Raw genomic sequence first — 88,801 nt, 5'->3', positions numbered from 1 at the left:
TTACTGGAACTGAGCTCTTTAAAATCATAAAAACCGTGATAAACGATCCAAGTCGTTATATGAATAGTTTTTTGACATTCGTTTCTTGGACGTTGTTCTTATTGATGCCATTGTATGCTTTTATTTTATGGTTGTTTTTCAGAAAAAGTCAACCTTATTTTTACTGTCATCTTATTTTTGCTATTAATCAGCACGCTTTTTTGTTCTTGTTATGTGGTCTTGTTCTTGGAATTAAACTTTTGTTTCCCGATCAATCCTCACAACCAGAAAACTATGCACTTTTGTTGATTCCTATTTATATGTTTATAGGCAAAAAACAGTTGTACCAAAAGGGATGGATTGGCACATTTTTTAGAATGTTTGCAGCCTTCTTTTTATACCTTATGCTATTCATTTTGGTTATTACTTTGTTATTTGCATTGTGGTTTGATTTGAATTTTTTGTGATATTTAATTCATTGCGACACCAATTTTCACACTTTTGGAACGCGATCTCCCTTTATCGTCAATAACACCAATTTGAAACGTCCCTGGTTGTAAGGACCAAAATTGAGTTTCCTGAGGGTCTGAGCGTCCAATAAATTGTTCGTCAACAAACCAATAGACTTCATTTACATCGGCATCTACCGTTGCTTTAAGGGGAAGGTTATTAAACAGTGTTTCTCCGGGCGACATTAAATATTCCGTATTGGACATGGGGGACACGATTTTTGGCACAAACCCCTCATTTGTATTAGTCAGTTGATTGCTGTTTTTCTTATTTTGATTAGGGTCAAAAATAGGAGGTGTTTTTCTGGGGACTCCCGCAGCTCGAAATATTTTCAATACATCCGTTGTCCAAAATTCAAATACTTCAGTTTGTATGTCTTTTCCGTCGTTGTGCGACCTGTAACCTGTTTTAGTATTTACATAAATCTCCCTACAGATATCACACTTTTCTATGGACGATGTTCCTGGTATAAAGTGTGTGGATAACTTTCGTCTACAAAACGGGTGTGCCAGTTGTCCAGAAGCAGCACAGACTTCGACCTCACGAATCCCTGGTGGCCTCGATTCCATATCTTCGAACGCTTCATAATTCGGTGATTTTTTGTTCTCATTCATGACGTTCTGTGCAATTTCAAAAAGCAATGGGGTTGCTAATTGCCGCCCATTAAATACAGGATTTCCATACCCATCAAAATTGCCTAACCAAACTGCCAAAATATACCTATCAAAAATCGCAATGGACCAACAATCCTTAAAGCCTATCGAAGTTCCTGTTTTATAACTTATGGGTTGTGTGCCCGTTTCTGAATTATAATTATTCCCAAAGGCAGAGAGGCTATAGCTATTTGGTTTGGGGTTTTTCATCAGAATTTGTTTTGTAAGCCAGCAGGCTTCATGACTCAAATAATGATTTTCTGAAGGTAAATTTTCAGGGCTTACAGAAAGATAGGTTTCATTCGTTTTTTGGAAGGTACCATTGTTCGCCAACACACCATATAAGGACACCAGTTCTCTCATGCTAAATTCTGCACTTCCTAATACAATCGATAATCCATAATGGTCTTTATGTTTTAAATCTCCGAGGTCCAAACTTTTTAGGAGATCATATAAGTTTGGATCTTTGACTTGCGAAGCCAACGCTACTGCTGGCACATTTCGGCTGTTAATGAGTGCCTCCCATGCTTTTACTGGGCCTTTAAAGTCCAGTTCATAATTATCTGGTGCATAGCTAGAAAAACTTGTTGGGGCATCTTTTAACATGGTCATTGGGTGGATGACGCCTTGATCCATCGCCAACGCATACAAAAGAGGTTTAAGTGTGGATCCTGGTGATCTTCTTGCCCGCGTGCCATCGACTTGACCTTGTATTTTTTGGTTAAAAAAATCGACGGATCCAAGACTTGCAACGACTTCCATATTGTTCTCATAATCGACTAAAAGGACTGCAGAATTTTTAACGCCCAGAGGGCTTTTTCGATGTACATATTGTTTGGTTAATCTAGTGATCAACTTTTGAAGTTTCCAATCCAAGGTTGTATAGATGCGATTCTCATCTTTAAACGTATTTAATATTGAGGTTGTAAAATGTGGCGCTCGGTAGGGGGTGAAATAACTCATATTCAAAGCCATTTTTGAATGCGTAATTTCATCTGATGTTGGTTTCTCTTCATTGACTTCTTGCCATTGTTTGAAAAGCCGCATTCGGGCGTTGGTTAGCTCTGCTGGAATTTCACGTTTTCGAGGGTTGTATTTTGATGGGTTCTGTGGTAAAATACTTAGAAACAAGGCTTCTTGTAAATTGATTTCTGAAAGGTCTTTTTCAAAATAAATTAAAGAGGCTGCAGCAAAGCCTTCGATATTTCCGCCACAAGGTGCTAAATTTATATAAGCTTCAAGGATGTCATCTTTTGAGTAATACAACTCCAAATACATTGCATAGGCCATTTGTTTGAGCTTCCCTAGTATTGTTCTTGTTTTCATTCCATAATACAAGCGAACGACTTGCATGGTAATGGTGGATCCGCCAATTCTCACATTACCAAGGATGTAAGTTTCTGTAATGGCTCTGAGGATTGCAATAGGGTTTACTCCTGGATGGTAATAGAAATAGCGGTCTTCTTTTAGTAACAGAGCTTTTTTAATTAAAGGGCTCGAAGCGTTGATATGAGAAAACATTCGGTATTTGTCATCATCGGATAAGGTAATTCGTAGTACATCTTTGTCACGGGTATAAACAACCTGTGAAAAATCCTTATCCGCTAGAATTCCCCCAGAAGGTTTAAATATAAAGTAGGGGATAAGCAATACCAGAAGTAGTACTAACAACTGGTATAGCTTTTTTTTGAGATGCATCAGAAAATTATTCAACTACAAAATTTTCATTTGGTGCATATCCGAAAATGGAGAGGTCATACATAGATTCTCCATAAAATGGGGGCGTGATAAAAGTTCCTTTGTTGATGGCTCTAACTTTATAAACAAACTCTTGAATATTTGGGTTTACGTTACCATAGAATATAACTCTATCCTCTCTTACATCTACATAGTCTGGAGTCCACGTACCACTGTTGTTATTCCGAACTAAAGTGCTGCTTACTTCTAATCCTGCGGGTAATAAATCAACAAAAGCAATGTCAGACAACCTTTTGTCGTTCAAACTTCTAAATTTTAGATGTACTTCAATTTCTTCTCCCAGTGCTGCTTTTTGGATGATATTTCCTTTTAAATCTGTAAATGTACGGGACACTTCAATAGAATTGCTGGCACTCGTTTTAGGTGCTTCTAATTCATAGCCCGCTTGAATGACCTGATAATAGGCGGTTCGATCTTCCTCTACATCAAATACTAATTTCTCGGTTTTATCCGAAAATTTGTTCACAGGGAATTTTCCCGTAGGAAGAAGGAGTACTTTTTCTTGTTCATTACCAGAAATTTCATAGATGCTGATGTTGCCAACAGCGGGTTCTTTCGTTGCTTTTGAAAAGGCATTAAGTGCCATAATACTATAGGATGAATTTAGTGTATTATAGTTGCCACTTTCGAGATCTTTCACCATTTCTTGAATGATACTTTCTGAAACATTTTCCAATGCATCGGTTTGGTGCGAAGCTAATAGATACAATAATTGAGCATTATGCATCAAGTTATCATAGAAATTCCAAGAATGGTTTTGTTTTTTGAAGTTTGCTTTTACAACCTTATTTAACAAACGTTTTCCTTGTTTTTCCTGTTGCATTAAAAAATAGGCACCAGCGATATATCCTGCGGTCAAATCCTGTTTCCAATCTTCAAATTTAACCTCAAGCTTGTTTCTAAGTGATGTAATATAATTGGTGGTAATAATCTCGTTTAAAGTTAGTATATAGATCGCATAGGCTTGAACACGGAACTCATGTGCACTGGATAAATCACTTCGTTTTGCGATCCTTCTTAAGGCCTCTAGTGTTCTATTGTATAAATTATCAGACACATTATATCCCGACTGTTTACATTGCGTAATAAAGTGTGCTGCATAGACGGTTATAAAATCAGAAGTATGAGAATTTGCCGCCCATATTCCAAATTTACCTTCTCCATTTTGTCGTGCTTGTAAAATCTTTAGGGTATAGCTTATTTTATTGAGGAGTTCATCTTCGTCAATCTCAAATCCTGTAGCATCTTTTAGTAATAAATAGGGGAACCCTTGACTCACTATTTGCTCAGTACACCCGTAAGGGAATTTATCAAGGTATTGGATCAAGCCTTTTGAAAGTCCTTGTGGTAAGAACGAAACCGAGGTATTTAAAATTCGGTAATCTTCATACATTTTCCTTGGAGTCTCAACTTCGATTTTCTCATTGCGAACCGTTCCCGTTTTTACGGTTGTTTGGTACGAAATCGCAGGCCTCACACTTAAATAGGACGCAAGTTTTGTTTCTGATTTTTTTGATGTGGCTTTGAATGTTAAAGAGGCTGCGCCAAGCAGTTTGTTTACATGAACCTTAAAGGTTACAGTAGTGTCTTGATTTTGACTTATTTTAAGATTCATATTGGCAGGTTCAACCTTAAGATGTGGAGAGGCTAAAACCGCTAAATTTATAGGTAAATTTTCTCCCGATTCTGACACAGTATTGGTGACCGTCACCGTGACCTGAAACGCATCTCCTGGGGTTGCAAATACAGGAACATTTGGACTGATTACAAATGGGTTTTTAACAATTGCTTTTTCTTCTGCTGTTCCAATTGCATTGGCAGAAACGGCAACGGCCATTACACGTAAGGTGCCATTAAAATAATCAGGGACGGTGTATTCTAAGCTGCGTTCATTTTGATCGGAAGACACAATGCCAGACCAATAGACTACGGGTTTGTGTTGTTTTCTTTTGAAAGGGTTCAAGTTTTTTCCAATATCGTCAAAACCAGAACCTCCTCCCATAGCGGACACCCGTTGCGAGAGGGAATACTCAGGAAGTATCAAATCGAGTAATTGAGATGTTTTTACTTCCAATGCATTCTTTTTAAAGAAATGCGCTAAGGGATCGGGAGTTTTATATTTAGCCACTTGTAAAATTCCTTCATCCACCGCAAAAACAACAATTTTAGTAGGCTTTTCAGTTTTATATTTAATACGAAACACCTCTCCAGATTTTGCCTTTGAAGGAATGTCTAAAGTAATGGGATTTATTCGTTTTTTCTTGCTAATCTCAAAGGGTGCAATACCATAACTTAGGGGCGTGATATAAATATTCTTTGAATCGGCTGCCCGAACAAATGAAACGTTTATATAGCCATTACCTTCTAGTTCTTTAGGAATTTTGATTTTTGTAAGAAATGAGTTTGTTTCACTCACAAACCATTTCGATGCATAGACTTTATCTTTTTCAATCGTAATAATTCCAGCACCTTTATAAGGCGCTTTTACATAGATTTCAATTTCTTCTCCGGAATCGAAATCTGTTTTGTTTAGTTTGATTTCCAACTCGGCAGTTTTATCCAAGGAACGTGAAAGATTCCCCATGCCTACTACAGAAAAATTAAGATGTGAAAATTGAACCCCTTCTTTATTTTTAATTATGAGTTCATATTTTCCTGGCTCGCTCGTTGGGAGGTTAAAATTGAGTCCGGAGGTAGGAAGGTTTTTTTGAACGTCGGATAATGGAATTTTTTTAGATACAGATTTATAAGCGTAAATCCCGTTCGGTTTTTTTGTCAGTACGGATATTTGATCGATTCGATTCACTATAAACTGTAAATCTGATACGGTTGTCTTTTTTAAACTTGAATTAACAGCAATTACTTGGACCGCACGTTCGGAGTCTTTATAGATATAAGACAAGTCTCCATTTGTTTTAGTTCCTATCAAATATTCTAATGGTGAGACTAAAACATTGGATACTGAGGTGACACTTCTACCACCTTCTTTCTCAAAGCCATCGGCTATAAACGTTAAATTATAAGTTGATGCATCAAATCGGTCTAGTTTTAAATCAAATACGGCCTTACCATCTGCGTCGGTCAACTGTTCAGGAAGATTTTCAGAATAGGACACTCGTGATGATAGAGGGTCATAAAATCGATAATTTCGAAATTTGGGAAATCGCATTCTGCCCGGTGAAAATGTGATTCGAGAGGAAACTTTATTTCCACTTGCTGGCGAGCCAAAAAGATTCCGAAGGCTTACTTGACCTTTGATCCATTCTGGAGACACCCAAGCTTTATCACCAATCCCCGGAAATACGGTCGAAATACTCAATCGGTCTGGAAGGAATTCTTCTACTGAAACCGTCGTAGATCCAATACTGCGATACCTCCGCTTATTCTTAACAGTATAAAGATTAATTTGGTAGGTTCCTGTGGGCGATGAGTTTTCTGTAATGTATTTAATTTCTTCAAATCCACTATTGTTTAATTTAAACCGTTTTTTATAAATCTCTAATCCTCTAGGATCAATAATACTAGCCTCCACAGGTGCACCCTCCAAGTTACTTCTCCAATCACCCGATTTAGTAATCATAGCAATATTAAATTCATCCCCAGGTCGGTAGATGCCACGTTCAGAAAATAAATAGGCGTTCAATTTAGCGGGGTCAGATGATCCATAGACACCTCCTATATCAAATTTTGAATAATTTAACCAGCGCCCAGAGGCTTCTACAGGTAAAAAGGATAAATCCTCACCTTTGGTTACAACAAATGCTGTGGGTTGCTTTTCGTCTTTAAAACTATCCAAAGAAGGAAAAGCCACATGTCCACTTGTATCTGAATAGGATGACAAGATTGGGATTCCATTTTTACCCAAAACTTGCACTTTTGCATTGGCTACGGGCAGCCCTGTTTTAATAGATTGTATAAACAAATCACGGTGCTGGTTGGCACTCTCTTTGACTAAAATGCCTAAATCACTAACGATAATAAGACGCTTATCGGTTACACTTCCTTCTTGATTTGTATAGGTCTTTTCGGACATTGCTTTAAAGAAGAATACCCCATTTCTGGATTTTCCTGTAGTCCCCTTTTTTAGATATTTTGTAAAATCGAAGGAAAAAAAGTTGGATTCACCTGGATCTAGTGTTTCTAGGTTTTTGTATTCGATATGATTTTCTACAATATTATCTTCTGAAAACAACCAGTTTCTAAAATTGAGATTGGTAAGGTTTCCGTTAGATTGTGTGATCAGATGATTTATTTGGTCTGGAAGGACTCTCCCTATTTGAAAACGCACGTGTTTTATGCCTTGAGACATTATCGAAATCTTTTTTTCTCCAGTTGAAGAAAGAATGATGCCATCATGCATGATTTCAAGTTCTTCTTGGAAAGGTCTTACTCTGAATATGACCTCATAATCTTTTGATAAAAAATATTTACCATAAAAAGGAGTTCCTTTTTTTATTTTCAAATAGACGTATCGCAATGGCGGGACATTCATTTTAAAACTATTAATATTCTCAAATTCGTGTTCAGATTCCATGGCAGTCAGCTGAACTGAGATACTTAATTTTCTAACTTCGGGGCCTATTTTTTTTACATCATACCAATGATGATTCTCTATTCTTTCTTGTCCAGGCAAAGCAGGCAAGTCCATGGGTAACACAAGGAGTTCGGCGTTTTTGAGTAAATCCGAGGCTCTTATCTTACCTTTTGTGTCGATGACTAAAAACTGTTCAGACTCATATTCCTTGTTTTTTACAATGGTTTGTTGTATCGATTCAATACGAACAAAATTCAGCATCCCTGGAATGATAACTTTGGTGGATACTTCAGATAATTTACGATTGCCCTTCCATGAACTTTTCGTCCCTTTTTCGATCGTTAGTTCCATCTGGACATCATCTTCAGGAATAGGCAACGGCTCAGATAAGACATATGCTGTACTATAAAAATCATCGTATGTGATACTGAATTTATAGTCTTTGTTTTTAAACGTTTGAATTTCGGTATCGAGTTTATAGGGCTTTAGTGAAACGCGGCTTTCAAACTCGTTCGGATCAATAGGGTGTGAGAAATTTACTGTTGCAATGACTTGCTTGATGTTTTCGTCAAGAACATCAATATGGAATTGACTGGAAGCAATCCAAAGAGTGAATGGACTTGTTTCAAACACTGCATTATAGGTTTCTAATTTGATATGTTTAGAGAATAATTCCCGATCCATTTCAATCTCATATTCTGTACCCGGAGCCCATTGTTCTACGGGGTGAAAGCTGATTTCGTTGTCAGCAGACCAGCTCCAAATACCTTTTATTTTGGGTTGAATTAAGAGACCTGTTGCGATCTCTTTTTGAACATCTTCAATTTTTGATACCGATCCGTTGAATTTTATATATAATGGAGGAACATTCTCTTGTTTTTCAAGGTTTGGGGCGGCTGGAACTGAAACAGTAAAATTTATTTTTTTTTCATTTGACCCACAAGATTTTAATATAAAATTCACACCAATGATTAGTATTAAAATCCCTATTGAAATTCCTGTGATTTTTGAAGGTTTAGATTTCAAAAATTCTCCTATTTTTTTCATGGGTGTGAGGTATTATATATTACAAGTTAGCTTCCTTCTAAACGTATGATTTTTTCAAATATTACTTTCATTAATTTTATTTACTTTTTTCTAACTGAAAGAATTGATGTAATTAAAAGTCCAATTCCCAATCCAATTAGTATCGATCCAACAAAGGCGAGTGGCGATGTATCTAAGAAAAAGAATCCCACTCCAATCCCAATAATGAGACCGCCTCCGATCGCCCAACTACTCTTGTCGTCTTTTATATTTGTCATTGTGTTTAGTTTTAATAATTGCTTGTTTCCATAAACGCTGCTAATGGCTGACATTTTTGTTTTAGGTCACTCCTAATTTTGCGTTTCCATTCGTTCTTTAAAATACTTAAAACAATGCTGTCTCTTCTTGTGTCATCGGTCTTAGGGCAGTTGCTTCGTAAGACGCCCTCGGTTGTGCAGCCTATGTTTTTCATAGCATCAATACTTTTTATATTCTCATTATCCGCTCTAAACTCAACCCTTTCTGTTTCTAGAATTTTAAATGCAAATTCTAATAAAAGAAACTTACAATGTCTATTGAGTCCGGTTCTTTGGAATTGTTTTCCAACCCAAGTATATCCAATTTGTAAGCTTGAATTTTCAAGTTGAATATCATAAAAGCGAGTACTACCAGCGTAGCATTTGTTTATTTTGTCATAGACAATAAACGGATATTCTTTTTGATTTTCTTTCCCTTTTAAAGCGAGTTTTAAATAGTTTTTTAAATTTTTTTCGGAGTCAGCCTTTATTAAAGAGTAAGTCCATAGTTCAGGTTCGTTGAGTGAGAATTTTAGCAACTCATTAAAATGATTTTCTTTTAAGGGTTCTAGAATTACAAAATCATTTTCTAGATAATAATCGTTATTAAAATTGAATTTCATAGTCGGGGTATTTATGTGTTTACTTCAGTTTTTCTATTTTTTCATCAGTCCATTCTGATACCGATAATCGTTTGTTTGATAGTAGGAAATGATTTCTTCTAATGCCATTGCGCTTTCAGTTTCAGGTTCCAAGCTGTTTGTTTGTTGATCGTATTTATAGAAGTATGATTTATTTTGGTCGCCTAAAATAGATAATTTATCAGCCTTTAATAACCCAAGTTTTCTATAATTTCCAATGAACGCTCTTTGGTCAGCAATGTCTATTGTGTTAATATCCTTACCATAAAAATTGGAGGTGTATTCCCATCCTAAATAGCCAAACAATGTGGGGAAAAAATCTATTTGTGAGGCTTGTTTTACAATCTTCGTTTTGGGGGCGTTAGGGAGGTTGTAGATAAGTGCAGGAATATGGTATTTACCAACATTCAATTCCCATTTCCCAGCAGAGTTGGCACAATGGTCTGCCATGATAGCAATGACAGTAGTGTCAAACCAAGGCTTGTCTTTTATGGTGTTTAGAAACTTACCAATAGCATAATCGGTGTACTTTACGGCACCATCTCTTCCAGTCCCAGAAGGAATGTCTATTTTGTTTTCTGGATAGGTATAAGGACGGTGATTTGAGGTGGTCATGATAAAATTAAAGAAGGGTTTGTTGGCGGCATAATTTAGGTCCGCTTCTTTAATGACTTGTTTATAGATGTCTTCATCACAAACGCCCCAAGCATTTTCAAACTGAATATCTTTATCTTTAATGTTGGTTCTTTTTGCAGTGAATGATTCTCCAAAAAGATACCCACGACCGCGATCGACAATGTCAAATCCATTGGATCCAAAGAAGTTATTCATATTATCAAAATAGCCATCGCCTCCATAAAAGAATGTTCTCGAATAGCCTTTTTCTTTAAACACATCTCCGATGTTATGCAGACCTCTATTGTTTTTTCTTTTGACGATGCTTCTCCCTGGCGATGGGGGTACAGAGAGCGTAATTGCTTCCATCCCTCGAACGGTGCGTGTGCCCGTCGCATACATGTTTTCGAAATACACACTCTGTTTTTGTAACGCATCTAAGTTTGGAGTTATACTTTTTTGGTTCCCAAAATGGTGGAGGAAATCGGCATTAAAACTTTCTAAACAGATGAAAATTACATTGGGTTTTGTTTCTGGATTGTAAGCTTTTACTGTTCTTGAGATGCTGTGTTTATCTTCAGAAAAAAGGGTGTCGTTTGGGGTGTTTAAATTTCCTTTTAATTTTCTAAAAGATAGCTCTAAATCCTGTGTCTTATAGAAGTCGGTATAATTCAATTCGTTGTTTTTAAAAGCTGAAAAGAAGGAGTAAATGCCAGCTTTTGAGATTTCATTTTCATAGCGATTCTTTGACCATTCTGCATCATTATTGTCTATATAAGCCCCGTACAAAAAAGGAATTATTAAGACAGTAACTAGTAAGATTCGGTCTTTTGAAGTTCTTTTGGAGGAAAATGTATTTTTAAAAACGTTCTGTTTTTTTAGAATATAATATTGTAAAAACACCAAGACAAACACTACAAATAACAGTAAGGGGATTGGATAGGATTCATTGATGTTTTGCACGACTTCATAGGTGTAGATTAAATAATCCACGGCAATGAAATTAAATCTGTTCTGAAATTCTTCCCAAAATGTCAGTTCTGCAAAAAATGAGAAGGTGAGTATGAGGGTTGTTAAAAAATAAAAGACATAGGTACATGATTTATCCACAAGACTGCCAATCCATTTGTTGGGAAACAGTATTAAATAAAGAGTGTATAGGATTACAAAAAACGAAATCACCCCAATGTCAAAAAATAATCCAGTGAACAGAACTCGAAAAAAATTGAGTATGGAAAAATCAATTTCTGAGAAGGACCAAACATAAAACACACATCGGACACTAAAGGAAATGAGTATGAATTGTAAAATAAAGTTTTTGTAGGTAGATAAGCGGCTGTTTTTTTTCATTTTTTAGGTTCGATTTATGATATAGGGGAGATAGGTTATTGCAAAAATGACTATGAATGTGAGTGCAGCAAAAGTAACTGCTCCTGCTGAAATGTCTTTTATGAATCCTATTTTAGGGTGGTTTTCTTTATGTACAAAATCGGCTAATTTTTCAACGGCCGTATTCATGCCTTCTATGCTCATAACCAATCCCATCGCAATGATTTGATTGATCCAATCTTGTTTAGAAATGCCAACGATAAAACCCAGTAAAATGGTTAACGAAAAAACGAAGGTTTGGGCCATGATGCTGTGCTCTGTTTTTAATAATAAAAACAAACCTCTAAAGGCATATTTAAAACTTTGAAGCCTTCCTTTTATAAATAATATCATTCTATTCTTTATTTTTTGTAATATTAGTATTGGGTACTTGTTTGCAAAATTAGTGATTTCGTATGTACTGAAATTCACATTTTTATAAATTTACATATTTGATTTATTATAATCAACTTTTTTAAAAACTTTCGTTTTATTTTTTAAATCATTATTAAGAACTTCCTCTAATTCGTTCGTGATAGGGTTTCCATCTATAAAACTAGTTATTGCATTTCTCAACCTCAAACTGTATTGAGAATAATTTTCTGGTAAATGATCGATTCTACTTTTGTCATTTGGGTCAAAATGAAATCCAATTAAAATTAAATACCATTCATAGCTCTTAATTATTTTTTTCATTAATTCTCTTGACAGTTTTTTTTCATCTTTAAATTCATGTCCTAATACTTTTATAGCATTGTAAAATTCCCAAAAAGAAAATTCGTCAAAGCATCCTTCTTCATGTATAAAGTAAAGATAGCTGTCATTTTCTGTAGCAGCATTATCGTTTAAAATCTTTAAAGCTTCTTTTTTATTCATTGTTTAACATTGTCCATCGTTTATTTGTTTAAACCTGTTTCAATTGCTTCAAACAAAATCTATTAAAGCCCCTCTCTATTTACAGGCCTCTTAGGCGCGAACAATCTAATAAAACACTTACTAGTTTATATAGGTTATTGAAGAATCAGATTTGAGGTCTTATTCCGCCATAAAAGTAGTCAAAAAATGAATACGACCAAAAAATTAAAATTATATTAAGCTTAGGTTGAGTCAATATGGCACCCTATTTGATACTAATTTATAGGGGACTCCCAAACGAGTACCAGACTGAATGTTATGAATATCGTTTGATTTCTCGAATTAATTTTATACTTTAACTGAAAATTTTGATATTATATAATCCTCCAATCTCAATAAAATCATGAAAAAATATCCCCTTATTTTTCTACTGACACTCTTAGCCTATTCTTTATATGCACAAGATGTCTCTTCATTTTTCACAAAAACCGATCAGTTTTTAAAAACCTACGTTCAGAACGGAACAGTAGCGTATGAAAAAATCCATTCCAACCCATCCGCGTTAGATGAACTCTTCAATATAGCAGCAACGCTTTCTATTTCTAAAGAAGAGGATCACTATAAAGCATTTTGGATTAATGCCTATAATTTAGCGGTTATCAAAGGAATCATAACCAATTACCCTATGAATTCTCCTTTAGATAAAGGTGGTTTTTTTGATAAAATTACCTATGAGATTGCAGGTCAAAAAGTCACGTTAAACTCCATTGAAAACACCCTGTTAAGAGCTCAATTTAAGGATCCGCGCTTGCACTTTGTATTGGTTTGTGGTGCCATAGGATGTCCGCCTTTAATCCCTAAAGCGTATTTCCCAGAAACCTTAGACAAACAGTTAAAAGAACAAACCGAATTGGCCATTAATGGCGATTCATTTATAAAAGTCAATATCAAAAAAAAGCGTGTCGAAGCCTCCGAGATCCTAAAATGGTATAAAGAAGATTTTGTAATAAAAGGTCAATCTGAAATTGATTTTTTAAACCTCTACAGAAAAGAGAAAATACCCCCAAATTTTAAATTACGGTACTTCACGTACAACTGGACTTTAAACAGTCAACCCTAACATTAAACACACGCCTTAAACACCCTACTTATGAAACTTAAAATCACCACAGTACTATTTTTAATGCTGACATTCTCAATCGCTTCACAAGAAGATAACGATAATGAACAGAGTAACATCATCACTTATACCCCCTCAAAACTATTGAATAAAGGGCAATGGGATATTAAATGGTTTAATAATATTTATACCCAAACAAAAAACTCTGAAAAACCTGGTTCACAGCCAAGAGAAACTTATTTTACATCCACCATAGATATTTTTACTGGCATCTCTAAAAACAACAATTTAGACGTTGGACTTTTATTAGAAATACGTTCAAATGCGGTCAATGGCCTAGATACCTTTGATGTTTTTAAATTTGAGAATAATTCAACCAATGGGACGCGTTCTGGATTTACCTCATTTGCACCTGCCATAAAATTCAAACCCTTTAATAAAATTAGTAATTTAACATTGTTGACAGCCTTCCATATTCCATTGGTAAAAGAGGAATCAGAAAACAACGTTTATTTAGATCAAAAAGGATATACCCTCCAAAACCGATTTTTGTATGATTACACCTTTGCAGGAGATGAACTACAATTATTTGCTGAAATAAATACAGAATATAATTTTGGGGATAAGAAAGAGAGCTTTGCAAATACGAGTTTGGTTTTAACACCAAGTGTCTTTTTTAGTTATTTTCCAAGTCAAAAATTTACTGTTTTAGTGATGGCGCAACATTCCCAAAGGCTCGATCTTGGAGAAAGTTTAGCACAAGACTATTCAGTGCTTGGTTTTGGAACAAAATATCAACTCACAAAGGTGTTGAATATTGAGTTTTTATACACCAATTTTGTGAGAGGAAATAACACCGGATTGGGTCAAACATTTAATATCGGCTTAAGAACCCTATTTTAAATTTATAATCAAGGACGTATGAAATCCATAGCATCTCTTTTTACTTTTTTTATTGTAGTCAGTACCTCCGTGTGCGCACAAACGGAACTCATTAATGAACTCGATTTTAAAGGCCTCAAAAAAACAAAAGCATCGTTTTTAAGAACTATTTTAGAAACCAAAAAAGGACACCCACTAGATTCTACCCTCATAGAAAAAGATCTTATTAGGTTAAAACGATTGCCCTCCATTTCTAATGCTACTTATGAAGTCGTCCAACTTCCCGATAATCACCTCAAGGTTCAGTTTAATTTAGAAGAAAACTTCACCTTGATACCCGTTTTTAATTATTGGACAACAATTAGGACAGTCGCTTATAAAATTGGTATCTCCGAATATAATTTATTTGGCAGAAATATAACCATGGGTGGCTTTTATCAAAATAATGGCTATAACACCTTTTCCTTAAATTTTAATGCCCCTTATTTGTTTTCAAATAAGTTTGGTTTGGGGCTCAACTACCTAAATTGGAAAAGCGAAGAACCGCTTCATTTTGGAGAAAACACGGCCAATTACCTTTACCACAACACCTCCTATGAGTTATTGGGATCCTATGAGCTAAATTTCAAAAATACTTTAAAAGTTGGATTCTCTGTTTTTAATGAAAAATACGATCATAAAACGGGGGATATAGAGTCTGGAGTTCCCAGCCAATTGGATGTGAATAAGCGATTGTTTAAACTTATTTATACACACGAAAATCTAAATTATTTTTATTTCTACATCAGTGGTTTTAAAAGTGTTTTCAATGGACAATTCGTAAGCTCCGAAATCAAATCTCAAAACAATTTTATAATCGCTTGGAACGACTTCTTGTATTACAAAAGAGTTGGGGATAAAGGAAATTGGGCCAACAGATTACGCCTTGGCTTATCCACAAATAACGACAGCCCTTTTGCACCTTTTGCCTTGGATAACAACGTAAATTTAAGAGGCGTTGGAAACGCTGTTGACAGAGGCACAGGCAGTATTGTTTTTAATACAGAGTACCGACATACTTTTTTGGAAAAGAAAAGCATCGTTGTGCAAGGCAATGGATTTATTGATGCAGGAACTTGGCGAAACCCAGGGGGCAGTTTAAGCACTTTTGGAGACAGCGAAAACATTAATGTTTATACAGGTATAGGCGTGCGGATCATTCACAAAAAAATATTCAATGCCATCCTTCGTATCGACTATGGCTATGGCATCACAAAAAATGCCAACAGAGGATTTGTGTTTGGTATTGGGCAATATTTTTAGATAAAAATAAAAAAACTTTTTTTGGGCGTTCAAAGCCGGGCTTTCCGCTACAAGTCCTCGCCACAACACAGGCTAACGCCGCGCTATGACCGTGGGCTTTTCAACTGCAATCCCTCACGCTAAAAACCTCAGGAACATTGCATTTAATACGTCTAGTTGTTTGTAGTTGTTTTCTGTTCCTTTCCAATTAAAAAATACAAAATAGCTCCAAAAAAGCTCAAAAATATCACCACCAACAGCCAAATTAGTTTCGTGTTTCCCTGAAATTCACTTTTTTGAATATCAATAAGTGCTAAGACAGTTGGTAACACAGCGAGCGCTAAAATAAATAAGAGTATAATTAATTCCCAAGTCTCCATCATTGCTAAAACTATCATTTTTTAATTGTTATTCGTTAGTTTTTGTTCTTTTGCTAGCGAGGGTTTATTGGTTTAATCCATAGAGTACGCAGCTTGGAGAATTTCATTTAATCTATTTAGATGACTTCTTTTTCTAAAGCTAAAAAGTGAGTTACCTTTTCATTACAATACAAAGGGATAATTCTCACTTCGCAATTATAGACTGAATTATCTTTTCTGTAGTTTGTGATCACCTCCTTAAATGGATGTGATTTTTTTAATTTAGTTCTAATTTTTTTCTTAACAGATGAGCAGGTGTTTTCTCCCTGTAAAAAATGGGGTGTTTTGTTTATGGCAAAATCTTTTGAATAGCCTGTCATTTTAGTAAATCCTTCATTAACCCAAATAATTCTTTGGTTTAAATCGGTAATTACGAGTGCTTCAAACTCTTGATTTTTAAAAACACTCTGAAAATCATTACTCCATTTTTCTTTTTTAAAGAATGAATTTACAACCTTAAGATCTCTTTTTTTTCTCTGCTTGTCAAGTGTTTTAAAATAATTTGGCCTATAGATATCCCAACTTGATAACGGGGATATTTTAGCTTTAGACGATTTAATTTGATGTTTTATTTTGTCATGTTCTTTATCTGACAAAGAAGAAAGATAAATGTCTAAACACATCATTTCAGAAGAATTGTATTTCATAGTTCTATTTTTTAATATGAATGCTAACGACTACAAATCACACCCTGCTTAAATAGGATTATTTCCGAACAAGCCCATTTAGAGGCGTCTAAATAGCATAATAATCTTAAAATACTTTTGGTTGAATTGGTTTTTTGAAGAATCAGATTTGAGGTCTAAGTCTATTGTAAAGATAATAAAAAAATTATTTCTGACCAAAGAGACTCTACTTAATGGTGCGGATGCCTTTAAAGTCTTGCTGCGTATTCTAGATTTAAAATTATAAAGTTCTATTTGTTTAAGTCATGGAATACCTTTAGATTTTGCGTAGTTTGACGGTTAGTATAAGCGGTCGTTTTAATGCCGCTTATACATTGTTGGCAAATCGTTTATTCTTTTATCAATTTTATTGATGCCTTTCTATTATCTGCTTGAACTGTTATTAAATATATGCCAGACGGTTCTTTTAATGGTATATTAACAAGTTGCTCTTGACGAAATGACTCTGAACGAATTAACTTGCCATTAATATCAGAAAGAATAATTTCTACAGATTCATAAACAGCTCCCAAGTCAATCGAGAAATTACCATCAGTTGGATTAGGGTGTGCTAAAAGTTTGCTTCCAAAATCGTTTTTGATAATACCTAGAGATGTTGAGCCAAAGGTTCCATCTCCCCAATGCAACTGGCCGAATTGGATGCAAACAAAGACAATATGGTCATAATCATTGATGCCTACACCTGAAGGTAAGTTAAATGTCATAGCGCCTGATGAGTAATTTAGGCCACTAATGGTTCCTATGTTTTCCACTAGTAACATCCCAGATGTGTCAATAGGTTGTGTATAGTCATTATTATTAGTTAGAAACACATGAACATCAAATACGTTACTCTGAGTCAAATAATTTGTATCAAATCTGAGGTTGAGGGAATTATCGTCAAACAGTTCCAGATACACGTCTCCCTCGAGTGAGTAATCACCATCTACGAGTGATGCTGTTCTGAACTCTATGAGGTTCTGACTAATAACAATATGAGAGGAAAGTAACAATATAAATAATAATATATTTTTCATAGGAAGTGATTTTTAATTTATTCTATAAGTTTGCTAACGGTCTAGTATAAGAATAGTAGCGGATTTACACGCACTAACTTTTCGGTTAAACACAGACCTTTTTTATGTTTCATTACTTTTGTTTTAGTGATTAAACCGCTATTATTTTTATACCTTGTTCTACGGCGTTTTAAATTCATTTTTATTTCTTTTTTCTCAATTTTCACCTAAGACTATTTTTTCTATTATTTTGTTAAATTTATTGGGTTCGTCTATAAATGGAAAATGAGCTGAATGATCGAACTGATAAAAATTTTTCTCTGGTGCTTTTAATTGAGTAAAAAAATCTTTAGCAGGTTTCAGAGGTGTCTGATAGTCATGAATACCTTGAATGATATGAACTGGAATAGAGATACTATCAACTTCTTGTATTAAATTTGTTTGAATAACATCATCCCAAAGATGCATAGGTGAAAATAGAGCTCCCTCTAAATAATTTATTTTATTTCGAAAAGTATATTCAGGACTATCAAAGAGAATGGTTTTATAAAGATTTGTCAAATTATAGTTTTTGTGGCTAAAACCACCACCATATTTATTGACAAAATCTCTTTGAGGTATCAAATAGTCCATCCATGTTTGGTTGTCCGCCAAAGAGTCAGGAAATACTAGTGTATTTATAATCTCAACATCTGATTTATTTTTAAGGTTTTTAGCCATTTTTTTAATCCAATTCAAAGAGATTTTTTCTCCATAATATTGGTGAGAAACTTGCCCAATGCCAATGTAAGAGTGAAAATGATTAGGGTGCTGATAAGCTAACATAGTACCTAAAAAAGAGCCCCAAGAATGCCCCATCAAATAAATTTTATTTTGCTTAAATTGGATTTGTAAATATTCTGAGACTTCAACAGCATCAGATATCATTTGTGGTAATGACATACTTTCTACAGGTATATCTTTAAAATAAGATTTTCCCGCTCCTCGTTGTTCCCAATACGCTACTACAAATTCTTGCTCTAAATTTAATCCTATATTTTTCATAAATGGAAATTCAGGTGTCCCCGGACCTCCATGTAAGAATAACAAAACAGGTTTAGTATTATCTTCTCCTCTAATAATAATAGTCTGCTGTATTTCGCCAACAGGAATTGTTACTATAGTAGAAATAGCATTTTTAGGAATATTTCCATCATTATTTCTAACAATGTCAGCTACTCCAGGGCTTTTTATAAAAACAATTGCGATAAATACTAAAACTATTACCACGATGGTTATAATCGAATATTTTATTGTTTTTAATATTTTTTTCATTCTTTGATTTTTTTAATGACGTAGAACTAGTGTATATACACACCTTTAGGTGTGCATATTTCCATTATATTTAGTGTTTCGTTCAACAATACATCCCAAATTGGCGTGTATTGTTGAACTTTCTGTTTTATAAAACGTATTTAAATGTTTTTTCATTTCATTCATTTTTAACACTAAAAACTAAAGTTTATAATTCATTAGTATGTATACTTCGTTGCTCAATCAATTTTTAAAAACTCCGCATACCCATACACCACTGTATAAATACAGTATTTTAATAGCTTACTAAAAAGTTGAATTGGTTAAAATGAAGAATCAGATTTGAGGTCTAAGTCCGTTGTAAATATAATAAAAAGAAATTATTTCCGCCCAAAAAGGCTGTCCATAATTGTGCGGATCCCTTTAAAACCAAAGTAAATCGCCGCTCCACAAGTCAAAACACCCGCAATCACCAAAGGGATGTAAAGCGGTTTATCGGGATTGGAAAATCCAGCATGTAAAATAAAAGGCCCTAAAAATAATAAGAAGAGAGTCACCCCCATTGTTTTAAGTCCACCCACTAAAAGGTCTTTATTGGTTCTAGGCGTTTCCATTGGTATATTTTTTTAATGCGGTACGTACGTTTTTATGAGTGTCTAACAACTGTTGTGCTTCGGTTTCTGAGAGGTTCAACTGATCCATCAACATCTTGACGCCACGGGCGACTAGTTTATCATTGTTCAGTTGCATGTCCACCATTTTGTTGCCTTTTACCTTTCCAAGCTGAATCATTGTGGTGGTGGTGATCATATTCAATACTAATTTTTGTGCCGTGCCGGCTTTCATTCGTGAGCTGCCCGTTAATACTTCGGGACCTACCACCACTTCAATTGGGTAATCCGATACTTGGGCGAGGGGACTGCCCTCGTTGCACGTCATACATCCCGTGCTGATGTTGGCTTGCTGACAGGCTTTCAAGGCCGCAATCACATAGGGCGTTGTGCCAGAAGCAGCAATACCAACCACCACATCGTTTGTGGAGATACTATATGCTTGTAAATCCTTCCAGCCTTGTTGGGTATCGTCTTCGGCAAATTCAACCGCTTTACGGATGGCACTATCACCACCTGCAATCAGTCCAATCACCATTTCATGTGGGACTCCAAAAGTGGGAGGACATTCAGAAGCATCCAAAATTCCGAGGCGTCCACTGGTTCCAGCACCCAAATAAAACAAACGTCCGCCGTTTTTCAGGTTGTTTACAATCTGTGCTACCAGAGCTTCAATTTGTGGGACTGCTGATGCAACCGCCGTAGGAACGCTCTGATCTTCTTGATTGATCACGTTTAAAACATCCTTAATAGACATTTTTTCGAGATGGTTGTAATGCGAATCCTGTTCGGTGGTTTTTGTGAAAGTCATACACAAAAATAGAATTTTTGAAACACTTTTGTACTATTCTAAAATTAAACTCGCGCTATACGTTTCAGAAAGTCTAAAATACCCCATCGGAAAATGCTCTGGATTGGTCATATTAGAGAGGTTGCCACGCACCGTGCTTGGAGTGGTGCTAAAAGGATTTCCACCGTCTTCAGTTTGGTCAATCAAAATGGTCATAAAATTAAAATGACGCTCGTCGATTCCCATGATTTTAACAACCGCTTCGTCTCCTGCGAGTAAATCCTCATAGAAATGCGAAAAGATAAATACATTTCCTTGGTAGAACTCATCTTTTGTTGCTAAATACCTTTGAAGTCCAAAATCAAATAAATAAAAATCATCGCGTTCGGCACTGTCCGTATAGGAAATTAAAATTTCTTTTTCATCCCCTGCAAAAAGTGTGCTTTCTCCTTGCTCTAAGTTGTCAATAGGCACCGCATGCATCAGTTGTTCCACGGAGGATTCATAGGTTTCATTGGCATATACGATGCGCAGTTTATAGTCGGTATCAAAACTAGGGGTGAAGTCCAAGTTGTAATTTTCTAACTCCGTGTCATAAACAAACTCAAATGTTTGGTTGTTTGTGAGGTCTAGCAGTTGCACGCTGGCATCGGACACCACTGGATTTTCTTCTTGATAAAATCCACCAGATAAACTTAGTTTTACCACTTGTGCCAAAGTTTCATTGGGCGTCATTTGAAGCGATGCATCAATGGCCAATCGAGGTGTTTCGGTGGGTAAATCGAGTTGAATTACTTCTTCGCAAGAAGTACTTAGGAATCCCAGACCGATCAGTATAAATAATTTTTTCATGTGTTTCATAGCTCTAAAATTTAAAGTTATAAGAAATGGCTCCCACGGCGCCAAACAGGGATAATTTGACGGCCTCATTTTGACCCGTAACTTCGTTTTCTCTAAAGTTCAACGATTGAGTATTTTTCCGATTGTACAGATTGTAAATACTAAAAACCCATTCGCCTTGCCATCCTTTTTTCTTGTTTGGTTTAGGCGTATAAGTCCCAGATATATCAAAGCGGTGGTAGGCATCCAAACGGCTTGAATTTCGAGCTTCAAATGTTGGAACGACCAAGCCATTGTAGTTGTATTGTCCGTTGGGGTAGGTCGTTGGCTGTCCCGTTTGAAAGATAAAATTAGCACTCAAGTTCCATTTTTTAGTCAGATCATAGGTTGATGTGATGGAAATATCGTGTGTTTTGTCATAAGGAGTATTGTACCAGTTTCCGTTATTGATACCCGGTTCTGATGCATTTTGACCTACGGTTTGTTGTTCCGATTTGGAGAGGGTATAGGCAAACCATCCTTTGAAACGGCCTTTGTTTTTACGGAATAAGAGCTCCAATCCGTAAGCTCTCGAGCGACCATTCAACAATACTTGTTCGATGGCGTCATTGGCAATTAAATTAGCACCATCAATATAGTCGATGCGGTTTTTAATGATCTTATAAAAGCTTTCCACTTCCAGAGAATAAGCATCGTAATTTTTAAAATACCCGACGGCTATTTGATCCAGAATTTGAGGTTGAATAAATTTCCCACTTGGTGTCCAAACATCCAAGGGCGCTGGAGAACTGGTGTTGGAAAGCAAATGCAAATACTGTGTCATTCGGTTGTAGCTTGCCTTTAGAGAAGTGTCCTCATTCAGTTGGTAAGAGAGTGCAAAACGAGGCTCAATATTTAGAAAGGATTTGATCACCTTTCCATGGTTGTCACTTTCAGTTCCAATGGGGTTTATTTTTTCATAGAGTTGTAAATCACTGTTAAATCCAACTGCTTGGTCGTTTTCATACACATTAAGTTCGTCTTGCCCCAATCTTAAAAAAGAGCTCAAACGTGCGCCATAACTCAGTGCCAAGCGCTCTGTTAATTGCTGATTCACATCGATATAAACCGCATTTTCAAAAGCAAACTTATCCGTCAGTTTTTCTCTATTGATTCCAGAATCTGGGCCATTTGGACTGATGATTCCTGGATTGAAACGGTAGTAGGTACTGTGAACCCCATATTCCAGTTTGTAGCGGTCGTTAATGTATTGTTTAAAATCGTATTTGATATTCATGTTCTGAATCCCTGAATTCCATTCGAAACCCACAAAATTCAAATTCAAACCATAATAATAGTCAGAGTATATAAGGGATAAATTAGAAAATAATTGATCCGAAAATAAATGATTCCATCTAAAATTCACGACCGTATTACCATAGGTGTTTTCAAAACTATCGGAGACATTAAACACATCTCTTCCAAAATAACCCGATAAATAAATGTTGTTTTTTTCGTTCAGTTTATAGCTTAACTTGGTGTTTAGATCGTAGAAATACGCAATATTATCCACATCAAACAATGGCAAAAGTAAATGGGCATAGGTGGCGCGTCCGCCCAATAGAAACGAACCCGTTCCTTTTTTTAGAGGACCTTCGAGCAGTAACCGACTGGCAACAATCCCGACGCCTCCATTGGCATGGAACTTGTTTTTATTTCCTTCTTTTTGATAAATATCTAATACCGAAGCAACACGTCCTCCATACTTGGCAGGAATTCCGCCCTTATAAAGTTTTAAACTTTTAATCGCATCCGGATTAAATACGGAAAACAATCCAAATAAATGAGAGGAATTAAAGATGGTTGCTTCATCCAATAAAATCAAATTCTGATCTACAGCACCCCCACGAACATTGAAACCCGCAGCGCCTTCGCCACCACTGGAAACGCCTGGTAAAAGCGTGATCGCTTTGATGACATCCGCTTCGCCAAACACCACTGGAATTTGCTTGATTGTGGAAGCAGTTAATGAATTGACACTCATTTGGGGTGTTTTGATATCAATAGACTCAATATCAGTTTCAATCACGATTTCGTCCAAAGCTTCTAGAGATTCTGTCAGCGTGAAGTTTTGAGAAATATTTTTATCAAGGGTGATGGTTTGTTTTAAGGTTGCATAGCCAATCGTACTGACCGTAATTTCGTAAGTTCCTTCGTTTAGGGTGATCGAGTAGAAACCGTATTCATTTGAAATGGTTCCTGTTTTAAGCTCCAAAATAAGGATGTTGGCACCAATCAAGGTTTCTTGTCCTTCTGCCTCAAAAATAGTTCCGCTAAGGGTGTATTTTTCTTGGGAATATCCTAATAAACTAAGTCCTATACATAGGAAAAAGAAGAGCCGTCTCATTGGTTAAATTTTAGGATACAAATTTAAAAAAAAAGCACCCCTAAAAGGTGCTTTTAACAAAATATTCTGACAGGGCGTTACTACCCTATGATTTTATTTAGAGTCGCACTTGGACGCATGGCCGTGTCTGTTTTGTCAGAATTTGGAAGGTAATATCCATCGGTTTCAATCGGATGTCCTTGAATGCTAATTAACTCATTGACAATCGTTTCTTCATTTTCTGAGAGCGATGCAGCAATGGTTGTAAATTCTGCTTTCAACTCAGCGTTCTTTGTTTGAGTCGCCAAGGCTTGTGCCCAATACATCGTGAGGTAAAAATGACTTCCTCTGTTGTCGAGTTCATTCACACGTCTTGATGGTGATTTCTTTTCGTCTAAAAATTTCTCTGTAGCAGCATCTAAGGCTTCTCCAAGAACTGCAGCTTTTGGGTTTGAGTTGACTTGGCTGAAATGTTCTAAAGACACCGCTAAGGCCAAAAACTCTCCCAATGAATCCCAACGTAAATGGTTTTCATGTGTGAATTGCTCAACGTGTTTTGGAGCAGAACCCCCAGCGCCTGTTTCAAACAATCCACCACCATTCATCAACGGTACAATCGATAGCATTTTGGCGCTGGTTCCAACCTCAAGGATGGGAAATAAATCGGTTAAATAATCTCTCAAAACATTCCCAGAAACGGAGATCGTATCCAGTCCTTGTTTTAATCTAGAGAGTGTATAATGGGTCGCGTCTATTGGTGCTAGAATCTGAAGATCCAGTCCGTTCGTTTCGTAATTTTTTAAGTAAGTATTTACTTTTTTGATCAACTCTGCATCGTGTGCGCGTTGGGTGTCTAACCAAAATATAGCAGGCAATTGAGACGCCTTAGCACGGGTCACTGCTAACTTGACCCAGTCTTGAATTGGGGCATCTTTCACCTGACACATACGCCAGATATCCCCAGCTTCTACAGGATGCGAAATTAAAACAGTCCCATCCGCATCAATCACATCGACACGTCCGTTGGATTGAATTTCAAAAGTTTTGTCATGCGATCCATACTCTTCCGCTTTTTGAGCCATCAGTCCCACATTTGGAACCGTTCCCATTGTAGTGGGGTCAAAAGCGCCATTTTCTTTACAAAAATCGATGGTGGCCGTATAAATCCCAGCATAACTACTATCCGGTATGACAGCCTTGGTATCTTGTGCGTTGCCTTTTGCATTCCACATTTGTCCTGACGTTCGTATCATCGCTGGCATGGAAGCATCGATGATTACATCACTAGGAACGTGTAAATTTGTAATGCCTTTATCAGAATTAACCATTGCTAAATCGGGACCCTTACTAATCGCGTTTGCAAAATCAGCTTCAATTTCCTGACGTTTGTCAGCAGCCAATCCCGCTACTTTTTCTAAAACATTTCCATACCCATTATTTGCATCCACGCCAATTTTATCAAAAGTCGCTTGGTGCTTTTCAAATACATCTGCAAAAAACAGACGGACTGCATGTCCAAAAATGATAGGGTCACTGACCTTCATCATGGTTGCTTTCATGTGAAGCGAAAACAAAACGCCTTTGTCTTTAGCATCGTTGATTTCAGCAGTTAAAAAGGTTCTCAAGGCTTGAATACTCATCACGGTTGCATCAATAATTTCGCCGTCTAAAAGCGCAATGTTTGATTTTAAGGTGGTGGATTTATTGTGGGTATCGGTATGCACAATGCTTGCATTTGTAGCAGTGGCAATCGTGATTGATTTTTCGTTATGAGCAAAATCGCCAACGGTCATAGTGGCGACATGCGTTTTTGAGTTTGCCAACCAAGGGCCCATACTGTGTGGGTTTTTCTTGGCGTAATTTTTCACAGCTTTTGGCGCACGACGGTCTGAATTTCCTTCTCTTAATACAGGGTTAACAGCACTTCCTTTGATTTTGTCGTAACGTGATTTAATGGCTTTTTCATCCTCAGTTTGTGGTGCATCTGGATAGTTTGGAATTGCAAATCCTTTGGATTGCAGTTCACTGATGGCCGCTTTTAGTTGAGGGATGGATGCACTAATATTTGGAAGCTTCACAATATTGGCTTCTGGTTTGGTGACTAGTTCACCTAGTTCTGCAAGGGCATCTTCAACCCGTTGGTCTTCAGATAAAAATTCTGCAAAGGTTGACAGAATTCGAGCCGCTAACGAAATGTCTTTTGTTTCGATTTCAATGCCTGAACTTTCGACAAACGATTTAACAATGGGTAAAAACGAACGCGTTGCAAGTGCAGGAGCTTCGTCGGTGATGGTATAAATGATGTTAGCCATAATGGGCGAATAAAGTTTAGTTTGTCTTCAGTAAGAATAGGTCTTGCCTTACATCAAATAAGGCGTGCAAATATATGAAATTGTAATGATTTTATGGAGTAATTTAATTCGAAAAATCATCAAGAAACTTAATATTAATAGTTTTAAAATTCAGGAGTCCTCATTGAAAAATATAAGGCAAAAAAAAAGCTCTAAATAAATAGAGCTTTTTTGAGTGTTTAAATTGAAAATCTGACTAACGTCTTCTTTCTTTAATTCTGGCTTTTTTACCAGTAAGTTCTCTAAAGTAAAAGATACGAGCTCTTCTTACTTTACCACGTTTGTTGACTTCAATTTTCTGTAAGGCGGGTAAGTTTACAGGGAAAATACGTTCAACACCAATGGTGCCAGACATTTTTCTGATTGTAAATGTTTCAGAACTTCCTGAGCCTCTTCTTTGAAGAACAACCCCTCGGTAGAACTGTGTACGTACTTTTTCGCCTTCTCTAATTTCGTAATAAACAGTGATGGTGTCACCAGCTGCAAATTCTGGAAAGTCTTTTTTTGCTACAAATTCGTCTTGAACAAATTTAATTAAGGATTCCATATTAATGGTTTTTTATGTATTTATCCGAAACAACATTCGCGATGATCGCCAGAGGTTAACTCGAAATTGGCTGCAAATATAAGTAAAAAGTAAAACCTAGAAACTTTATTATAGAAAAAGTTTTGTAACACACAGCGTTTTAGTCTTCCAACAAATCGGGGCGTCGTGTTTTGGTGTGTTCTAACGCTTGTTCTTCTCGCCATTTTTCTATTTTTGGAAAATTCCCACTCACTAAAATTTCTGGAACCGTCCATCCTTTATAATCTCGTGGTTTTGTATAGATGGGCGGGGCTAACAATCCATCTTGAAATGAATCGGTCAGTGCCGAAGTTTCATTTCCTAAAACCCCTGGAATGAGACGAATAATTGAATCACAAAGAACAGCAGCTCCTAGTTCGCCTCCAGAAAGCACATAGTCGCCAATAGAGATTTCTTTGGTTATAAACTGATCCCGCACACGTTGATCCACCCCTTTATAATGTCCACAAAGCATAATGAGATTCCCTTTCATCGATAGCTGATTGGCAATGCCTTGATTGAGTGTTTCTCCATCGGGTGTCATATAAATAACCTCGTCATAATCCCGTTCCGATTTTAATTTAGAAATACATTTATCAATAGGTTCTATCATCATCACCATGCCAGCACCGCCGCCAAATTGGGTGTCGTCAATGGATTTGTAATTATCGGAGGTATAATCCCGTAAATTATGAAAATGAACACTGACCAAGCCTGCATCAATGGCACGCTTTAATATGGAGGCCTCAAAAGGACTTTTCAGTAATTCTGGTAAAACGGTAATGATGTCTATGCGCATCTGCTAAATTTAAAGCGCAAAGATAACGAATTGAAAATTCTAATAGTAGGTGAATCGCCTTACTTTGGCAATGTATTTGGCCAATCGCACCACTTGATGGCTGTACCCAAACTCGTTATCATACCATATATATAGAATTATATTTTTCCCGTTCGGACTCACAATGGTTGCTTTGCTATCGTAAATGGCGGGTGCCGTACTTCCTACAATGTCGCTAGAAACAAGCTCGTCGTTGAATTCATATTTAATTTGTTCAACCAATGCGCCAGAGAGTGCAGCAGTTTTGATGACCTCATTGATTTTTTTGAGATTCGTTTTCTTATTGATTTCAAGGTTTAAAATAGCCAAACTTCCATTGGGAACCGGCACCCGAATCGCATTGGAGGTGAGCTTGTTCTCTAAAGAGGGGAGTGCCTTACTGACTGCTTTTCCGGCTCCCGTTTCAGTAATGACCATATTGAGGGCTGCGGCGCGTCCTCTTCTGTATTTAGAATGCATATTGTCCACCAAATTCTGATCGTTTGTGTAGGCATGAATGGTTTCGAGATGGCCATGAACCACTCCAAAAGCGTCTTCAATTACTTTTAGAATCGGGGTGATGGCATTGGTTGTACAAGAGGCTGCAGAGAAAATATCGACGGTATCTGGCGAATGTTCTAAATGGTTCACGCCATGCACAATATTTGGAATGCCTTTGCCCGGCGCGGTTAATAATACTTTTTTCGACCCTTTAGAAGTCAAATGTCTTTGCAGTGCTTCTTGATCTCTAAAAGCTCCCGTATTATCAATAATCAACGCCTCGTTTATGCCGTAGGCTGTATAGTCAATGTCTTCGGGTTTCGCAGCGGATATGATGTAAACGGTCATGCCGTTGATAATTAACGCCTGTAATTTTGTATCCACGCGAACTGTTCCATAAAAATCACCATGAACAGAATCGCTTCGCAGCAATGCGGCTCTTTTTTCTAAAATAGTGGGGGTTAGTTTATCTCGAGTGACGATGGCGCGAAGTCGCAATTGACTTCCGCTTCCAGACTTCCCCATCAACTCGCGGGCTACCAACCGTCCAATGCGTCCAAATCCGTAGAGAACCACATCTTTGGGCTCCAGTTTTGGTTGTTGTTTTGCGTCTTTTAATTTTTTAGAAAGAAAGGCGGAGCTGCTAAGGTTCGTGGCTTCTTCTTTGTGATATTCAAAGGTTAATTTTCCGATATCTAATTTTGAGGCTGGAAGGTTGAGCAGTTTAATGGCTTGTACCATTTCTACGGAATCAAATATGGAGATGGGTTTATTGACAAATTCGCCGGCATATTCGTGAAGTTTAAGAATCTCGCTGACATTTCGATCCATCAATTGATTTCTAAATAAAACCAATTCAATCGCGCTGTCGTACCACAAATCACTGAGAATTTTAATAAGTTCAACCGCTGCTTTTCTGCGGTCGGATTGGAATGCAATTTCGGAATCGTAGGTGGGTTTTGAAGCCATTTAATTTGAGTTTTAATTGTTTTTGCAAAAATAGAAGATTTCAAACGTTTTCGTAACTTTTTTGAATAAAAAAAATCCACCATTCAAAAATTGAATCATGGATTTTAAGGCTCAGTAATAGAATGTGTTATCTAAATCGATACACTACTTTTTCACCATTATTTTTGACAAGAGCGATTCTCAGGACTCTATTGGAGTATTTTTCCAATGCTCTCTGAGCATCATTGATAGAATTAATTTTCACTTCGTTGATTTCGGTTACAACACTCCCCTCTGAAATACCATCTGATTCCCAATCTTTTCGGTGGGTTTCTGAGAGCTCTGAAACTTGTAAACCATAGTCTACATCAAGGTTATAAAGCACTTCTTTTGAGGGCTCTTGAAGGGTTCCAAGGATAGGAATGTCAATCGTGGTGAGTTTTTCTAAGGTTACCATCAAACTTTGAGGGATACCATTTCTTAGGATCTCAACTTCTACTTGATCTTCAGGACTTTTGGTATTTAGAAACCCTTTTAAATCCGAAAATTTTGAAATTGTAATTCCATCAATGCGTTGAATGATGTCCCCTTTTTGGATGCCAGCACTTTCAGCACCGGTCCCTTTTTGTACGTCCGTTACATAAAAACCCTCCGTTTGATCGACACCAAAATCTTTAGCATTTTTACCATTTAATTCGCCACCGATCACTCCTAGAATTCCGTTCTGTACATTTCCAAACTCCATAAGATCTTCCACGACCTTGCGCGCAATATTGCTAGGAACTGCAAACGAATAGCCAATATAGGAACCTGTTTGAGACGAAATAGCGGTATTAATGCCGATTAATTCGCCCTTAATATTGACCAAAGCACCGCCTGAATTTCCGGGATTCACAGCAGCATCTGTTTGGATAAACGACTGCGTATTTCGTCCAGATAAATCTCTGGATTTTGCACTTATAATTCCAGCCGTTACTGTAGAATTTAGATTAAAAGGGTTGCCAACGGCTAAAACCCATTCTCCAATTCGAACGGAATTACTATCTCCAAATGTGGTGTAATCTAAGGGGGCATCAGCTTCTATTTTTAGTAAAGCAATATCAGTATTTGGATCGGTTCCGACGAGTTCTGCATCGTACGTTTTATTGCCATTTGTGGTAATCTCAATAGATTGCGCTCCGTCGATGACATGATTATTTGTAATGATATAGCCATCTGGCGAAATAATAACGCCCGAGCCTGTCCCAATCTGCTCTTGCTGTTGAGGTCTTCCCCTAAATAAGTCTTCTAAACTGGTATAGCCTTTACTAAGCGTTGTGTTTTTTACATGAACGACTGAATGCACAGTTTTGTCCGCAGCGGTCGTAAAATCCACATTGGTTCCGCCATTCAAATTGGTGTTTAAATTTACAGGAAAAAAGGAAGCAGTCGCTTGATTTTCAATAGGCTTAGGAGTTGAAGAATCTTCAAAAAATTGTTTGTAGGTCCCAAGGGTGAGTGCTCCACCTAAAGCTGAAATACATACTAATGTGAGAAATTTTTTCATGGTGTTCTATTTTTAATTTTTTATGATAACCCTAAAATTAGTTTTTTATTGAATTCGCAATTCAATTTTAACGACCTTTTAACAGCTCCACTTACAGTTTAATATTCTTATATTTGTCTTTATATATGAAGCATTTATTTTATAAATACCAAGGAACAGGGAACGATTTTGTGATGATTGATAATCGTTTGGGTGCGTTTGACAAAAACAATACAGATTTGATTGCGCATTTGTGCAATCGCCGTACGGGTGTGGGTGCGGATGGTTTGATTCTCTTAGAATCTGAATCCGATTACGACTTCAGAATGGTGTATTTTAATGCCGATGGCAATGAAAGTACCATGTGTGGAAATGGAGGTCGCTGTATTGTTGCCTTTGCAAATTTTTTAGGAATCATAGAATCAACTACTGAATTTATAGCCATTGACGGCCCGCATTTAGCACAAATTAATGATGCCTATGTTGAATTGAAAATGCAAGAGGTCTCTACGATTACCTCCAATGAAAATTACCATATCCTCGATACAGGCTCTCCACATTATGTGACGCTTCAATCGGGTTTACAAGCAATTGACATGAACGCTGAGGGATCTAAAATTCGACACAGTGCGCCCTTTGATGAAAGCGGTGTCAACGTGAATTTTGCCGAAAAAATTAATGAAGATACCTTTGCGATTCGTACTTATGAACGTGGGGTAGAAGGGGAGACCTTGTCCTGTGGTACAGGAGCCACAGCTGTTGCTATAGCGATGTATCATTCCAATCAAACGGCTTCAAAATCTATCAAGTTAGAAGCACAAGGAGGGAATTTGCAGGTTCGATTTGAACCGCTTGCGTCTTCGTATTCCGATGTGTGGTTGTGCGGCCCTACAAAGCAAGTCTTTAAAGGAGATTTAGAATGGTAGCATTAAAAGGAAATCAGATCAATCTTAGAGCCTTAGTGCTCGAAGATTTAGCGTTTTTATATACCATAGAAAACGACGAATCTTTGTGGGAGTTAAGTCAAATTGAAACTCCTTTTTCTAAGGATGTGCTGCGAAAATATTTAGAAACCACTCAAAAAAATATTAAAGAACTCAAACAATTGCGGTTGGTAATTACTTCTAAAACCAATGATCCACTTGGTTTTATTGATCTTTTTGATTTTGATCTACAAAACAAACATGCGGGAGTCAGCATTGTAGTATTAGATAAATATCGTGGGAAAGGGTATGGGAGAGACGCCTTATCTGTGTTGATGGATTATAGTTTTAATAAACTAGGTCTCCATCAATTGTATAGCAATGTGTTAGAAGATAATAATGTGAGTATTCGCTTATTTGAATCTGTTGGGTTTGAAAAAGTTGGGCTTAAGAAAAAGTGGCGATTCTACAAAGGACGCTATAAAAACGAATATTTATTTCAATTTATAAATCATGTACTTTAAAAAAATAGCGATTGCCATTGTGTTACTTGGATTGATTGGTGCCGGAATTTTTTCCTACTATATTTATTCGGTGATGCTCGTTCCCAATACGAGTTTTAATTCCAAAGAAGCCTATATTTTTGTGGGGTCGGATGCGACCTTCGCTGAGGTTCGTGCCGATTTAGAGCCGCTTCTAAAAGATATTGAAACGTTTGAAACATTAGCAAAGCAAAAGAAATATGTGAATAATATCAAAGCGGGGCGATTCTTGATTACCAAAGGGATGACCAATAATGATATCATTAACTCCATTCGCAGTCGTAATTTGCCAATAAAAATAGCTTTCAATAACCAACATACATTGGCTGATTTAGCATCTCGAATTTCGAGTCAGATAGAGGCCGACAGTACCGCCTTGATTACTGCCTTTACAGATAAAGAGTTTTTAGAATCTCATGATTTTACGGAGGCGAATGCCCTAGGAATGTATTTGCCAAATAGTTATGAATTTTTCTGGAATACGTCTGCAACGACCTTCAGAAAACGCATGTTAAAAGAGTACAACCGTTTTTGGAATGCCAGCCGTTTAGAAAAAGCAAAGTCAATTGGTTTGACGCCCCATGACGTGATCGCACTTGCAGCAATCGTTCATGAAGAGTCCAAACAAGCCTCCGAACAGCCGCGAATCGCGGGGGTTTATATCAATCGTTTAAACAATGCTTGGCCTTTACAAGCAGATCCGACAGTCAAATATGCGGCCTATCAATTGCCAAAGTATAAAAACACCATTATCAAACGTGTTTTGAATGTACATAAATTGATTAGCTCCCCATATAACACTTACAAGAATAAAGGCTTACCTCCAGGTTTGATTGCGATGCCAGACTTGACGGCGATTGAAGCGGTATTAAACTACGAACAACATTCGTATTTTTATTTTGCTGCAGACGCCCAAAACCCAGGCTTTCACAGGTTTGCGAAAACGCTAAGAGGACACAATCAAAATGCTAGAATGTACCATTCATATTTGGACCGTCGAGGGGTTCGGAAATAACGTATATTTATGCTGTTTTTAGTTTTACTCAAGTGTTATCAACAAGATTGATATGAATTTAAAGTATTCATTTTATTTTATAGTGCCTCTGCTCATGGCGATTTGCTTGTTGACTTTATTTTCAGCTCAACCAAAAATTGATTATAAGGACTATGCCGTCACTTCGGAGTTGTTACATTACACTGTTTACCAAGATATATCCTCCCAAAAAATTAAAAACCGCAACTCAAAAATTCTGTTTTTAGGGAATTCGTATGTCGCATTCAAAGAGGCCATTGCGTTCAAGGAATCTCAGGGAAAGTATGGTGCTGTAAACACGCTTGGCTACTTAGGGAAATATCAATTTGGAATCACGACTTTAGAATTGCTCGGGATCTACAATCCTGAATTTTTTTTAAAGAATCCCGCACTTCAAGAGAAAGCTTTTTTAGTAAATACAAAACGCAACAAATGGGTTTTACGACGAGATATCAAACGTTTTGTTGGTAAAAAAATTGATGGCATACGCATTACAGAATCAGGAATTTTAGCAGCCGCTCATTTAGCAGGACCAGGAAATGTAAAGCGCTATTTAAGAAGCTACGGAGCCTTGGGTTTTACAGATGCCTATGGGACTGACATTCTTTCGTATATGCGTAAATTCTCCGGTTATGACACCTCTTTTGTTACAGCTCAAAAAAAATCAAAATTTGATTTCCCTTAGTCTTTTTGAATGATAAAAATAGCAGGGCGTTTATGGAAATCTATTTTTGAATGTTTCCATTCTTTGGCTGTTTGCGTTTTGATATATTCCGATGGTAGTGTCAAATCGCAAGCCACACAAATTCGGGTGTCTGGGCTAAGGGTCGCACTCAAATCTTCTAAAATACTGTTGTTTCTATAAGGCGTTTCTATGAATAACTGAGATTGCTGTTCTTCAAACGAGCGTCTTTCGAGTTGTTTTATTTTAGATTTTCGTTCCGCTTTGTCAATAGGTAAGTAGCCATTAAATGCAAAGTTTTGACCGTTCATTCCAGAGCTCATCATCGCTAATAATATAGAAGATGGTCCTACCAACGGAATGACTTGAATGTTCTGTTTATGGGCTATTTTTACCACTTCTGCTCCAGGATCTGCAACCCCAGGGCATCCTGCGTCTGAAAGCAATCCAATGCTGTTTCCTGCCAAGCATTCTTCTAAAAAAGAAGGGATTTCTAAAGGGTCTGTAAACTTATTTAAACTAAACAAATTCAAGCTCGCTTGAGATTTTCCAGAGCTTACCGTTTTTATAAACTTACGTGCTGCCTTTTCGTTTTCAACAATATAAGTATCTATGTTTTCAATGACTTTTTTGATGGAAATAGGCAGTACTTCTAAAGGAGCGTTGTCGCCTAAACCTGTAGGAATTAAGTATAATTTACCAGTCATTATTATAGAAATATTAGTCGTTTTTGAAGTGGATAGAAGCCATACAATTGGAGTATGAACTCTTAATCAAAAACAGCGGTTATATGGATAATTTCTTCGTCAAGTCTTCTACATATTTTCTAAACTGCTTATCTGTAGTAGAGAGGTTATTAACCGTTTTACAAGCGTGTAGAACTGTAGCGTGATCACGTTTCCCAATTTGAGAACCAATACTGGCTAAAGAAGCTTTGGTGAATTTCTTCGCAAAAAACATGGCCAATTGTCTTGCTTGCACAATATGACGCTTTCGTGTTTTGGATTGAAGGGTGTCCACATCCATTTGGAAATAATCTGAAACGACTTTTTGAATGTAGTCGATAGACACTTCTCGCTTGGTGTTTTTTACAAATTTCTCAACGATTTCTTTCGCTAAAGAAAGTGTGATTTCTTTTTTATTAAATGAAGATTGTGCAATTAATGAAATGATAGCCCCTTCCAATTCACGAACATTTGAAGTGATGTGCTTGGCTAAATACTCAATAATTTCTTCTGGCATTTCAACGCCATCTCTGTATAGTTTGTTCTTTACAATAGATACACGCGTTTCAAAATCAGGATTTTGAAGCTCTGCAGATAATCCCCATTTGAATCGAGATAATAAGCGTTGCTCAATATCTTGCATGTCCACAGGTGCCTTATCACTTGTTAAAATAACTTGTTTCCCGTTTTGATGTAAATGGTTAAAAATATGAAAGAATACATCTTGTGTTCCTGATTTTCCAGAAAGGAATTGAACATCATCAATAATTAAAACATCTATAATTTGATAGAAGTGAATAAAATCATTTCGATTGTTCTTCTTGACAGACTCTATATATTGTTGGGTGAATTTTTCAGCGGAGATATACAACACTGTTTTTTCAGGATATTTATCTTTTATGTCAACCCCTATTGCATGCGCTAAATGTGTTTTTCCTAAGCCAACCCCACCAAAAATCAATAAGGGGTTAAAAGAGGTGCCTCCTGGCTTGTTAGCCACTGCAATACTTGCATTTCGCGCCAACCGGTTTGAGTCACCTTCCAAAAAGTTATCAAAAGTATATGTTGGATTTAGTTGAGACTCAATTTTAACGTTTCTAATCCCAGGAATTACAAAGGGATTTTTTAATTCAGGATTTATATTTTTTAAGGGAATATCAACGCGTTGTGAATAGACTGCTGAACGGTTTGAACTAGGAATTTTCTCCGTAAACGGTTGTTTATTACCATACGTATTTTCCATTTTGATGATATACACCAATTTGGCATTTATACCGAGCTCTTTAGTAAGGGCTACTTTTAAAATTTTAACGTAGTGTTCTTCTAACCATTCGTAGAAAAATTTACTAGGAACTTGAATACTGAGCGCATGATCGTCAAGTTTTACAGCTACAATAGGTTCAAACCATGTTTTGTAGGCTTGCGGCTGAATGTTGTCTTTTATAAAGTTTAGACAGTTTTCCCAGACCGATTGCGCAGTGTTATTCATTTCAGTAGTTTATTTTTTTAGTTAGTGATCAAAAATAAGAATAATCTTGGGGGAAATGGTTATCGTTATTTTACAGTACAAATATGTGAACAAAATTCCAAAAAAAAAAATCAAATTTGATTGATTATTTAATATTTTTTCCTCATGTTTAATTTTTATAAATATACAAATTTTAATATATGAATATACATCAAACAAAGATTAAGGTGAGATACGCAGAAACTGATCAAATGGGGGTTGTGTACCATGGGAATTACGCTCAGTATCTGGAAATTGGACGTTTAGAGTGGTTGACTGCTTTAGGGATTTCTTATAAAGAAATGGAGGCCAATGACGTGATGTTACCGGTGGTGTCTTTGAGTTTAAACTACAAAAAACCAGCTTTTTACGATGATGTTTTGACGATATCTACGACACTTGTGAAACAACCAACGGCTTCTATTGAGTTTAATTACGAAATTCATAATTCTAGCGGTGAATTACTCACAACGGCCAACACCAAATTGGTATTTGTTAACATGAAGTCTAATTTCCCGATGCGTTGTCCCCAATATATTTTAGATAAACTGCAAATTTAATCGTTTAAAATTTCAACTTTAATTTTATGAAAGGCCTCAAAAGTAGTTTGAAGGCTTTTTTTACCACTTTTTTTGACCAAAACAACCACTTCACATTCCATTTCAAGCCGCTGAGACTTTATAACGAGCTGCTGTTTTTTAATAATCCGCATTACTTGACTCAAATCTTTGTATTCAAAACTTAGTTTGAAGGTGATTAAAATATCCAAGGTTTTTATGTCGCTCGCCTCCAAACTTAATTTCGCCGTAGTCTTGTAAGCGCTGATCAAGCCCCCAACGCCAAGTTTTGTCCCTCCAAAATAACGGACCACCACCACAAGAACATTGGTAACATCAAACGCTTGCAATTGCCCATAAATTGGCAAGCCTGCACTATTTGAGGGCTCTCCATCATCTGAAGCTCTGTGATAGAGGGTTTCAATGCCGTGTTGGTACGCAAAACAAAAATGACCTGCACTGGAATGTTTTTGTTTAAGTTTTTCTATAATTTTTTTATACTCTTCTATTGTCTTTAGGGGGAATGCGTACCCATAAAACTTACTCCCTTTGTCTTTATAAAGAACTTCTTCAGAAGGTTTGAGAATTGTTTTATAAGTCAACACTGACATTATGAATTTGTAAATAAAGGGTTGTCAAAAAGGTTTATAATATCCTCTTTTTCAGGGTTATTATTCCAAGTATGTATGCCGAGTTGGGCTGCTGCTTGTGTATTTTCTTTGGTGTCATCTACGAAGAAACAACGGTCAGCTTCCAGTTGATTCTCGTTTAATACATATTCATAAATGGATGCATCGGGCTTTCGGAAGTGTATTTCATGTGAAAGGTAAAATTTGTCAAAACAACTTTTAAAACGTTCATACCTATATAAAGACATGTTTTCTATGACTTGTTCGATATGAAGTGCATTGGTGTTGCTGAGTAAAATAAGTTTGTAGTTTTTATATGTAGAGAGTTTTTCTATAAACTCTAAACGGTATTCTGGAAACTCTAAAATAATTGAATTCCAAGCTTTTTTAAATTGTGCCGCAGAAATGGATGGATATTTCGCCGTGAATGCAGTTACAAAGTCGTCAGTAGATATCCCCCCTTTTTCATACTGCATTGCCGTCTGAAGCATGTCCTCTGTAATAGAAGTCACTCCAAGATTGAACAACGAACGTTCAATGGCAGGCTTGTCTAAGTTGATAAACACATCCCCAAAATCAAATATAAGTGTGTTAATCATTCACAAGAATTTTTAAGCAATCAGAAGTAAGCTGTGTTTCAGAAACTAATGAACCTTTAATTTGAGGTTTTGAAATTCCGTCATTTAAATTGAGCTCACTTGAAAAAACACGTGCTTCATCCCAAAGATTTTCATCAATAAATGCTTGCAATGTTTTTTGTCCCCCTTCAATAATTACGGAAGTTATATGCTCTGCATGTAAAGCCTTGCAAACTTCAGATGCCAGTGGGTTTTGTATATTAATTTCATGAGAAGTCAACCGAATGGTTTTTGCTTCAGAATTAAACACCTGATAGGAATCTGCTAAAGAATTTTTTAGGTCGATGACAACTCGGATTGGGTTGGAACCTTCGACCTCTCGGGTGGTCAAACTCGGGTTGTCTTGAACCACTGTATTTGCACCAACCAAAATCGCTTGTTCCTCTGCACGCCATTGATGCACCAGTTGCCTGGAGTAAGTATTGCTAATCCAAACAGGTTTTGTTTCAGATTTTGATAGGGGAGCGATAAAGCCGTCTTTGCTTTCGGCCCATTTCAATATAATATAAGGACGCTTTTTAGTATGGAAGGTAAAAAAACGTTTGTGATGTGTTTTACATTCTTGTTCCAAAACGCCTACAAGAACGTCACATCCAGCGGCCTTCAGTTTTGCGATGCCTTTGCCACACACTTTTTCGTGTTCATCTAAACATCCAATCACCACTTTGGGGATTTTATGGGCAATAATCAAATCGCTACAAGGCGGTGTTTTTCCATAATGCGCACAAGGTTCTAAGGTGACATAGAGGGTCGCTTTTGAGAGTACGCTTGGATCTTTGACAGCGTTTATGGCATTCACTTCTGCATGCGAACTTCCGTAAGGTCCTGTATAGCCTTCTGTTATAATCTGGTCATCCACCACAATCACACAGCCCACCATCGGATTGGGAGCTGTAGAGCCCAAGCCTTTTTTGGCAATTTCAATGCAACGTGCTATGTAATGTTCGTGGGTGATTATAATTTAATTTTAATAGTTTCTGTTTTATTAATAGGATATGTGTACGTAAAACCTAAGGCTTTAAATTGAATAACTCCTTCATATTTAACTTTTAAAGTGCGATTCAAAACACTGTTTAGAAGCCCACCTAACAACCCATTTGGATCCTTGTTTAAAAGGTCTTTTGTGTTGACTTCCATTTGAAGTGGCACCCTAAAATCATCTTTTGTAGGGACTTTAAATTCCTCTGCACGAACGACTCCCATTAAAATATCATTTACAAACACAGTGACACCTTCGGTATTCAGTCGGCCGCCAACATCGTTTGGATTGTTAAAAAGGGCATCCGCTCTCAAGGTCAGTGTTTTGGAATTAGCGTCCACAAGTTGAATCCCGTCTATTTTGATAAATACAGGTTTCTGCTTGATGGCGCAACTCGTTGTCAAAACGATTAAGGCGAGGATCGTAAATTTTTTCATTATTTTTTTGGGTATTATATGTATCTTCGAACAACAAAAATAAGATTTATTAATCGGTATCCATAACATGCGTATTAGAGAAATTCAATTTAACGATAATTCACAAATCGAATCCATCATTAAATCCATATTTAGAGAGCTTCAACTCCCTTTGACAGGGACTGTTTACGAAGATGTTGAAACCACGCAAATGTTTGAATCCTATCAAGAAGAAAAGGCCGTTTATTTTGTGGTGGTGGATGAAGGCGAAGTGAAGGGCGGTTCTGGGATTAAAGTCTTAGACCCTAAAGATGCATCCATTTGTGAACTTCAAAAAATGTATCTTTCTCACGAAATACGAGGGAAAGGATACAGCAAACAACTTTTAGAAATTTGTTTGGATGCTGCCAAATCGATGGGGTACAAGCAGTGCTATTTAGAAACGCTCTCGGAACTTAAAACAGCTCAGAAATTATATAAACAATACGGATTTGAATACTTAGAGACTTCAATGGGAAATACCGGCCACAGCTCTTGCGGTGTTCGAATGATAAAAACCTTATAATGCAATTAAAATCACTTCATAATTTTTTTCAAAATGGACTCTTAGGCTATTACCCTAAAGATGAAATAGGTGCATTTTTTCACAGAGTTTGCGAACATCATTTAGGGTTCAAACGCATTGATGTGAGCCTAAAATCCGAGACCCTCATTACTCCCGAAACGTTTGAATATTTTGAAACTATCATCAGTCGTTTGTTAACCTATGAGCCCATTCAGTATATTTTAGGAACCACCTCCTTTTTTGGATTGGAATTTAAAGTCGATGTCAATGTATTGATCCCACGCCCTGAAACTGAAGAATTGGTGGCTTGGATTTTAAAAGGTGCAGATCCCAACAACCCCCTTAAAATTTTAGATATAGGCACTGGTTCTGGCTGCATTGCGGTGAGTTTGGCTAAGCACTTGCCCAATGCAGAAGTGTATGCCTTGGATGTGAGCCCAGCTGCTTTGGAAATGGCACAGTACAATGCGCAACAAAATGACGTTCAGTTGAACTGTATCGAAGCGAATGTTTTGGAATGGACAAACACTGAATTGTCGTTTGATGTCATCGTGTCCAATCCGCCTTATGTTCGTGAGAGTGAAAAAGAACACATGGCACCCAATGTGTTGGAACACGAGCCGCATTTGGCGTTGTTTGTTGAAAATGAAAGTCCACTCGTATTTTATAAAGCCATTGTGGAGCTGAGTAAAATAAACCTTAAAAAAGACGGTTTGCTCTATTTTGAAATCAACGAATATTTAGGAGCTGAAACAAAAGCACTTTGTTCCTCAGATGATTTTGAAGACGTTCAATTAAAAGCGGATGTTTTTGCTAAAAATAGAATGATGCGCGCTACCAAGCGTTGAATTTTTGTTGACTAAATTGCTGATAAATTCTCCGTATTTCCCTTTTAGATACCGCTCATTTTTATATCTTGTAGAGCTAAATATTAAGACCGATTATTTTTTTTGATGGATATTAAAGAACAGATTTTACAACTTCGAGAGGCGCTAAGTCAGCATAATTATAACTATTATGTTTTGGATGAACCGTCCATTTCTGACTTTGAGTTTGACACCAAGTTGAAACAACTCCAAGACTTAGAAGCAGCATATCCACAGTATTATGATGCCAGTTCGCCAACCCTCAGAGTGGGCGGTGCTGTCACTAAAAACTTTGAAACCATTGTGCATGCCCAACGCATGTACTCTTTAGATAATTCCTATTCCAAAGAAGATTTGATGGATTGGGAAACCCGATTACGAAAGATGGTCGATGGTGCCATTGCATATACTTGTGAGTTGAAATACGACGGCGCGTCTATCAGTCTCACCTATGAAAACGGGTTGCTTGTTCAGGCGTTGACACGGGGCGATGGTACGCAAGGTGACAATGTTACGGCAAACATTAAAACCATTAAATCCGTGCCTTTAAAATTACGGGGCGACTATCCAGACAAATTTGAAATTCGTGGTGAAATTGTTCTTCCTTTTGAAGGCTTTAATGCCATGAATGCCGAGCGCATCGCCGCAGGGGAGGAACCTTATAAAAACCCACGGAACACCGCTTCTGGAAGTTTAAAATTACAAGATAGCGCCGAGGTTGCCAAACGCCCTTTGGAGTGTTTGTTGTACAGCATTGTGGGTGAAAATACCGATTTAAAAACCCAGTTTGAAAATCTTGAAAAAGCACGTTCTTGGGGGTTTAAAGTCCCCACCATTGCCAAGCTTACCGACTCCATTGATGGGGTGTTAGAATTTGTCAACTATTGGGACATCCACCGTCATGAATTGCCTTACGAAACAGATGGTGTTGTGGTGAAAGTGAACAGTTTATTTCAACAAGCCGAGTTGGGCTATACTGCCAAAGCCCCGCGTTGGGCGATGGCTTATAAATTTAAAGCAGAGCAGGTTTCTACACGCCTCGAACACATTTCGTATCAGGTGGGGAGAACGGGGGCGATTACACCCGTGGCGAATCTTCAGCCTGTGGAATTGGCAGGAACGATTGTGAAACGTGCTTCGCTCCACAATGCCGATCAAATAGAAAAATTAGACGTCCGCGTTGGCGACTGGGTCTATGTCGAAAAAGGCGGTGAAATCATTCCTAAAATTATGGGGGTCGATTTGGAACGTCGTGCGGCAGATACACCCAAAACAGTGTACCTCACCGCCTGCCCAGAATGTGAAACACCACTCGTTCGAAAAGAAGGGGAGGCACATCATTATTGTCCGAATGACAAGGGCTGTTCGCCTCAAATTATTGGACGTATTCAACATTATATTTCCCGAAAAGCCTTGGACATCGAAGGTTTGGGTGGCGAAACCGTGGCCTTATTGGTCAATGAGGGATTGATCCTTGATTATGCCGATTTATACGAGCTGACAACGGATCAGATCATCCACCTCGACCGCATGGCAGAGAAAAGCGCCGATAACTTAGTCAACGGCGTTCAAGCCTCTAAAGACGTCCCTTTTGAACGGGTCTTGTTTGGACTGGGCATTCGCTATGTAGGAGAAACGGTGGCCAAAAAATTAGCCAAACATTACAAATCCATAGAAGCCTTGTCCAAAGCCACTTTGGAAGATTTAGAAACGGTGGACGAAATCGGCATTAGAATTGCCGAAAGTGTAGTGGATTTCTTTAGTAAGGAAGCAAATATTCAAATGGTATCTCGTTTGATTTTATACGGCCTCCAATTGCAACTGTCAGAAGAAGCTCTGTCCAATCAAACCACTCAGTTAGAAGGGCTGCGTTTTGTGGTGTCTGGTGTGTTTGAAACGGTCTCTCGTGACGAGCTCAAAGCCCTCATCGATTCCAATGGTGGAAAGGTGGTGAGTTCTATTTCAGCCAAAACCTCCTATGTGGTAGCAGGTGCCAATATGGGACCCAGCAAGCGCACCAAAGCCGAGAGCCTCAAAGTGCCTATTATTTCTGAACCCGAGTTTTTGGAGATGCTGAGTTAAAGATAGCGGAGTTTTTTGTACTAACCACACGAAAGATTAACTTCGTTGAATCTTCGATTTCGTGCGAGAGCGAGCGATGTCTGAATGAGCATAAGTTCCTCCATATCTACCTGTTTTCGCAGCTACTCCAATCGTATTTGTAGCATTAATCCATTTTTTAACAGAGAGCGTAAAACGGTTTAATCCCACTTGATTTTTAATTGTACCGAATTCGGTATAATTAAAAATTGGATTGTTAACAGGTTTCATACGTAAGAGAACTTATTGATCTATAAGCCCATCTAGAAAGTCATCCAAACCATTTGCTTTTGCGTATTCCAGAGTTTTGATACCGGCATTCATCAGTTTTTTAATGTTTTCTGGCGAAGCATCAGACATGTCAGCAGCGTAATTTTGATCTTCTGTTGGCGTATCAATCCGCATATAGGCCCCAGGATCATTCGGCTGGAGGGTTCCATTGATCTCATTCATTTGAAACGCTACGGTATCAATACTTCCATCCATCATAATATCTGGGATGGTCTTTGCCCATGTTAAAAGACTCCAATTAGCGCTTTTTTCTTTTTGCTGAAGTTCAAAGCCGCCTCCGCCTGTACCAATGGATAAAATGTACATATCACTTGCGGAGGGTTCATTGTTATTTCGGTCTTTAAAGTTTGTGTTTCTAGCTTCTGCGTATGCACACATTGTAGGGTTGTTGGCAAATACGCCTCCGTCCAAATTTATCATTTCAGCCAACGCCTTATTTTCTTGGACGTTTGCTGCCATATTTTTTATTTTTGCTGGAGGAAAGTAGGTTGGCGCTGCTGAGGTTGACCGTAAAACGTCCCGTACATAAAATTCCCTTTTAGAAGTGTCTTCATTGCTTGTAAAAAAGAAAGAAGATTTGGTATTCATATTATAAGTGGTAATAAGGCAGGGTTTTATGAGCGCACTGATCAGAAGGTCTCCAAATTTCTTTTGAAGTAAATTTTCTAAATTTCGAGGGCTAAACAAGGTCGCACTTCTGAGTCCCCACAATCGTTTCCAATTACTAATCTTTGAGGCGTTAAAAATACCGTAGCCTTCTTTTACATAAAAATCCAATGCCTCTGAAGCAGCATATTTTGCTTTGGTGTGATCTCCATCCTGAGGGGTTAAGTAAAGAGCGGTTAGGATGCCTCCCGTACTCGTTCCAGAAATAAAGTCAAAGTGATCGGCAATAGTGGTTCCGGGTATTTTTTTCTCTAGATATTCCTCGATGTATTTAATAATAGTAGCAGGAATGATGCCTCTAATGCCTCCGCCATCTAGGGTGAGAATGCGTACTTTTTTCTTGTTTTTCATGTATTTATTATTTGTAGAATTCAACACAATTTCTGTCTCAAAAATCGTTCCGAAAATTGGCTTTGCTGTTGTACGAAATTGAAGGTTTGATGCAGTCAGTCCTTTATATTGGTATTAGTTTTTTGTACGAACCACACGAAAGGATTCGTGCGGCAGCAGGGGAATGTTATTTATAATATTCATATTCGAATCTTTCAGTCGTGTAATAAATAGCTTTAATTAAAAGTCCATTATTATCATATTCCATCTTGGTGGTTTCTTTCTTTTGCCCATTATCGAATCGAGTAAACTCTTTTATTATTCCATTTTCGTATACATATTCAAAAGAGTAATTCCACTTACTCTTTTCAAGATTAGGTCTAATTTCCCAACCATAGTATTTTTCTTTGTGAAAGTCATCTATGTATTCTGTAATACTTTCTTGATATTTTTCTCCATTTCTGTACCATTCACGAACTTGCTTTCGTCCATTGTTCTCAAAATGATCTACGGTGTTTAATGTCCCGTTAGCATTGAATTTAGTTAATTTGATAAGTTTGTCATCTTCGTATTCAATATTAAATTTCAAGACTTCAATTTCTGGTCTGTTATTTCTGAAATTTGATGATAAATCAAGTCCCATTTTTTTTAATTTTTTTAAAGCCTTTTTATCAGGTTTGATATTTCGTGTTGTGTCCACTTGATTTATCAATTTCCCTTTTTCATTATACTCAAAATAAATAGTTCTTTGCTCACCGCCAAGAAATGGCTCGTGCTGAAATTTTATCATTTGTCCCTCTTTATTGTAAAAGGTTGTTGCGGTTAGTTTGTTTCCATTAAACCACTTTCGAGCTTTAACTTTGTTAATTTTATAAATATTATCATTTTGATAAGTCCATTTCTCTTGCCCAAAAGTTAACATTGAAATGAATAAAAATATGATTGATAAGGTTGTTTTCATTTTGTTGTTTTTCTAATTTTACCTAATGACTTTGACTAAGCTTAGTTGCGCTAACTAGGGAGGCTTTGCACAGGAGGTTAACTCTCATCATTATAATAAATTTTATAATATTTTCTACCATCTTTTTCCACTCCTTGTTCTATTAGTTCTTTATTTCCGTGTATGTAAATGTGAAAATTCTTGTCAAGTTTCAATACTTTTTTAAAAGCCCTAACTTGCTTTTTTACTGCTTGTGAAGATATGTCAAAACTATTTGCAAGTTCTATATCGTTATTATCTCTATATGAGTTATCGAAACTTCTAAAAGATTTTATTAACTCCTCACTTTGAAAAACTGATTTTTCAAAGTCTTCTTTTTCAAATTTATCGTTAGTTTTGAAATAATCTACAGAGCGATTTAATAAATCAATTTGGTCAGTTTTATTTACTTCAAATTCTTCTATTAATTGCTCTGTCACGAATTGTTTCGCTATTCCTAGAAATTGATTTGTAAGATGGTATCCAGTCTTAGTAGGTCGAATATTTAGAAAAAAATCTTTCCAGTATTGAGCTTCACTTGATTTATTAGATTTGTCAATAACATAAACCTTGTATCCTTTTTCTTTTCCTATATTTAAGATTAGACATCCTTTGTCAAGTTTTTCAATATTGATACCATCATCATAATTTAAAGCAAATTCATTTGACTTTTTATTTAATTTTAAAAATTGTTGTCTATTTTCAGACTTGAAAACACCAAAACCATTTACCAATATATTATCAACTTTAATATTATTAAAAGTTGAGACGAATAAATCTCCAGCCTTAATTTGTGGGTGTAGCGATACTTCGTATAAATGTTGAGCGATACTTTTACTTATTTCTATGAAGTTACCCTCGTTTGAAAACACATCACTTGTAAGTTGATATAACGGGTTCAAGTTAAAATTCCCATCAGAAAAAGTAAATGAATAAAACTCTTCCATATTGGAGAATGGGAATAAAAAGTATTTAATCAATAGTTCCCTCAATCTTGGGTCATTTGTATCAAGTAATAAATTTGAGATAATAATACCTTCTTTATTGGTTTTATTTCCAATTTGATGGGCAATCACGTTGCCTATGTTGCAATTAGTAAAATCTAACATATCTTATAGTTCATTTCCCCAGAGGGTTTTAATTTGTTCAATATCTTCGCTATCAAAATCGCTGTCCCAATTATCTTCTATTGTAAAAGTATTGTTTTGGAGCATATACCAAATAATGAAAATTTCAGGTTGAGTCAGGAATAGTATTTTGTGGTATCGACCTCTATTTTCTTCATAAATTCTTTGAATTTTTTGCTCGTTATTTATAATAAAATTATTAATATCATTGATTAATTCTTGCCGTTCATTTTCTGTTTCAAAGTAATTTAGTATGGTGTTTATATCCTTTAATGATATTTCCCTATCGTAATCAAATTTTGCGTATTTATAAAATTTACCTTCTAATTTTTTTAGTAATGCATAAGTTGGGTTACTTTGATGTTGTTTCTTTAATACTTCATTAACACTGGAAAATTCATCATCTGCAAGCTCATACAATGAAAGTAGGCGATATACTTTTCTTTTTAATTTAATGGGGAGTTCTGATTCCTGCTTATAAGAAAGTGAATGGGCAGCGTTTGACCATGCGTGTTGATTAAGTGTCCTCACCTGAATTTCAAAAATGTAATTATTAAGTTCTGTAAACTGTTCAAACCCTTTTATTATGCAATTTATTTTGGCATCATAATGATTAGAAATATAGCCAAGTTTATTAAAATCTAAATTGTCTAGTTTATATTCTGCATTTACAATGACAAAGTTTTCTTTAAGGAATTCATCAATAATATCCATTTCTTCTTGAAATGTGCAAATTATACGAATTCCTAATTTATCCTTTAAGTCTTGATAAGAGTATTCTTTCTGAACTTTCTTTTTCTTTATCTTTTTTATTATGCTTAATAGCTCCTTGGTTCTATAATGAATCTCTGGTAATATTTCGTAATCTGTAATAATATCTTTAATGAATGAACTAACGAGTGCTCCTAATCTTTCATAACTAGGCTGTTCCTCATCCCATAATTCAGCTATATTCTGAACATTAGTCATTAACAAATGCTTTTTACTTTAGAAATAATTTCTGCTTTTGTATTCCCATCTTCTTGACTTTCCAGTTTTACATTTTTATCAAATGTTCCTTTTTTACCAACAATGGCGATGTCATTTGCAAAAGTTATGGTTATTGTTTTTATTTTATTTTGTATATAATCATTAGCCTTGGGAAACTCTGACATTCTAAAGTTTTTGTTCTTTAGATATTTATTATAGTTGTTTTTATCAGTAGTTTCCATGTAATCATCTGCGAACTCCTTTGCACTAATTCTTTGTGAGTTTTTCTGCAAATACGAATTAAAGTCTTGTCTATATTTAGCTTGTTTTATTGGATCCTCAATTGTCTTTATAAAAGTAGTTGTGTAGGTGTAAAATTTCTTTGTTGTATGTCTTGGGTCTTCAAGAGGAATACATCCCAAAAATCTTTCAATAAACCAAGTTGTAACTTCTTTTTTTGTTTTTGGATCTATTTGCAAATCAGCTGTACTGCCATCATATTTTATCTTAAGTTCAGACTTGTTTATAAATAAGCCTACTTTATATATTTTTGTTTTCTTTGTAAGCATTAAATCTTGCACATCCTTAATATTAAAAGATTTAGTCACAGGGTCTAATACTAATTGTGCTCCTTCATCTCTTTCAAGTTTGATAATAATGCAAGTTTTGTTATCATTTATTTTTCCAAATATTATCACCAAAATTCCTGATGCATTTTGTCCGTTTTGTACTTCAAATAAATATTTGGTTATTAATTTTGACTGCTCAATTAAATCAGTACCACCCGAATTAATTATTTGATTGATATAAATGGAAACAGGAGATTCATTTTTAGGATTATAACAAACACGTAATTCTTTATTACTTTGCAAAGAGCTGATGATTTTGTCCTTAAAAAACACTCTTAATGCATCAGGAAGAGAACTTTCTTGTTCACTATATTGTGGTTTAATAGAAAAGTCACTTTTTCGATGTTTAGGTATGCTATGTACGATGATATTTTCAATCGTTATAGTACTTGTGTCAAGTTTAATAGCCATATCAATAGTTTTTATTATTATTTAATTTTCATTGGAAAGGTTTCAATGGTTGTATGTTCGTTTTTCCCCTGCAGCTAACTAGTTTATACAACATTAATGTGGTAATTATTTTTTTATAAGTGTTATAATACATTCCATGTAGGTATGTATAGTGCCCTCATTCCACTAAAATTTATATAAAACACTCCCTCCATTCGGTTAAATTCATTTTGAAGATTTAGACTGGGGTCTCAATCAAAAATTGAAATTAAAATATTTTATTTAATATCCAAAAAATATGGCGCTTTATTTTTATAAATAGCTGACAGTGTTTATCTTAAGTAGGCAAACATTAAACAAGACTATAATATATTACAATTAAATAATTATTTTTTATGGAAACATGAAATTTGGCTCGTCTTACAAAACCCGTTTTTTAGCAAGAAATTAGTAAAACTTAAAGATATAGTTGATATTTTTGTGGCATGATGGAAGAACAGGTCATTCTTGTGAATGCACAGGACGAACAAATAGGCACCATGCCAAAAATGGAAGCCCATGAAAAGGCGGTATTGCACCGAGCGTTTTCGGTGTTTATATTTAATGCCCAAAACGAATTGATGCTGCAACAACGTGCGGCTCATAAATACCATTCGCCGCTGTTGTGGACCAATACCTGCTGTTCCCACCAACGGGTAGGAGAATCCAATTTGGAAGCCGGCACACGCCGTTTGCAAGAAGAAATGGGTTTTGTGACGCCCCTCAAAGAAACCACTTGGTTTATTTACAAAGCGCCTTTTGACAATGGGCTCACCGAACACGAATTGGACCACATTATGGTGGGTTCTTACGAAGCAGCTCCCGTCATCAATACGGAAGAAGTGGAAGCCTGGAAATGGATGCCTTTGGAAGCCGTCAAAGCCGATATCAAACAGCAGCCAACACTGTACACCGAATGGTTTAAAATCATATTTGAAAAATTTTACGAACATATAAACACCACCAATGAAAGTCACCATAAGTAGAAAAGCACATTTTAATGCCGCCCATAGATTGTACCGCCCCGATTGGAGTTTTGAAAAAAACGATGCCATTTTTGGGAAATGCAACAACCCTAATTTTCACGGGCACAATTACGACCTTACGGTCAGTGTGACGGGAGAGATCGATCCAGAAACAGGGTATGTGATGGACGTTAAAATTCTGAAAAACTTTATCAAATCGGAAGTAGAAGATGCGTTTGATCACAAGAATTTAAACTTGGACGTACCTGAATTTAAAGATTTAAACCCCACTGCCGAAAACATTGTGGTGGTCATTTACGATAAGCTAAAAGCTGTCCTCGAATCTAATTTAGATTTGGAAGTGACGCTTTATGAAACCCCTCGTAATTTTGTGACTTACTCTGGAAACTAGTAGTATGAAGTTCATAACTTAAACTCAAGTAAATGTTGCCATATCTACATTGAGCGCAGTCGAAGTGTGGCTCTTAAAAGTCAATATAAAAATACTAATGAAACCACTTTATCCCTTAAAATTTCATCCGATTCTCAAAAATAAAATTTGGGGCGGTCAAAAACTACAACAACTTTTAAACAAACCCACCATGGCTACGGATGCCGGCGAAAGTTGGGAAATCAGTGACGTGGAAGGCGATACCTCTGTGGTTGCCAATGGTCCTTTGGAAGGTACATCGCTAAAAAACCTTTTGGAGACTTATACGTCTGACTTGTTAGGCGAGAAGAACTTCCGTCAGTTTGGGAAAAAATTTCCCTTGCTTATTAAGTTTATTGACGCCAAAGAAGATTTGTCCGTTCAGTTGCATCCCAACGATCAGTTGGCGAAAGAACGCCACAACAGTTTTGGAAAAACCGAAATGTGGTATGTGCTTCAAGCGGATACGGATTCCAATTTGATAGTTGGTTTTAATCAGGAGATGACACAAGACTTGTACCTCAAACATCTGGAAGCTAAAACGCTGCAAAGCATCTTAAATTTTGACAACGTCCAAGCAGGGGATACCTATTTCATTGAAGTAGGGAGAATTCATGCGATTGGAGCAGGGGTGCTTTTGGCAGAAATTCAACAGACCAGTGATATTACCTACCGCGTGTATGACTGGGACCGCGTGGATGCCGATGGCAATGAACGGGAGTTGCACAATGACATTGCGCTGGAAGCTTTTGACTTTGATATGCCGGATAATTACAGAGTGAAGTATTCCAAAAATTCAAATACTTCTACCGAACTGGTCAGTTGTCCATATTTCACAACGAATGTGCTGGACGTCAAAGAACCAATTCTAAAAGAAAACACACACGATTCTTTTATAATTTATATGTGTGTGGAAGGAAAAGCCACTGTGGAAGTGGACGGAACTGTCACTGAAATTTCGATGGGGGAGACGGTTTTAATTCCTGCCTGTATCGAACGATTTTTGATTTCTGCAAATCATGCAAAACTTTTAGAAGTTTATATTGAACTCGTTTAAGCTTTTTCAATCGGCTAAAAAATGGCCTTTGTTCACCCACTTTTTGTCTTTTTTAACTTCCGCAACGGAGCTACGCAACTAAAAAAAACTTCAATTGGATAAAAATTGACTAATTTTCGTTACAATTCAAAAAGTGTAAACGAGTTCAGTTAAAATTACGTAATTTTGCAAAAACAAAAATTAATACAATGGCTAACGTTAGAAATTTAAAGAAAGATATCAATTACGTATTAGGAGATATCATTGAAGCAGTATATATTTGGGAATATGCCAATACTGATAAAGACACTAAAAAAAGTGAAGCGATCATTGACGAGGCGATTTCAACTTTTGATGAATTGATTGCGATGGTAAATGCTAAAGATGTTGAAAATCAAAAAGCACATTTCAAAGGGATCGCTAACGATCTTGAAACAAAAGGAAAAGCTTTAATCGAAAAGATTAACAAGCTCTAAATTACTCAGACTTTACAGATTTAATATAGGCCTCCAGAATAATTCCATACTTAGAATTGGCAATTTTTGGAGGCAATATTTTGTTTATGGTATCCAAGTATTTCACATTGGCATCATAAATTTCAGAAACCGCTACAAAAGGTGCGACTTCACTCTCTTTATTATTGACAGCAAAATTGATGCTGTACAAATAGCTGCGTTGGACTAATTTATCCATTTGAATTTGAAGCGAATCGGCACGTGCTGAGAAGCCATCTTTTTGAGCGTTTAACTGCGCCTCAATGAGTTCTAGTTTTTGATCCTTGAAACGGGCAATGTTTTTGTAATAGGATTCCAGTAATTTTTGTTGTTTGCTGCCTTCTATTTTCGCATCGAACTTGAAGCGTTTTAAGCTTGTGTTTATAGTTGTAAGTCCTTTATCAGCAAAGAAAGAAATGCGTTCTGCATCCACCTCTTTTGATAAACTTAAGAATAACAACTCCGCTTCTTCCAAGTCGCAGCCCAATTCAAAATCGGTTGTACTATTCATCACCAAAGAATCCAAGGTTGTAAATCCACCATCAATCACACTTTGAAGGTAGAGCGTTCCTTTTTGAAAGCCTTTAATACTTCCTCTAACGGTTGTGTTTTTAGGGGTTTGCTGTGTACAAGCCGTGATGAGGATGGCAAGGATAAAGTATAAGCTGTTGTTCATGATTGATTTTTAGACTCAAATATAATTATTTCTAAGCAGTTGCGGCCGCTAATTCCATAAGGATTGTACACGCAATGGCAGCAATGGTTCCGATGGCATATCCAAAGACGGCTAAAATCACACCCACACTCGCTAAAGAGGGGTGAAACGCAGCAGCTACGATAGGCGCAGAAGCAGCTCCACCTACGTTCGCTTGACTTCCAACAGCTAAAAAGAAGTAAGGGGCTCGAATCAATTTTGCAACGGCGATTAGCAGCACTGCATGGATGGTCATCCAAACGACTCCAATCGCAATCAATCCTGTATTGTCAAAGATCATGGTTAAATCCATCTTCATTCCAATGCTGGCGACTAAGATGTAAATAAAAACACTTCCAAATTTACTCGCGCCTGCACCTTCATAGTTCTTAGCTTTGGTAAACGAAAGTCCCACAGCAATAATTGTTGCAATACTAATCATCCAAAAGAAAGAAGATCCTAAAAAAGTAAATATATTTTTTGTCGTTTCAGATTCAAATGTTGCGACATATTCACTAAAAAAGGGTGCTAGATAGCTAGATCCTAAGTGCGCAAAACTCACCGTCCCAAATGCAATCCCAATCATGATCATGATGTCCGTGAGTGATGGGGTGCGTTTCACACTTTCAGTGAAGGTAGAAACTTTATCTTTCAACGTTTCAATGGCAGTGGTGTCGGCTCGTAACCATTTATTAATCCGGTCTGATTTTCCAATTCCAATGAGTAAGAGTGCCATCCAAATATTAGCAACCACGATGTCCACAAACACCATGCCCCCATATAATTTTTGATTGTATCCATATATTTCTAGCATTGCGGTTTGGTTGGCACCGCCACCAATCCAACTTCCAGCCAAGGTAGAGAGGCCTCTCCAAACCGCATCGGGTCCAATACCTCCCACCGTTTCTGGAGAAACTAAAGAAATTAATAAAATCGCAATCGGGCCACCAATGACGATGCCTAATGTTCCTGTAAAAAACATAATCAATGCTTTCCATCCCAAGTTGACAACGGCTTTTAAATCGATGCTTAGAGTCATCAACACCAACGCAGCGGGCAATAAGTAACGACTTGCTACGTAGTACAAGTTGCTGCTGTGTTCGGTCAGTTCGCCAGTAGGAGTGAGGGTTTTCCAGTCTGGAGCAATCCATCCCAAAGTGGTGAATAGGGCTGGAATCATGTACGCCATAAACAGTCCGGGAACGATTTTATAAAATTTATGCCAAAAGCCGGTTGGACGTGATTCTGTATAAAATATCAGAGCAATGGCCGACATGAGTAACCCGAAAACAATGGTATCGTCTGTGAAAAATGGCGTTGTATCTATCATAATTTTTTAGTTTCTAGGTCTCAAATATAAATAAAATAATTTTTGGCACGAAGTTTGTTTACTAGTAAACATATTACATAATCTTTTGTAATATATTTTGGTTGGTTAGTGATTAAAAGCATCATTTTTTTAAATGATGCTTTTTCATATCAATATTTATTGATCTTAAACAGTCATACTTAGACACTTCGACTGCGCCTGCCTTCGGTAGGTAAACCTGTCTGCCGATAGGCAGGCTCAGTGCAAGCAGTTCAGAGCAAATATGCTACATCCATTACATTACTTCCCAGTGAATGTTAAAATATGGAACATAGTCGGTTCATTATGTGAAAATTAAGTTAAATAGCCATTACCTAGACATTTTGGCACGGAAATTGAAAATAGATTAAACATATTATTTTGTTAGTAATATTTTGGTTGGTTAGTTAGTTAAAAGCATCATTCTTCAATGGTGCTTTTATCTTTTTGTATAAAATTGAGCATACTTGTAATTACTTGGGGTATGATTGGGTGATTTAGTTCATTGTATGATTTTGTATTTACCAAATCATCGCCATCAATTTCAAATAAAAGGTGATTCATATTTTTTATAATAACGAGTTCAGCATCTGCTTTATGATCTTTTAAGAGTTGAGCTTCCATTACGCTCACTTGTAAATCTTTGGTGCCGTTCACGATGAGTACAGGGATTTCTAAGTTTTCAATACGTTCTTGGGGGTTGTATTCCATCCAGTTCATCATAAATGGCTGAATGTCTAAATTGAATATAGAGGCGAGTGCTGGAGGGAAATCTGCGGTGGTTTTTCCGCTTTTTAAGGTTTCTAAGACACGCTTCGTATCTTCAGTGAAAAAAGGCGCTGTTTTGGTAATTTGTTCTAAAATAATTTGATCGATAGGATTCCCTGCACCTGCTAAGGAGATAAATCCATCCACTCCCGATTCGCTGGCTAAAAGTCCTACTAAGCTTCCTTGACTGTGTCCTGCAATGATGATGGAGTCATAAGAGGGTTTGAAATAGGTGACCACCGATTTGGCGTCTGTTACAAAATCATCAAAACGGATGTTTTTATCAAAAATTCCTGCTTTGAGTTGTTTGACCACACGCTTGTCGTATCTGAAAGTTGCGACCCCATTTTCAGAGAGTCCTTCGGCCAGTTTCTTTAACATGTCATTTTTCATGAAGGACTGGTTGCCATTTCGATCGGTAGGGCCTGAGCCCGCAATAATAATGACCAATGGTGGATTTTCTACGGACTCTGGAACTAATAGCGTGCCATCCACATAACGGTTGATTGTAATTTCAGTAGAAGAAAAATTTTGCGCATCAGTGAAAGTCGTCATGCCGATAAAAAGGCAAAGAAAAGGAAAGATATGTTTGGTCATAGTACTGTTATTTAAGGAGTCTAAAGGTCAAGTTGATTCGTTTTGCAAGCGGCTTTTTAGTTTTTGGTATTTGATGCAGCCAGTGGTGTTGCGTTTCGTTTTTCATGAGTAGTAAACTGCCGTTTTGTAAATTTAGTTTGTGTTTTAAAGTTTTTATTTTTTTATGTTTCAAATGAAATGTCCGTTCAGCACCCAAACTCAAAGAAGCAATCACAGGATTGAGTCCAAGTTCTTTTTCATCATCGGCATGCCAGCCATTACTGTCTTGTCCATCTCGATATAAATTCAATAAACAGGACGAGAATTCCGTTTGAGTGGCTGCTTCAACTTTTGTTTTTATAGCATTCAAAAGCGGGGTGAAGGGGTGGGGTGTCATTGAAATGTTTGAATACCCATACGTCTTTTGGTTGTTGGCAAAAAAAGCAGTCAAACGCGGTTGCTTATACACTTTTCCATACACTCTGATGTCTTCTTCAATCCATGGCGTATGTTGATACAATGCGTCAAACAGTGCACTGGCTTCTTCCAAACCATAAAACTGCGGATGGTATTCGATTTTAGCATCTTGAAGCGGAAGTTTTATAATTTCGGATGAATCAAATAATGACATGCTCATAGTTTGCTCTAAATTAATATAAGTTTTTATTTTAGAGACTTATTTTTATTTTTTTTAAGTTTAAACCAAAAAAAGAGGTCGTCTAAAAAGACTCTGCTTTGTCAATCTGAACCTGACTACCGTCAGGAAATCCTGACTGTCGGTAAACAAGTTTATTTCAGATTCTAAAACAAAATGAATTTCAGTTAATTGAGATTCTGAAACAAGTTCAGAATGACAGAAATTCTACTTTTTAGACGACCTCTTTTTTACAAAAATAATATAAAGAGACTTATTTTATCATTTCGTAGCTACGGTTGATGAAATTGGTCAAGGCTTCTCCTTTGAGAAGTCCTTGAGACAATTGTGCCAAATCCAAGCTTTGTGTGATCAAACGTTCTTGTTTTTTCTTTGTTTTGGTGTTTAGAATTTCACTGACCAATTCAGAGTTGGTGTTTACAATAAGGTTGTGCATTTCAGGCATATTCCCCATTCCAAACATACCGCCACCACCGCCAGTTTGTTGCATCTCTTTCATACGACGCATAAACTCAGGTTGTGTAATCATAAAGGGAGCAGAATTGCTGTCCATTGCCTCTAATTGTACCATGAATTTTTCTGAAGGAACAATTTCTTTCAAAATAGTTTCAAGCGATGTTTTGTCTTCTTCACTGAGTTTAGAAACAGTCGCCTCATCCTTTTTGATTAAATTATCAACATGATCAGAATCAACACGTACAAAGCTTGTGTTTTCTTTTTCACTTTCTAATTTCTGAATTAAATGAGACACAATAGGCGAATCTAACAATAACACTTCGTAGCCTTTTGTTTTTGCAGCTTCAATATAACTGTGTTGCTCATCTTTATTAGACGCATACAAAATGACTAATTTATCGTCCTTATCCGTTTGGTTCGCTTTGATTTTGTTGTAAAGCTCTTCATAGGTATAATACGTTCCATCGACTGAAGGATACAATGCAAAGGCATCTGATTTCTCAAAGAATTTATCTTCGGAAAGCATCCCGTATTCAATCACAATTTTAATATCATTCCATTTCGCTTCAAAATCTTCTCTATTAGAATTGAATAGGGATTTCATTTTATCTGCCACTTTTTTAGTGATGTAAGACGATATTTTTTTAACCGCACCATCTGCTTGTAAGTACGAACGAGATACGTTTAGTGGAATGTCTGGAGAATCAATCACTCCTCTTAGCATCGTTAAAAATTCAGGAACAATGCCTTCAACGTTATCCGTTACAAACACTTGGTTTTGATACAATTGAATTTTATCCTTTTGCATATTCATGTCATTCCCCATTTTTGGGAAGTATAAAATCCCTGTCAAGTTGAAAGGATAATCTACATTTAAATGAATATTGAATAAAGGTTCTTCAAACTGCATTGGATACAGCTCGCGGTAAAAGCTTTTATAGTCAGGATCTTCTAATTCAGAAGGCTGCTTGGTCCAAGCGGGCGTTGGGTTGTTAATGATGTTATCAACCGTAACCTTACGCTGAGGTTCCGTTGTTTCTTTACCGTCTTTGTCCGTAGTTGTTTTAGGTTCATGCGTTTCATCATTTTCTTCTTTGGTTCCAAATTTAATTGGAATCGGCATGAACTTATTGTATTTGTTTAAAAGCGTCGTGATACGGCTTTCTTCAAGGAATTCAGTAGAATCTTCAGCGATGTGCAAAATAATCTCAGTTCCTCTTTCTGTTTTGTCAGAAGCTTCAAGCGTGTATTGTGGGCTGCCATCACAAGTCCAATGTGCTGCAGGTTCGTCTTTGAATGACTTGGTAATAATTTCCACTTTTTCAGCCACCATAAATGCAGAGTAAAAGCCCAGTCCAAAATGACCAATGATTCCAGAATCATCGATCTTGTCTTTATATTTATCTAAAAACTCTTCGGCGCCAGAAAACGCAACTTCGTTGATGTATTTCTGAACCTCATCCGCAGTCATCCCTAAACCTTGATCGATAATGTGAAGTTTTTTGCCCTCTTGATCGATTTTAATTTCGATTTTAGGCGTTCCGTACTTTACACTCACTTCACCAATGTTGGTCAAGTGTTTTAGTTTTAGAGTGGCGTCTGTGGCATTACTCACCAATTCACGTAAAAAGATTTCGTGATCGCTATAGAGGAATTTTTTAATCAGTGGAAAAATATTTTCTACGGATACATTAATCGTACCTTTTGACATAATTATGTTGATTTTTAAGTTATATGGAAATCTATAGTCAAAAAAAATACCAAATATTAAAAAGTGACAAACTGACATTTTAGTTTATATTTGTTACACCTTTTACTCAAACTTACACTATGTACAACTCAAAAATTATAGGTTTAGGTCATTATGTGCCAGAAAACGTTGTCACGAATGACGATTTGTCTAAGATTATGGACACGACGGATGAATGGATTCAAGAACGTACGGGGATTCAAGAACGCCGTTGGGCAAAGCCTGGCGATGGACAATCGACTTTTACAATGGGATTGGAAGCTGCCAAAAAGGCCATTTCAAACGCCGGAATTGAAAAAGAAGACATTGATCTTATTGTATTCGCAACTTTAAGTCCCGATTATTACTTTCCTGGGCCAGGGGTGCAAATCCAAGAAGCTTTAGAAATAGATACGGTAGCGGCTTTGGATATCAGGGCACAATGCTCGGGGTTTGTGTATTCAATTTCTGTGGCGGATCAATTTATTAAAACGGGTATGTACAAACACATCCTTGTGATAGGGAGTGAATTGCAATCGCATGGGATTGACAAATCGACTCGCGGTCGAAGTATTTCAGTCATTTTTGGCGATGGTGCCGGAGCTGCTGTATTGACGCGCGAAGAAGATTTGACAAAAGGGATTCTATCGACACACATACATTCTGAGGGGAAACATGCGCTTGAGCTTGCCACCGAAGCACCAGGAATGGGAACACGTTGGGTGACTGATATTATTAAAGAAAATGACCCCAATGATTTCAGTTACCATCCTTATATGAATGGGCAATTTGTTTTTAAACATGCAATCAAACGCTTTAGTGAAGTGATCAGTGAAGGTTTGCAAAAAAATAATTTAGAAGTTTCTGATATAGATATGCTCATCCCGCATCAAGCCAACTTACGGATTTCTCAATTTATTCAAAAGCGGTTTGGATTGTCGGACGATCAAGTTTATAACAACATTCAAAAATACGGAAATACTACGGCAGCCTCCATTCCAATTGCCTTATCTGAAGCCCATGAACAAGGGAAAGTCAATGAAGGCGATACAGTTGTTTTAGCCGCTTTTGGAAGTGGATTCACTTGGGGAAGTGTGATTATAAAATGGTAGTTTAGAGAATTACATAAATCCACCGCCAGACTTCTCATCATTGGCTCTGTTTTTTCGAGACTTGGCACTGTATTTAGTACTTCCAAATCGATAGGTGACACCTAAATAAATCGTATTGCTTTCCCAGTTAAACTCACCTTCTTGGACATAAGGGCTGGTGCCGTCAAAGCCAAATTTCATAGTGTTTAAAATGTCATTGTAATTCAGGCTGACACTTCCTTTTCCGTCAAGAAAACTCACACGCGACCCAAGGTTTACAAAGTACATTGGCTTCACATTAAATTGTAAATTTGAGTTTGCGCCTCTATAAAACCCAAAGGCGGTAAGGTTGACTCTTTTAGTCACTTTAAAACTGTTGTAAACTCTAAAATTCCAGGCGATATTATCTACCGAATTTATTTCAGTGATGATGTCGTTGACCACTGCGGTTTCTAGAGGAGCGTTCAGGCGTTCAGCAATTCCTTTGAGCGTTTGAGAATACAGATCAAAACTACCATTCAAACTCCACCATTTTGTAGGTTTGTAGCTGCTTGATAATTCAACACCATAAGCCGTAGAATTGTCAAAATTATCATGTGTTAAAATCAAACGTCCCGAATTCACGTCGGAGCGATCAATAAATAACGCTCTGTTAATTTCATTTGAAATTTGTCTGTAAAACGTTCCAAAAGTGACGCTACCTCCTTCTAAATCTCGAGTGTAATTAAACTCCACAGAATTGGTGAACTGTGGTTGAAGTTTGATATTTCCGTACGAAGATACCAAGGGCGTACTCCATTGTTTTATGGGATTTACTTGTCCAATACCAGGGCGATCGATTCGTCTGCTGTAATTGACTTGAAAGGAATTTTTTTCAGAAGGCGCATACGTAATATAAGCCGACGGATAGAATTCAAAATAGTCGTTTGAAAAAGGCGTTTTTGTGATGGTTAGGGGTTGACTTGTTTTTTCTTCAAGGGCGGTCACAGCTACATTTTCCAATCGCAATCCCAACTGATACGACCATTTGTCAATTTTTTTGTTATAATTTCCATACAGGGAATAAATATTTCGGGAATATTCAAAATCTGAACTGGGGGTAGGAACGAGCATACCCGAAAGCTCATAAGTATCTCCTGTGGACGCATAGCCTATTAACGAATTGAAAAGGTTTGCTTGTAAACCCAGTTCTATTTTTGAGTTTTCATTGAGTGCATTCGCATAGTCAAGATTTAGAGTTGTTCGCTCTCGTTTTGTCTCGTTATCATCAATATAATCAGTACTGTTGCCAATGGGATATGAAAAGTCTGCAATGCTGTTGCTGTCAAAAGTATTGTGGTCTATTTCAAACTCTATGTTGTGACCGTCGTCGTCAAAATTAATTTTATAATCGAAGTTGTATTGACTGGTAGAGTTATCTCCTTTGTCCAACCACAACTGTGTTTGATTAAGCGAATTATTGTTTGCATAAATAGCATTCGATTCTCCGTTATTTTTTGAGTCGGATTTATTTTGATTTGTAAAAACGGATAGGGTATGTTTGTCATTAATATAATAATCCACTCCAAATTTGATCAAATGATTTTTGTTGTCATTATTAAAATTAAATAATTGTTTGGAATTATTTTCAGGTCTTTGGATTACACCGTGATTTCTATTTTCAGAGATGTTATTGCTGTAATTCGCATAAACGTTGATCTTGCCGTTTCGGTAATTAGTGGTTAAGGCACTGTTGAATTTAGCAGACTTTTCATAGGAAAGCCCCATGCTAAAATTCCCATTAAACCCGAGCATCGTATTTTTGTGCAATATAATATTGATCAGACCACTCATGCCTTCAGGGTTATACTTGGCAGAGGGATTGGTAATAAGTTCAATAGATTTAATAGCTGTTGACGGGATTTGCTTTAATAATTGTGCCGTTGGAATGTTGGATAATTTCCCATCGACCATCACTCTTACGTTTGTATTTCCTCTTAAACTAATGTCTCCAGTTTGAGGATCTACACTCACAGAGGGAATGCCGACCATAAGTTCGGAGGCTGTTCCGCTAGCTGCTAAATCTTTTCCAATAGTGATGACCTTTCGATCTACTTTTTGTTGTATGCTAGAAGTTTCTGCGATAACCGTAACTTCGTCAAGAGCAGTGTTGTCTTCTTCTAAGACAAGAGTTCCTAAATCGAGTTTTTTTGTGCCACGATTCAGAGTGACTTCTTTGTTTAAAGTCTTATAGCCAATGTACTGAACAGAGACTATAAATGTAGTTTCTTTAATATTTGAGATTTCAAAAACCCCATCTTGATCTGTAATTCCACCTGTAATGAGTTCACCTAACGGAGATTTGATGATGATATTAACGTAGGGAAGGGTTTCGTTTGATTTAGAATCGATCACGCGCCCGCTGATAGTGCCACTGTCTAAAGGGTTGTGAGCATAAAGAGCTAAATTAGAAACCATTAAAAAAGTAAGTAGTACTGCGAGATTTTTCATTTATTTGAGGGATAAGATTGATAGGCTTTTGTAGATTAGACGAAACAAAAATAATATTGTTACTCTTTAATTTCAAATTAACACATAATTAATAGCATGTCCAAAAAAAATACACTCGTTCTCGGCGCTTCTTTAAACTCCGATCGTTACTCCAATATGGCAATACTTCGCTTGTGTGAAAATGCCATAGAAGTCAAGGCTTTTGGAATGAAAAAAGGCACAGTTTGTGGCATTGAGATCGCTACGGAATTACAGCCCTATCAAAACATTCATACAGTCACCTTGTATTTGAATCCGAAACGTCAAGAAGCTTATTATGATTATATTTTGGATTTAAATCCCACCCGCGTAATCTTTAATCCGGGCACTGAAAACCCGGAATTTTATAAACTTTTAAATGAAGCCTCTATAAATTATGAAGTTGCTTGTACATTAGTGTTGCTTTCTACAAATCAGTATTAAATTAAATTCGTGTTAAGTAAGCGTTGTAAAACATATTTCTAGTCTATCTGTAAGCGTGATAAGTGGTTATCTCTTTTGGTTTATGTAATGAAAAATGAGGAACGAAATAGTATTGAAATTAGAGCTAGATTCATAGTTTAATTATTTTTCACTACATTGTAATTCCTTAATCTTTATTTTTTTTGTTATGAATAAGCCTACTCTTATTTTACTTACCTATTTATTATCATTTTTATATGCTGAATCTCAGGAATACCTTGAGATGATTAATTCAGAGGAATTTACAGTTCAGGAAATTCAGAATAAAGCTGAAGCGTATTTTGAAATCAAAGGCACTGGTAGAGGTTCTGGATACAAAACTTTTAAGCGTTGGGAATATAATGGCCTTCGAATGCAAGACGAAAATGGATTTTTGAAGTCGTCTTCATTTTACATTGATGAGTTAGAACGGTACAATTCGGAAATAAACAATGTTACACCATCAAGTCAGACAAGTTTGGTTTCAAATTGGGTACAATTAGGACCCACATCTTGGAATCAAACGTCTGGATGGAACCCAGGAGTCGGAAGAATTACAAGTATTGCTATTGATACTAAAGATGCCAATCATATTATTGTTGGATCGCCAGGAGGCGGTGTTTGGAAAACAGTTGATGGGGGAAGTAATTGGTCGGCACTCACCGACAACCTCTCAAATATTTTTGTGTATGCATTGACTATCGATCCTGTTAATTCTAATATTTATTATTGGGGAAGTTCTTCAGGCATCATTTTTAAATCAACGGATGCTGGTGCAACTTGGAATCAATTAGCAGATACAGGAAATGGAGTTGTCAATAAGATTTTAATTAACCCTTCTGATACAAGCAAAATGTTTTGTTCTAGCCGGTATGACGGTGTCTATAAATCTACTGATGGAGGCGTCAATTGGAGTTTAATTCACTCTGAATCTACCACGGCCTATGATATAGAATTTAAACCTGGAGATTTTAGTGTAGTATATGCATCAGGAAATGGTTTTTTCAAGTCCACAGATTCTGGTCAATCCTTTTCAAAAATAAATAACAACTTTATTTCAGGGGCTAATGACTTTAACATTGGGCCAAAAATGATTGGTGTTTCTGCGGCAAGTCCAGATGTTGTCTATTTGCTTGAGGCTTCCGGTGGTGCTTTTGGAGGATTTCATAAGTCCACCGATAGTGGCGAAAATTTCACCAAATTAGATCACACAGGAAAAAATTATTTTGGTTACAGTTCTACTGCGGATGACACCAGTGGCCAAGCTCCAAGAGATATGGATATCGTCGTCAATCCAACTGATGCAGATGATGTCCATATTGCGGGCGTACTTTCGTGGCGCTCTACAGATGGCGGTGTCAATTTTAATATCACATCTCAATGGCAGCCAGGAACTGCAACGACTGAAAATATAGGCTATTGCCATGCCGATATTGACATTATGATTTATCAGAACAATAAGCTATATGTAGGGAGCGATGGCGGTATTTTTGTAGCCAATGACCCGTTGAATGTTAGTAGCACTTATTATACAGACTTAACTTCTGGTTTGGGAATTCGTCAATTTTATAGAATAGGAATTAGCCAAACAAACCCTGTCATCGTTACTGGCGGTGCTCAAGATAATGGGACTTCTGTTTACAGAGCGGATAAAACTTGGGAGGACTGGTTGGGTGCGGATGGTATGGAATCTTTTGTCGATCATTCTGATTCGAATATTTTGTATGGAACTTCACAATTTGGAAGTTTATATAAATCCACCAATCAGGGACAAAGTATTATTTTTCTTCCATCTCCTGATGGCAAGTCAGGTAATTGGGTTACCCCTTTTGAGCAAGACCCAAGCGACTCCAATACTATTTATTCCGGATATGATCAAATATATAAATCTACTAATGGAGGTCAGAACTGGAGTTCCATTTCACAAAACTTTGGCAGCAATGCGGACCATTTGAAGATTGCACCATCTGATAGTGATGTCATATATGCTTCGTTAGGATCCAGTCTTTTTAAAACAACAACAGGCGGAGGGAGTTTATTATCTTACTGGTCGTCATTGACAGGGTTTTCTGGGGATATTAATTCCATTGCCATTCACCCTACAAATCCAAACAAACTAGCCATTGCAACAAATTCGTCCGATAAGATTTATGTTTCTACTGATGCTGGTGCGACATGGACCTCAATGCTTCTTGACCTTCCAAGTTTTGCTGCACTTGCGCTTGTTTGGGATACTACTTATAATGAAGATATTTTATATGTAGGAATGAATTATGGAATTTATTATTTGAGAGAAAACACGACCTCTTGGATCGCTTATAACACTGGATTACCAAATGTATTGGTAAATGAGCTAGAGATAAACTCTGCAGATAAAAAAATATATGCAGCCACTTATGGGCGTGGTCTCTGGAGCGTTGATTTATACAACCCTAATAGTGCTGGATTGGACGCATTTGATATCTCAGGTTTAGAAGTCTCTCCAAACCCCTCAACTGGGGTGTTTAAACTAGATTGGAAATTAAACAAACTAGTGACTGTAAAAATATTTGACCCCCTAGGGAAGTTAGTCTTTTATGAAAAAAACAGAGATTTATCACAGAATCCTGAAATAGAATTAAAGGCTCCTAAAGGATTATATTTCTTAAAAGTAAACACTGCGAATAGCGAAATCACTAAAAAGTTGATTGTAAAATAAGTTCTAATATTTCTGTAACACTCGAAGATATATAGGCGGCTAATCTAACATTAAGTCGCCTTTTATAGTTGAGGTTATTTACGTCGAATCAACATTAATCCTATAAAAGTAAAGAGCCCATTAAGAGGCAGAAGCTCGTAGCCAATCACATAGCCCCCTAAGTTTTCTGCGGGTATATTCCCAAGCATAAATACAATTGCAACCGAAACCAAGGCGACCATCCAGACATAGCGGTCTTTTATTTTATAGTCTGTAAAAATTCCAAAAGCAAACAACCCTAAAAGAGGCCCGTAGGTATAACCCGCCACGGTCAATAAGCTGCTAATCACATTGGAGTTTAGCGTGTATTTGAACGCGATGATGACCACCACCAAAAGCACACTCATGCCGATATGTGTTTTTTTACGAATCGTTTTTTGTTCTTGTTCGGATTTGTCTTTCATGTCTAGGATGTCCACACAAAAAGACGTCGTCAAAGAAGTCAGGGCACTATCGGCACTGCTATACGCAGCGGCTATCAATCCAAGGATAAAAGTGATGCCTAGCGTGATTCCCAATCCACTATTGAGGGCGATTTCTGGAAATAATAAATCTGTTTTGGGTTTGCCGTCCAATAACGGAATCGCAATATTATTTTGTTTGGCATAAATAAACAAAAGAGCTCCCAGCAGCATAAATAAAAAGGTTACGAATGTAAGTACAACACTGAACGAAAGCATATTTTTCTGAGCATCCTTAAGTGATTTGCACGTCAAGTTTTTTTGCATCATATCCTGATCCAATCCCGTCATGCAAATCGTAACAAACAGACCTCCAAAAAAGGATTTCAGAAAGTAATTTTTATCTAAAATGCTATCCGTATTAAAAATAGTACTGTAAGATTTTAGTTCGTCTGAGGCTAAAAACTCTGTGAAACTCCACCCCAAACTATCCGTAATAAAATAAATGGACAATACCACCGCAGTAATCATAAACAAGGTTTGAAGCGTATCCGTCCAAACAATGGTTTTAATACCCCCTCTAAACGTATAAATCCAGATTAATAAAATTGAAATGATAACAGTGATTTCGAAAGGGACATTCCAATCACTAAAAACAAATTGCTGCAACACAATCGCTACTAAATACAATCGAAATGCAGCACCTAAAACTCGGGATATAAAAAAGAAAAAGGCCCCCGTTTTATGACTTACAAATCCAAAGCGTTGAAAAAGATACTCGTAAATGGATGTTAAATTTAATTTATAATACACAGGAAGCAGCACAAAAGCGACCACAACGTAACCCACCATATAACCCAAGACAACTTGAAAATAACTAAACTGAGATGCTTCTACCCAACCTGGAACAGATATAAAAGTAACTCCCGACAGCGACGCGCCAATCATTCCAAAAGCCACTAGATACCAAGGTGATTGTTTACCCGCTTTAAAAAAATCGACATTAGAATCGTTTTTTCCCGTTAAGAAAGAAATGAGGATTAAAACTAAAAAATAACCTAAAAGGAGCGTTAAAATTAAAAAGGAACTCATGTGTTAAAGTAAATTAGATTACTTTTACGAAGTTAACCAATTATAACTTTATTATGAAAAAATCAACCTTTATTTTAGGGGTTTTCCTATTGTCATTTTTATCTATTGAAGCTCAAGACTATCTTGAGATGATGAACTCAAACCAATATACAGTTTTAGAAGTTCAAAATGCTGCAGAAGCTTATTTTGAAAATCGAGATAAAGGTAGAGGAACGGGTTATAAAAGTTACAAACGTTGGGAGTATGATGCACTTCGTATGCAAGATGACAATGGACTTTTAAAATCGCCTTCGTTTTACTATAACGAACTAGAACGTTATAACTCTTACAAAAATAATTCCACGCAATTGGGACAAAGACGTAGGGTTGCCAATTGGGAACAGTTAGGGCCTTATGAGTGGAATCAAACTTCGGGGTGGAATCCAGGAGTGGGACGAATCACAAGTATAGGAATTGATCCTAATAACGAGAATCATATGATTATAGGTTCCCCAACTGGTGGAGTTTGGAAAACCACAGATGGGAGTGCGACTTGGAATGCATTAACAGATAACCTCTCTAATATTAATGTGTATGCATTAACGATCCATCCCACAAATTCTAATATTTATTTTTGGGGAAGTAATAGTGGTGTTATTTTTAAATCTACAGATGCCGGGGCAACTTGGAACGAATTAGCCGATACAGGAAATGGAAATGTAAATAAAATTTTAATCAATCCATCGAATACGAATCAACTATTTTGTTCAACAGAATCTTCTGGAGTTTTTCAATCTACGGATGCTGGTGTCAATTGGGAGAAAATCCACGGTAGCTCTAGTCGAGGCTACGACGTAGAGTTTAAGCCTGGAGATACCAATACGATTTACGCATCTGGAAATTTATTTTTTAAATCCACGGATGGCGGTTTAACCTTTTACGATGATTTGTTTAGCCCTTGGACTCAAGAAAATGTGCAAGGTCAAACAAATTGGACTATTGGGGCATCAAATCCTTGGGGCTCTGTTAGTCCTGTTCAAGGAGATATGATGGCGAATTTTTACTTGCCAAGTTATGAGAATCCAATTACAAGATTAGTTACTCCGGCTTTAGATTTGAGTAATGCAGCATCGCCAGAACTCAATTTTTCTTTTTCGAATCTTAGATGGCTTGGTCCCTACTTAAATGGGTTTCGAGTACTTTACAAAACATCTATTAATGGTGAATGGATAGAATTAGCGAACTATCCTGACTCAGTGCCAAATTGGCAAAATGTTACATTAGCTTTACCAGATGCTTCAGACGATTATTATATTGCATTTGAAGTGACTAATAATTATGGAAAACCCACAACTTTAGATGCCGTATCCATTGAAGATTCTTCATTGGGTATTATTTTCGAAAATGGGTTTGAATTGAGTGATAATGATTTTTCAAATGGTCCAAAAATGATAGGTGTTTCTGCTGATAATCCGGATGTTGTGTATATACTAGAAGCAGCTGGCGGCATATTTGGAGGGTTTTATAAATCTACTGACAGTGGTGCCAATTTTACTAAATTAGACCATACAGGGAAAAATTATTTTGGGTATACATCTGATGCAAGTGACGATAGAGGTCAGGCACCAAGAGATATGGATGTTATTGTCAACCCATCTGATGCAGAGGATGTTCATATTGCAGGGATTTTATCATGGCGTTCTACAAATGGTGGAACCGATTTTAATATTACTTCACAATGGGTGCCTGGAAATGCAGCAGATCAAAATATTGGGTACTGCCATGCAGACATTGATCTTATGATTTATCATAATGACAAAATATATGTGGGGAGTGATGGCGGTATTTTTGTTGCTAATGACCCACTGAATGTTAGTAGTACTTACTATACCGATTTAACCGCTGGTTTGGGAATTCGTCAATTTTATAAAATTGGAATCAGTCAAACAGATCCTGTGATTGTTTCCGGAGGATCTCAAGATAATGGGACTTCTGTTTATAGAGCCGATGGCATCTGGTACGATTGGTTAGGGGCTGATGGAATGGAGTCATTTGTAGACCATTCAGATTCTAATATTTTGTATGGAACCTCCCAAAATGGGACTTTATACAAATCATACGATCAAGGAGCAAGTTATAGTTGGATCAACCATGGATATTTTGATGATGTTGAAGGTCCAGACGGTAGCTGGGTCACCCCTTTTGAACAGGATCCTAATGTTGGTGCTACATTATACTCTGGATACCGTGAAATATATAAATCCCTTGATGCAGGAGCTACTTGGAGTTCTATCTCTCAAGATTTTGGTAGTACTGCAAATCATTTAAAAATAGCACCCTCTGATAGCAATACCCTATATGCTGCATTTGGAGAGAACCTTTACAAAACCACAAATGGAGGATCAGAAGGAGATTGGACGCAAGTAACAGGATTTTCTGGAAACATTAATTCGATTGCCATTCATCCTACAATTTCAAATAAGTTAGCGATTGCAACAAATTCCAACGATAAGGTTTATATTTCAAGTGATGGTGGCGAAAATTGGAGTGTTGAATCTCATGACTTACCAAATTTTAGTGCCTTGGCATTGGTGTGGGATACGACTTACAATGAAGATATATTATACTTAGGGATGAATTATGGAGTCTATTACCTCAGAAATAATGAAACAACTTGGACGTCTTATGATACAGGACTGCCAAATATTCAAGTTCGTGAACTTGAAATAAATACGGCAGATAGTAAGCTATACGTTGCAACTTATGGACGTGGACTTTGGCGTGTTAACTTGTTTGATCCGGACGCTTTAGGAGTGGACAATTTACAAATATCAGATTTGATCGTGTCACCAAATCCAACAACGGGAACTTTTAAATTGAATTGGAAATTAAACGATCCAGTGACAATCAAAATTTTTGATCCCCTTGGGAAGTTGGTTTTTTATGAGAAAAACAGAGATCTATCCCAAAATCCTGAAATAGAACTACAGGCTCCACAAGGACTGTATTTCCTAAAAGTAAATACATTAAATCAAGAAATCACTAAAAAATTAATTATAAACTAAGCACTGTTTTGAGTGTTTAGAGATGTTTAATTTCATGACATAAATTCGTTTAATTTTATCTAAATTTGCGTCATGGAATTTTCTTCTAAATTATTACAAAGCGCCGTGGACGAAGTTGCGCAATTGCCCGGCATCGGACGTCGAACCGCTTTACGGCTTGTGCTTCATTTGATGCGTCAGCCAGAGTCGCAAACACTTCACTTGACGGAAGCCTTGCAGAAGATGCGCCAAAATATTAATTTTTGTAAGAACTGTCACAATATTAGTGACTCCGAATTGTGTGAAATTTGCATCAACACCAACCGTCAACAAGATGTGGTGTGTGTGGTGGAAGACATCAGAGACGTCATGGCTATTGAGGGTACGTCTTCGTATAGAGGCGTCTATCATGTATTGGGCGGTAAAATCTCTCCCATGGATGGCGTAGGACCTCACGATTTAAAAATTAACAGTCTCATTGAAAAAGTTCGTACGGGGAATACTAAAGAGCTCATTTTTGCGTTGAGTTCTACGATGGAAGGAGATACCACTAATTTTTATATTTTTAAACAAATTCAAGATACAGAGGTCGTCATCTCTACCATCGCCCGCGGAATTTCTGTTGGAGACGAATTAGAATATGCCGACGAAGTCACGCTTGGACGAAGTATTACCAATAGAATTCCATTTGAACTCTCTCTTAAATCCTAATTTATTTTGAAACTCTCCGTTGTCATTCTAAATTATAATGTTCGCTACTTTCTCGAGCTGTGCTTGCAGAGTGTAGAGGCTTCTTTAGAGAATATTCCTTCAGAAATTATTGTCATAGACAATGATTCCAAGGATGGTAGTTGCACGATGGTGAAAGAAAAATTTCCTTCTGTGGTTTTAATTGAAAACAACTCCAATATAGGGTTTTCAAAAGCCAATAATCAAGCCGTTCAAGTCGCAAAAGGCGAGTATGTCTGCATTCTAAATCCAGATACGGTCGTTGCAGAAGACACCTTTGAATCCATTCTTGATTTTGCAGAGAAACAAACAAATTTAGGGGTCATAGGCTGTCGATTGATTGATGGTTCTGGGAAATACCTTCCAGAAAGCAAACGAAATATTCCGCTTGTTGATATTGCAATTAAAAAAGTCTTAGGAAATTCTCAACACTACTATGCCAATCATATTATGGAGTATGAAACTGCAAGAGTAGAGGTTTTAGTTGGTGCTTTTATGGTATTGAAGCGTTCACTATATAACTCCTTAGAGGGCTTTGATGAAGATTATTTCATGTACGGAGAAGACATTGATTTTTCTTTTAAATCACTTAAAAAAGGGTATGATAACTATTATTATGGCGGCACTACAGTGATCCATTATAAGGGAGAAAGTACACGAAGGAATGCCATTTATTTCAAACGTTTTTATGGCGCCATGCAGATATTTTACAAAAAACATTTTAAATCCAATGTGCTATTTGATTTAGGCGTCTTTTTTGGAATTAAACTATTTACCCTCATTAAGCCATTTAAACAGCATCAACCAGAAATCAAGTTTAAGCCTGTTTTAGTTTCAACGAATTCCAACGCTCAATTAGTTGAAAAATTAAACCCAAAAATCATCTCTTCAGTTGATGAAATTGATTCCAACTTTGAAATAATTTTGGATGCCTCGAGTTTATCCTTTAAGTCGATTATTGACCAGATGCAGGCTTCTAATACAAAACAGTCTATTTTTAAAATTCAACCCAAAAATTGCAACTATATTCTTGGGAGTAATTCGGCTGATAGTGTAGGAGACGTAATACAATTCTAATATTTCTTAATAATTCCATCTATTTTAGTTAATTTTGTAGCCTATATTAATTTACCTATTCGCATAAAACTATGGCAAAATTTGAACTTAAATTACCCAAAATGGGTGAGAGTGTAGCCGAAGCCACGCTAACCGCATGGCTCAAAGACGTTGGAGAAAAGATCGAAGCCGACGAAGCAGTGTTAGAAATTGCAACGGATAAGGTGGACAGTGAAGTGCCGAGTGAAGTTGAAGGAATTTTAATTCAAAAACTATTTGAAGTGGATGCCATTGTCGAAGTAGGACAAACCATCGCCATTATAGAAACAGAAACTGATGCTCCTGTAAGTGCAGCTCCAACTCCAGAAACTGTAGTGGATACTGAACCCGAAGCGGTGGTGCAATTAGAGTCCTCTATTGCAAAGGTTCAAGAAACGGTAAGCCCAATTAGTTCTAATGATGCACGTTTTTATTCGCCATTAGTAAAAAATATAGCTAAAAAAGAAGGGGTCTCTCAATCTGAATTAGACGCCATTAAAGGTTCTGGTAAAGAAGGCAGAGTCACCAAAAATGACATCCTATCTTACTTAACAAATAAATCACAAGCTGCTCCAGTTGAAGTAAAAGCACCAAGCGTGTCCATCGCACCGAGCGTATCATCCACGCCGAGCCCCTCTACAGCAAGCCCTGTAGTAAGTCGCGGAGAAGATGAAATTATTGAAATGTCTCGCATGGGGAAATTGGTGTCTAAACACATGACTGATTCCATTCAGACCTCGGCACATGTGCAGTCTTTTATCGAAGTAGATGTCACTAAAATATGGAACTGGAGACTGGGAATTAAAGATACTTTTAAAGCGCGAGAAGGGCAAAATATTACATTTACACCTATATTTTTGGAAGCTGTTGCGCATGCGCTAACCGTACATCCAATGCTCAATATTTCTGTTCAAGATGCTAAAATAATTAAACGAAAAAACATTAATATCGGAATGGCTGCGGCCTTGGAAGACGGCAACTTAATTGTTCCTGTCATTAAAAATGCAGATCAATTAAACCTTATTGGAATGACCAAGCGTGTGAATGATCTAGCACTGCGCGCACGTACCAATCAGCTCAAACCAGATGATATTCAAGATGGAACCTATACAGTAACCAATGTTGGTGGGTTTGGAAGTATCATGGGAACACCCATTATCAACCAACCGCAAGTTGGTATTCTTGCACTTGGTGCCATTCGAAAAGTACCTGCCGTAATTGAAACCAGCGAAGGCGATTTTATCGGAATTAGACAACGTATGTTTTTGTCACATTCTTATGATCACAGAGTTGTGAACGGAGCTTTAGGCGGTCAATTCTTGAAAACAGTTAAAGAGTACCTAGAAGCTTGGGACGAAAATAGAACACTATAATTATGCAATTAAACCTAAATAAACCCATCTGTTTCTTTGATTTAGAAACAACAGGAGTCAGTATTACCAAAGATCGAATTGTAGAGATTTCGATCTTAAAAGTAAATCCAAATGGTACTGAGGAAAAGAAAACCTGGCTCGTAAATCCAGAAATGCAAATTCCTGATGTAGTCATAGCGGTGCATGGCATCACTAACGAAAAGGTGGCTAATGAACCTACATTTAATGAACTTGCAAAAGAAATTAATACATGGATTAAAGATTCTGATTTAGGAGGCTTTAACTCCAACCGTTTTGATATTCCCTTATTAGCAGAAGAAATGCTAAGAGCAGGCATCGACTTTGACATGAAAAACCGACAGTCGGTAGATGTGCAAACTATTTTTCATAAAATGGAACAACGCACCCTGACAGCTGCATTTAAGTTTTATTGCGATCGAAGTCTCGAAGGTGCACACAGTGCAGAAGCCGACACCATGGCGACTTATGAGGTTTTAAAAGCGCAGTTAGACCGCTATGAGGATTTAGAAAATGACACAAGCTTTTTAGCAGACTTTAGTTCTCGCAAAAAACTTGCGGATTTTGCTGGTTTTATTGCCTATGATAAGGAAGGCGATGAGTGTTTCTCTTTCGGAAAACACAACGGCAAAAAAGTCACTGAAATTCTTGAAAAAGAACCGGGTTATTTTGGATGGTTGCTTTCAGCAGATTTTCCACTTTACACCAAAAAGGTGTTAACAGCGATTAAGTTGCGTGCATTCAACAATAAACTGCAATAGATGAAGCTCATTTGTATTGGGCGTAATTATGCGCAACACATCTCAGAACTCAAAAATGAAAAGCCCACAGAACCGGTCATCTTTTTGAAACCTGATACCGCTATCCTTTTAAAAAAACAACCCTTTTTTATTCCAGACTTCTCTGATGAGGTACACCATGAAGTGGAGGTATTGGTAAAAATCAATCGGGTAGGGAAGCACATTGATTCAAAATTTGCTCATAAATACTACGAGCAAATTGGTTTAGGAATTGATTTTACAGCACGTGACCTTCAGCAAAAACTCAAAGAACAAGGCTTGCCTTGGGAAAAAGCAAAAGCCTTTGACGGAGCGGCAGTTGTTGGGAAATGGGTGTCTAAATCAAACTTCGATAATTTGAACGACCTTCCGTTTAGCCTTCATAAAAACGATGAAATTGTACAGTCTGCCACAACCAGTGATATGTTGTGGAATATTGACGAGATCATTGCGTATGTATCTCAGTTTTTTACTTTAAAGATTGGGGACATTATTTTTACAGGCACTCCTTCAGGAGTCAGTCGTGTACAACCCAATGATTCTTTAAAGGGTTTTATTGGGGATGAAGAATTCTTTTCAATTAAAGTTAAATAAAAAATGAAAGCAGAAATAATTACAATTGGCGATGAAATTCTAATTGGTCAAATAGTGGATACCAATTCTGCATTTATAGCGAAAGAATTAAATAACATTGGTGTCTCGGTCTATCAAATCACTTCCGTTCAAGATGATAAAACGCACATTTTAAAAGCATTTGAAGCTGCTGAAGCCAATGTTGATATTGTTATTATTACGGGGGGACTTGGCCCAACAAAAGATGACATCACCAAAACAACCTTGGCGCAGTACTTTGAAGACACTTTAGTGTATGACGAAGCTGTAATGAATAATATAAAATACTTATGGAAGCATTTTGTAAAACAACCCTTGCTTCAAGTTAATATCGATCAATCACTCGTGCTTTCCAAAGCGACGGCCTTAATGAACAAATCGGGGAGTGCCCCCGGTATGTGGATTGAAAAAAACAATACAATATTCATATCCTTACCAGGGGTGCCTTACGAGATGAAAGGCCTAATGAATGATGAGGTTTTGCCACGAATCTCAGAAAAATTCGAACGCCCTTATATCTTACACAAAACACTGTTAACCTATGGGCTAGGGGAGAGCGTCATTGCCGAACGGATTAAGGATTGGGAAACAGCCTTGCCAGAATCTATAAAACTTGCGTACTTACCAAATTTAGGTAGAGTTCGATTGCGACTGTCTTCAACAGGGTTTGATAAAACAGCGATTACAGAAGGCGTTGATGCACAAATTGAAGCCTTATTGCCATTGATTCATGACATCTTTGTGGGGTTTGAAGAACAATCCTCAATAGAGCAAATTATCGGAAATCAATTGGTGAAACTAGGAAAAACCCTTTCGGTTGCCGAAAGTTGTACGGGTGGTAAAATAGCAGAAAACATCACGGCTTATGACGGAGCGTCTGCTTACTTTAAAGGAGGCATTGTCGCCTATGCAACGGAAACGAAAATAGAGGTTTTAAAAGTAGATCCTAAATTGATTGCCAAACACTCTGTGGTCAGTGCTGAAGTCGCAGAAGCGATGGCTCAAAATGTAAAAAGCGTATTTAATTCGGACTATGGGATTGCAACCACAGGAAATGCAGGACCGTCTAAAGGAGATTCGGAAGCAGAAATAGGAACTGTTTGTATTGCAATCGCGACGCCAGAGGGTGTGTTTTCACAGAAGTTTAACTTTGGAAAACAACGACTTAGGGTCGTTCAAAAAGCGGTCACTATGGCCTTTACTTTGTTTCAAAAAGAAATTTTTAAAAAATGACAAAATAAAGTTTGCGTACTTCTAAAGAATTCGTATTTTTGCACCTCGTTTTGAAACAACAGAACAATTAAAGTTAAGAAAAAATGTCAAGAATTTGTGAACTTACAGGTAAAAAAGCAATGTTTGGAAATAACGTTTCTCATGCCTTGAATAGAACTAGACGTAGATTTAATGTGAATTTAATCAAAAAGCGTTTTTACATTCCAGAAGAAGATAACTGGGTAACATTAAAGGTTTCTACTGCAGCCTTGAAAACTATCAATAAAATTGGTATTTACGCAGCAATCAAAGGAGCAAAGTCTAAAGGTTTTTTAAAATAAACCACCGTTAAAAGCACTGTAAAATGGCAAAAAGAGGAAATAGAGTTCAAGTAATATTAGAGTGCACTGAGCACAAAGAGTCTGGAAAACCAGGAACTTCTAGATATATTACAACTAAGAACAAGAAGAATACACCGGATCGTATGGAGATTAAGAAATTTAATCCCATCCTTAAAAAAATGACGGTTCATAAAGAAATTAAATAATTAGAGATTTTACATAAGTAAAATTTCAAATGTAACACATTTGAATCATGGCAAAGAAATCAGTAGCATCATTACAAACAGGATCAAAACGTCTAACGAAAGCGATCAAAATGGTTAAGTCAGAAAAATCTGGAGCTTACATATTTGTAGAATCAATCATGGCACCTGAAAAAGTAAATGAGTTCTTAAGTAAGAAATAAACATATTTCGACAATATCCTATTTAAAGCTGCTTTATCACAAAGCGGCTTTTATTTTTTAGTTTCCTCACATTTAATGCTATTTTTGTAAATAGATAAATAGTTGACTTATGAGTTTTTTTAAAAACATATTTTCTTCCGATAAAAAAGCCACGCTTGATAAGGGTTTAGAGAAATCTAAAACCACTTTCTTTGATAAGCTAAGCAAAGTCGTTGTAGGGAAATCTAAAGTTGATGCAGATGTATTAGATGACTTAGAAGAAGTTCTTGTCACTAGTGACGTGGGGGTGAATACCACTTTAAAAATCATTGAACGTATTGAAGCCCGCGTTTCCAAAGACAAATATGTCGGTACCGAAGCTTTAAACCTTATTCTGCGAGAAGAAATCGGAGGATTATTATCAGAAACAAATTCTGGTGAAGAAACCGAATTTTCAGTTCCACAAACACAGAAGCCATACGTTATTATGGTAGTTGGAGTGAATGGAGCTGGTAAAACGACAACTATAGGTAAACTTGCCTATCAGCTTAAAAAACAAGGCTTAAATGTCGTCTTAGGTGCTGCCGATACTTTTAGAGCTGCTGCCATCGATCAGTTACAAGTTTGGGCCGATCGTGTGGGCGTTCCAATTATAAAACAATCCATGGGGAGCGATCCTGCATCTGTAGCGTTTGACACCTTACAAAGTGCAGTAACTTCCAATGCCGATGTTGTTATTATTGATACCGCAGGTCGCTTACATAATAAAGTTAATTTGATGAACGAATTAACCAAAGTGAAACGCGTCATGCAAAAAGTCGTGGACCATTCACCACATGAAGTCTTGTTGGTGCTTGATGGTTCTACGGGACAAAACGCATTTGAACAAGCCAAACAATTTACTGCTGCTACAGAAGTAACAGCCTTAGCGATTACCAAATTAGACGGAACCGCCAAAGGAGGCGTTGTCATCGGAATTAGCGACGAGTTTCAAATTCCTGTCAGATATATTGGCGTTGGAGAAGGTTTAGAAGACCTTCAAGTTTTTAATAAATTTGAATTTGTAGATTCTTTTTTCAAATAAATCACAGTACTTAATATTCCTTCATGAGAACCAAAACACTTAAAAAAAATAAAATTAATGTCATCACTTTAGGATGTAGTAAAAACGTCTATGATAGTGAAGTGTTAATGGGCCAACTCAAAGCCAGCGGAAAAGAGGTAGTCCATGAAGAAGAAGGTAATATTGTGGTGATTAATACCTGTGGGTTCATCAAAAACGCAAAAGAAGAAAGTGTCAACACCATCTTAGATTACATGCAGAAAAAAGAAGATGGCGAAGTTGATAAAGTCTTTGTGACGGGTTGTTTAAGTGAACGTTACAAACCAGATTTACAAAAAGAAATTCCCAATGTCGATCAGTATTTTGGAACGACCGAATTACCACAATTACTCAAAGCATTAGGAGCCGATTATAAACACGAATTGATAGGTGAACGTCTCACAACGACGCCAAAAAATTACGCCTATTTAAAAATTGCAGAAGGCTGCGACCGTCCTTGTAGTTTTTGTGCCATCCCCTTGATGCGTGGAAAACACAAATCGACACCCATTGAAAATTTAGTCATAGAAGCTGAGAAATTAGCAGCCAACGGCGTTAAAGAATTGGTGTTGATTGCACAAGATTTGACGTACTACGGATTAGATATCTATAAAAAACGAAACCTTGCCGAGCTTTTAGAAGCGTTAGTAAAGGTTGATGGTATCGAATGGATTCGTTTGCATTATGCATTTCCAACAGGATTCCCGATGGATGTATTGGATGTGATGAAACGCGAACCAAAAATTTGTAATTATATTGATATTCCATTACAGCATATTTCAGATAAAATTCTGAAAAGCATGCGTCGTGGAACCACCCAAGTAAAAACAACCAAGCTCCTTAAAGACTTTAGAGTAGCAGTTCCAGAAATGACCATCAGAACCACTTTGATTGTTGGTTATCCAGGCGAAACAGAGGAAGATTACCAAACCCTAAAAGCGTGGGTAGAAGCCATGCGTTTTGAGCGTTTAGGCTGTTTTACCTATTCACATGAAGAAAACACACACGCATTTAATTTAGAGGACGATGTGCCAGAAGAGGTAAAAATGGCACGTGCCAACGAAATCATGGAAATTCAATCTCAAATCTCATGGGAATTGAACCAAGCCAAAATAGGAGAGACTTTCAAGGTTGTGATTGATCGTAAAGAAGGCGAATACTTTGTAGGACGCACGGAATTTGATTCTCCCGACGTGGATAATGAAGTACTCATTAATGCTTCTAAAACCTACCTTAAAACGGGTGAGTTTGCAACGGTTAAGGTCACGGAAGCTGCTGATTTTGATCTGTATGCAGAAGTGGTATAAGGCCTGAAGCCCTGTGCACTCAAATTACTATTTTTTTAATTCCATCAAGCATTCATTTGTTATAACATCCCTATTATACATAAGGCAATTGCTGCCTGATGTCATTTCGATATTATAAAAGTTCTGTTTTTTTATTATATTTATTTTTTATAAATTTATAATAATAAGGTCAATTCGGGTATGGACTCCTGAACCTTAGGTCAAATTCCCCAAATTTGTCACAGATCATGGCTAAAAAATATTTAAACAAATACCGTATCGAATCCATCCGACTGAAAGGATATGATTATTCATCAGAAGGGGCATATTTCATCACCATTGTCACCAAAAACCGTGAACATTTTTTTGGTGAAATTGTGGACGGTAAAATGATTTTTAATGGGATTGGGGATAATGCCCAAAAATATTGGGACGAAATTCCACAACATTTTTCATTTATTCGATTGGACGAAATGGTGGTCATGCCAAATCATATTCATGGGATATTATGGATTGATAAATTGGGCGGTATCGGTTGCGACGTTGCATGCAACCTCGCAACGGGGAATACGAAAAACAAAAAAATGATGGAAATATCACCAAAACGAGGATCCATTTCAACGGTCATCCGATCGTATAAATCGGTTGTGACGAACAAATCCCGCCAAATAAATCCAAATTTCGCATGGCAACCCCGATTTCATGATCACATTATTCGTAATGAAAAATCATTGCATAATATCCGTAGATACATTCGTAACAACCCTGTAATATGGCAACGGGATCGAAATAAAGAGGATGTATTGTAATCGTATGTTAGATGTGCCAACTACAAAAGAAATAAAGTATCTTTACGTCCATTAAGTAAATGCTATGCCAACAGACTGTATTTCTTTTCGAGACACTGCCTTTGTATCCAAGCTCATCTGCGATTATGTAGAAAACCGCCCGGAACTACAATCCCTGTATAAGCGGTTTCCAACTTTAGAAAATTTTAAAGCCCAATTAGAAGCAAAGAAATCTGAATTCAATTCTGAGAAACGAAGCGTTTTAGTAACAGCATTGTCAAAACAATACACTCGAATTAAGCCGTCTGAATTGACCACTCAAGCGATTCAGTCTTTGACAAATGAAAACACCTTTACTATCACCACGGGACATCAATTAAACCTGTTGGGTGGGCCGCTATATTTTTTGTATAAAATTATATCGACGATTAATTTAGCGAAAGAATTAAAAAATAAATACCCTAAAAATAAGTTTGTACCTGTCTTTTGGATGGCTACAGAAGATCATGATTTTGAGGAAATTAATCATTTCAATTTTCAAAATAAACGGTTCCAATGGACTCAAAAAACATCGGGGGCTGTAGGTGCTTTATCCACCTCAGAACTTTCGGAATTTATTGAAGTATTTTCCAGTGTATTAGGCAATTCGAGTCAGGCATTGGCGCTTAAAGCCTTAGTTAAAAAAGCATATTTAGGCCATTCAAATTTAGCATCTGCCACGCGTTATTTTGTGCATGCGCTTTTTGGGTCTGAGGGCTTGGTGATTATCGATGGAAATGATGCTGCTTTAAAGCAGTTATTTATTCCACAAATCACTTCTGAACTTACAAATCAACAGGTGTTTACAACCGTTTCTAAGACCAATCAACAGTTAACAAAAATTGATGCGGCTTATAAAATTCAGGTCAACCCTCGAGAATTGAACTTGTTTTATCTCAAAGATAACCTTCGCGAACGTATCGTTAAAAAGGAGGGGCTGTACTCGGTTTTAAATACAAATATTGAATGGAATTTGGCAGGAGTTTTGGAAGAAGTAAATTCACATCCTGAACGCTTTTCTCCGAATGTCATCATGCGCCCTTTGTATCAAGAAACAATTTTGCCGAACCTCTGTTATATTGGTGGGGGAGGTGAATTGGCATACTGGCTTCAGCTTAAATCGTATTTTGAATCGGAACACATCCAATTTCCAATCCTATTACACCGAAATTCGGTGCTTTTAATCAGCGAAAAACAACATCAAAAATTAGATAAACTAAAGGTTTCTGTTTCCGATTTATTTCAAGATAAACAAGCGTTAATTCAATCTCAAATCAAAAAAATAGTGACATTGCCTATTGATTTTTCATCTCAAAAGGAGCATTTAAAACAACAGTTTAAACACTTATATACACTTGCTGATCAAACGGATAAATCCTTTAAAGGAGCGGTGTCTGCACAAGAGAAAAAACAAATTAAAGGTTTGGAAGCGCTAGAAAAACGTCTTTTAAAAGCTGAAAAGAAAGTCCATAAAGATTATATTGAACGCCTAGAAGCCATTCATCTAGAATTATTCCCGAATGGAGGTTTGCAAGAACGTATTACTAACTTTTCAGAGTTTTATTTAGAGCATGGAGGTGCGTTTATAGAACACCTAAAATCAGAGCTTGTACCCTTAAATCAAAAATTTCATGTTTTGACCCTTTAAAAGTTTCAAAATTTAGGGCTCAATTTATTTATAAATATTACTTTTGACCATGCAACACGATAAGGTATTAATTCTCGACTTTGGATCTCAATATACACAACTTATAGCTCGCCGTGTTCGGGAGCTAAATATATATTGTGAGATTCATCCATACAATAAAATTCCAACCAATTTAGACGAATTCAAAGCCGTTGTGCTTTCAGGTAGTCCTCAGTCTGTCAGAGGCGACGCTGCTTTGCACCCGGACTTATCAGGTATTCGTGGACATAAACCCATGTTAGCGGTTTGTTATGGCGCCCAATATTTAGCTCATTTTTCGGGCGGTGTTGTAGCGCCGTCAAACACAAGAGAATATGGCCGAGCCAATTTGTCTTTTGTAAAAGAGAATGAAGTCTTTTTTGAAGGAGTAAATGCAGGCAGTCAAGTTTGGATGAGCCACAGTGATACGATCAAAGAATTGCCAACCAACGGCGTCTTGCTTGCCAGTACCCACGATGTGGAAAATGCAGCTTATAAAATTGAAGGAGAAGCGACTTATGCCATTCAATTTCACCCTGAAGTGTATCACTCTACGGATGGGAAAACACTCTTACAAAACTTTTTAGTTAATATCGCTGGTCTTCAACAAGATTGGACTCCAGATTCGTTTGTGGATGAAACCGTCGCAGATTTAAAAGCTAAAATTCAAGATGATAAAGTAGTTCTTGGATTGTCTGGCGGGGTAGATTCAACCGTTGCAGCGATTTTATTACACAAAGCGATTGGTAAAAATCTCTACTGTATTTTTGTAAATAACGGTTTGTTACGAAAAGACGAGTTTTCAAGTGTTTTAACACAATATGAAGGCATGGGGCTAAATGTCAAAGGCGTTGATGCTTCGGCACGCTTTTTGGATGCCCTTGAAGGACTTGAAGATCCAGAACTGAAACGTAAAGCCATTGGACGTGTATTTATTGAAGTCTTTGATGACGAGGCCCACATGATACAAGACGTAAAATGGTTAGCACAAGGCACCATCTATCCAGATGTCATTGAAAGTGTGTCTGCAACCGGAGGTCCAAGTGCCACCATAAAAAGCCACCATAATGTTGGGGGGTTACCTGATTATATGAAGTTAAATATTGTAGAACCCTTAAGGGCTTTGTTTAAAGATGAAGTGAGACGTGTAGGTGCTTCGATGGGTATTGACCCAAAATTATTAGGGCGTCACCCATTTCCAGGACCTGGATTGGCCATTCGAATTTTAGGAGATATCACTGCCGAAAAAGTTCGTATTTTACAAGAAGTTGATGCTATTTTCATCAATGGTTTAAGAGAATGGGATTTATATGATAAAGTTTGGCAGGCTGGCGCAATGCTCCTCCCTGTGAATAGTGTAGGGGTGATGGGTGATGAGCGTACTTATGAAAAATGTGTTGCTTTGAGAGCTGTTGAAAGCACGGATGGAATGACCGCCGATTGGGTGAATTTACCTTATGAATTTCTACAGAAAACCTCAAATGACATCATTAATAAAGTGAAAGGTGTGAACAGAGTGGTGTATGATATCAGTTCAAAACCACCTGCAACCATTGAATGGGAGTAACCATTAAATTAGTTTAAAGGAAATTAGTAATTTTATAGTATGAAAAAGTTTTTAATCGTTTTAGGAATCTTCGCTTTTAGTTGTTTTGGTTATGCTCAAAATTTAAAAACTCACAGTGTACAAGTTGGAGAATCTGTTGAGAGTATTGCCAAATTTTATAAGATTACTCCAGCAGATATTTATGCCTTAAACCCAGATGCACAATCTAATTTTTCTGTGAATACGGTTTTAATCATTCCAGAGTCATTTGTTCCTAAATCAACTTCTATTGAAGTTGTAAAAGAGTTGGTTTCTTATAAGGTACATAAGGTAAGACGTAAAGAAACCTTGTTTGGGATTGCTCAAAAATTTGAGGTGACGCAAGAGGATATAAAAGAACATAACAAACAGTTATATTCTAAGAGTTTAAGAAGGGGAGATAAAATTTATATTCCTCAATTTAAAATGATAACAAGTCAGGTTTCTACTCAGATAATCCAAAAATATACTGTTTTGCCAAAGGAAGGGAAATGGCGCATCGCTTATAAATTTGGAATTTCTGTTCCAGATCTAGAGGCACTCAATCCAACCATGGGGCCTTATCTTAATGAAGGTCAACAGTTGAACGTTCCAAATATTTTGGATTCAGATGAAAAAGTGATTGAAGAGGATGAATATGGTTATTATACTGTAAAGGCAAAAGAAGGGTTTTATAGACTCGAAAAAAAGTTAGGATTAACAAAAGAACAATTGGAAACCCTTAACCCCGAATTGATTGAACAAGGGTTGAAATTAGGAATGGTGTTAAAGACCCCTAAGATGAGTATTCAAAATATTGCAACAGAGTCGTTTCCTGTGATTAATTTAGCAAATAGTTTAGTTAATTTTTCTCCTAAAAGGATCGCTCTTTTATTACCGTTTAAAACAAAAAGTATCGATTTTGATTCTCTTAATCTAGCTAAGAGCCAACTTAAAAGAGATGGGTATATTAATATTTCTACAGACTTTTATGCGGGTGTAGTCATGGCGATTGATTCTGCCAAACGTCTTGGGATTTCCACAAAACTGGATGTATTTGATACCAATGCAGAAACGCTTGATTTGAAAACGGTATTACTACAAACAAATTTTTCTGAGTATGATGCTATTCTAGGACCTATTACAACTCGAAATTTAGAGTTGACAGCTAAATATGTTCAAATAGATAGTGTGGCTGTGGTCTCACCTTTTGTGAAAACTAAAAACGTTTTCCCAAATCTGTTTCAAACCATTCCAGATGAAAAATGGATGCGGACTAAAATAGTCAATTATGCAAAATCCGATACCATACCGCATCAAACATTGATTATATATGACGCCAAAAATTTAGCAACTGCAAACTATTTAAAAGCAGCATTTCCAGAAGCCTCTTTGCTGACTTCCAAACAGGATAAAGAGGGTGGTGAGCAGTTTTTTTTAATGTTAGAAGATGTTCAGGCAGCACTTTTGGAGGGGCGTACACTTGTTTTTCTGGAATCTAATAACGAAGGGTTTGTATCAAATGTGACCAGTATGTTAAACGCAATGAATGGCACAACTATTTTAAAGGATGAAGACGATAATGAAACGGAGGTAGAACGCGATATATTTTTGATGACCACCTCTAAAAACAGAGCTTTTGAAGGGGCAAACATTTCTAATTATGATTTGTCTAATTTACATTTTCAGTACCCATCCGTGAATTTTGAATCGCGATTTTCAGAAGCATTTGAAAAACGGTATATACAGCAGTTTGGAACGTTCCCTAATAAATATGCCATAAGAGGCTTTGATGTAGCTATGGACATTCTGTTGCGTCTTTCTAAATTCGGAACCTTATATACTCAGACTTCTAATTTTCAAACCGCTTACTTAGAAAATAAATTTCAATACTTCCTTCAACCTTACGGAGGCTATAAAAATGAAGCTGGGTATATTCTCAAATATGAAGATTTACATATTGTAAAGGTTCAAGATTAAAACCCAATCAATGCTTCTAGGTGTTTAATTTGAGCCTTTGAGTTTTTATTTTCGGGATCTATTTCCAAAACCTTTTCATACATCTTAAGAGCCATTACGTGCTCGCCACTAAGCGCCAAAGCTTCTCCAAAACTATCATAAACATTGGGGTTGTATTTAAATAAATAAGTATTGAGTTTAAAACAGATTAAGGCTTCTTCAGAGCGGTTGTTTCGTAAGAGTACATAGCCCAAAGTGTTTAATTCTCTACTGTTACGCGTCTTATCCCTAAGTATTTTATAATGAGCATTAAAATTTTCTTTTATCGATTCAATTGACTCTGAGTCAAATACCTTAAATAAATAATTAGCGCCTTCATAGTTAGGTGCAGAAGGAAACCCAAGTGCTATTTGTACAACATCAGTTACCAAATCATTTTTGGGAGATTCCACAATACGTGCATATTCGACATTGTCTTTTTTGAAAATAAATACAGGCACACGGTGAATTTGCTTGCCTTTCTCTTCTCCATTTGGGGATGTTTTATAACGTTCATCGTCATTATAAAGACCAATCAATCGCAGCTGACTTCTTTTAAGTCCGAGCTCGTCCCATAACTTGACAAATTGCGGCACCCATTTTTTGCTGTCTCCACACCAGGTTCCTAGATAGATATCTACCGTAGTTTTTTTAAGTTTAGATTTTAATCGCAGTCGTTTTTCTGGGAGTTTTAATTCATTATAATATTTATTGAACCAGATGTTGTAAACGTCATCGTGTTCTAAATAGTCCAAAGGAAACTCTCCACAAATATGGGTGTCTCCTTGAGCGTTTTTGTAGAAATTAATTTCTTGGGAATAGGAATTAGTGTAAGAAAAAAAAGTACACAGTACCAAAAGAAGAGCAGTTTTCATAAGAGTTAGAATTTGGGGTTCTAACTCAAAAGTAATTGATTTTAGCCTTAAAACAAATAAATCAGGATATTTTCCATTTGATATTACATCCGATGCTCGGTTTTTGTGGACGGGCATTCGTTTTGTTTTCAATCATGCATTGGACGGCATGCAACAAATCAGCACCATCAACGGGCAATCCGTTACCTGGTCTAGAGTCGTCCAATTGACCTCGATATACAAGTTTTAAGTCTGCGTCAAAAAGAAAAAAATCAGGGGTACAAGCGGCTTCATAGCCCTTAGCTACGGATTGCGTTTCGTCGTACAAATAGGGGAAAGCATAGTTTGCGTTTTTAGCGTGTAATTGCATTTGTTTTGGGCCATCCTGAGGGTAATTCTCGACATCATTGCTAGAAATAGCAACCACACCAATTCCTTTGTTTTGAAGGTTATTTGAAAGAGAAACCAAAGCTTCATTGATGTGAATGACAAACGGACAATGATTGCATATAAATAGGATTAAAGTTCCTTGAGTCCCTTTCAGTTTGTTTAATGTTTTTGTAGAATCTGAAACAGAATCCCATAGTTCAAAATTTGGTGCTTCAGTTCCTAAGGGAAGCATATTGGAAGGCGTTAATGACATTAGACGTTGATTTTTATCAAATATATAAAGATTTGAATGTTTGTGTCTACAAATTACTGTAAAATTGATATCTTCAAGCTTTGATAAAACAGCATGGATATGAGTGAGACCATTACATTTGAAGACTTTTCTAAAATTGACCTAAGAGTGGGTACTGTAATTGAAGTGAATGACTTTCCAAAAGCCAGAAAACCTGCTTACCAATTGACCATTGATTTTGGGGATTTAGGGATCAAAAAAACATCTGCACAGATTACGGCTTTATATTCCAAAGAAGATTTGTTGGACAGACAGATTGTAGCCAATGTCAATTTTGCCGAAAAACAAATAGCTAATTTTAGGAGTCAGTGTCTGGTGATTGGAGCTGTAGATTCTGAAAAAGTCATCTTATTATCTCCAGAAGAGCAGGTGCCTAATGGGACGCCAATTCGATAATTCGTCACTTTTTTTCACAAAAAAAACCGCTACATAGTAACGGTTTATAGTTGATTTTTTAATAATTAAATGTCATCAAAACTAACATCTGTAAAGCTGTCAGCTGACGCTTCATCTTTTGAGTCTTCAGATGGAAATTCTTCTTTAACGTAATCTTTTTGGTGACGCTCGCTTATAACTTCTTGTCCTTTTTCATTGACAATATAATCGGTCATTTCATTTAAAATCGCATTGAACTCTTTGAAATCTTCTTTGTATAAGTAAATTTTATGTTTCTTATAATGAAAGGAGCCATCGTCATTTGTAAACTTTTTACTCTCTGTGACGGTTAAATAATAGTCGCCCGCCTTCGTGGCTCTCACATCAAAAAAGTAGGTGCGTCTTCCAGCTCTTAAAACTTTTGAGTAAATTTCTTCTTGTTCCATATCTTTAGTATCAATGATAATGAGCTATTATTAGTAGCTGTTATTACAATCAAAAGTCCAAAAAATAAATTAAGACACCAACTAATTTTTGATTTTATTTTCGAGAAATGAACGTTTTTTTATTAATAGAAATTAATGAGAAGTTTCTCGCAATTGTTTTTGATAAAGTTCTTTGTAATATCCTTCAACACTAATAAGAGCGTCGTGCGTACCTTGTTGGGCGATAATTCCATCATTTAGAACGATAATGGTATCAGCATTTTTAGCAGAAGAAATACGATGACTCACAATAATGGTCGTCTTGTTTTTTGTCACCAACTCAATATTGTTTAGGATTTGCTCCTCAGTTTCCGTATCCACCGCAGAAAGACAATCGTCTAAAAGAAGAATTTGAGGGCTTTTAATAAAAGCTCGTGCAATAGAAACACGTTGTTTTTGGCCTCCTGATAATGTGATCCCTCGCTCTCCTAAAATGGTATCATATCCATTTTTGAAATTGATGATATTTTTGTGAACCACTGCTTTTTTAGCGGCCTCTATAACTTCGGCATCCGTAGCCTTATTTTTTCCAAACTTGATATTGTTTTTTAAAGTATCTGAAAACAAAAAGGGGTCTTGGGGTACAAATCCAATCGCAGTTCTTAAGTTGTTTAGGTTTAGTGTTTTTATGTTAGCACCATCAATTTCAACAGCTCCCTTTTGAACATCGTATAAGCGTCCGATTAACTCAAGAATGGTCGATTTTCCAGAACCTGTATTTCCAATGATGGCGAGTGTTTTTCCTTTTTCAACTTCAAAACTTACGCCTTTTAAGGCTTCGATATTGGTGTCTTCATAAGTGAAATACACGTCTTTAAAAACAACGTTTCCATCTATAGGAGTCTTTGTTTCAGTAGGATTGACGATGCTCGGCGTTTCCTTCAAAAATTCATTAATCCGTTTTTGTGATGCTTCGGCTTCTTGCACTAAGGAGGTGACCCATCCAATGGAAGCCACTGGCCATGTGAGCATGTTCACATAAATAATAAATTCGGCAATGATTCCGATTTCCTCAATTTGTCCATTCATGTATTGTTTACCACCGATATAAATAACCAACAAATTACTGGCTCCAATAAGAAGTAACATTAAAGGAAAAAAAACAGCTTGTATTTTTGATAACCCCAGTCGTTTTTTGCGTTGAGAATTTGCAAGTTCCGAAAACGTTTCTTCTGTTTGTGTTTCCAGTGCATACGCTTTTGTAATCCAAATTCCACTAAAAAACTCTTGTGTAGAGGAGGATAGTGTGGATAGATGCGACTGTACAATGGTACTTTGTTTGTGTATAAATTTACTTAAAAAGTATATTGAAACGGATAACAATGGCAGTGGCAATATGGTGTAAAGCGTCAGGGTAGGCGATTGGTTGTACATATAAAACAACGCCACAATAAAAAGCGTTAAGGTATTGATGGTGTACATAACCGCTGGTCCAATGTACATTCGGACTTTACTCACGTCTTCACTAATTCGACTCATCAAGTCTCCTGTGCGGTTGCGTTTATAAAAAGCGATGGAAAGTTGTTGGTAATGGTTGTAAATTTCGTTTTTCAAATCAAACTCGACGTAACGCGACACATTTATAATGGTTTGACGCATCAAAAAAGTGAATATTCCGGTGGCGGTTGCGGCTCCAAAAATGTATAAAATATTTAAACTTATTTCATATCTGAATATTTCCGTACTGCTGGGGTTTGTAATCTGATCTGAAATTAATGTAATGGATTTTCCAATAAGTTGGGGGGTGAAGAGTGCAAATATTTTAGAGCCAATGGTGATAAGAATGCCCAAAATAATTCGATATCGATATTTTAAAAAATATTTATTTAAATACTTGAGCTCGTTCATGTAATCATTTATAGCCCATAACGAGGGCTTTTGCTTAAGTTACAAAGATACTTGTTTTAAGCAAAAAAGACATTGCGTAAAAAAATGTTTTTTTGGATTTTTAGAAGCAAATTAATACTATTTTTGTCGAGCAATTTTATTTAACCAATAAGTTCTTTATACCATGCTGAACAGAAGACATATTCGAACCAAAGTAATGCAAGTGATTTACGCCCTCAAAAGATCAGAGGAACTGAACTTGACTTCTGAAGAAAAATTCCTCAAATTAAGTATGGATAATATGTATGATCTTTATTTGCTCATGCTGTCTCTACTTGTTAAAGTGCATGAAAAAGCAAAAGACCAGCAAGAGAAATCTCAACAAAAACACCTTTTAACTTCTGAGGATTTAAACCCCAATATGAAGTTTGTCAAAAATGAATTATTGGTTCAGTTGTCTGAAAACCAATACTTAAAGAACGCACTCGAACGTCATAAAGTGACCAATTGGGAATTGGACAATGAGTATGTAGAAGTGATCTTTAGAGCCATTCTTGAAAGTGACCGTTTTGCAAATTATATGGCAGTAGAATCGACTAATTACAACAAAGACCGTCAGTTTATAGTAGAGTTGTTTAAAGAAGTGATTGCGCCCAATGAAAAATTATATAATTATCTCGAAGATCGAAACCTAACTTGGATTGATGATTTACCTGTGGTGAATACAGCTTTGGTGAAACTTCTTAATAAATCTAAGGAAGAAAATTATGAAGACTATTTCACTCCAAAGTTGTTCAAGGATGAGGAGGATAAACAGTTTGGCATAAGTTTATTGAAACATACCATCAAAAATTTTGAACCTTACACGGAAGAAATTAGTTTAAAAACTAAAAACTGGGACAAGGATCGTATAGCGGATATTGATTTTGTACTGCTTCAGATGGCTATTTGTGAGTTTCACGAATTTCCATCCATCCCAACTAAAGTTTCTATTAATGAATACATCGAAATAGCGAAAGAATATTCAACACCTAAGAGTAATGTCTTTATAAATGGTGTTTTAGACAAAATTGTGAAGGAGTATAGTGAAAATAAAACCTTAAATAAGATAGGGCGTGGATTAATGTAAATTTTTAATTACATTTATACCCTCGTTTTATTTTGAGAATCAAATAGAATTATTAACCATTAAATATCAAACATGAAAAAATTAATTTTAACTCTAACCGTAGCCAGCCTTGTTGTTTTTACTTCTTGTAAAGAAAACGCAACAGAAAAAATAAACCAAGAAAATGTTACCAAAGCGGCCGAAAGAGACGC

At 36.6% G+C, this 88,801-nt stretch carries 81 protein-coding genes (2 of these 81 cut by a window edge); 38 read left to right on the top strand and 43 right to left on the bottom strand.

The genetic code is table 11. The annotated features are described in order from the left end of the window. Positions 1-446: the 3' portion of a DUF3667 domain-containing protein gene (locus tag FORMB_RS02105; protein WP_069675885.1), read on the top strand. The gene continues 445 nt to the left of window position 1, outside the view; only the last 446 of its 891 coding nucleotides appear in the window; its start codon lies off the left edge, out of view; its stop codon occupies positions 444-446. A gap of 3 nt (positions 447-449) precedes the next feature. Here FORMB_RS02105 and pbpC read toward each other — a convergent pair whose 3' ends face one another. The 7 genes from pbpC to FORMB_RS02075 all read right to left on the bottom strand — a co-directional run bounded on the left by pbpC (position 450) and on the right by FORMB_RS02075 (position 12,256). Next, on the bottom strand, positions 450-2,840 hold the full coding sequence (gene pbpC, locus FORMB_RS02100) for a penicillin-binding protein 1C (RefSeq protein WP_069675884.1): 2,391 nt from the start codon (positions 2,838-2,840) through the stop codon (positions 450-452). 7 nt (positions 2,841-2,847) lie between these two features. Beyond that, the gene (locus tag FORMB_RS02095) at positions 2,848-8,481 is read right to left on the bottom strand and encodes an alpha-2-macroglobulin family protein (RefSeq protein ID WP_069675883.1); all 5,634 of its coding nucleotides are present in this window, start codon (positions 8,479-8,481) and stop codon (positions 2,848-2,850) included. A gap of 80 nt (positions 8,482-8,561) precedes the next feature. Continuing rightward, positions 8,562-8,738: a hypothetical protein gene (locus FORMB_RS13095; RefSeq protein ID WP_197493486.1), complete on the bottom strand. Its 177-nt coding sequence runs from the start codon at positions 8,736-8,738 to the stop codon at positions 8,562-8,564. An 11-nt stretch (positions 8,739-8,749) separates the two neighbouring features. Continuing rightward, complete coding sequence (locus tag FORMB_RS02090; RefSeq protein ID WP_069675882.1) at positions 8,750-9,379, bottom strand: GNAT family N-acetyltransferase; 630 nt, start codon at positions 9,377-9,379, stop codon at positions 8,750-8,752. A 33-nt stretch (positions 9,380-9,412) separates the two neighbouring features. Then, positions 9,413-11,362: an LTA synthase family protein gene (locus FORMB_RS02085; protein ID WP_069675881.1), complete on the bottom strand. Its 1,950-nt coding sequence runs from the start codon at positions 11,360-11,362 to the stop codon at positions 9,413-9,415. 3 nt (positions 11,363-11,365) lie between these two features. Continuing rightward, on the bottom strand, positions 11,366-11,734 hold the full coding sequence (locus FORMB_RS02080; protein WP_083243890.1) for a diacylglycerol kinase family protein: 369 nt from the start codon (positions 11,732-11,734) through the stop codon (positions 11,366-11,368). Between the two features lie 90 nt (positions 11,735-11,824). After that, the gene (locus FORMB_RS02075) at positions 11,825-12,256 is read right to left on the bottom strand and encodes an Imm41 family immunity protein (protein WP_069675880.1); all 432 of its coding nucleotides are present in this window, start codon (positions 12,254-12,256) and stop codon (positions 11,825-11,827) included. A gap of 382 nt (positions 12,257-12,638) precedes the next feature. On the opposite strand from FORMB_RS02075, the gene FORMB_RS02070 reads away from it, so the two are divergent. From FORMB_RS02070 to FORMB_RS02060, 3 genes are read left to right on the top strand one after another with little or no spacing between them, the layout of a single operon-like run. After that, entirely contained in the window at positions 12,639-13,355 is a 717-nt protein-coding gene (locus FORMB_RS02070; protein ID WP_069675879.1) for a DUF547 domain-containing protein, read from the top strand. A 30-nt stretch (positions 13,356-13,385) separates the two neighbouring features. Beyond that, a complete protein-coding gene (locus FORMB_RS02065) occupies positions 13,386-14,258 on the top strand; it encodes a hypothetical protein (protein WP_069675878.1) in 873 nt (290 codons plus the stop codon). Between the two features lie 18 nt (positions 14,259-14,276). Beyond that, complete coding sequence (locus tag FORMB_RS02060) at positions 14,277-15,539, top strand: POTRA domain-containing protein (RefSeq protein ID WP_069675877.1); 1,263 nt, start codon at positions 14,277-14,279, stop codon at positions 15,537-15,539. Between the two features lie 152 nt (positions 15,540-15,691). Here FORMB_RS02060 and FORMB_RS02055 read toward each other — a convergent pair whose 3' ends face one another. The 13 genes from FORMB_RS02055 to FORMB_RS01995 all read right to left on the bottom strand — a co-directional run bounded on the left by FORMB_RS02055 (position 15,692) and on the right by FORMB_RS01995 (position 30,245). Further along, positions 15,692-15,916: a PLD nuclease N-terminal domain-containing protein gene (locus FORMB_RS02055; protein ID WP_069675876.1), complete on the bottom strand. Its 225-nt coding sequence runs from the start codon at positions 15,914-15,916 to the stop codon at positions 15,692-15,694. A 98-nt stretch (positions 15,917-16,014) separates the two neighbouring features. Next, positions 16,015-16,584, bottom strand: a complete 570-nt coding sequence (locus tag FORMB_RS02050) for a PAS domain-containing protein (RefSeq protein WP_069675875.1) — start codon at positions 16,582-16,584, stop codon at positions 16,015-16,017. 368 nt (positions 16,585-16,952) lie between these two features. Next, positions 16,953-17,639, bottom strand: coding sequence for a T9SS type A sorting domain-containing protein (locus FORMB_RS02045; protein ID WP_069675874.1), 687 nt, complete (start codon positions 17,637-17,639; stop codon positions 16,953-16,955). 195 nt (positions 17,640-17,834) lie between these two features. After that, complete coding sequence (locus FORMB_RS02040; protein ID WP_069675873.1) at positions 17,835-18,932, bottom strand: alpha/beta fold hydrolase; 1,098 nt, start codon at positions 18,930-18,932, stop codon at positions 17,835-17,837. A 359-nt stretch (positions 18,933-19,291) separates the two neighbouring features. After that, positions 19,292-19,525, bottom strand: a complete 234-nt coding sequence (locus FORMB_RS02035; protein ID WP_069675872.1) for a DUF6095 family protein — start codon at positions 19,523-19,525, stop codon at positions 19,292-19,294. Beyond that, complete coding sequence (gene murQ / locus FORMB_RS02030; RefSeq protein WP_069675871.1) at positions 19,512-20,333, bottom strand: N-acetylmuramic acid 6-phosphate etherase; 822 nt, start codon at positions 20,331-20,333, stop codon at positions 19,512-19,514. Before murQ ends, FORMB_RS02035 begins: the two co-directional genes overlap by 14 nt. A 33-nt stretch (positions 20,334-20,366) precedes the next feature. Further along, positions 20,367-21,173, bottom strand: coding sequence for a DUF4249 family protein (locus FORMB_RS02025; RefSeq protein WP_197493485.1), 807 nt, complete (start codon positions 21,171-21,173; stop codon positions 20,367-20,369). A gap of 4 nt (positions 21,174-21,177) precedes the next feature. Continuing rightward, positions 21,178-23,538, bottom strand: a complete 2,361-nt coding sequence (locus FORMB_RS02020) for a TonB-dependent receptor (protein ID WP_069675869.1) — start codon at positions 23,536-23,538, stop codon at positions 21,178-21,180. An 80-nt stretch (positions 23,539-23,618) separates the two neighbouring features. Beyond that, positions 23,619-25,829 (bottom strand): NADP-dependent isocitrate dehydrogenase, encoded by a 2,211-nt coding sequence (locus tag FORMB_RS02015; protein WP_069675868.1) that lies wholly within the window; start codon positions 25,827-25,829, stop codon positions 23,619-23,621. Between the two features lie 235 nt (positions 25,830-26,064). Beyond that, positions 26,065-26,415: a 50S ribosomal protein L19 gene (gene rplS / locus FORMB_RS02010; protein ID WP_069675867.1), complete on the bottom strand. Its 351-nt coding sequence runs from the start codon at positions 26,413-26,415 to the stop codon at positions 26,065-26,067. A gap of 139 nt (positions 26,416-26,554) precedes the next feature. Further along, positions 26,555-27,232 carry a tRNA (guanosine(37)-N1)-methyltransferase TrmD gene (gene trmD, locus FORMB_RS02005; protein ID WP_069675866.1) on the bottom strand — a complete coding sequence of 226 codons (678 nt, stop codon included), beginning with the start codon at positions 27,230-27,232 and terminating at the stop codon, positions 26,555-26,557. A gap of 39 nt (positions 27,233-27,271) precedes the next feature. Then, positions 27,272-28,720 (bottom strand): glyceraldehyde-3-phosphate dehydrogenase, encoded by a 1,449-nt coding sequence (locus FORMB_RS02000; protein WP_069675865.1) that lies wholly within the window; start codon positions 28,718-28,720, stop codon positions 27,272-27,274. A gap of 127 nt (positions 28,721-28,847) precedes the next feature. Then, positions 28,848-30,245: a trypsin-like peptidase domain-containing protein gene (locus tag FORMB_RS01995; protein WP_069675864.1), complete on the bottom strand. Its 1,398-nt coding sequence runs from the start codon at positions 30,243-30,245 to the stop codon at positions 28,848-28,850. Positions 30,246-30,370: 125 nt separating this feature from the next. On the opposite strand from FORMB_RS01995, the gene dapF reads away from it, so the two are divergent. Genes dapF through FORMB_RS01975 form a run of 4 tightly spaced genes read left to right on the top strand, consistent with a single transcriptional unit; the run spans position 30,371 to position 33,407 of the window. Further along, positions 30,371-31,150 carry a diaminopimelate epimerase gene (gene dapF, locus FORMB_RS01990; protein ID WP_069675863.1) on the top strand — a complete coding sequence of 260 codons (780 nt, stop codon included), beginning with the start codon at positions 30,371-30,373 and terminating at the stop codon, positions 31,148-31,150. Continuing rightward, a complete protein-coding gene (locus FORMB_RS01985; protein WP_069675862.1) occupies positions 31,144-31,671 on the top strand; it encodes a GNAT family N-acetyltransferase in 528 nt (175 codons plus the stop codon). The genes dapF and FORMB_RS01985 overlap by 7 nt, the downstream gene beginning before the upstream one ends. Next, positions 31,661-32,704, top strand: coding sequence for an endolytic transglycosylase MltG (mltG, locus tag FORMB_RS01980; RefSeq protein ID WP_069675861.1), 1,044 nt, complete (start codon positions 31,661-31,663; stop codon positions 32,702-32,704). Before FORMB_RS01985 ends, mltG begins: the two co-directional genes overlap by 11 nt. Before the next feature lie 52 nt (positions 32,705-32,756). Beyond that, complete coding sequence (locus FORMB_RS01975) at positions 32,757-33,407, top strand: peptidoglycan-binding protein LysM (protein WP_069675860.1); 651 nt, start codon at positions 32,757-32,759, stop codon at positions 33,405-33,407. Here the strand turns inward: FORMB_RS01975 and FORMB_RS01970 are convergent. Together FORMB_RS01970 and dnaA are read right to left on the bottom strand one after the other, a co-directional pair. Then, positions 33,404-34,111 (bottom strand): SAM-dependent methyltransferase, encoded by a 708-nt coding sequence (locus tag FORMB_RS01970; RefSeq protein WP_069675859.1) that lies wholly within the window; start codon positions 34,109-34,111, stop codon positions 33,404-33,406. The two genes, FORMB_RS01975 and FORMB_RS01970, sit on opposite strands and share 4 nt — an antisense overlap. A 79-nt stretch (positions 34,112-34,190) precedes the next feature. Then, a complete protein-coding gene (gene dnaA, locus FORMB_RS01965; RefSeq protein ID WP_069675858.1) occupies positions 34,191-35,618 on the bottom strand; it encodes a chromosomal replication initiator protein DnaA in 1,428 nt (475 codons plus the stop codon). 179 nt (positions 35,619-35,797) lie between these two features. On the opposite strand from dnaA, the gene FORMB_RS01960 reads away from it, so the two are divergent. Continuing rightward, positions 35,798-36,196, top strand: coding sequence for an acyl-CoA thioesterase (locus FORMB_RS01960; RefSeq protein WP_069675857.1), 399 nt, complete (start codon positions 35,798-35,800; stop codon positions 36,194-36,196). On the opposite strand, the gene FORMB_RS01955 is transcribed toward FORMB_RS01960, so the two are convergent. Genes FORMB_RS01955 through FORMB_RS01940 form a run of 4 tightly spaced genes read right to left on the bottom strand, consistent with a single transcriptional unit; the run spans position 36,193 to position 38,876 of the window. Further along, positions 36,193-36,804 (bottom strand): IMPACT family protein, encoded by a 612-nt coding sequence (locus FORMB_RS01955; protein ID WP_069675856.1) that lies wholly within the window; start codon positions 36,802-36,804, stop codon positions 36,193-36,195. The two genes, FORMB_RS01960 and FORMB_RS01955, sit on opposite strands and share 4 nt — an antisense overlap. Further along, entirely contained in the window at positions 36,804-37,421 is a 618-nt protein-coding gene (locus tag FORMB_RS01950) for an HAD family hydrolase (protein ID WP_069675855.1), read from the bottom strand. Before FORMB_RS01950 ends, FORMB_RS01955 begins: the two co-directional genes overlap by 1 nt. Further along, on the bottom strand, positions 37,414-38,418 hold the full coding sequence (ribD, locus tag FORMB_RS01945; RefSeq protein WP_157498062.1) for a bifunctional diaminohydroxyphosphoribosylaminopyrimidine deaminase/5-amino-6-(5-phosphoribosylamino)uracil reductase RibD: 1,005 nt from the start codon (positions 38,416-38,418) through the stop codon (positions 37,414-37,416). Before ribD ends, FORMB_RS01950 begins: the two co-directional genes overlap by 8 nt. Continuing rightward, positions 38,415-38,876 carry an LEA type 2 family protein gene (locus FORMB_RS01940; protein ID WP_069675853.1) on the bottom strand — a complete coding sequence of 154 codons (462 nt, stop codon included), beginning with the start codon at positions 38,874-38,876 and terminating at the stop codon, positions 38,415-38,417. The genes ribD and FORMB_RS01940 overlap by 4 nt, the downstream gene beginning before the upstream one ends. Before the next feature lie 67 nt (positions 38,877-38,943). Between FORMB_RS01940 and FORMB_RS01935 the strand changes: the two genes are divergently transcribed. From FORMB_RS01935 to ligA, 3 genes are all read left to right on the top strand, one after another. After that, positions 38,944-39,420 (top strand): GNAT family N-acetyltransferase, encoded by a 477-nt coding sequence (locus FORMB_RS01935; protein WP_069675852.1) that lies wholly within the window; start codon positions 38,944-38,946, stop codon positions 39,418-39,420. Then, a complete protein-coding gene (prmC, locus tag FORMB_RS01930) occupies positions 39,420-40,268 on the top strand; it encodes a peptide chain release factor N(5)-glutamine methyltransferase (RefSeq protein ID WP_069675851.1) in 849 nt (282 codons plus the stop codon). Before FORMB_RS01935 ends, prmC begins: the two co-directional genes overlap by 1 nt. Before the next feature lie 105 nt (positions 40,269-40,373). Beyond that, positions 40,374-42,368 carry an NAD-dependent DNA ligase LigA gene (ligA, locus tag FORMB_RS01925; RefSeq protein WP_069675850.1) on the top strand — a complete coding sequence of 665 codons (1,995 nt, stop codon included), beginning with the start codon at positions 40,374-40,376 and terminating at the stop codon, positions 42,366-42,368. Positions 42,369-42,404: 36 nt separating this feature from the next. Here ligA and FORMB_RS01920 read toward each other — a convergent pair whose 3' ends face one another. From FORMB_RS01920 to FORMB_RS01895, 6 genes are all read right to left on the bottom strand, one after another. Continuing rightward, positions 42,405-42,617: a hypothetical protein gene (locus tag FORMB_RS01920; protein ID WP_069675849.1), complete on the bottom strand. Its 213-nt coding sequence runs from the start codon at positions 42,615-42,617 to the stop codon at positions 42,405-42,407. 12 nt (positions 42,618-42,629) lie between these two features. Continuing rightward, positions 42,630-43,694, bottom strand: a complete 1,065-nt coding sequence (locus tag FORMB_RS01915) for a patatin-like phospholipase family protein (protein WP_069675848.1) — start codon at positions 43,692-43,694, stop codon at positions 42,630-42,632. Between the two features lie 166 nt (positions 43,695-43,860). Continuing rightward, the gene (locus tag FORMB_RS01910) at positions 43,861-44,634 is read right to left on the bottom strand and encodes a hypothetical protein (RefSeq protein WP_157498061.1); all 774 of its coding nucleotides are present in this window, start codon (positions 44,632-44,634) and stop codon (positions 43,861-43,863) included. A gap of 77 nt (positions 44,635-44,711) precedes the next feature. After that, positions 44,712-45,761: a nucleoid-associated protein gene (locus tag FORMB_RS01905; RefSeq protein ID WP_069675846.1), complete on the bottom strand. Its 1,050-nt coding sequence runs from the start codon at positions 45,759-45,761 to the stop codon at positions 44,712-44,714. Positions 45,762-45,764: 3 nt separating this feature from the next. Beyond that, on the bottom strand, positions 45,765-46,748 hold the full coding sequence (locus tag FORMB_RS01900; protein ID WP_069675845.1) for a hypothetical protein: 984 nt from the start codon (positions 46,746-46,748) through the stop codon (positions 45,765-45,767). Next, positions 46,748-47,788, bottom strand: coding sequence for a nucleoid-associated protein (locus FORMB_RS01895; RefSeq protein WP_069675844.1), 1,041 nt, complete (start codon positions 47,786-47,788; stop codon positions 46,748-46,750). Before FORMB_RS01895 ends, FORMB_RS01900 begins: the two co-directional genes overlap by 1 nt. A gap of 464 nt (positions 47,789-48,252) precedes the next feature. Between FORMB_RS01895 and idi the strand changes: the two genes are divergently transcribed. The 4 genes from idi (at position 48,253) to FORMB_RS01875 (ending at position 50,713) form a co-directional block, all read left to right on the top strand. Then, positions 48,253-48,792: an isopentenyl-diphosphate Delta-isomerase gene (gene idi / locus FORMB_RS01890; protein ID WP_069675843.1), complete on the top strand. Its 540-nt coding sequence runs from the start codon at positions 48,253-48,255 to the stop codon at positions 48,790-48,792. Then, the gene (locus FORMB_RS01885; protein ID WP_069675842.1) at positions 48,773-49,183 is read left to right on the top strand and encodes a 6-pyruvoyl trahydropterin synthase family protein; all 411 of its coding nucleotides are present in this window, start codon (positions 48,773-48,775) and stop codon (positions 49,181-49,183) included. The genes idi and FORMB_RS01885 overlap by 20 nt, the downstream gene beginning before the upstream one ends. 97 nt (positions 49,184-49,280) lie before the next feature. Next, complete coding sequence (locus tag FORMB_RS01880; protein ID WP_069675841.1) at positions 49,281-50,258, top strand: type I phosphomannose isomerase catalytic subunit; 978 nt, start codon at positions 49,281-49,283, stop codon at positions 50,256-50,258. Between the two features lie 188 nt (positions 50,259-50,446). Beyond that, a complete protein-coding gene (locus FORMB_RS01875) occupies positions 50,447-50,713 on the top strand; it encodes a hypothetical protein (RefSeq protein WP_069675840.1) in 267 nt (88 codons plus the stop codon). Position 50,714: 1 nt separating this feature from the next. On the opposite strand, the gene FORMB_RS01870 is transcribed toward FORMB_RS01875, so the two are convergent. From FORMB_RS01870 to htpG, 5 genes are all read right to left on the bottom strand, one after another. Next, complete coding sequence (locus FORMB_RS01870) at positions 50,715-51,407, bottom strand: DUF4369 domain-containing protein (RefSeq protein WP_069675839.1); 693 nt, start codon at positions 51,405-51,407, stop codon at positions 50,715-50,717. A gap of 31 nt (positions 51,408-51,438) precedes the next feature. After that, a complete protein-coding gene (locus tag FORMB_RS01865) occupies positions 51,439-52,755 on the bottom strand; it encodes a DUF819 family protein (protein WP_069675838.1) in 1,317 nt (438 codons plus the stop codon). Between the two features lie 438 nt (positions 52,756-53,193). Beyond that, a complete protein-coding gene (locus tag FORMB_RS01860; protein WP_069675837.1) occupies positions 53,194-54,138 on the bottom strand; it encodes an alpha/beta hydrolase in 945 nt (314 codons plus the stop codon). A 7-nt stretch (positions 54,139-54,145) separates the two neighbouring features. Continuing rightward, on the bottom strand, positions 54,146-54,754 hold the full coding sequence (locus FORMB_RS01855; RefSeq protein WP_231925560.1) for an alpha-ketoglutarate-dependent dioxygenase AlkB family protein: 609 nt from the start codon (positions 54,752-54,754) through the stop codon (positions 54,146-54,148). 271 nt (positions 54,755-55,025) lie between these two features. Then, a complete protein-coding gene (htpG, locus tag FORMB_RS01850; RefSeq protein ID WP_069677863.1) occupies positions 55,026-56,939 on the bottom strand; it encodes a molecular chaperone HtpG in 1,914 nt (637 codons plus the stop codon). Positions 56,940-57,058: 119 nt separating this feature from the next. On the opposite strand from htpG, the gene FORMB_RS01845 reads away from it, so the two are divergent. Next, entirely contained in the window at positions 57,059-58,069 is a 1,011-nt protein-coding gene (locus FORMB_RS01845) for a 3-oxoacyl-ACP synthase III family protein (RefSeq protein ID WP_069675835.1), read from the top strand. Between the two features lie 9 nt (positions 58,070-58,078). Here the strand turns inward: FORMB_RS01845 and FORMB_RS01840 are convergent, their stop codons facing one another. Beyond that, entirely contained in the window at positions 58,079-60,538 is a 2,460-nt protein-coding gene (locus FORMB_RS01840; protein WP_069675834.1) for an outer membrane beta-barrel family protein, read from the bottom strand. 96 nt (positions 60,539-60,634) lie between these two features. Between FORMB_RS01840 and FORMB_RS01835 the strand changes: the two genes are divergently transcribed. Both FORMB_RS01835 and FORMB_RS01830 read left to right on the top strand, forming a co-directional pair. Further along, entirely contained in the window at positions 60,635-61,000 is a 366-nt protein-coding gene (locus FORMB_RS01835; RefSeq protein ID WP_069675833.1) for a CoA-binding protein, read from the top strand. Positions 61,001-61,187: 187 nt separating this feature from the next. Beyond that, positions 61,188-63,716 carry a VPS10 domain-containing protein gene (locus FORMB_RS01830; protein WP_069675832.1) on the top strand — a complete coding sequence of 843 codons (2,529 nt, stop codon included), beginning with the start codon at positions 61,188-61,190 and terminating at the stop codon, positions 63,714-63,716. A gap of 74 nt (positions 63,717-63,790) precedes the next feature. Here FORMB_RS01830 and FORMB_RS01825 read toward each other — a convergent pair whose 3' ends face one another. Then, positions 63,791-65,248, bottom strand: a complete 1,458-nt coding sequence (locus FORMB_RS01825) for a sodium:solute symporter (protein ID WP_069675831.1) — start codon at positions 65,246-65,248, stop codon at positions 63,791-63,793. A 53-nt stretch (positions 65,249-65,301) separates the two neighbouring features. Between FORMB_RS01825 and FORMB_RS01820 the strand changes: the two genes are divergently transcribed. The 16 genes from FORMB_RS01820 to FORMB_RS01745 all read left to right on the top strand — a co-directional run bounded on the left by FORMB_RS01820 (position 65,302) and on the right by FORMB_RS01745 (position 83,240). Beyond that, the gene (locus tag FORMB_RS01820) at positions 65,302-68,292 is read left to right on the top strand and encodes a VPS10 domain-containing protein (RefSeq protein ID WP_069675830.1); all 2,991 of its coding nucleotides are present in this window, start codon (positions 65,302-65,304) and stop codon (positions 68,290-68,292) included. Positions 68,293-68,364: 72 nt separating this feature from the next. Beyond that, the gene (gene recR / locus FORMB_RS01815) at positions 68,365-68,982 is read left to right on the top strand and encodes a recombination mediator RecR (RefSeq protein WP_069675829.1); all 618 of its coding nucleotides are present in this window, start codon (positions 68,365-68,367) and stop codon (positions 68,980-68,982) included. 6 nt (positions 68,983-68,988) lie between these two features. After that, positions 68,989-70,077 (top strand): glycosyltransferase family 2 protein, encoded by a 1,089-nt coding sequence (locus FORMB_RS01810; protein WP_069675828.1) that lies wholly within the window; start codon positions 68,989-68,991, stop codon positions 70,075-70,077. Between the two features lie 71 nt (positions 70,078-70,148). After that, the gene (locus FORMB_RS01805; protein ID WP_069675827.1) at positions 70,149-71,468 is read left to right on the top strand and encodes a dihydrolipoamide acetyltransferase family protein; all 1,320 of its coding nucleotides are present in this window, start codon (positions 70,149-70,151) and stop codon (positions 71,466-71,468) included. Between the two features lie 2 nt (positions 71,469-71,470). Beyond that, positions 71,471-72,247: a 3'-5' exonuclease gene (locus FORMB_RS01800; RefSeq protein WP_069675826.1), complete on the top strand. Its 777-nt coding sequence runs from the start codon at positions 71,471-71,473 to the stop codon at positions 72,245-72,247. After that, complete coding sequence (locus FORMB_RS01795; RefSeq protein WP_069675825.1) at positions 72,248-72,859, top strand: fumarylacetoacetate hydrolase family protein; 612 nt, start codon at positions 72,248-72,250, stop codon at positions 72,857-72,859. 3 nt (positions 72,860-72,862) lie between these two features. Continuing rightward, positions 72,863-74,110: a competence/damage-inducible protein A gene (locus tag FORMB_RS01790; protein WP_069675824.1), complete on the top strand. Its 1,248-nt coding sequence runs from the start codon at positions 72,863-72,865 to the stop codon at positions 74,108-74,110. 83 nt (positions 74,111-74,193) lie between these two features. Then, entirely contained in the window at positions 74,194-74,430 is a 237-nt protein-coding gene (gene rpmB / locus FORMB_RS01785; RefSeq protein ID WP_069675823.1) for a 50S ribosomal protein L28, read from the top strand. A gap of 23 nt (positions 74,431-74,453) precedes the next feature. Next, entirely contained in the window at positions 74,454-74,636 is a 183-nt protein-coding gene (gene rpmG, locus FORMB_RS01780) for a 50S ribosomal protein L33 (protein WP_044399393.1), read from the top strand. Positions 74,637-74,683: 47 nt separating this feature from the next. After that, positions 74,684-74,836 carry a DUF4295 domain-containing protein gene (locus FORMB_RS01775; protein ID WP_069675822.1) on the top strand — a complete coding sequence of 51 codons (153 nt, stop codon included), beginning with the start codon at positions 74,684-74,686 and terminating at the stop codon, positions 74,834-74,836. A gap of 109 nt (positions 74,837-74,945) precedes the next feature. After that, positions 74,946-75,899, top strand: coding sequence for a signal recognition particle-docking protein FtsY (gene ftsY, locus FORMB_RS01770; protein ID WP_069675821.1), 954 nt, complete (start codon positions 74,946-74,948; stop codon positions 75,897-75,899). A 23-nt stretch (positions 75,900-75,922) separates the two neighbouring features. Continuing rightward, positions 75,923-77,224: a 30S ribosomal protein S12 methylthiotransferase RimO gene (rimO, locus tag FORMB_RS01765; RefSeq protein WP_069675820.1), complete on the top strand. Its 1,302-nt coding sequence runs from the start codon at positions 75,923-75,925 to the stop codon at positions 77,222-77,224. A gap of 227 nt (positions 77,225-77,451) precedes the next feature. Next, positions 77,452-78,012 carry a transposase gene (locus tag FORMB_RS01760; RefSeq protein ID WP_069675819.1) on the top strand — a complete coding sequence of 187 codons (561 nt, stop codon included), beginning with the start codon at positions 77,452-77,454 and terminating at the stop codon, positions 78,010-78,012. Between the two features lie 64 nt (positions 78,013-78,076). After that, on the top strand, positions 78,077-79,678 hold the full coding sequence (gene bshC, locus FORMB_RS01755; protein WP_069675818.1) for a bacillithiol biosynthesis cysteine-adding enzyme BshC: 1,602 nt from the start codon (positions 78,077-78,079) through the stop codon (positions 79,676-79,678). A 49-nt stretch (positions 79,679-79,727) separates the two neighbouring features. Next, entirely contained in the window at positions 79,728-81,263 is a 1,536-nt protein-coding gene (guaA, locus tag FORMB_RS01750; protein ID WP_069675817.1) for a glutamine-hydrolyzing GMP synthase, read from the top strand. Positions 81,264-81,302: 39 nt separating this feature from the next. Beyond that, a complete protein-coding gene (locus tag FORMB_RS01745) occupies positions 81,303-83,240 on the top strand; it encodes a LysM peptidoglycan-binding domain-containing protein (RefSeq protein ID WP_069675816.1) in 1,938 nt (645 codons plus the stop codon). Here the strand turns inward: FORMB_RS01745 and FORMB_RS01740 are convergent. Both FORMB_RS01740 and FORMB_RS01735 read right to left on the bottom strand, forming a co-directional pair. Continuing rightward, entirely contained in the window at positions 83,237-84,133 is an 897-nt protein-coding gene (locus tag FORMB_RS01740; protein ID WP_069675815.1) for a tetratricopeptide repeat protein, read from the bottom strand. The genes FORMB_RS01745 and FORMB_RS01740 overlap by 4 nt on opposite strands. Before the next feature lie 61 nt (positions 84,134-84,194). Then, complete coding sequence (locus FORMB_RS01735) at positions 84,195-84,755, bottom strand: thioredoxin family protein (RefSeq protein ID WP_069675814.1); 561 nt, start codon at positions 84,753-84,755, stop codon at positions 84,195-84,197. A 99-nt stretch (positions 84,756-84,854) separates the two neighbouring features. On the opposite strand from FORMB_RS01735, the gene FORMB_RS01730 reads away from it, so the two are divergent. After that, a complete protein-coding gene (locus FORMB_RS01730; RefSeq protein WP_069677862.1) occupies positions 84,855-85,190 on the top strand; it encodes a tRNA-binding protein in 336 nt (111 codons plus the stop codon). Between the two features lie 65 nt (positions 85,191-85,255). Here the strand turns inward: FORMB_RS01730 and FORMB_RS01725 are convergent, their stop codons facing one another. Both FORMB_RS01725 and FORMB_RS01720 read right to left on the bottom strand, forming a co-directional pair. Beyond that, positions 85,256-85,615 carry a PUR family DNA/RNA-binding protein gene (locus FORMB_RS01725; protein ID WP_069675813.1) on the bottom strand — a complete coding sequence of 120 codons (360 nt, stop codon included), beginning with the start codon at positions 85,613-85,615 and terminating at the stop codon, positions 85,256-85,258. A 132-nt stretch (positions 85,616-85,747) separates the two neighbouring features. Beyond that, on the bottom strand, positions 85,748-87,502 hold the full coding sequence (locus FORMB_RS01720; RefSeq protein ID WP_069675812.1) for an ABC transporter ATP-binding protein: 1,755 nt from the start codon (positions 87,500-87,502) through the stop codon (positions 85,748-85,750). A gap of 163 nt (positions 87,503-87,665) precedes the next feature. On the opposite strand from FORMB_RS01720, the gene nusB reads away from it, so the two are divergent. Both nusB and FORMB_RS01710 read left to right on the top strand, forming a co-directional pair. Next, positions 87,666-88,610: a transcription antitermination factor NusB gene (gene nusB, locus FORMB_RS01715; protein ID WP_231925559.1), complete on the top strand. Its 945-nt coding sequence runs from the start codon at positions 87,666-87,668 to the stop codon at positions 88,608-88,610. 72 nt (positions 88,611-88,682) lie between these two features. Continuing rightward, positions 88,683-88,801, top strand: partial view of a DUF1573 domain-containing protein gene (locus FORMB_RS01710; protein WP_069675811.1) — the 5' portion only. It continues 376 nt past the right edge of the window; only the first 119 of its 495 coding nucleotides appear in the window; it begins with the start codon at positions 88,683-88,685; the stop codon falls past the right edge of the window.

The sequence above is a fragment of the Formosa sp. Hel1_33_131 genome, from assembly GCF_001735745.1.
Lineage (GTDB): Bacteria > Bacteroidota > Bacteroidia > Flavobacteriales > Flavobacteriaceae > Hel1-33-131.
Note: the sequence above shows the minus strand (reverse complement) of the source record. Positions and strands in the feature narration are given on the sequence as shown.

What these genes read in the sequence shown, in the direction of transcription:
- ligA (WP_069675850.1), top strand. Translation starts at nt 40,374, where the DNA reads ATGGATATTAAAGAACAGATTTTACAACTTCGAGAGGCGCTAAGTCAG.
- dnaA (WP_069675858.1), bottom strand. Translation starts at nt 35,618, where the DNA reads ATGAATAACACTGCGCAATCGGTCTGGGAAAACTGTCTAAACTTTATA.
- FORMB_RS01820 (WP_069675830.1), top strand. Translation starts at nt 65,302, where the DNA reads ATGAAAAAATCAACCTTTATTTTAGGGGTTTTCCTATTGTCATTTTTA.
- FORMB_RS01995 (WP_069675864.1), bottom strand. Translation starts at nt 30,245, where the DNA reads ATGAAAAAATTTCTCACATTAGTATGTATTTCAGCTTTAGGTGGAGCA.
- FORMB_RS01800 (WP_069675826.1), top strand. Translation starts at nt 71,471, where the DNA reads ATGCAATTAAACCTAAATAAACCCATCTGTTTCTTTGATTTAGAAACA.
- FORMB_RS01735 (WP_069675814.1), bottom strand. Translation starts at nt 84,755, where the DNA reads ATGTCATTAACGCCTTCCAATATGCTTCCCTTAGGAACTGAAGCACCA.
- FORMB_RS02070 (WP_069675879.1), top strand. Translation starts at nt 12,639, where the DNA reads ATGAAAAAATATCCCCTTATTTTTCTACTGACACTCTTAGCCTATTCT.
- FORMB_RS01795 (WP_069675825.1), top strand. Translation starts at nt 72,248, where the DNA reads ATGAAGCTCATTTGTATTGGGCGTAATTATGCGCAACACATCTCAGAA.
- FORMB_RS01720 (WP_069675812.1), bottom strand. Translation starts at nt 87,502, where the DNA reads ATGAACGAGCTCAAGTATTTAAATAAATATTTTTTAAAATATCGATAT.
- FORMB_RS01860 (WP_069675837.1), bottom strand. Translation starts at nt 54,138, where the DNA reads ATGACCAAACATATCTTTCCTTTTCTTTGCCTTTTTATCGGCATGACG.
- murQ (WP_069675871.1), bottom strand. Translation starts at nt 20,333, where the DNA reads ATGACTTTCACAAAAACCACCGAACAGGATTCGCATTACAACCATCTC.
- recR (WP_069675829.1), top strand. Translation starts at nt 68,365, where the DNA reads ATGGAATTTTCTTCTAAATTATTACAAAGCGCCGTGGACGAAGTTGCG.
- FORMB_RS01760 (WP_069675819.1), top strand. Translation starts at nt 77,452, where the DNA reads ATGGCTAAAAAATATTTAAACAAATACCGTATCGAATCCATCCGACTG.
- ftsY (WP_069675821.1), top strand. Translation starts at nt 74,946, where the DNA reads ATGAGTTTTTTTAAAAACATATTTTCTTCCGATAAAAAAGCCACGCTT.
- FORMB_RS02020 (WP_069675869.1), bottom strand. Translation starts at nt 23,538, where the DNA reads ATGAGACGGCTCTTCTTTTTCCTATGTATAGGACTTAGTTTATTAGGA.
- FORMB_RS02015 (WP_069675868.1), bottom strand. Translation starts at nt 25,829, where the DNA reads ATGGCTAACATCATTTATACCATCACCGACGAAGCTCCTGCACTTGCA.
- FORMB_RS02035 (WP_069675872.1), bottom strand. Translation starts at nt 19,525, where the DNA reads ATGGAAACGCCTAGAACCAATAAAGACCTTTTAGTGGGTGGACTTAAA.
- FORMB_RS01835 (WP_069675833.1), top strand. Translation starts at nt 60,635, where the DNA reads ATGTCCAAAAAAAATACACTCGTTCTCGGCGCTTCTTTAAACTCCGAT.
- FORMB_RS01985 (WP_069675862.1), top strand. Translation starts at nt 31,144, where the DNA reads ATGGTAGCATTAAAAGGAAATCAGATCAATCTTAGAGCCTTAGTGCTC.
- FORMB_RS01935 (WP_069675852.1), top strand. Translation starts at nt 38,944, where the DNA reads ATGCGTATTAGAGAAATTCAATTTAACGATAATTCACAAATCGAATCC.
- FORMB_RS01830 (WP_069675832.1), top strand. Translation starts at nt 61,188, where the DNA reads ATGAATAAGCCTACTCTTATTTTACTTACCTATTTATTATCATTTTTA.
- FORMB_RS02060 (WP_069675877.1), top strand. Translation starts at nt 14,277, where the DNA reads ATGAAATCCATAGCATCTCTTTTTACTTTTTTTATTGTAGTCAGTACC.
- FORMB_RS01870 (WP_069675839.1), bottom strand. Translation starts at nt 51,407, where the DNA reads ATGAACAACAGCTTATACTTTATCCTTGCCATCCTCATCACGGCTTGT.
- rimO (WP_069675820.1), top strand. Translation starts at nt 75,923, where the DNA reads ATGAGAACCAAAACACTTAAAAAAAATAAAATTAATGTCATCACTTTA.
- FORMB_RS02055 (WP_069675876.1), bottom strand. Translation starts at nt 15,916, where the DNA reads ATGATAGTTTTAGCAATGATGGAGACTTGGGAATTAATTATACTCTTA.
- pbpC (WP_069675884.1), bottom strand. Translation starts at nt 2,840, where the DNA reads ATGCATCTCAAAAAAAAGCTATACCAGTTGTTAGTACTACTTCTGGTA.
- FORMB_RS01730 (WP_069677862.1), top strand. Translation starts at nt 84,855, where the DNA reads ATGAGTGAGACCATTACATTTGAAGACTTTTCTAAAATTGACCTAAGA.
- FORMB_RS02040 (WP_069675873.1), bottom strand. Translation starts at nt 18,932, where the DNA reads ATGAAAAAAATATTAAAAACAATAAAATATTCGATTATAACCATCGTG.
- FORMB_RS01885 (WP_069675842.1), top strand. Translation starts at nt 48,773, where the DNA reads ATGAAAGTCACCATAAGTAGAAAAGCACATTTTAATGCCGCCCATAGA.
- FORMB_RS01745 (WP_069675816.1), top strand. Translation starts at nt 81,303, where the DNA reads ATGAAAAAGTTTTTAATCGTTTTAGGAATCTTCGCTTTTAGTTGTTTT.
- FORMB_RS01895 (WP_069675844.1), bottom strand. Translation starts at nt 47,788, where the DNA reads ATGGCTATTAAACTTGACACAAGTACTATAACGATTGAAAATATCATC.
- FORMB_RS01840 (WP_069675834.1), bottom strand. Translation starts at nt 60,538, where the DNA reads ATGAAAAATCTCGCAGTACTACTTACTTTTTTAATGGTTTCTAATTTA.
- FORMB_RS01775 (WP_069675822.1), top strand. Translation starts at nt 74,684, where the DNA reads ATGGCAAAGAAATCAGTAGCATCATTACAAACAGGATCAAAACGTCTA.
- FORMB_RS01880 (WP_069675841.1), top strand. Translation starts at nt 49,281, where the DNA reads ATGAAACCACTTTATCCCTTAAAATTTCATCCGATTCTCAAAAATAAA.
- nusB (WP_231925559.1), top strand. Translation starts at nt 87,666, where the DNA reads ATGCTGAACAGAAGACATATTCGAACCAAAGTAATGCAAGTGATTTAC.
- rplS (WP_069675867.1), bottom strand. Translation starts at nt 26,415, where the DNA reads ATGGAATCCTTAATTAAATTTGTTCAAGACGAATTTGTAGCAAAAAAA.
- dapF (WP_069675863.1), top strand. Translation starts at nt 30,371, where the DNA reads ATGAAGCATTTATTTTATAAATACCAAGGAACAGGGAACGATTTTGTG.
- FORMB_RS01915 (WP_069675848.1), bottom strand. Translation starts at nt 43,694, where the DNA reads ATGAAAAACAAGAAAAAAGTACGCATTCTCACCCTAGATGGCGGAGGC.
- mltG (WP_069675861.1), top strand. Translation starts at nt 31,661, where the DNA reads ATGTACTTTAAAAAAATAGCGATTGCCATTGTGTTACTTGGATTGATT.
- FORMB_RS02000 (WP_069675865.1), bottom strand. Translation starts at nt 28,720, where the DNA reads ATGGCTTCAAAACCCACCTACGATTCCGAAATTGCATTCCAATCCGAC.
- FORMB_RS02090 (WP_069675882.1), bottom strand. Translation starts at nt 9,379, where the DNA reads ATGAAATTCAATTTTAATAACGATTATTATCTAGAAAATGATTTTGTA.
- FORMB_RS02075 (WP_069675880.1), bottom strand. Translation starts at nt 12,256, where the DNA reads ATGAATAAAAAAGAAGCTTTAAAGATTTTAAACGATAATGCTGCTACA.
- FORMB_RS01905 (WP_069675846.1), bottom strand. Translation starts at nt 45,761, where the DNA reads ATGTTAGATTTTACTAATTGCAACATAGGCAACGTGATTGCCCATCAA.
- FORMB_RS01825 (WP_069675831.1), bottom strand. Translation starts at nt 65,248, where the DNA reads ATGAGTTCCTTTTTAATTTTAACGCTCCTTTTAGGTTATTTTTTAGTT.
- FORMB_RS01740 (WP_069675815.1), bottom strand. Translation starts at nt 84,133, where the DNA reads ATGAAAACTGCTCTTCTTTTGGTACTGTGTACTTTTTTTTCTTACACT.
- FORMB_RS01865 (WP_069675838.1), bottom strand. Translation starts at nt 52,755, where the DNA reads ATGATAGATACAACGCCATTTTTCACAGACGATACCATTGTTTTCGGG.
- trmD (WP_069675866.1), bottom strand. Translation starts at nt 27,232, where the DNA reads ATGCGCATAGACATCATTACCGTTTTACCAGAATTACTGAAAAGTCCT.
- FORMB_RS01960 (WP_069675857.1), top strand. Translation starts at nt 35,798, where the DNA reads ATGAATATACATCAAACAAAGATTAAGGTGAGATACGCAGAAACTGAT.
- FORMB_RS01910 (WP_157498061.1), bottom strand. Translation starts at nt 44,634, where the DNA reads ATGAAAACAACCTTATCAATCATATTTTTATTCATTTCAATGTTAACT.
- FORMB_RS01845 (WP_069675835.1), top strand. Translation starts at nt 57,059, where the DNA reads ATGTACAACTCAAAAATTATAGGTTTAGGTCATTATGTGCCAGAAAAC.
- FORMB_RS01725 (WP_069675813.1), bottom strand. Translation starts at nt 85,615, where the DNA reads ATGGAACAAGAAGAAATTTACTCAAAAGTTTTAAGAGCTGGAAGACGC.
- FORMB_RS01855 (WP_231925560.1), bottom strand. Translation starts at nt 54,754, where the DNA reads ATGAGCATGTCATTATTTGATTCATCCGAAATTATAAAACTTCCGCTT.
- rpmB (WP_069675823.1), top strand. Translation starts at nt 74,194, where the DNA reads ATGTCAAGAATTTGTGAACTTACAGGTAAAAAAGCAATGTTTGGAAAT.
- FORMB_RS02080 (WP_083243890.1), bottom strand. Translation starts at nt 11,734, where the DNA reads ATGATATTATTTATAAAAGGAAGGCTTCAAAGTTTTAAATATGCCTTT.
- FORMB_RS01975 (WP_069675860.1), top strand. Translation starts at nt 32,757, where the DNA reads ATGAATTTAAAGTATTCATTTTATTTTATAGTGCCTCTGCTCATGGCG.
- FORMB_RS01790 (WP_069675824.1), top strand. Translation starts at nt 72,863, where the DNA reads ATGAAAGCAGAAATAATTACAATTGGCGATGAAATTCTAATTGGTCAA.
- FORMB_RS02085 (WP_069675881.1), bottom strand. Translation starts at nt 11,362, where the DNA reads ATGAAAAAAAACAGCCGCTTATCTACCTACAAAAACTTTATTTTACAA.
- FORMB_RS02065 (WP_069675878.1), top strand. Translation starts at nt 13,386, where the DNA reads ATGAAACTTAAAATCACCACAGTACTATTTTTAATGCTGACATTCTCA.
- FORMB_RS01955 (WP_069675856.1), bottom strand. Translation starts at nt 36,804, where the DNA reads ATGTCAGTGTTGACTTATAAAACAATTCTCAAACCTTCTGAAGAAGTT.
- idi (WP_069675843.1), top strand. Translation starts at nt 48,253, where the DNA reads ATGATGGAAGAACAGGTCATTCTTGTGAATGCACAGGACGAACAAATA.
- guaA (WP_069675817.1), top strand. Translation starts at nt 79,728, where the DNA reads ATGCAACACGATAAGGTATTAATTCTCGACTTTGGATCTCAATATACA.
- FORMB_RS01920 (WP_069675849.1), bottom strand. Translation starts at nt 42,617, where the DNA reads ATGAAACCTGTTAACAATCCAATTTTTAATTATACCGAATTCGGTACA.
- FORMB_RS02095 (WP_069675883.1), bottom strand. Translation starts at nt 8,481, where the DNA reads ATGAAAAAAATAGGAGAATTTTTGAAATCTAAACCTTCAAAAATCACA.
- FORMB_RS02050 (WP_069675875.1), bottom strand. Translation starts at nt 16,584, where the DNA reads ATGAAATACAATTCTTCTGAAATGATGTGTTTAGACATTTATCTTTCT.
- rpmG (WP_044399393.1), top strand. Translation starts at nt 74,454, where the DNA reads ATGGCAAAAAGAGGAAATAGAGTTCAAGTAATATTAGAGTGCACTGAG.
- FORMB_RS01900 (WP_069675845.1), bottom strand. Translation starts at nt 46,748, where the DNA reads ATGACTAATGTTCAGAATATAGCTGAATTATGGGATGAGGAACAGCCT.
- FORMB_RS01805 (WP_069675827.1), top strand. Translation starts at nt 70,149, where the DNA reads ATGGCAAAATTTGAACTTAAATTACCCAAAATGGGTGAGAGTGTAGCC.
- FORMB_RS01940 (WP_069675853.1), bottom strand. Translation starts at nt 38,876, where the DNA reads ATGAAAAAATTTACGATCCTCGCCTTAATCGTTTTGACAACGAGTTGC.
- htpG (WP_069677863.1), bottom strand. Translation starts at nt 56,939, where the DNA reads ATGTCAAAAGGTACGATTAATGTATCCGTAGAAAATATTTTTCCACTG.
- FORMB_RS01875 (WP_069675840.1), top strand. Translation starts at nt 50,447, where the DNA reads ATGGCTAACGTTAGAAATTTAAAGAAAGATATCAATTACGTATTAGGA.
- FORMB_RS13095 (WP_197493486.1), bottom strand. Translation starts at nt 8,738, where the DNA reads ATGACAAATATAAAAGACGACAAGAGTAGTTGGGCGATCGGAGGCGGT.
- FORMB_RS01970 (WP_069675859.1), bottom strand. Translation starts at nt 34,111, where the DNA reads ATGACTGGTAAATTATACTTAATTCCTACAGGTTTAGGCGACAACGCT.
- FORMB_RS01950 (WP_069675855.1), bottom strand. Translation starts at nt 37,421, where the DNA reads ATGATTAACACACTTATATTTGATTTTGGGGATGTGTTTATCAACTTA.
- FORMB_RS02025 (WP_197493485.1), bottom strand. Translation starts at nt 21,173, where the DNA reads ATGAAACACATGAAAAAATTATTTATACTGATCGGTCTGGGATTCCTA.
- bshC (WP_069675818.1), top strand. Translation starts at nt 78,077, where the DNA reads ATGCCAACAGACTGTATTTCTTTTCGAGACACTGCCTTTGTATCCAAG.
- prmC (WP_069675851.1), top strand. Translation starts at nt 39,420, where the DNA reads ATGCAATTAAAATCACTTCATAATTTTTTTCAAAATGGACTCTTAGGC.
- FORMB_RS02045 (WP_069675874.1), bottom strand. Translation starts at nt 17,639, where the DNA reads ATGAAAAATATATTATTATTTATATTGTTACTTTCCTCTCATATTGTT.